A 115,343-nucleotide genomic window follows, 5' to 3' on the forward strand; every position below is an offset into this window, starting at 1 on the left:
CCAACACCGTGTCACCTTGCTTGCTCAGTATGCTTGCAGCGAGGAAGAAATGAGCAATTTGAGGTAGAAGCTTCGCAGGGTATGAATGGAGATAGTGAGTGGCACGCTCGCCGACCTTGATCCACGGCACCATCTCTCTGAACGAGACCGCCAAAGCGGAATCTTGATATGTTCCGATCAAGCGGAGCAGTTCGGCCGAGGTATCTACAGGATAAGGATTAAGCGGGCGACGATCAGCCAACCTCGGTCGATTGGCTTTACGTCCTTTTCGCGGCTGCCTCATCGCCGCACTGCCGACCCTGTTCATTCACTGTCCCGCCCGAAATCATTCATTGAGGGCAGTTGCCATACGGATACGCCCCCAGCTAGCGATGTATCGTCGGGCCACTAAAATGCAATACTCCGCTATGCATTGGGGGCGCCCACGCTCACACTAGCAGCTCCAAATTTAGAACTGTGCAATGGAATCGGACCGGATGGTGAACGCAAAGAGCAACGTCCCAAAGAGGCATCACTTTATTCCGCAGATGATGCTGCGCCATTTTACTGATGCGGAAGGCCGCTTGTGGTTTTGGCGGCGAGAATTTGAAAAGGGCGACATCCGTTTCACGTCGACGCAGAACCTGTTTGTGCAGAAGGATTTGTACACAGTGGTGCTGCCAAATGGCGAAAAAGATGTCGCCCTTGAGAAATTCTTCTCATTGCTCGAGGATGTTGGTGTCAAGTTTATCTCAGATTTGGCTGCAATCGTACGAGACGGCTCGGTACCTGATCTCGATGAACGGGCTTGGCAGTTCTGGTCGGACTTCTTTTACTACCATCTTAAGCGCACTCCCGGGTTCATCGAGGCATTTGCCGCTCAAATGAACTTAGAAGGCCGAGTTAAAAAGGCTGTAGCGAAAATCGAGGCCGATCTTCAGGCTTCGGGGACGCAACAGAGCGATCCCGACCTCGCATTGAGGATTCGGCGCAATGCCATCGTTACAGCTCAAAGGTCCCCGCCAAGCGCCGAGGTTCGAGAAGCGTTCAGCAAGATGGGTTTGGCGATTTATGTAAACAGGGATCCCAAAAAGAGCTTTATTGTCGGCGACGTTCCTGGCGCCACGGTCGCATTCCGCCTTCCTGACAGGAGTTGGTCACGGCCAACACTATTTCTGCCTCTGACCTGGGACATTTGTGTTGGCCAGCTTGATCGGCGGAAGGAAGTCGAGGTTGTCGGTGTCGAGCCGGACCAAGTGCGACGCATGAATGAGGCTTCCGCAACGCGTTCCACACTGTTCGCGGGTCGCTCGGAGCAACTTATCGAATCCTTATCGCGCAATGCTGGGTACACGGGCGTGCTGCCGATCATCGAGGAGTGAAGGAGTTGGCCGTGATCGACGGCTTCCCCGTTGGCGCTCAAGAAGCTGGCAGTTCGCAGTCGGCCACTTTACTGCTTCACCTGCCGGTCATGCATGTGCCTCAATAATCGCCATTAATCCTATCGGCGCGTCCCTTCGGTGCGATGGCTGTAACAGAGGGAGTATTCAAGACGCATTTTTCTGGCTGACAGGGAGACTCTTCGTATGAGAGAAGCCGGTGACGGGGAACACCAGCAACGCCAGTGGGCGAGTCTGGCGAGCATTGAAGGGGCGGAAGTTGGGCTCAGAGCGCAAATCTAAGGTCGGGCAACGTACTGCCCATTTCGTGGATCCGATCACGATCGGATTCGATAGGCTTCAAATTCTGATTCAGGAGTTCGCGAAGCGCGTCTACGATCGGTTGTTCTGGGTGACGCCCTTGGCGGTCGCCATCACGCTGTTTGCGACTCTCATCGTTTCGGACTTCAAGGACAGATATGGACTAGAAGCTGACGACTGGCGAAATGGTACGATCTTTCTCCTAGTTGTCTTCTCGATTTGGACCGTAGTCGCCGGGGTGAGGGCGTTTGGGCATCAAAGCATTTCCGATTTGATGGATGGCATCGCAAGGGAGTCTCATTCGCCCGTCCGTAACTATGCGCTGACATACTTCCGCTCCAAGGATGAAAGCGGCGCAAGCCTTCTGCTCGTGTACTTTGACCCGATCTGGCAATGCTATCTAATGCCGTTCGTCAGTCTCCAGCCCGGGCAGTCTGACCCTTCGGACGTTTCGGAATATGCGACCCAGCGGTTCAGCTTGCCAAAGGAAGCGTTCACCGCTCATGAACTTGTCGGTCATGAAGTGCGCCATACAAAAACTTCCGAGGCTTCGCGCAAGTTGACCAACTACCGCTTCACCTTCTACCTGATGAAGATTGGCAAAAAGCACTGCGATCTCTTCCTGAAGCGCGAATTTGAAGAGCAGGAGCGCAAGTACAAATGGCTTACCATCGAGCAGCTCCTCTCGGACACGGTAAGCATGAAGCGCAACGGCGAGGTTTTCTCCTACATGCGCGACGAAAGGTCGAGCTTCTTCGCTGACCGTGTTCCCCGGTCGGTGGAAGAAGCGATCGGAAATTAGTGCGGTGAATCACAAGCAGGATCAGAGTCTCATCGAAGACTGTATCGATCGACTTGAGCGGCAAGGCTATAAAACCGGCGTACTTGAGGATGTCGGCGCGTGCGCGATTGGTACGGCCGCGGTGCGGTTAGCAAGGAGGATCGTCGCGCGAACATCGGTTGACTTAAGCCACCCACTGGGATTTGGGCGCGTTCCGCTCACATCATGGGCATTGGAGCGGCCGCGTGTCGCGGTGCATGTCTGGGACCGGAGCTCAATCAGCCCGGTTTCAGAGGACATCCACGATCACTGCTACGACTTTGTTTCAGTTTGCTGCGCCGGCCGGCTCGAACAACGGGTCTTCGGGCTGGAGCCAAGGTTGGGCGGCTTCTTAGATGCGCGGCCCCTCCTTTATTCGGCGGGCTCCTGCGACGCCGCAGGCTCGGAGGGCGGAGGAACGAACCTTGGAATTGCCGAAGTCAAAAGGTTCTCGGTCGAAGCACCCCAGATCTATGCGATCGGCGCGGACATCCTTCACTCTGCCAGGCCTACGAGCGAGCTCACCATAACTGTTCAGTTTCAGTCGCCGATCGTGAAGCCGCAAGCGCGAGTATATAGACTTGGAGCGCCGACGGTAGAAACGAATTCTTCGGCTCCGATGCCATTCACTCCGGAACGTATGAACCTTGCGCTGACGGAGTGGCGTTGATGCCAGATGGCCTGAAAATGTCAGACGTGGGTGAAAAGGCGTTTCTCGCGAAGCTGCTTCCGACGCTCTCTGTCGACCCAGCGTTCGTAAACGGATTCGGCCATGACGCGAGCGTGATGGACATAGGTCTTCCGGAAACGGATCTGGTCATGAAGATCGACCGGGCGGCCAAGCCGATCTCGGCTTTGAACGGCTGGTCCGACTACCGCGTGTGGGGACGGATGGCCGTCACCGCGAACTGCAGTGACATCTTAACCGTCGGCGGGAGGCCTCGAGGCTTCATGCTGTCGCTTAGCATGCAGGATGACACGCCAGTCGATGTTGCGGAAGCCATCGTGGCGGGAGCTGCAGAGGAATGCCAGCGCCACGGCGTCGCCTTTCTGGGAGGCGATACCAAAGAGGCTATGGGTATGAACGTGGTGGGCGCCGCTCTTGGCACTATCGACAAAAATCGCCATTTCAACAGGCGTGGCGGCAAAGCCGGTGACCTGCTCGTCCTTGCTGGAACCGTTGGTGGTTTCCTAGGTGCTTACCGAACGTGTCAAGCCGGCGGCTTTCCTGAACCAGATGCCGTTGAGTACTTGTCGCGTCCTCGAGCCGCTTGGAAGGAAGCATTGGCGTTAGCTTCACTGGAAGGCGTCAGGAGTGCCTGCGATCTTAGCGACGGACTAAGCTCCAGCGCACTAAGCGTGGTAGGCTCAGGGGCCGGTGCCGTGCTCAACTTCGACGCGCTGCCATTCCATCCTCTCGCGCGAGCGAGCGCGGCCACGAGGGGCGTAGACCTGCTGTCTTACGCTTTCGGTGTCGGTGACTGGGGGATACTCTATGCGGTCGACCCATCGGCTGGGAGCGCCATTGCGGACTTAAAGGCGAAAGGACTTTCGCTCGCGATTGTTGGCCTAGTGGAGTCCGAGCCGGGCCTTCGACTGAGGCGAGGCCACCTGTTCGCCATATCCGCTTCGGAGAATGAGCACTTCAGGCAGCGCATGGAAGACGAAGGGGACTATTTTGACCTTCAGGAAAGCAGTTTGGTTCTGACGTCGTTAGTTCCCTAGCCGCCGCCGGTGCCAGACGCAGCGTCGGCTTCTCCGCCTTTGCGCTTCAAAAGCCGCCAGTCGACTACCGGCCAATCGATTTGATCCGTGCGTTTCCCATTTTGGCCATTTTGGCCGCAGGAGAACGATCATGGGTAGGTCAGAATTCGACTATTTACCTCCACGACCGGCGTGGAATGCCGGTCGAAAGGTTGGCGCAAAGCGGCCGTTAAAACCACGGCAGATTTGGGCAATTCGCTTTCACTTAGATCGAGAGCATCGGCTTCGAGACAGGGCGCTGTTCGATCTTGCGATCGACAGCAAACTGAGGGGCTGCGATCTAGTGAAGATAAAGATCGGCGACCTTGTAGCCGGCGGTGAGTTGAGAACGCGGGCGATGGTGATCCAGCAGAAGACCAATCGGCCCGTTCAGTTCGAAATCATGTCGGATGCTCGCGGGAGCCTCTTGGCATGGCTTGAGCGGCGCGGCGGATCGATCGAGGATTTTGCGTTCCCCAGCCGGGTCGACCACTCCGCTCATATGAGCACGCGTCAATATGCGCGTCTCGTCGATGAATGGGTGACGGCGGTTGGCCTTCGAAGCGAAGATTACGGAACGCATTCGCTGCGCAGAACGAAGGCGTCGATCATCTACAAGGCGACCGGAAATTTGCGTGCGGTGCAGATTCTGCTCGGTCACACTAAGATTGAAAATACCGTGCGATATCTCGGCGTCGACGTTGAAGACGCCTTGACTTTGGCGGAAGGCATCGAAGTCTAACGATCAAATCTCGATAACCTAGAGAGCGAACGCTCTGGATTGCCTTGGAACGTCCGCTCTCTTTGTTTGGTCCCTGAAAGCCGACTGTCTCCAATCGGCCATGTCCTCCCTGAAAGCCCGCATCTCCGTGGCGGACATTCCGAAACAGATGGTCCTGCTGAAATCCGGGGGGCGGCCCTTCAGGCAGTGCCCGCAGCGATGCGTTCCATGAATGACGATATCAGCCTCACGCACGCAAGGCTGGCATTGGGGTTCCTTTTGGCGGCCCGTCCGTTCGGCATTCCGACCATGACGCCCCGGTGGGTCGACTGCTCGACATCGCAGAGCGAGACGCAGTTCAACCCGATAACGGGATCAGGCTTGTGAGCGAGCAACCGGCCCAATTGCCGTTCGGACGATATATAGCCCGTCATATCGGTAACGGAGCTGCCCTCGATCTCCATGGTGCCGTCCTGATCAACCACGCGGGCGGCCATCATCGGCTTGTGATTCTCGTCCGGTCCCCTGTCGTGAACGATCAAGTGCAGGATTCCGACATATGGGAAACCCGCTTCCAACAGACCATTGGCCTGCGTGATCCCCAACCGATCCGTGCTCTTGTTCCATCGAGGAGCCTTGAGCGACAGGCGCTTGATCTCGATCGCGGCAGCCTTGCCGAGGTGGAACTTGCTGCCTTGGTGCGGAATGATGAGAAGGTCGATATCTCCCGGTTGCCCCAATCTCGACAGCCCGAGGTCGGTTCGAGGAATGTTTCCCAGGAAGACATACTCCCATCCGTCTGCTGCCTTGAGGCCGTGCACATCGGTCATGACGAAGCCGAAAAACTCATAAAGCCGGGCCGAACCGAACAATATCTCGCTGACCAGCTCGTGTTCGGTCATGTCGTACAGCTGCTTGCCCGGCGTCCGCCTGAACCCGCTTCCTCCTTTCGAAGCCTCGCTTTCCGGCATGATTGATGAAAGCTCCCAGTTCGCCGCCCTGATTGTATATGTTTTCTGGCCCTGCAAGTCACCGAAGTCTAGCCAGTAAGGTATCCCAGAGCGAGCATTCTAGCCCGTAACGAAATGCCTGCTCTCTCTGTTCGGCTCCCAAAAGCAGACGGTCTTCAACCGGCCATTCAGTCAGGATATCGTCGGACCGCCGCGCTGACGACCCAGGGACCAGCTGATCGCCCCCTCCCGCACGATTCCCGACACGGGCTTGCCCACATGCCGGGCGAGCACAGGCCGCCACGGTACCAGGGTGAAATCGCGTGATCGCTCGACCAGCGCGAGGCGGCCGCTCGCCGTGTCGACCGGTCTGACCAGCCGGCCCTCGACCCGATCGCCTGACTTCGATTCGGTAAAGGGTTTGCCGAGTTCGTCCGCCAGTTGTCCGGCAAGGCGCAGAAGTTCGCGGTGCTGCAATCTGGCGAGCATGCCCTTTCGGTAAACGATGCGTCCTTCCCTCTCCTCTGCCAGTTGCTCGGCGAGCAACCATTGTCGGCGCTGCGCCAGAGCAGCCCGAAGCTCGCGGCCGAAGCCGGCGTCGCGAATGGCGGACGGTTCTTCATCCATAAGCTCCCGATCGAGCCAGGTCGGCGCGTCCATGGTCGGCAACTGTTCGATCGGTGCCGTGGACAATATCTCGACCTCGACAGGCCGGTCTCGAAGCCGACCTGTCTCGAACCTTTGTACCTTGTCGAGATGATCGGGGGTGATAATCCAGCTTCCATCGGGTTCGCGCTCGACGTTTCGCATCACCCGCCGCATCGCCTCGAGCCGCCGGACATGCGTCTCGGCGAAGCGCTCGCTCGCGGTCGGGTCGTGCCGCAAATGCGCGTCGATCGTATAACGCCCGCCATTGGCGGCGACTTCGACGATGGTGCGATCGACTGGACGCACATCGCAGGCGCGCGGAGCAATCCTGACGATGGCGTTGTCAGCTATCGGTTCGACAGCGTCGCCCTTACCAATCTCGACATAATGGGTGCGCCCGTCGATCACGTCGACCAGCAGATAATGACGGTCACTATGTTCATCGGCGAGACCGCGGACGACGACACGACCGACGATCGGCGATGCGCCCTCGGCCCCGGGATCGTAGATGACACGGTCGGCGGCCGCGCGGTCGAGATTTTGCGCCGTCAATTCGCGCTGCATGGTGCGGATGATGTCGCCGCGCTCGCCGATCCGGCGCAGCCGACCCACAAGATCGGCTTCGAGCCGCCAGCTGTCACCACCGAGATGGGTGGCCAACCCTAGGCGCGTGAGCTTCTGGAGACGCCCGGCACGGAGCGACTGGTGGAACGGATCAGCATCGCGGGCCATGACCAGCCGCGTGTCATCCATGCCGCGAACAAGCTGGCGATCAATGGAGGTCAATCTCTCGGCCGTCACATCGCTGCGCAAGCGCTCCTCGATCTCAAGGTCGGTGCGCGGGCCGAGATCTAGATTTACAATGTCGACGGCGCGCTGGCGAAGGCCGCTCGAAATATATTCGCGCGCGATCACCAGATCCTTGCCGCGATCATTCTTGCCGCGCAGCAGTATATGGCTGTGCGGATGGCGGGTGTTGAAATGATCGACCGCGACCCACTCGAGCCGCGTCCCGAGATCCTGTTCCATCTGCGCCATCAGCCGCCGAACGAAAGGCTTGAGGTCAGGAAACTGGTCGGCATCCTCCGGGGAAACGATAAAGCGAAATTGATGACGGTCGCCCGACGACCTTTCGAGAAACGCCTTGCCGTCGGCGACGTCGCGGTCGGCGGAATAAAGTTCCCCGGGCAGACCTTCGCGAGTGACGCCGTCGCGCTGGACGTAGCGGAGATGCGCGCGGGCGCTGGCCATGCCCTGCCCGGCCAGCTTCGCGAGCCGCATCTTGACGATGACGCGGCGGGAGCGGAACGCGGCCAGCCGATCGCGCGAGGAGAGGACCCGCGCAACGCTCGCACCGCGACCGATCCGGCTGCCGTCGAACCCCCCACGCGCCGCCGGGCGCTTGCCGCGCCGCCGCGCCGCGCGCACGACTAGCGCGAGATAACGCGCGTCCTTGCCGCGGCCGCCGATACGACCGAGGCGCGGGGTGAAATCGTCGTCGTCCGTCATGCGTCGTTCCCGAACGGATTGACGCTTCCCGCAGCCAAGATGGCAAATCGGCGGCATATGACAAGGAGTCTCGCATTTGCGCCCGATGAACGGCGGAAATCCGTGCATGCCGTGCCGCTTGTCTCGCGCCTACGCGGCGTATCTCGCGAAAATCGCGGAAAAAGGATGTGCAGACAACAGCTTACAATATCGCGAGATATTGCTTCTATCTTGCTTTCCCCGCCCCCATCCCAAACCGCCGGTCCAGATCGCCTGCGCCTCCCCCGCCACCCAGTCGAGGAAAAAAAGAGAAGCGACGCCGGTCCGGCGCCGCTCCTCGAAAATCGCATCGGCGTTCAGGCGATCGCGAACGCGGTGCGTGCTTCCATCTCGTCTGCAAAATTGCGCCGTCCCATGATCCCGTGCGCATGGCCCTCGCCATCGACGATCATCATCGCCGTGAACCATGCGCCTTCGATCCTGCCCAGGATCGCGATCCGGTCGAGCTCGATCTCGTCATCTTCGATGCGTTCATAGGCGCCGATCCAGCGTTCCCCGATCCGCGCCTCCCAGAGGAAATCGACCTCCTCGGCTTCGAGAAAACGCTGCGCCAGCGCCGACGCCGCACCGCGACCAAACTCGACTTCGAGCCCCGCAACGAGGCTTTGCAACACGCGATCCGATGCCGCGCCGATATGGTGACAGATGTTCATGACAGGCTCCTTCCATCGCCCCGAACCGTTCGAGGACCAGCCCCCGACGACGGGCGGTGGAGCGGCTGTCAGGGCCGCCGGAGCGCCAGCGAAGGCGCCGCGAAGCGGCGGCGGAGGAACCGATTTTGTTGCAGAAACAAGAAGACAAACGCGCGCGAAGCGCGCTCAATCGACAACAAAATTGGAGGGGCCGCCGGCCTTGATAGGCGCTCCGCCGGCCGTCACACTCGGACTTGCCGAGACGAACCCCTCCCCACCCCGCGTCTCAGCGCATCGGCCGCTTGATGAAGAAGATGGCGTCCTTCTCGGGCTCGGCGGGATGCCCATCGCGCACCTCGCGGCGCGGATCGACATCAATCGGAGACAGGCGAGGCACCGCCGGCGGGGGCGCGGCTTGGAGCCCGCCAGTCACGGCGTGAAGATAGGCAATCGTCTCGGCGGGAAGGCGCGCGCGCCCGGCAAGATAGGCCGCATACCGGCCGGGCCCGGCGTTGTAGGCGGCGAACATGCCGGGATATCCAAAGCGATCATACATCAGCCGCAGACAGAAGCTACCCGCCAGAATATTGTCGCGCGGATCGTGCGGATCGCGCCCGAGACCCAGCCGCGCGCGCATCTCGGCCCAGGTTCCCGGCATCAGCTGCATCAGCCCCATCGCGCCTGCGCGGCTGGTGATCGCACGGCCGTGGAGCGTCGTGCGCCCGCCGCTTTCGGCGCGCATCACGCGCTCGATCCAGTCGGCGGGAACGCCGAAACGCGCCGATGCCTCGGCGATATGCGGCTGCCACTGCACGACCGGATCGGCGCGTGCGGGCGATGCGCAGAGCAAGACGAGCGCTGCGACGGCGAGCTTCAGCGGAGCCACAGCGGGACCGCCTTGCCGATGATGTCGCGCCGCAGGGTGACACCAAAATAGCGTCCGTCGAACGAGTTGGGCGCGTCGATAAGCAACAGAATCTGCGCGTCGCCCAGCAGCTTGCAACCGTGCCAGACGGGCATGGCGCGTCCTGCCGCGTCGAACCGGCGGCGCGCCGCGACGGCCTCGCCGTTAACGAAGACCATATGGTCGTTCGCGCAAATATGGTCGCCGGAAACAGCGGCGACGCGTTTGATGAGCGGGACATTGGCGGGGAGATAATGGCGGCGCGCCGCGAAGCCGCGCCATGGCTGGGCGAGCCGCGCGGCGACCATGTCGCCGCGTCCCGGGGTCGCGTCGGGATCGATCGTCCACAGCCCGACGGGCGCGCTCGCGCTAGCGTTCCACAGGAGACGCAGCTGCGGCGGCCGCATCATTGTCGCGATCGATCCGCAGAGAAGGACAGCGACTCCGAGCATGGCGATGGCCCTACGCATCGCCGCCAGCCTCGCCCTGTTGCTGCGACCATCGGTCGAGATCGTCGATATGATAGCGAAGGTGGCGGCTGTGCCGGCGGTAGCGCGGGCCGGTGCCGGCGGTCCGATATTCCTGCAAGGTCCGCTCGGACAGGCCAAGATAGAAAGCCGCCTGCGCGGGGCTCAGGAACGGCGATTTTTTCTGCGCGCGGAGCGCGCGGACTTCGGGATCGTCATCCTTCGATAAAGACATGATCGGCACCTCGGATGTGGCGCGGCGTGTCACCGCAAGGCGCGCTTCAAGTCACACCGATTGCCGCCCGGCGGGAGGCTCGAAAATCGCACCGGCGAAATTCGATCCCCCCGGCTTGCGCGTTTGTTCCTTTTATGTTCTCATATATGTCTGCCGCCGCAGGGCGGGATTCGGAACGATGATGGAGACAAGACGTGCAGCATGATGTGCGCTTGCGCGCAGCCGCGCGCGCAATTTACGAGGCTTGCTATCCGGGCGAGGAATGGGCGCCGGTCGATTTCGAGGAAGCCGAACGCTGCGGCACGGTGCATTATAGGCAGGCAGTCGGCGCAGCGATCGAGGCGCGCGCGGCGCTCAACGAACCGCTCCAGCCCGAGCTTTTCAGCGCGCACTAACGATCATGCTGAGGGAAAAAGCAACCCTACAGGAGCTAGTACCTCGCCGAATTCGGCAGCATGGCGGACCTTGCTCTCCAAGAGCGTGTCGATCGGTATATTCCGATCCAGGGCCTCGTATATGTCTTTGCCTTCCATGCAAATGAGCTTCTTGCCCGCGCGTCCGAATCCATAAAGGCCTACGTCGGTAAAGCCGCCAAAGCTGACGAACAGACCGCGAGTCCATGCGGCTTTTTGCTCAAGCTTTCCATGAAATGCATGTAGTTCTTCGGCGCCGATCTTGTTCTGTTGCCATTTCGCTTCGAGCAGATAGATTTCATTGCCGAGCTCAAAGCTGCCATCGATTTGCTCGCCTGTAAGCTTGAACGGTCCGCGCGCCTTGAGGTGGAATGCGTCGAAAAGCTCCTTCAGATAGGCCTCAAAGGCATAGCCCCGCCGATGCGCATCCATGTCCCACAACTGATTTAACCGATCGCGAAACATCTCATAATTTCGGCGGTCGAAGACCGGCTGCGGCGGCTGACCGGAGCTTGGTTCGCCGCGCTCGAGCCGACCGATCAACGCAAGAAGCTGGCCTTCGCCGAGCGGCCTGATTGTCGATCGTCTCGGTTCCGGGAGGGCTTGGCGGTATTCATATAGGCGGCGCAGAACGCGCGCGGCCGTGCCGTCGTCGACCGCTTTTAGAAAGCAACGTAAGCGGTTTGCTTTCGAGGTGCCCTCGGCTTCGTAGTCACCGCCATAGAGGTCGATGTCGAATTCCAGTTCGAAGAATTCAGCAAAGGTGCGATTGGAGAAGTCCAGGATATAGCCCTTTTCGCTCCCACGCAGCACCTCGTCGACCATTTTCAATTCAGCAGGTTTGATCGAACTCACGGCGCCGGATGCTCTGCGAGAGCATTTTCGGCGATCGATTTCACGGTCGCCTGCAGTCTTTCGATGCGTTCGACGAGCCAGGCAAGCTCCTCGGCGCTGATCCTGTAATGCGGCGAGTAGCGTGCGTTGACATAGGCCTGCTGGAGCAATTCGAAGCAGCGGCGCGCGAATTTCTCGTCGCGCGGCCATATCGGAATGAGGTCGCGCGCGATGTCCTCGGCCTTGTCGCGCAGGAAATTGATCTTGTGCGATTTTGGCGAATAGAGGGTCAGGGTATTGAGCACCGTGTGGTAAAAATGCTCGGTAGCCTGGTGGAGCAGGAAAGCCGCTCGATTGTTATAATTTTGAGCGATGAAGTATTTGGCGCCGTCAAGAAACTCGCTCGCGCTCGCAAACCATTGCTCAAAATGTCCCTGCGCTTCTTGGTGCGCGAGTTCGGGCGACAGCGGCCTCGGTGGATCGAAGGAGTGCGTTCCGAACTCGTAGAGGATGATCCCGTCACGCACGATATCGATGAAGAAGGGCCGCCCGCGCGCGAGCTGGAAATTGACGTCGCCGAGGCTGTGAACGATCAGCCCGACGGGCGCCGAGAGCCGCTTGGTGATGCCGTATTCGCGCAGGAAAGCATCCTCGGCCTTGTACCAGTAGTCGACCGGGTCGGTGAGCCGCGCATCGTTGACGACGACGAGGATGTCGTAATCCGAATAATAGCCGCCCTTGGGATCGGCGACCCAGTCGCCGCGCGCATGGCTGCCATAGAGGATGATCTTGAGGATGCGCCCCTCTTTCTTCCATTGCTGCGTCGCAAGCGCGGTCGCTTCCTCAAACGCGGCGAACAGAATTTCGACGATGCGTTCAAGATCGCGTTGCTTGGCGGCGGGAAGATGGTCGAGATCGGTTTTCATCGGTCGCAGAATCCTAGCCGAATATCGCGCGGCGACAAGAGAAAGGGTGTGCCCCGCGCCCGCCGGGGCGAGCGCGGGGCGTCCTCTGTCAATCGTCGGGGTTCCAGATGACGGCATAGATATTGTCGTCGTCCTGGCCCGCGGCGCGGCCGAGGTTCGCATAAAGCCGGCGCGGCCCGAATTCGGGAGCGGCGAGGCTCAGCGATACATAGTCCTTGCCCGACACCTCGCCGGTGCGCACCCAGCCTGCACCGATTTCGACGCCTTCGGAATAGATACGGAAGTCAGGCTGAACGTCGCTCGCCTTGTTGCGGTTGGGCATGATCTCGATGCTCGCGCGGATCGAGAGCGTCTTGAGCTGGCCGGCAAAGCCCTTTTCGATCGTGCCATTCACAAGTCCGATAGCTGCCATGGTTCGTCTCCTTCATCGCCGCCGGAGACCATCTCCGGAGCGTGAGCGCAAAGCGGACGGGCGCACATAGGGGCGGCGGGCACCCGAAGGGCCGCAGCATCAGCGAAGGACCGGTATCCCCCGCTTTTTTGGCCGCGCAAAGCGCGGCGGCGCGAGGAGCCCTGCGGTACGCGGGGGCGGGGAAAAAAGGGGGCGGGATACCGGTTGCGCGGCGGCAGGCGCCCGGCCAGAAACGCTCACACAGGGCTCCGGATGGCTCCGGAAAAGTGAAGGAAGGGCTGCCCCGCGACTGGGTCGGGGCATCCTTCCCGGTGCTGTTGAAAATATCAGCTGGGATGCCGCTGATACAAGCGAGCCGCGCGGCGGGGGAGCGCCATGGGAATGCCGAGCAGTTCCGCCGAGGGCTGGTCTATACGATGCGCTTCCGCCTACTGAAGCCGAGCATCCGCGTGGCCGGTCGTGTTCAGCCGATCGGGCCGGGTCTGGCAGTACAGGCAGAAATAAGAAAGGGCGATCGGCGAATTATCCGATATCTGTTGTCCCCGGCCAGACACTCGATGGAGCAGGAAGAGAGCGATGATCGCAGGGAGAAAACTCCGATCGAATATTGTTTTTCGAAGGTTTCCGAGGTCCAGAAAACAGAATCCGCTACGGACATTGTATAGAAACGCCACAAGCGCCAACTTGGCCATTTTTCTGATTGATCAAGCGCGTAAAAATACTCAGTGCCAGCAAGTTGCATGGGCGGGTCTCGTTGACCGGTCGCTCGATCAGGTGGGATTTTATTCAGTCAGGATTGGTTTTTGGGCAGCGGAAGAATCCGCAGAATTGGAAACCCCATGCTTGGTCGTGGGATTTGTCTGAACGGCGTCAATCTGATGTTTACTTCCGCTTCGGAGCTTTAATCTTATGGGAAGCATGTTCAGCGAACCTTTTCTAATATCGCGGCGCGGCGTTTTTTTGCTGACATGCATGGTAGCGCCTCTCGCGCTGAGCGGATGCCAGCCCGGCGATCCGGGAAGCAGCCGGGTCTATTTCGATCCGATTCGCTATCGATTGACCGCAGAGGTGGAGACCCCCGCAGGCGTGAGAACGGGATCAAGTGTAATTGAAACGATCTGGGATCGGGGTTTGTCGGGCGCAACTGTTAGGGGCGAGGCGGTTGCCGTCGATCTGCCCAATGGGCAAACGCTCTTTGTGCTTCTCCGTACGGCGGATAATCCGGACTGGGCAGCAGGAGTTCCGGGAATCGACCCTCCTGACGATCTTAGGCGGCCAGTGAATGCGGATGAGCGCGAAGAGGAAGCTGGGCGACAGGTTGCGTGGATGTGACCTGCCCCCCATTTTCTCCACCAGTTGAAGTTAGAGTCCGACCTGAAGAAGGGACGGACAGATGAAGCGGAAGCAGTTTTCGGAAGAACAGATTATCGGCATCCTGAAGGAGGCCGAAGCGGGCGCGGTGGTCACGGATCTGTGCCGTCGTCACGGCATGTCGAGTGCGACCTACTATGCGTGGAAGGCCAAGTTCGGCGGATTGGAGGTGTCGGACGCCAGACGGCTTCGGGCGCTCGAGGAAGAGAACGCGCGCCTGAATCGGCTGCTCGCCGACACGATGCTCGACAATGCGGGTCTGAAGGACCTGCTTTCAAAAAAATGGTGACGCCCGCCGCGAAGCGGGAAGCTGTCGCGCATCTTCAGACGACGCTGGGGATGAGCGAGCGGCGGGCGTGTGCTGTCGTCGGAGCGGATCGCACGAGCATGCGATACCGCTCGTGTCGAGCCGATGATGGCGACCTGCGGTTGCGGTTGCGTGAGCTGGCGCAGCAGCGTCGGCGGTTTGGCTATCGCCGCCTGCATATCCTGCTCCGCCGGGACGGCATCACCATCAACCGCAAAAAGACGCAGCGGCTCTATCGGGAGGAAGGGCTGACGGTGCGCCGCCGGAAGGGACGAAGACGCGCCGTCGGCGCGCGGGCCCCTGCGCCGGTGCTGGCGCTTCCCAACCAGCGCTGGAGCTTGGACTTTGTCCACGATCAGCTCGTCACCGGGCGACGCTTCCGGGTGCTCAACATCGTCGATGACGTGACGCGCGAGTGCTTGGCGGCGGTGATCGATACGTCGATCTCGGGCCGGCGGGTCGTGCGCGAGCTGGGCGATCTGATCGCCAGGCGCGGTGCGCCGAAGATGATCGTCAGCGATAACGGCACGGAGCTGACGTCGAACGCGGTGCTGGCCTGGTGCGGCGATGTCGGGATCGAGTGGCATTATATCGCACCCGGCAGACCAACGCAGAACGGGTTCGTCGAGAGCTTCAATGGTCGCATGCGCGACGAGCTGCTCAATGAGACGCTGTTCTTCACGATCGGTCAGGCGCGCACGATCCTCGCCCGATGGGTCGACGATTACAACACCGAGCGGCCGCACTCCTCGCTCGGCTACGCCACCCCGGCGGCGTTCGCTGCCGAACTCGAAAAGCAACGGGCGGGGTTAACCCCGCCCGTTGCTTCGCCTGCGCTTATGCGCGACAACACCCCTCGGCCTCTAGTTGCAGCTGGATGAAAGATGGGGGTCAGGTCAGATGCGAGCCAACCGAGATTTGCATCATCTTTGGGGAAGCGGCGTACCCAAAGAGCGAGCTCAATATCTTCCGTACATGGTCCGGTTTAAGAACGTACAGGACCCCAGCAGTGTTGAACGGGTATTGCCCAACGATATCTCACGAAGCTTTGGCCCAGGTTATGTGCTGAGAGGCCTGACGGTCCAAATTACGAACGAACCAGTTACCAATCAAATCGAAGAGCGACTAAGTTGGCTGAGCCAATTTCCGGAACCGCGACTTGAGAAGATCCCTACGGGCGGAGTAGCGAATCCTACGTTTGGCCAATCCCTCTCGCATGGTGATTTCCTCAGGAGGAGCCGCAAATGAATCGCTCGGTCTTTCTTTCGCTGCTGGCAATGGACTCTTATCAGCGCGGAAGCGCTGTGGGCATAAGAGGAGTGACCGGGACCGCGATTGGAAAGGCGACGATTCGGGATCTTGAGCTGCCGGCGAACTCGCTCGCAATCGGCTTTTGTGCTTCTGATTATTAATGGAATTCGGAGTAAGTATAAGAGACGCTAAGAATGTTGGACAAGCATTCGTGACCTGACAGCGGTCGGCGCGCTTGAGGGTACATTCGCTTAATTTCCTTGCCCTTTCCGCTTGTTTGATAGCGGCCTCATGCGGTTCAGTGTAATCCAAGCCGAATTAGGAGACTAGCATTCGAATAATTGAGGGAAAATGCCGAGTGCCACTGGGCTCTGTCCGATTCACAAAGGACAATAAGATGACCGCGACCATCCTCCCGTGCTCTGGAGACAAGGAAATTAATTGTTTTATGAAAGAGATTGATCTTCTTTTTTCAGATCCTGTTATGTTATCCCTATCTTGCTGTCGAGAGGCCGGATGATGGCCGATCATCGATGGGCAACTATTTTGTTATTGGCACTATTATCCGGTTGCGGCGAGGAACGCGCCGTACCGATTGACTATTGCAAGCCCGAGGGAAGAAAGATATCAAATTCCGAGAGGATTTCACAAGTTTTAGTGACTTTAGCAAATAATGAAGATGAAATTTCAGATAAGTGGAAATTCGATGGCGGAGTTCATTTTCTGGAATGGAGGAGTAAATTTAAGTCAGAAAATCCGAATGTCTCAGATTTAGATATTTCATATGAATATTATTTGAATTTCCCGTCATGCTGCGAGGTTTTGCCTCCAGCCTATCTTGATCATGAGAATGTTTCAGACTTGGAATGGGATGATCGCATAGCAGAAAGTTTGAAAAGAAAACCGGGATTCTGGGTAGTAGACGTTAAGGTATCAAGAAAAATTCCCGTTCCCGCGTCACGTAAGCCAACAGATAGCATTGTACTCGGTCTATCTGACTGCAATAACAATGTAAATTACAGAGGATATCCGTATGGCTAATTCTACAAGCTTTGCGTTTTATGACGAAGTTTTGAAGAAATTTTTATACGGAACTGATGAGATTCAATTAAATCTTATCGACGATAAAATTATTCGACCTGATGGATTAAAGCCGGAATCCGTGGTGGTCGATAAGTTGGATTACATGCTAGGGCCGGGACGCTTTGCGCTTCCGAGTATGTTTGAAGTCGTGCAAGCGTTTTTCAACGTCAGCGGAAATGATCTTGACGCTGCTGGAGGTCGGACTTTTTCGCTAAGCGAATTGCAGGCTCAGCTTGGCCTGAGTGCGAATTCTCATCAGCTGAGCTTCAATCAAGCCTACTTTGACGACGGAGCCGATGACTACGCATATCGAGTATTTTTCTGGTCATCTAGTGCATTCGAGATTTCCGAAGGTGTTCGCTTCGTCGTAAATGCAGACGGCACCCGCTCGATTGAAGGCTTGATCATAAACCCGTTGGGTGGTGGTTCCGGGACCGACAACTTTGATTGGCAGGGTGGGCCATTCGCCCGAGATCTCAATCCGATTGTCCGCCCCTTGATCGATCCGTTCGCGATAGGAGGTGACGGAACGGCAGCAATGGATCGGACGGTGGCAATTGAACTGAACGGAACGCTCCCCGAGCGCACCTACACCCATACGAATTTCGACTGGGACGTCCATAATGGACCACTCACCGTGGGCGGAAATAATCCGTCGTTGGGTACATTTGGCGATGACCTGGACAAGGCAGCGGCGATATTGAGGCTCGGCATTGCTGGCGTGCCATTCGTCCGGGATCTTTATAACCGTGGTGTCATCAAATACGATCAAGATGGCTACGACATACTCTACGGGACAAATCACGATGACGTGATCAATTATCACGACGACTGGCCGCATCGTGTGATCAAACCGGGTTTTTCGCGGTGGCGGGCGGCCATCCTTGGCGGTAATGGCAATGATGAAATTACTGGAAGTATCGGCGACGACCGGCTGGACGGCGGGTCGGGGAACGACACGCTGGATGGTGGGTTCGGAAACGATCTGATCATTTCTGAGCTTGGCGACGGAGACGATATACTGGATGGCTCGTGGGATACCGATACCGTTGTCTACAAGTATGCGACCGGCGACTCTCTCATACGCCTAACCCCCATTTCCGGCTTCGCTCAGGGGGCCGGTGCGCTGGCGAGTGGCGATTTCGATCTCGTGATTACCGGGGCCCGCGATGCTAACGGCCGCAATACGACGGAGACCGAGGTCGGAGAGGGTGTAGTCGAAGTCAATGACATGACATTTGGCAATGATACTCTCACTTCGATCGAAAAGGCAGCCGTGGAGTCCGGTTCCGGTGCTGATACGCTAGTGCTTGCTCGAAACGGTGAAGGCGTAAACGACGATGGAATTGCATATATCGACCTAGGCACTCAGGCATCCGGGGCGTTTGATGCGATTGATCTGCGCGAATGGTCAAAAAAGGTTCTGATCGACCTTGAGGCTGAGGAAGTATCGTGGGTCGATGAGGATGCGATATTGGGCTTCATCGATGACGAGAGGTCGATCACGGTTCGTAAAGCCGAAGCTGCTTTCGGAGGGAGCGGAGCTGATTGGCTTCGCTCGCGAAGCGAAGTTGGAACGAAATTCTACCTCTCAGGTGGCGCGGGCGACGACACGCTCACTGGGCTCGGTGGCAATGATGTGCTAGATGGCGGCGCAGGCAATGACACCATCGTTTCGCTCGGCGGCGTCAACATCATAGTCGATCACGAGGACCGGAACTTCATCATTTCGCGCGGCGACCATGATACCGTCCTGATCGGCGGGAGTCGTTCGCACATCGAACTGGGATCGAAAACACTGGTCGTTGGAGCCGATACCGACGAGACAGTGAGTCGCTTCGGTATCCAGCTGCACGGCGGCGTTCAGCAATGGTGGAATGAATCCGGTACAGCAGTATGGTCTCCTTATAATGCGCTTCTAAGTGCATTTCCGTTTATTGGAGCGCAGGCGATGTTCTCGGCCGCCGCCATGGCCGCTGACACGCCCTATATGAAGTTTGCAAAATATCGGGTGGATGCTGAAAGCGGTGATTTGTTGATCGACTTAGGCTGGGGCCTCGGCGGGACGGCACGCATTACCGATTACGAACTCGACATGGCTACCGGCATGGGCACAGCGGGTCTCACCGTCTTCCGTCAGGGCCGGGTCAAGCAAGGAAGCAATTCTGGCATCAAGGCATCGAACGGTGTCGAGCAATATGTCAATCTTGCGCTCTATGCCGGCTGGGGCCGCGGCCTTGAGGGCTTCGACCCGTTGGTGCTCGATCTCGATGGCAATGGCTATGATCTGATCTCGCGCGAGTATAGCCAAGTCTATTTCGAATTTGACAGCGACGGCTTTGCCGAGAATGCGGGCTGGATCGGTGGGAACGATGCCTTTCTCGTCCGCGACCTCAACGGCAATGGCCAGATCGACAATATCACCGAGATGTTCGGCAATCGGACGACTTCGGGCTTCGCTGCGCTGGCCATACTCGATAGCAATGGCGATGGTGTTTTCAGCATCGCCGATGCTGATTTTTCGAGCGTCCGGCTCTGGAAGGATGCGAACAGTAATGGCGTCACCGATGCGGGCGAACTGATCTCGCTCGCCCATGCTGGCATCGCCAGTATCTCGCTCACCGCGACGACGCTATCCGATACAGACGTGCGCGGTAACGTCGTCGTACGCGAAGCAAGCTTTACCCGAACCGACGGCACGGCGGGCAAGGTCGGCGACATAGCGCTCGACGTGTCCGACACCGACACGCGCTGGACAGGCACGCAGACGCCGAGCCAAACGGCAGCGGCGCTGCCGCAAATCGCGGGTATCGGCGAACTCGTAAACCTGCGTTTAGCGATGACGAACGACGCGACTTTGCTGTCGATGGTCAACAGCTTCGTGGCGAATAACTCCGCAACCGTCACTCAATTGCGCGGCGAAATCGCGGATATTCTCTATCGGTGGGCGGGCGTTGACAACATTGCGGCCACTGCGATCGGATCGGGCGGCTTCGATGCCCGCAAGCTCGCTTTTCTCGAGAAATTTGTCGCCATTCAGCTGATGCCACGCGATGAGAACGGCGCGATTCTCACGAGCAATCTGGCGGAAGTTGAAGCACTCTGGAACAACCAGTTCAACCAAATGGCGTTCAAGCTGATTGCGCAAGGGCCGCTCTCGGCCAAATTCGCGGGCCTGACCTATTATGAATCGCACGACCTACTACGTGCGGCGAATGCCGATACCATCGCGACTGTTCTCGCTGGTTTCCTCGACGACATGCCGGCCAGCGCCGCGGCGGCGACAGATTACTGGGCCGATTGGGGACCGCTTCTCGGCGCGTTTGCGGGCACGGTCATGCGCACTTCGGGGATTGAGGTCGGGCGTGACTATTTCTTCGCTGAGCTGGTCAAGGCAGCTGACAGCAGGACGCTCGCGCTCGACATTGAGACGTTGGCGGGAGGACTTGCCATCGACGGACTAAAGATCGGGAGCGTATCGGCACTCACGCGCACTGCCAATGATTCGGGAACGCTGACTTATTTTTCGGAAATCGGAAGCCAGCAGTTCGTCGGCGGCGCTGGGCAGGACGCTTATGTCTTTGGCCACGCCATCGGCAATGCTGTAATCAACGATGATGAAGCCCGGGTGAGCGGCGACCGTATTCGCTTCGCCTTTCTGAGCCCCGATGACGTCACGATGGCGCATGATGGCAATGATTTGCTGATCACCGTGACGGGCACAGGGGAGACGGTCCGAGTGCTAGGCCAGTTTGCGCCGGTCACAACTCTTGGTGCTGATTATCTATTGAGTTCCAACAAGGGCGTGGAAGAAATTCAGTTTGCCAACGGTATGATCTATGAGGTGTCCGACATCGCGATCGCCGTTGGAAAAGGGAGTGCAGACAATGACACGCTTATCGGCACGATGCACTCCGACGTATTGCAGGGGCTTGCGGGCAACGATCTGCTCATGGGGGGTGACGATGGCGACATCTATGTGGTTAACGGGGGGGAAGGTCAGGATATCATTCGAGACGTCCAGACAACGCCTAGGCTGCGGGCTGCGGACATGCTCATCTTCGGCGAGAATGTCTCTCCCGGCGATATCCAATTTGTTCGCGAGGGCGCGGAATATGACGATCTGCGCATCAAGATCGGCACAGGCGGCGACAGTGTCATCATCGAAGGCCAGTTCGGTTATTCGGTTCTGGGCTACACGGGCCCTCTTGCACTGAATTCACGCATCGAAGGCTTTTCGTTCCGCCATTACGGTGCCGCCTGGTCGAGCAAGGAAATTGAGACCCTATTAATCGAGCGTGCCACAACCGCCGGAGACGATGTCGTACGAGGTTTTGGAAATTATGATCATTTCCAGATCAGCGCGGGGAATGACCTGCTCATCGGCATGGATGGCGGCGACGTCTATGAATTTGGTGTGGGCGCGGGGAACGATACGATCGACGAACAGTCGCGCTTCATCGATGTAACCGTTGATCTCGGAGGGCTCGCCAACAGCGCTGAGAACGACATCGTCCGTTTCAAGGTGCTGACCCTCGCTGACGTGAGTTTCAGGCGCGTTTCGGCCACGCCAGATCTTACCATTACTATTACCGCGACAGGTGAAACGTTGACCGTCAAAGACCAGTTCGACGGGTTCCAAACGGGCTACTTTGCAGCGCAATGGCTCCACCGCATCGAGCGTTTCGAGTTCGCCGATGGTGTTGTCCTCAACTGGCAGCAAGTTGCAGCAATTACTACAACCGGCGGCGATGGTGACGATCAGCTTTGGGGGGATCTCTACTCCGATCGCATGATCGGCGGAAAGGGCAACGATACGCTATCGGGCGGCGGCAAGGGTGATGAATATGTGTTCAATATCGGCGATGGCCAAGACGTTATATATGACAATAACAGCTTCATCCTCGGCGACGGTATTTTGAACGTCGACGACAGCCCGGATTATGTAACGCTCGGCGAAGGCATCGCTGAAGAGATGATCGCTCTTAGCCGATCAGGCAACGACCTGACGCTGCATATCGGGGCCTCCGGTGACAGCATCACTCTGAAAAATCAGAACAGCCTCCTCAACACGGGCGTGTTCGGAGTTTGGGGCCCTAGCCGGATTGAGGAAATCCGCTTCGTCGATGGCACTGTCTGGACGTGGGAAGGCCTCAACGCTCGCTGGATCGCCAATAATACTACTAGCGGAAACGACATTGTGGTCGGCTTTGCGCTTGCCGATACATTTGAAGCGAGCGAAGGCAACGATATCTTGTCCGGCGGCGACAGCGGCGACATATACCGCTTTGGCCTCGGATCGGGACAGGACATCATCCGCGAGAGCGTTGACAACGTCATGTATGGCGATGACGACAGCGTGGAATTCACCGATGGCCTTGCGCCCGAGGATATCCAACTCGCGCGCGTCGGAAATAATCTGGTTATATCGCTGTCTGATGGAAGCCGTCTCACGATCGAGGGCCAGTTTGCCTTTACGGCCTGGCATACGTGGCAGGATATCGAGTTATTCAAATTCTCGAATGGCGTCACCTGGACGGCCGCCGAGGTTCGTATGCAGTTCCTCACATCGACCCCGGGCGACGATATCATAACGGGCTTTGACAATGCCGATGTTATTGACGGCGGCACCGGAAACGACGTTCTGCGCGGAGGCAACGGCTCGGATGTGTATCATTTTGATTCAGGCTACGGGCATGATGTAATCGAGGAATCGGTCACCAATGCCAATCTCGGCGATGCGGACAGGGTGATCTTCGGCCCCGGACTTGTTCCCGAAGACTTGACCATCGCACGAAACGGCGACGATTTGGTATTCACGGTGATCTCCACAGGCGAGACGCTGACAATCAAAAGCCAGTTCGCATTCTCGAATTGGCTTGCATGGCAGGACGTTGAGCGCTTCGAATTCGCCGATGGCACAATATGGACTGACCATGATGTTGCGGTACGCCTGACAGGGGGAACGCCGGGGGACGACACCATTCTGGGGACGTTCCGATCGGACACGCTCGATGGCGGTGCGGGCAATGACATACTCATCGGCGGCGACGGGGCCGATATTTACATATTCGGGCGGGGGTATGGGCAGGAAGAGATTCGCGAGTCGCTATCCAACGCTAACCTTGCGGAAGATGACGAGTTGCGCTTCGGCGCCGATATTACCGTAGAAGATCTTACTTTCACGCGGGATGACCACGATCTCGTGATTTCAATAATTGGTACAAGTGACACTGTCCGACTGACCGATCAATGGCGTGTGACCAACATTTATCGCTGGCACGATGTCGAACGGTTCACGTTCGCCGATGGCAGTTTTCTGACAAATGGGGATATTCAATCGCGGGTATTGGCCGGGACGAATGGCGACGATCACATTGTTGGCTTTGTGACTGCCGATCGGCTCAACGGTGGTCCTGGCAATGATATTCTCGAAGGTCTTGACGGGGCCGATACTTATGTTTTCGGCTATGGATCGGGGCATGACGAAATTCGTGAAACCGTCGACAATGCCAATTTCTCGGACGACGACAGCATCGAATTTGGTCCCGGTATCGCTTGGGAGGATTTGACTTTTAGCCGAAGCGGGAACGACCTCACCATTCAGCTGCCTGGCGGGCAGGACACCCTTTTCATCGGAGGACAGCTTGGAACGTTCAGCAGTACAACGGGATATACTTGGCGCGACGTCGAATCCTTTAAGTTCGAGGACGGCACATTAAAGACTAAAGAAGACCTGCGCCTCGCCATACTCGCCGCGGCTTCGACCGATGATGACGATATAATCGACGACTTCTATACCAATGATACGCTGGTTGGCGGTCGTGGAAATGACACACTGCGGGGTGGCCGAGGTTCGGACACGTTCGTGCACAATGTTGGTGACGGTCATGATATCGTGTCCGATTATTTCGAATATTATGGTACTATCGGCGATCGCATCCTGTTCGGCGCTGGGATAACACCTGACGACGTGAGTGTTGGCGTGTCACCGTCCAATCCCGCAGATATGCTGCTCTCTGTTTTCGGCGGTCAAAGTTCCGTAACGCTCAAGAATCAGGTCGGTGCCAGCCACGAATGGGAAATTGACAGCGTCGAGTTCGCTGACGGAACGAGTTGGTCGGCACTCGAGCTATCTCGTCGTTTCGTGGAAGATATGGGAACGCCTGGTGATGACGTTATCAACGGAACGGGTAACGCCGACACGCTGGATGGCCGCAGCGGCAATGATGTAGTGTCTGGCGGTGGTGGTAACGATGAACTCTTGGGCGGCGCAGACGATGATGTGCTGAATGGTGGGGCCGGTCACGACCGTCTGACTGGCGGCCTCGGCAACGACCTTCTCCGTGGCGAAGCCGGAAATGACATATACGTCTATACGCCCGGCGACGGAGACGACATCATCGACGATCTTAGTGGTCAGAATGTCGTCCTTCTTGGTGCTGGTATTGCGCCCGACAATATCTATTTCTCGACCTCGGTTTCCAGTTCCAACGATATCGTTATCCGCTTTGCAGGCCATTCGGGATCGATCGCGCTCAAGAATCAATTCGCGGCTTCGAGCGCAAACGGGGTGCAGCGCCTTTCGTTCGCCGATGGGACTGTGTGGGACCAAGCGAAGATACGCGCCGAATATCTAACCCGCCAAGGAACAACAGGTGATGACTATTTGGGGGGCGATGATACCGTCAACATTTTGAATGGCGGCGCGGGCAATGATAATATCCGGGCGCTGGCAGGCGACGATCAGCTAACCGGCGGTGTCGGAAATGATCGCCTCGAAGGAGGAGCCGGCAACGACAGCTACCATTACGCGATTAACGATGGAAACGACGTCATCGCAGATGGCGGAAACGATACGGCAGACAAGCTTGTCTTCGGCGCCGGGATTTCGGCAGCCGACGTCTTGATTGATCCAGACCAGAACAACGGGGCGAATTTCATAATTGGCTTCTTGGGGCGGTCCGAGAGCATTGTGGTCGAAAAACAACTGACCGGAAACCATGGAATTGAGCGCATCGAGTTTGCCGATGGCAGCTTCTGGGATGCGACCGAAATCGCGAACCAATTTGCGCTGGGCGTGGCGCGCGCAGGCAACGAAACGATCAACGGAACCAGTGGAGCAGATATGCTGAATGGTTTCGGAGGTAATGACATCCTTTACGGGAATGCGGGCAATGACATTTTGATAGGCGGTACCGGAAACGACTATCTGCGCGGTGATACTGGTAACGACACCTATGTCTTTAATCTCGGCGATGGACAGGACACCATCTATGAGAATGAGAGCCAGTTCACCGTGGGCGGCACCGAAACCTTGCGCTTCGGATTGGGCATAGCGCTCGAAGATCTTATTCTCAGCAAGACCACTGCTGATTGGAACGATCTGCGAATCGCGATTTCCGGAACGACAGACTCTATCCTGATCGACAATCAGGATGTGAGCTATCAGGAGCGCTACTTTAACCGCATCGAGAATTTCGTCTTCCAGGTCCAGGGGCCGGATGGATCGGTCACCGAAACGACAGTCGGATGGCAAGCCATGGAGGCGCTCCGGATCGTCCAGAACCAAACGTCCGGAAACGACGTGATCATAGGTAGCACAGCAGCCGACACGATTGATGGCAGTGCAGGCAATGACACGCTTTACGGCTGGAGCGGCAACGATATCCTCGCCGGCGGCGAAGGTAATGACACCCTGGATGGCGGCGCAGGAATCGATACGGCGCTGTTTTCCGGGCTGCGGATCAACTATTCGTTGGTTACCTCGGGTGGCATGCTCAGCGTGTCGGACAACGCGCCCGCAGTCGACGGGGATGACGGAACCGATAGTCTTAAGGCAGTTGAAAAGCTGAAGTTCTCGGACGGGGAAGAGGTCGGCATCACCTCACCAATCATTCTCGATCTTGATGGCGGCGGTGTAAGCACCTTGTCAGCGAGCATCAGCAACGCGCGGTACGATATGGACGGCGACGGTTTCGCCGATGATACGAGCTGGGTAGGCAGCGGCGAAGGGATATTGTTCCTCGACCGCGATGGCAATGGCACACTTAGCAACGCTGGCGAACTCAGCTTTGTAGGCGACGTGGAAGGCGCAGCCTCCGATCTCGTTGGCCTGCGCGCTTTTGACAGTAATGGCGATAGCATGCTTTCTTCCGCCGACGATCGTTTCGCCGATTTCCGCATTTGGCGCGATGGCAACGGCAACGGCGTGGTGGGAGAGGGTGAGATTTTGTCGCTTTCCGGAGCAGGTGTACAGTCGTTGGGCTTGGCGGGAACGGCCGTAAACACCTCTGTCGCGCTTGGTGATGTGGTGACAATCAATACCGGAAGTTTCACGCGGACCGATGGAACATCAGCGATGTTCATAGATGCTGCCCTCACCTATTTCGCCGGTTCAGCCAAGACTTCCGGCTACGCACAGAGACCTACCCCTTCGATGTTCCGTCGCTGGTTTGGCGGACTCGATCGAGATGGTTTGGCTGCCGTCGGCCCTCACGGATTTCATATGGACCGGCGATATATCGACGATCCGATTGCTCACTGGCCGAAACTTGATGATAAAAGCTGGTGGTCAGGTCCATCGGCGCTGCCAATTCATGCGCTCGACGACAGGCGGGTGGCAGAGCCCGCATCTACCTCACAACTTGATCGCCAGCTGGCCATAATGGTACAAGAGATGAGCGTATTCGGCGTTCGGTCAACAGGTGAGAGCGTTCAGCTTTGGCAGCGTGAGAATGTACGACCGATCGACTTCTTCGCATAGGACGAAGTTTAGGCGATCTCTGACGGCAGTCGGTATCCTTCGGCGATCCGGAGCAGTTTTGGAACAGCCCCTTGATGACTAGCGAGGAGCATCCGGATTCTGCGACGCACCGGCTGCTCGGTCTTGGTAGGCCGCTGCATGCAATCTCCAGTATCAGCGCATTTATCCCTTCCTGTCTGGCTGGTCCCGGCGATGATCTCACCTGCCTCTGGGCTGTTCACTGGCGGGAGCTAATCCCGGCGACAGATAGCCCGCACCGGAGTAAGGTGCGCGCCCGTGAGAAGACGCCGCCTCCCCCACCCTCGCTTTCGCACACGCAATGCCGCACATGAAAAGGAGCGGGCATGACCGCCCGCCCCTCTTGCGTTTCACGCCGCGAGCGGGGGCGCTTTGCTGTCGGCGTCCGGGTCCTCCTTGCCTTCCCCAACACAGGTTTCGCCGCATTCCGCCGCGCTGTCCCGCGCATCGAGATCCAGCTGCCAAGCTTCGCAATCGGCGCGCAGGCGCCGATGCGCGCTCACACTCGCAACGCCGCCCCGCTCGCTGTAGCAGCCGGGAGGAAAAGCCATCCAGCGCGGCACCCATGAGGTGACGGCACTGCGCCCATTGGTGCCCTCGAGATGGTCGGCGATGATCGTCTTGAGCGTCTTCACCTTTTCCTTTTCATTGGCCCGCGCGACCGCTTCGCCAGCCATGTCACCAAGGATGGCGAGCAGGATTTCACGGTCGCGAAGCTGTTCGAAGAAAGCCGGGTCGGCGCGCCAATATTGGCGCATATCGGTGCCAAGCTCGAGTCCGACCACCTCGACCGCTTCATGGCCCGCCATAAGCGTCTCGCCCATCACAATGGCCATGATATCAAAAAGGGCCGGCTCGGGCAGTTTGAGCAGCCGCGCGAAGACCGCCGCAAAAGGAGGCCGGTGGCCGGGGGCGGCAGTGACGGTCGGCGTCTCGGGATCGAAACCAAGAAGGCCAAGCACCGCGCGGCGCCTTTCATCGAAGACGGCCTCGGCAGGCGCGGTTTCGAGGCTCTCGGCGATAGCCTCCTTCGGCGCGCGCTGCGCCTCGATGTCGGCGCGGTAATGGCCGCATCCCGTGATGACATGCGCGAGCATAGCCCGAAGCGCGACCCCGCCGTTACGCGCGAGATCGGCGCGCACCGCCGCATGGCGATGCAGGTTGATATAGGCATTCATCGCTGCGCTCAGCTCGGGCCGCGCGGGCTTGGGCTCGGTTGCCGACGCGCTGCGTTCGCCGCGCGCCGCTTCGCGCGCGGTGAGATAACCTTCGTGGAAGCTGACCTCGCCATTGTCGCGTATCTCGATATAGACGCGCCCGCCCTTGCGCTTGGCGATATGGGCATGATCCCATGACCGAAACCAGTCGCCCTTGGCCATGACGATGACATCGGACCAGCCATCTTCGATATAGGCACATTTGCGCGCCTCGATTTCGGCCATCTGCAACGTCCAGAACTGGTCGGCATCGGCGAAAAAGCTTTCCGCCCCGAATAGGTCGGACACGATAGCAGCGCCGCTTTCGGCGACATCGAACAGCGCGCGCGACACGGCAATGGCTGCCCCGCCGAACAGCCACGCCTTCAACTGATGCCCGGTCGGACAATAGGCTTCTTCGTCGCCGAACAGCGCCAGCCATGCGCTTTGCTGGCGTTTCGAGGCCAAGGTGAGATGACGCACGGTTGCCGCATCTATCGCACCGCTGCGATAGAGATTACGGATACGCGGAACAAGATTGCCCAGCGCGAGGATACGCTTCACCGCTGCCGGTTCGAAGCCGAAAGTCTCGGCAACCTCGTCGATGCTGCGTCCCGCTTTGACAAGGCCGACAAAGGCTTCCCACTGCCCAACCTCATCGGGCGTGACACGCGCCAGATTCTCGAGCATCGAAGCCTCGAGCGCGTCGGCATCGTCGCCGTCGTCGAGGATTGCGCAGGGCAGCGGAGGCACCGCCCTGCCCTCGCGCTTGAGGATTTGCGCCGCGGTGAAGCGCCGCCGTCCCGCGACAATTTCGAAACGCGCGCCGTCCGGCGCCTCTTCTCCTGTCCGCGCGCATCGCCGCACAAGCAGCGGCACCAATATGCCGCGCTTGGCAATGCTCGGCAGAATGTCGGCGACATCGGGGGGCTTGCCCTTGGACCGCATATTGCTCTTGGCGACCTCCAGCGTGTCGAGGTCGAGAAAATCAAGCTTCATATCCTTCACTCCATTGAGGCGCCGGTTCGGCGTTGCGGAAAAGTCGAACCGGCAGAGACGGCGAAACGCGCCGCCGCGTCAGCTGCCTTCGCCGCGCGCCGGTCCATCGGGACGGGCGGGCGGATCGGGCAGAAGCCGGTCGAACTTGCGGCGCAGAAGCGCCTTTTCGGCGAGGCTGATCGATCCCGTGCGCCGCGCCGTCTCGGTCCAGCGCGAGAGCGGCGCAAGCGGATCGAAATGGCGATCGCGCTCGATGCCGAGGCCGAACGGAAGGCGCACGGCGGCGATTTCCGCGAGCGAGAAACAGCCAAGTTCGGGACAGCCGAAACCGAGATCGGCAAGGCCGAACAGCGTATCGCCATCGCTGTCGATTTCGGTCGCAAGCCAAGTGGCGACACCGACGGGCGAGAAGAATTTGACGACCGGCCAGGGATCGAAAGGCTTTTCCTGCGCGCGGTGGATACGGCTCGCATGACCATTGGCGATCAGCGCGAAGCGAAGATGGGCGGGGAGGAGCGTCACGGCCTGTCTCCTGCCGAGACTGCGGCGACTTGGGGCGCGAAGCTAAGCAGATAATCGGCGGCCTTGCTCGCGTGGCTCGCGGCCTTGAAGATGGCGCGGGCATCGCGGTGCATGATGTCGAGCCAGCCACCGATATAATCGGCATGACGCACGGTCGGCTCGATAGCGAGCGCCGCGCAAAGAAAGGCGCTCGCCAGTTCGGCGCAAAGTTCCTCGCGCGCATAGGCCTCGCTCGCAAAGCCGCCCGTCTGGTCGCGGCCCAATCGCGAGGGGTGGCCGGTCCAGTGGCCGAGTTCGTGCAGCGCGGTGCGATAATAGTCGATCTGGTGGCGGAAGGCCTGTTGCGGAGGCAGCGCGACATAGTCGGCGGCGGGGCTGTAATAGGCCTCGTTCCCGCCGATGCGGACATCGGCGCCGGTCGCGACGATCAGCGCCTCGGCGCGCGGGACCGTCACGCGCGGCGGCATGGCGATGTCGGGCTGCGTGCAGCGATCGGGCAGCCCTTCGCACTGCGCGACATTGAAGACGGTGAAGCGCTTGAGGAAGGGGACCGAACGGTCTTCACCGTCCGCGTCGGGGGAACCGTTCCGTTCGTCCATCCCCGCTTCGCCCTTGGGTGTGAAGCGCGCGGCGTAGAAGATCGTCGTGCCCTTCTCGCCCTTGCGGACCGTGCCGCCCGCGCCCATGGCCTGCCGGAAGGTCAGCCAGCCCTGCGCCGGAAAGCCGCGCCGCGCGGCCTCGGCCCAGAGCATGAGAATATTGATCCCCGAATAGGCGCGGCGCGTGTCGGCGTTGCGCGGCAGGCCCGGCGCGAAGGCTGCGGTGTCCCACGGCTGCACCCACGGGACGCGCCCCACTTCGAGCTCGGCGACGATGCGCGCGGTGACCTCGTCGTAGAGCGCCGCGCGCGGCGCGGCGGAATGCTCCGCATCACCGCCGCGCCGGGCTGGCTTGCCGGTCGCGCCGCGAGTGCGGCAACGACGCGCGCCGCGCCCGTCCGCGCGCGCGCCAAGCCGCGCGCGTTCCAGCGGGTTGGTCTCGGTCGAAGGATTGGAGCTGATAGCCATCGGTGCATCTCCTCACGAATCAAATCCGCCGCGGCCGGCCCCGGACAGCGGGGCGGGCGGCGAGATTCGCGGACAAGGGAACCGCCGTGCGAGGCCGGTCCGCACCCGCAGGGCCGCAACGCCAGTGGAGGAGCCGGGCCGAAGCCCGGCTTGCGGACCGGCCGGGCGGTTCCATGGCCGTGCGCCGCCCGCACCGATGTCCGAGGTGCCGGCCCACCAAAGCGCCGCCGCGCCGCGCGCGGCGTCCTCCGCAATGCCCTTCGCGAACCCTTGGCATGGTCGCGCCCGTCCGGCGGCCCCGCCCTTTGCTGTTGCCGCCCGCCTGCCCCTCCCTCGGCGTTGATCAGCCCCGAAGGGCAGAGGATGGCGCCCTTGGCAAGCCGCAGACGCGGCGGCGTGCGCGTGCTCCCGGCCGGCGCTCCATGATGAAATAATCGATCCCCCGCACGCGCTGGGCCGACCGGGAGCAGGTGCCGCCGTCGCGGCAAGAAAGCGCGCCAAGAGCGCCCGCGCGGCCTCAGGATAATGGCGCGACCTCTGGCGGCGGCCTGCCGCCGCCAGTGTGCGCTCCTTCGAGCCGCGCTCCATTTGGGGATATCCGCTCAGGCGTCGCGTGGCGGTCTGCCGGTGCAAAGATCCATGACGGGGAATTTCTGGCAGGCCAAGGGCAGGTGGTTGCGGGCACGACAAGCTGGTCTGCCCATGGGAAGGGGCCTATGAGCTTTTCCCCTCGGGCGCAGGACTAGCTGCAAAGCGAGTGGCTCCGCGCGATGCGCTCGCTACAGAATGTTCGCCTGTTCAACTTCCCTGCGCACCGCCTCGATCAAGGCTATTCCGGAACATAGACGAGATTACCGTCGGGCAGTCGGTAAGTCGTCCCGGCCTTCACACCGCCGCCCTCGCCGAGCTGGTCTGTGGAGGTGTAGCGTTCCAGCTTCTCGCCATTTTTGATCGTGATGGTCATATCCTCTTCGCCGGGGTTTTCGACCACCATGACCTTGTCCGACTGAAAGGGGTTGAGCGGGTTGCGCACGATCAGCACCATCAGCACAGCGGTAATCACGAGGAACAGGTCGACCAGATTGACCACCGACAAAATGGGGTCATCGGCCTCGTCATCTTCGAGAAAGCGCATCACTCGGCCCCCTGCGCGCTTTCAATCGCGCGCAATTCTTCCAGCAGCCAGCGGCGGCGGATCGTATAGACGAAAAAGGAAATCGAGGCCGCGATCAACGCGATGATGACGGAGGAAAAAGCCACGACAAGGTTTCGGCCAACCTCGCCCGCGTCATTGCTGCCCAGCGCCAGCAGAGCCGGCCCCATCGGGATCATCGTCGCCACCAGGCCCAGCATGGGCGCACTGCGCGACACGATCCGTAGCCATTCCAGCCGCCGCATCACGACGAGTTCGAGGTCCTCGCTCGTGCATCCGCTACGCTTGCTATGCGCCGTAAGCGGCTGGCTGGCACGCCCCGACGCCCTGGCGGCGGCCTCGAGAGCAAAGCGACCAAGACTGATCAGTGCATAAGCAAGCGAGGCCAGGATCAGCAGGATCACGGGCACGAGGAACAGGCGGGACGCATCATAGAGGGTAGCTTCAAGCGCGAGCATTGGTCGTTTCCCATGGTCTGGAGGAGCGGCGGCTGCGTGCCTCAAGCAGCACGCCGAAAAGGAACAGCAGCGCCAGCACCAACGTCGCGGAGAGCTGATTGCGCAGGCCAGCTTGCTGCGGCGGGTCCGGAATCACCACCCGTTCAAGGATGCGACCGGTCGGAGCCGGAGCAGGCAATGCCGCCCTCTGTGCGGCGAAAGCAGGGGGGCTCGGCGCGGCAGCCCGAGCCGCCATTACGCCGTTCAGGCCGACTCCGCGGGGCCCGGCAGTGTCGCTGATGGGGTCATCGAGAGCGGCGCCCCTGTCTTGCAGCTCACGCAGGCGCCCGGCCAGCGATTGGCGCGTCGCTTCGTCAGCTTGCCAATATCCGCGTGCGATGGCCTCCTGCATACGCGCGATCATCTGCATCTGGGCATCGGGATGAACCCGCTCAAAAAAGCGATTGAGGCCCATCCGCCGCGCATCACGCACATAGGTGTCGTGCATGGCCTGCCACTGGTCGGCGCGCACACTGCCCGGATCGACGACTTGCCAGCCCCAGAGGTTGTTCACGATACCAAGAATCGCATTGGCCCCGGCATAGCCTTCTTTCTGCATCTCCCCGATCCACTGCGGATTGAGATAGCGCACGCGCAATTCGTCGGAGAGGAAGGAGGCAGCCGTGGTCATGCGCACCTCGCCCCCGCGCATGTCGGTGACATAAAGGGCAGGCGACCGGACCGTGAGATGCCGGACGGCCAGCGACAACCCGCCCAGATGCTCAAAAGGATGATCGGTCGACAAAAGGCCATGCAGATTGGATGAGCGGCTCATGACGGCAGCGTCCACATCGCGTAACTGCTCGGCGAAGAGATTGGTGCCTTCGAGCTTCACCCCCCAGTCGCGCGCGCCATAGGCATATTGCATCCGCTGGAGGAAAGGGTCGGCAAGAGCGCCGTCGTCTTCCCAGCCTGCGGGTCTGCCATCATCGCCGGGCGTAAGGGCGTCGGGAAGGCCCGTTACATAGTCGCCCGGGGCGTTGGTGAAGATGCGCAGGCGAGAAAGATCGCGCGCACGCTCCGGCTCCACCCCGCGCGCAATCAAGGCTTGCTCAATTTCGCGCGCGCCAGCGGCGGGGCCGCTCTCCTCTTCAAGATTGGCGAGGCGGTCGATCCCGTCGGCGAGCAGACGCAGAAAGCGATCAAACTGGTCGCGATAGACGCTGCTTGGCTGCATCACGACATCAATGCGCGGACGGCCAAGCTCCTCCAGCGGCACAATGTCGAGTCGCTCTACCCTGCCCCCGCGATCCCACACCGGGCGCAGTCCGAGCGCGTGAAGCATCTGCCCTTCCCCGATCCCCAATGTGCGAATGGTTTCGCCTGCGAACACCGAAAAGGCGATCTTGCGCGGCATCGTCCCATGTTTCGCCACATGGGCCTCGATCATCTGGTCGAGCGCCCGGCCACCCTCTTCATAAGCGGCGCGCGCGGGCACCTTTTCGGCCTCGAAGGCATAGAGGTTGCGCCCGCTGCGCACCTGCGGATTGCGGATCGGGTCACCGCCTGCACCAGCATGGACAAAGCCGCCGGCCAACCCCACGAGAAGCGCCTCACTCTCGCCCGGATCGGCGAGATTGCGCTCATAGCTGGCGGCGAGTTCAATTTGTTCGCGCAGCGCCGGGTCGGCGATTGCGGCGATGTCCCCACCCTCGCGCAGATAATAGGCGAGGGTTCGATAGGCTTCGCTCTGTCTGATCTCGTCGACGCCCTCCGCAAATGCCTCCTGCGGATCGAGGCCCAGAACGTTCAGATAATCCGGTCCCAGCTGCTGCATCACCGTGGTCAGGCGGCGGTCGGGCGAGGCAGGCGCACCAAAGACATGGAGACCGAGCGGGATCGACATGCGCGCCAACTGGTGCAGATGATCGTGGAGCGCCTGATAATAGCCGGGAAAGTCGCGCGTGATCGCCGCCTCGTCCCAACCCATGTCGGCGTCGAGCCGCGCGCTGTCGGCCTGTCTGACAATGGCCTCGGCCACGCGATCGCGCACCGTCCCCGCCTCCAGCTGAGCATATTGATGGATGAGCGCGTGAATATCGCGCAGTTCGTCATAAAGGCCCGACGGGGCGAAAGCCGGTGTCTGATGGCTGATCGTCACCGCTCGTCCGCGTCGCCGCGCCTGAATCGCCTCGGCGACATTATCCTGAATATAGGGATAGAAAACGGGCACGTCCCCCACGAGGAGGAAGGGATAATCCCCGGCCCACAGCCCGCGATCCTTGCCGGGGGTCCATTCCTGAGTGCCATGCGTGCCCATGTGAATAATCGCATCGGCACGTTGCCCTTCGCGCGCCCAGAGATAGGTCGCCAGATAGCGGTGGTCAGGCGGTGTGACCTTGTCATGATAGGCTCCGCGCGGGTCCCGGCCACGCGGCGGCTGCGGCAGGATAGCAAGCTTGCCCAGGGCAAGCCGGGGAATGATAAAATCTTCTCCGATCAGCGCCGGGCTGTTCTCGGGCGGCCCCAGCGCGGCGAGCAGCTCCTCGCGGCGCGCGGCTGGGAGCGTGTCGATCCAAGCCTTGTAGGTCGCAAGCGGCAGGCGCGCGGCAAGGTCGCGGTCGAGCAGGTCTTGCAGCGTTTCGGGGCGATAAAGCCCGCCCAGCATGGCCTGCCCCGATGTGATCAGCGTGTCGCTTTCCTCCGGCGCCACATCATAGCCCGCAGCTGCCAGATCCTGCGTAAGCTTTTCGAGGCTGAGCGGCAGATTGAGATTGGATGCGGCGAGATTTTTCTCGCCATGCGGATAATTCCAGAAGAACAGCGCAAGCCGTTTAGAAGCTGCAGGCGTTTTCCGCAGCGCCACCAGCCGCGCAAGCTTGGCGCTTAGCAGTTCAACCTGTTCAGCAAGAGGAACCGGCGCGCCATCTTCGACCGCGCTGAGAACAATGGGGTCGCTAACGCCCCAGGCTTCGGGACCCGTCAGCATGACCGCCGTGGACGTGCCGCCCACCCCCGAAACGCTTTCACGCCATTGCGCCGGTCTATTCGATCGGTCGTTGAGGCCTTGGAGAACGGGAATATCGAGCGCCTCAAACTCCGCCTTGCGCGCATCGCCATTCTGCATATGCGTGAGGTTGACGAGCGCATGGGCAGCAAGCGGGCGGATCATGCGCGTTATGCCCTCGGGATCGCGATCATCATGCCAGAAGAATATCGGCATCAGCCCGTGCGCAGCGGCACTTTCTGCCAATGCTTCGACCACTTCGGTCTGCATGTCGCGGATCGCCCCGCTGGAAATGGCAAAGGCGACCACCGGTCGGGCGTGCCACCCCATTTCTGCTTGCCAGCGCGCAATCTCTTCGGGTGCGGTGAACAGCTGCGGGGCCAGCGGATGATAATAGCCGGTTTCGGGCATGGATTGTGGCGGCGGCAGATGGTCCAGACTCTCTCCCGCCAAGGCGCGGGGCAAGGCCGCGACAAATGCCTTCAGATTATCGGCCCCGCCCCCGGCATAATAAGCGATCAGGCGCCGCGCGACGGCGGGAGGCAAGTGGCCAAAGCGCGGCGGCCCGCCACCAATGCTGAGCCAGGGAGCCGATAGGGAATCGAGCGCCCCCACCGCCTGCTGCGCGGCCGCCATGTCCGACGGGCGCGGCCCGTCGAGGATGAGAAAATCCGCCCCTTCCGCCAGATCAGCCGGTCCCTCATCCCCCTCACCGACCTGGACCCATTCGAGCCGATATCCGGCATCGCGCGCCCAGGCCTGCATTGGCTGGAACTTTGCCGGCAGTACAAAGGGCGTGGTCACAACACGCACCAATGGCTGATCCGGGCCTTGCTGTGCCGCGAGCCATGAGGGGCACAGCAGCAGCCCGAAAAGCAGAAGCAGACGCAGCATCACTCAGAAAGACACGCCAAGCCCCGCAAAGACCATACGACCGGGTTCGGCAACGCTGTATAGTGTCGATTCCTCCACCAGACGCTTCTTGAAAATATTATCGACGCCCGCCTTGAGCGTGAGCCTGTCGCCGAGCTCGTGACTTATATCGAACGACCAGAGATCATAACCGTCGAGACGCTGGGGCAAAGCATTGGCATAGACGGTCTGCTTGCCGATATAACGTCCGCGAAGGTTGAACTGTGTTGCATCGGTCATCTGCCACGCCATTTGCAGCTTTGCGCTGTGGTTGGGGCGCTCGGCCAATTGCTGATCGGCGGTCAAGTCGCGCGGATCGAGATAGCTATAGCTTGCGGACAGGGTCAGCGCCTCGACCGGCGAAACCTCGCCGCCAAGTTCGATACCGCGTATGCGCGCCTTGTCGACATTTAGATAGGTACGCCGCTCCCGCCCGCGAATGCCGCAAAACTCGACGCATTCGGTCTGCACGAGATTGGAAAGATCATTTTGGAACAGCGTGGCGCCTAGCTGCCACCCCGTGCCATGATAGGCGACGCCCGCCTCGTAACTCCTGCTCGTTTCCGGCTTGAGATCGGGATTGCCGGTGATGATGAACCGTCCTCCCGCAGCGACGGTGATATAGCCCGGCGAGAGCTGCTTGAGCGTTGCCGCCTTGAATGCTTCCCCCACACCGCCGCGGATGACCAGACCGTCAACCGGTTCAACCACCAGATAAGCACGTGGGCTGGTTTCCCAGCCATAGGCCGGATGATGGTCGAAGCGGCTGCCAAGGGTGAGCATCGCGCCGGGCATTAATTCCCACTCGCTCTGCACAAAAACGGCATTGTGGTTGACGCTATCTTCGCCTTCGGCGTTGATCGTGGCATCGCGAAGTCGTTCGTTGCGGTGCTCCGCGCCGAGGGTCAGGCGATTGCTGGCGAAAGGCACGAAGGTGAGCCTGCCGTCGACGACGACGTCGGTTGCCTTGGTGGGAGCGGTCGGCTGCTGCCCCTGATCGCGCTCATTCACCCGTTCAAGCACCGAGCGATAGGCGCTCAGATGAACATCGCCCCAGCTCCAGTTTCCGGCATAGCTGGCCAAGGCCCGCGACCGGGTGACATGGTCCTGATATTCATAATAGACCGGGTTCGAACCGGAGGTGACGGTAGCGCGGGCGCGATCATCGTCGCTGGCCATGAAACCGAGCTCGATGCGCTGGCCCTCGGCTGGTTTCCACCAACCGATCACGCTGCCGCTTAAGGCTTTGCGGGCTTCAAGTTCACTTTGCAGTGGGTCTTCTTCGCTTTGCGTGCGATCCCGGCGACGATTTTCGCCCCATGCAACAAGGCCGAGTTGTTCGTTGAGCGGCCCGCCGACCAGCGCGGCGACCTGGCTGCTATTGCCGCCCGAACCGTCACGAAAGCTCTGCAAAGCCAGACCGCTGGCCTCCAGCTTCTCTTCCGGGCGGCGGGTGAGAACATTGATGACCCCGGCCAGCGCCTCCGAGCCATAAAGGGCCGAAAGCGGTCCGCGTACCACCTCCACCCGGTCGATCGCGATACTCGGCACCCAGCCGAGATTGAAATCGACATGCGCCATGTTGGCACTGGCATCGTTGATGCGCTTGCCATCCACGAGAGTGAGGACATGCTCGTCCGACATGCCGCGGATCGAAATGCCCCGGCGCGACATGCCCACCGAGTTGATTAACACACCCGGTTCATTCTCCAGCGCCTCGGCGAGGTCCTGCGCGGGACGCCGGCGCAGATCACCGCCCGACACGATCGAGACGCTGGCCGGAGCTGTCCGGACGTCCGAATTGCTCTGGGAGGCGGTGACCACAATCGTGGCTTTTGAGAGGTCCCTTTCGGCGTCGCGCCCCGGCGCTATGCCCTGCTCTTCTGCACGTGCGACGGACGAAAAGGTGAATGCCGCGCAGGCCAGATATTTGATCGGTTTCATGAGTCTCTTCGGTTGATCACATTTATTGAAAGGCCGTGGGAACAGCAGCCGCCAGACGGGCGCCGTTATCGACCTTGATTCTCAAAACGTTATAACATCACGTTTCAATGAAGCAATATTGCAATCTCATGGGATCGACCGGTCTCCCACCTCCGCCATCGCGTATTTGCAAAGCAGGGCAGCAGCATAGAATGGATCACCGGGTGCACAGAATCGCAACTGGCTTGCCCTTCCCTTACGGCAGGCTATGCTGTCCGCGCATCGGCAGCACAGGCGCCAGGTGCCGGGTCGTAAGAAGCCCGCTTGAGAGTGAGACAAGATTGCCATCCTGCCGGGTGGCCGCTGCGCATGTCCAAGCCTTCGGGCCAAAGGCTGCGGCGTAAGCCTCAAGCTTATTCTTAACACCCGGCTTTCCGCCCCGCGCTATTTTCCCCCGATGCGCGGGAGGCAGACAGGCCGATGGAATTTGATGATGCTCCTAATCACGGCGCGCGCACCCTCGCAGCGAGTGAACCGCTCCCGCCCGAGGATTGGAGAGGATGCCAGCGAGGATCGACATCGGATGCGAGCTATGCTGCGCATGGTCCCATCCTTGCCCGCTATTTCCGCCGCCGGGTAATGGCCCAGGATGTCGGCGATTTCGTTCAGGAATGTTTTCGCCGTTTCGCGCAGTACCGCGCCTCGACCTCGGAACCGGTCGACCGGCCAGCGGCCTATCTCACGCGCACCGCGCGCAATCTTGTAGCAGAATGCGCGCGCGCCGGAACGCGCCAGCTGCCCGTGAGCCAGATGCCCTTTGACGATAATCTCCATGCCGGGCCCGACCCGCACAGCATGCTGGAAGCCCGCGAAACCATCCGCCAGCTCGAGGCGGTGATTGCGCGGCTGAAACCCAAGACGCGCACCATATTCCTGATGCACCGACTCGAAGGGCTGAGCTATGCCGAGATTGCAGCGGCACAGGGGATGAGTGTGAAGGGCGTGGAAAAACAGATGGCCAAGGCGCTGGGAGCGATCCGGCGGTCGCGGCAGGACGGGCAATGATCGGCCCGCGCAGCGCCGAAGACTGGCTCGCGCTGATGGAGGGCCCTGATGCGCCGCGCCACCGCAAGGCCTTTGAAGCCTGGCATAGCGATCCCGCCCACGCCGCTGCCTATGCCGAGCTCAAGCGGGCGTTCGACCTGTCGCCGCGCCTCTCTGCCGAACGCATCGCGCATCTCGCGCAAGGCCATGATGCCGCCCGCCGAAAAAACCGGCGCCAATGGGCCGCAGCAGCGGTGGTGGCGCTGGCGCTTTCGGCCGGGCTCGCCTGGACCCTGCTGGCACCTGCGTCTCCGGATGGCCGCCAGTCCCCCGCGGCGATAGCCCGCGAGCAACGCCTTGAGGATGGCACAAGGGTCGCCCTCGGCGACCAGGCCGTCCTGACGGCGCAATTCACCGCCCAGGCGCGTATCGTGACGATGACGCAAGGGCGCGCGCGCTTTACCGTCGCGCATGATCGCGCCCGTCCCTTTCGCGTGATCGCCGGCTCCTCGATCACGACCGCGCTGGGTACGATTTTCGAAATCGATCTGCATCGCGCCGCCCCGCGCATTCGCTTGATCGAAGGCGCGGTCGAGGTAGCAAGCCGATCGGGCGCGCATCGTGCCCTGCGCCTTGCGCCAGGGGAAAGCGCCGAAGTCGGCGCCGGGGGCCCGCGACGCATCGCCACCAACCGCGCTGCGCCGCGCGTTGAACTCGACGCCCAGCGCCTCGAGCTCGGCGCGATCATCAAGCGCGCCAACCGGCATAATAGCCGCCAGATAGGTCTTGCCGAGCCCGCGCTCGCCCGTCTCAAGGTCAGCGGACGATTTTCCATAGACGATGGCGAAGCGCTCGCCCGCAAGCTTGCCGCCGCGCTCGACCTCGCGATCGAGGCGGGGCCCCAAGGCCCCATTCTCCGGCAACATTAAAAAAACGGGGGGTCAGACGCCCGCGCGTCATCAAGCCACTCTGACAGCCCACCAATGCGGCTGCAAGGGAGGTATTGATGAAAAGATTATGGATGGCGGCCTTGCTGACGACGACAGGGTGCCTCGCGATCGCCATGCCGGACGCGGCCGCGCAGACGGGCGAGACAGACTATGACATTGCCGAACAGGAACTGGCCGATGCGCTGCGCGCCTATGCGCGGGCCTCGGGCCGCGAGGTCATTGCCGCAGCGCAGCTTCTGGAAGGCCGCAACAGCGCCGGCGTGCAGGGGCGTATGTCTGCCGATGCGGCGCTGGACCGGCTGATCGCCGGCACCGGACTCATCGCCGAGCGCGTCGACGGCGCCTTTATACTTCGCGCCCAAAAGCTGCCGCGTCCCCGCCCCTCGGAAGCGAACGCACAAGCAAAGGAGGCCATCATCATCACGGGGACGCGGATTCGCGGAACCGGACCGGTCGGCTCGCCCGTCACGACGATCGACCGGGCCGCGATCGAGCAGAGCGGTCTCACGTCGGTGCAGCAAATCGTCCAGACGCTGCCCCAGAATTTCAATGCCGGCCCCAATGAGGCAACGCTTGGCGCAGGCACGCGCAATGGCGCAGGCGCAAATGGCGGCTATGGTTCGAGCATCAACCTGAAAGGGCTCGGCGCCTCCTCGACGCTCGTCCTCATTGATGGCACGCGCCCCGCGCTCGGCGGCCTCGGGGGCGTCTTTGCCGATCTGTCGATGGTTCCGCTGAGCGCGGTGGAGCGCATCGAAGTGCTTACCGACGGCGCATCGGCCATCTATGGCGCCGACGCGGTCGCCGGCGTTGTCAACCTGCGCTTGCGCAACGCTTTCCGCGGCGCCGAAACCATGCTGACCGCAGGAAGCGCCGATGGCGATATGACGAACCGGATGGCCAGCCAGATTCTCGGCCATCAATGGGCGCAGGGGCATCTGGTCTTCGCCTATCAATATGAGGATCGCGGGCGGCTCGCAGCAGCGAAGCGCGCCTATATGACCGAAGATCTTCGCCGTTTCGGCGGCACGGATTCGCGCTCGACCTATGGCGTGCCCGGCACGCTTTATGTCGATGGAAGGCCCTATGCGATCCCCGCCGGCCAGGATGGACGCCAGCTTTCCGCCTCCGACCTTCTTCCTGACCGGGTCAATTATCATGATGCGCGCGCCGCGACCGATATTCTCCCGCATCAGCGGACGCATAGCCTCTATACAGCAGGCGAGATCCGGTTCGGCGGGGGCTTTGCCTTTCGGGCCAGCCTGCTTGCAGCGCAGCGCCACTTTGAAAAGATCGCGCTTGCCGAATCCTCGCGTCCGCTCACGGTTCCCGTGACCAACCCCTTTTATGTCGACGCCGCAGGCACCGGGGGTCCGGTTTCGGTGCGCTATAATTTCGCAAAGGAACTCGGCCCCGAGATCGACCGCGGGCGCGTGAGAGGTGCGACCGCCACGGCAACGCTCGAACGCGAGATCGGACGCTGGCGCCTCGCCATCGGCGGCGCCTATGGCCGACAGACCGAGCGCCGGATCGACCTGAATGTTCCCAACCGCGCGCGCATTGCCGAGGCGCTTGCCGATCGCGACCCTGCGACCGCGCTCAACCTCTTCGGCGACGGAAGCGCGAATAATCCGGCGACGATCGCCTTCATCCGCGGCAGCCGCATTGCGACAACGCGGTTCGACAGCCATTCGGCCTCGCTGCGCGCCGACGGGCCGCTGCTAGCGCTGCCGGCGGGAGAGGTCCGGCTTGCAGCCGGCGCCGAATATCGCCGCGAACATTATCGCGCCCATTCGCTTTCGGACGTCAGCGCGCTCACGCCGATCGAGAATTTCAACCCCGAGCTTCCCGGGCCGCGGCATGTCCGCTCGGCCTATGCCGAACTCAACATCCCGCTCATTGGCCGCGACATGGCCGTGCCCGCTATCCAGCGGCTCGATCTCTCGCTTGCAGCGCGGATCGAAGATTATAGCGATGTCGGGCGAACGACCAATCCCAAGATTGGTCTTCGCTGGGAAGCGCTGGAGGGCGTCGCCCTGCGCGCCTCCTATGGCCGCTCCTTCCGCGCGCCGAGTTTCGAGGAGCTGATCGGCCCGGCGGTCTCGCTCTATCTTGCGACCCAGGTCGCCGATCCCGCGGCGCCAGGCGGGCGGGCCAATATACTCGCGCTCTTCGGCTATGCGCCCGACATCCGGCCTGAAAGGGCGACGAGCTGGACGGCGGGTCTCGATTTCGCGCCGCGCGCGCTGCCCGCGCTTCGCGGCGCGCTCACCTATTATCATGTCGATTACCGCGACCGCATCGGCACCGCGAACGAGGATTTTGCAAATTTCCTCGTCCACCGGGACATATTCGGGGGCCTGGTCGAGGAACCCCCTTCCCCCGAGCGGCTTGCCTTTTATTTCGGGGAACCGAGCTTTTCCAACCCGCTCGGACTGGCACCGGGCGATATCCGCGCGATTCTCGACGGACGCATCCGCAATCTCGCCCGGCTTCGCCAGTCCGGTGTCGATTTCGATGTCGGATTTACTCCCGAACTCGCGAACGGAAGGGTCGAACTCGGTCTTGCGGGAAGCCATATATTACGTATCGACCGCGAGCTCGCGGCAGGCGCTCCGGCGGTCAATATTGTCGGCATGCTCGCCAGTCCCTCGAAATGGCGTCTTCGCGGGCGGCTTGGATGGTCACGCGACGGCTTTGCAATCAGCAGCCATGTCAATCATGTCAGCGGCTATCGCAACCAGCTGGCGACGCCAGCGCAGCCAGTCGAAGGCTGGACGACGTTCGATGTCCAGATTGCGCAGCGCATCGGCAGTGCATCGGGCCGCCATCTGCGCCTCGCCCTGTCCGCAATCAATATTTTCGACGCCGACCCGCCCTATGTCTCCAATCGCTCCAATATATCGGCATTCGGCTATGATCCCGACAAGGCCAATGCCATCGGGCGCCTCCTGTCGCTTTCGGCGACTATCCGGTGGTGAGATCGGCGTCCCGGAGGGCGCTGGCGCTTTGCGCCGCGCCCCTTGTCGCCCTGCCGCTCTCTGCCGCGGCATCGACGGCAAGCAAAACCGATCCGGCGATCCGCGCGCTCACCGAAGTGGCGGATATTTCCGGACTTACCGCGTCGCCCGACGGGCGCTGGGTCGCTTTCCGGATCGAGCGGCCTTCGATTGCCGCGGACCGGATCGATACCAGCTGGTATATTGCCGCCGCCGACGGGGCCGCGCCGCCGCGCCTGCTGGGCAAGGGCGGTGCGGCAAGCTGGGACTCGGCCGGGGTCATCCGTCCCGCGCGCGCGCAATGGATGCCCGACAGTCGCAGCCTGGTCGTCCGCCTGCGCGACGGGCAGCGCACCGCCTTATGGTCGCTGCCGGTCGCGGGAGCGCCCGCGCTTCTCTTCGCAGCGGACAGCGACATCGAGCGGTTCGCCGTGACCGGTGACGGGCAGATTGTCGCCGAACTCGCGCCGCGCGCCGCGATGGTCGAGCAGGCCGAGAAGGAGGCGCGCGATCGCGGCCTTCTGATGGACGCCGCCATCAATCTCGCTGACAGTCTGCTCGGCGGAGCCAGCAGCGCGGGCGGGATCAGAAGCGAGCGCTGGACGGGCCATTGGTTCGAGAGCGCGCCGCTGCTCTGGGATCGTCCGCGCCGGATGATCCGGCTCGATCCGCAGACCGGCGCGCGGCGGCCGGCGACGGCTTCGGACGCACAGCTTTTGCTGCCAGCGCCCCCGCCTGTCCCACCCGAGAAAGCCGTGAGCGCGGCGCTGGCGGCACCCTGCCGCCCAGCCCCGGCGCCATGCGCCACGTCGCGGCTCGCTGCAGCAACGCCGCTCGATCCCGCACGCCGCCGCTGGCTGATCACGATAATCGATGCTGGCCTTGGCCAGCATCTCTATATTTGGGAGGCCGCGCGCACGCGCCTCCGCCTGCTGCGATCAAGCCCGGGGCTGCTGAACGGCGGGCGCCAGGAAGCCTCTTCTTGCGCGGTGACCGGAGCGGCGCTCTTCTGCGTCGAGGCTACAGCAAGCCAGCCGCCCCGGCTCGTGCGTCTGCCGCTCGGCGGCGGAGCCCTGCGGGTGGTCGCGGAACCGAACCGCCAAAGCGCTGGCGGCAGCCTGATCGCCGAGCGGCTCGCGTGGCGGGTCGGCAGCCGCTCGGCGACAGGCTGGCTGCTGCACTCCCATGCTCCCGGCAAGCAACCGCTGTTCATCAGCTATTATCGCTGCACGGGCTATTTGCGCGGCGGGCTTGGCGACGAATGGCCGCTGCGCCTGATGGCGGCGACGGGAATTGCCGTGCTGTGCATCAATGCCCTGCCGCTCACCGATGCCGATGCCGAGACCCGCTATGAGGCGGGTCTGGCTGCCATCCGCGCGGGGGTTGACCTCCTCGAGCGGCGCGGGCTGGTTGATCGCCGCCGCATCGGTATGGGCGGGTTGAGCTTTGGCAGCGAGGTCACCTTCTGGGTTGCAGCGCACAGCGATCTGCTTCGCGCGGCCTCGATCGCCTCGGCCCAGATCGAGCCCACCTATTATTGGTTCAACAGCCTCGCCGACCGCGGGCGGTTCAGGCAAAATTTCCGGCGATATTGGGGTTTAGGATCGCCGGACGAGGATCCGGCGCGCTGGGCGCGCCTTGCGCCCGCCGCAAAGGTCGCCTCGATCGACGCCCCGGTGCTGCTGCAAATCCCCGAGAAGGAAGCGCGGCTATCGCCTGAATTATTTGCGAAGCTCATCAGCGCGCGCAAGGGAGAGCTTCATATCTTCCCCTTCGCGCCGCATATCAAGGTTTCGCCGCGGCAAAAACATGCGGCCTATGCGCGCAACCTCGACTGGTTTCGTTACTGGCTGCAAGATCATGTCGACCCCGATCCGGCCAAGACCGCTCAATATAAGCGCTGGGCAGCGCTCGCTCCGCCTGGCCGGGACGCGGCTTCGATCGCGCGCACCCAGCGCTCGAGATCGGCGATCTCGAGCAGCCGGAAATAGGCGAAATCGGGATCGACGCCGTCGCGGGCAAAATATCCTTCCATGGCCTTGCGGTCGAGCAGCCCCTGGCTGGCAAGGCGTCCACCCAGCAGAAAGGCAGCGAGATCTTCCCGCGCGCGTTCAAAAACCGCTGCGCACAAGGCCTCCAGACGCCCCTTGGTACGGCGCGCGATGATCGCTTGCGGAAGATAGGGTGCGAAAGCGGCCCGCGCGACCGCGCGGTCCCGGCCACCCGCGATCCAGTGCCAGCTCGGAATCGCAAGGCAGGTCTCGACCAGCGGCTGCGAAAGCAGGGGGGCGACAAGCTTCCGGTCATGCCAGCGGTCGGGCTTGTCCAGAAAATCGAGGATTCGCATCACGCCCTCGACATGCTGGCGCTTCCCTGGCGGGAATGTATCGGCGTCCGCTCGCCAGGGATGCGCAAAGGGCGCCGTCGGAAGCGCTGACCGCGCGGCAAATATGTCGTCGCGCGGCCAGTCCGGCCGCGCCGCCCCGCGCATCAGGCGGCGCGCAAGATATTTTGCCGCGTCCCAATAAGTGGTTCCGGCAACGACCGCGATGTCGCCAAGCAGCTGCGCGAGCGGCGCGCGCCATCGGAGCAGCAGCAGCGCATCGATGGCGGGGGACACCGAATGGCTGAAGGCAAAGACATTGTCGCCGCCGATCCCGCTCCAGAGCTGTGCACCTTCCTGGCCCTGCGCGATCGCGCTGGCGATCGCAGCGTCAAACCCGTCCAGGATGGCAGCCGCGGCGGGGCGCGACGTGCGGCGGGCGGGCGGCGCCAGCAGATCGGGGTCCGCATCGCCGATCCGCCGCTCAAACAGCCGGATCCCGCTCGCCGCCGCCACCGCGCGCGCAAAGCAGCGCTCGTCGCCATCGGGGGTGGCGGTGGCCGCATTCACGCCGGTAAAGGCGCGCCCGCATGCCGTGAGCGCTGCCGCGATGATCGAACTGTCGAGTCCCCCCGACAGTTCGACAAGAATCTCGCCCGGCCGCGCCGCCCATCGCTCGACGCACATCAGGCCGCATTGCCTGACCATCGCTGCGGCCCGGCTTTTGTCCACATCTGCGCCGACACTTGCATAAGGCCAGGGAAGCCAGAAACAATGGGTCGACGCCGCGCGGTCATGGATGGTCAGCCGCATGCCCGGAAGCAATTCGCTCACCCCGGCAATGCCGGTCCGCTCGCAGCGATAATTGCGGTAGGCGAGGCTGTGGCGGACGAAATCCCAGTCAATCGCAAGGGTAGGAAGGAGGTCTTCGGCGAGATGGAGATGCGAGAAACAAAGAAAGCCGCCCTGCCATCGCGCCCAGTAAAGCGGCATGCCGGTCAGCGGCGCGCGGTCGATCTGGCAGCGGGCGCGACCGGCAAAGACAAAGCGCAAATAATCGCCCCAGCGTTGCGTGCCATCAACCGGGTGCGGAAAGGCGTCGCCGATGATGATCGCCGCGCCCTCCCGGGTTACCGCCAGATCGGATCCCAGGTAGAAAGAACCAGCGGGCAGCGGCTGCGCGCGCAAGCCGTGGCGCCGCGCCGCGCCTTCGAGCAGCCCCGGTTCGTCCACGCCGAATGCCGCGAGGAAGCCGCGTGCGCTCACAGCACCAGTATCGGCGTAAAGTTGCGCGCCTCCTCCTGCGCGCAGGTGAGGATATGATGCCGGGTCTGGAGCCAGCAATGCGCGGCAAAGGGCTGGGTGCGGACTCCGAATATCAGCTCGGCGCCGAGCCCTTTCGCCAGCAACAGGCGCAGCAGCGCAACCGAGTCGATCAGGCAGCGCCGCGGAACCGGCACCAGCGGCCGCGCGGACAGGAAGCGAAGCGCCGCGCGCACCGCCGCGCCGTCCGCCTCGGGGATCCCCGCTTTGCGGCGCGACAAGGCCGCAAGGGCGCCATAGAGGCGGGAGGCAGCAATGGCGCGCCGAGCCCTGGTCACATGATATCCCGTCTCGAGAATGGAGCGTAGCGCAGGACGGGCGCGCTCGAGGCCCTCGATATCGCCGGGCGCAAACCGCGCCGTCACCGGAGATAGCGCTGCAGTGCCTTCTACACGCCTGATCAATCCTGCCTTTACAAACAGATCGGCGTCGCGATCCTCGCCCGTTCCGGCCAGAAGGCGCTCAAAGCGCGCGCGCTCGCGCGCGCCCAGCGCAAAATAGCGGTCATTGGGAAGGTCAAGAAAGACCAGTTCGCCGCCCGCGCGGCAGCAGGAAAGCCCGGGAGAAAGCCGAAAACCCATGAGTATCGCGCCTTGCCGGGCGCCGACCCGCGACGGGCCGACACCCGGTGCCGGCGTCTCAGTCGCTGATGCCGGTGACGGGAAGCAGGCCGGCGCCTTCGATCGGGCGACCATTATCGCCCTGGGTATCGCTGCTCACCTGGCCGAGCTCCTGCGTCTCGATGGCTTCATAATCTTGCATTTTTCTTCCTTTCCAAAAGTCGCGCAATTGCGACGGAGAAAAGGATAGGCGCCTGACCAGCTATAGGAATTTTATAATCAGATTATGCGCGGAATATAATGAGCTCATGCTTCGAGCAGTGGATCAGGCGGCCGCATCTCGGCAAGAACACGCCCCGCAAAGCGCATGCGTCGGCGATGAAAGCGCAGAATCTTGCTGTGCAACGTCTGGCGGCGCCCCGCGTGCCAGTCGCGCGCCATGGCGGCGATCGCTGCCTGGCAACGCGGGTCCACGCGCGCTTCGGCCGCCCGAAAAACCTGGCTGCGCTCGAGAAGATTGGCGATAGCGAGGCGCAATTCGCGGTTGCTGCTTTGGCTGGCGATGGACCGGAAGAGGCGGGAAAGCGCGGCCGCATAATCGGCTTCTTCGCCGCGATCGGCAAGCGCGAGGGGCGCACCCGGCGATACGGGCGCAGCAAGCGCCTGTGTCAGGAGCGCAGCAGCCCAGCCGTAAAGATCACACAGGTCCGCCTCGCCAAGCAGCGGCGCCCGAAAACCTTCATGATGCCCGCTCTCGATCAGCCGCTCGCCCGAAAGCCGGTGCAGCGCATCGCGCACCGGGGTCGCGCTGGTATAAAGATCCTGCGCGAGGCGCGCGGGATCGATCCGCTCGCCGGGGGCGAAACTCCCCTGCATGACGCGTGCCTTGATGTCGCGGTACACACGCGTCATCGTTGCCCCCGCACTCATTGGCGCGCCTCGAACGAGCGAAGCGATGAGATGGCAGGCGAAGCAAATGGCTGGCCCGGCGCCGCGGAAGCCATATCGAGCGCGAGCCTTACCTTCGCATCCGAGCGCAGCGCCGCTGGATCGCCGAGCGGGTAACATCGCCATCCGAGCGCCTCGAGACGGCGCCGCCGATATTCTTTGGCCCAACCAATAAAATAGCGAATGCCATTGGCTGCGGCGAAGGCGGCAAGATAGGAGAAAAGAAGCGCAAAACCCAGACGCTGCTCCCGATGCGCAAGGTCGGGTGACAGGCAGAGATGGGCAAGTTCCGCGGCGCCCTCCCATTTTGTTCCGTCCGGCGTATCGCGAGGGGCGATCGCGCGCGGCAATGGCGCAGCGATTGACGGGCGGATGCGCCCCGAGGCCCAATGAGCGTCATTGCCATCGAGAAGGATCAGATAGACCGCGTCGGGATCGTCGCCATCATCGACGACAAACCGGTCGGCAATGACAGGAAGATCCCGGTTCAACCGGTCAACCAACTGCCGCTTGCGCGCGGCGAACATCGCGCGAAGCGCCACATGTTCGCGCATTCGCGAATGCCGGTCGACGAACCGCGCCGAATAGGTCAGGCGATCCGCGCGCTGCGCTCCCCACAGCGCGGGCAATGGCATGGCGCGGCCGGCTGCGCGCAAATCCCGGCCATCCATCGCAACCGGGACGCCGCCCCAAAGCGAATCTGAAGCCTGCATGGCAAATCGCGGCAAGCCGTGCGGCGTCCTCAAGCCAACCGCTGCGGCATGCGCCCTTCAGGGCGAGCCGGACACCCTCTCAACCAGGCTTCGGCTCGGCATTTGCTCGCACTGCCCGAACGAGCGCGCGACGATCTCGGCAAGGCTAGCGCTGCTTCAATATATTGCCATTATAATCGCGCGGTTGCTCTCAAAACGAGAGTTGTTTTGCGCGGGCAGGCGCCTGTTCAGCGTCGCTGCCCGTCATGCTTCGTCCCGCCCGAAGCCGCTCGGTCGTTCGCCATCGGGGCTTGTGCGCCCGGGACTTTGTCACGAAACTGTCACGATGGAAGGAAAGCCACCGCCAGAATCGAGCGACCGGGCACGCTGGAACCGCCTCACCGAGAAGCAGCGCGCCTGTCTCGACCTTCTGCTCGAGCATCAGACCTCCAAACAGATTGCGCGGCGACTGAATATATCCAAACCCACGGTCGACCAGCGGATCACGGCTGCGCGCGCTATTCTCGGCGCGGCAGACCGGGCCGAAACGGCGGTGCGATATGCCCGGCTCAAATATTCATACGACCGGATCATATATGATCCGGTGCAGCTTCCACCTCCCTTGGCGCCTATGCCATCGATCATCGCTGACGGCGATCCCTGCCTGGCTGACAAAGCGCTCGGAAGCGGTGAGACAGGCGGTGGATTCTGGGCAGACGGCCAGCCGTTCGGGAAGCTTGGAAGCCATGGTCATGGCCTGATGCCGCGACTGGCGATTATGGCCGCAATGCTTGTGACCATAATCATCGCCTTGCTTGGCGGCCTCGGCATCGCCGAGACGCTGTCGCGGCTCCTTTCCACCTGAGCTTTCCCGCTTCGACAGAGCGCCGGAAAATTGTCCGGCAAAGGAGGAAGCATGGACGCGACAATCCCTTTTTTGGTACGAAAGCTCAACCAGCAGGTTCCCGCAGCCGAGACACATATTGATGATGCCCTGATCGCCCTGTCATCGCTGATGGCCACTGTGGTAACAGCCCGCCGCGATCTCGGAGGCGGCCAGCCAGCGCGCGAGCAGGGGACAATTTATCGCCTCGTAAAGGCGCAGATGGCGCTGGTCGATGCCAGCGGCGGGATGCTGCGCGTCCATGGCGAACTCAGCAGCATGGCGCGTGAGACGGCCGGACTTGACCTTCACGAATGCCCGAGCCGCGCCGCCCTCGACGAACCCCAGCGTCGCGCGGCCGGTTGACGAAAGGTCATCAGCATGATCTCTGGAGGAGATGCTGCGGATAGCCTGCTTTCTGCTTTTGATGCTTCTGGCCGTAGGCTATGCTCTTCGAAAGGGCGGTGGGCCCGAGCGAGCACTGGCCCTGATCCTTCTGGCGATGCTCGCTGCCGACCAGCTGCTGCACCTGGCTTTTCCGGTGGGCTATGCGAGCCTCGATGCCGGCCATCTGGTAATCGACCTGTTCGCGGCGGCGGCCACGATGCTGCTGGCGCTGTACGCGCATCGCTTCTGGCCGATGCTCGCAGCGGTGCTGCAGTGCCTGCCCCTTCTTGGACATGTCAGCCGGGCGATCGACATGTCGATGCAGCCGGCGGCCTATCTGACGATGCAGGTGGCCGCATCCTGGCTTCTCCCGCCCCTGCTCGCGATCGCCACCTGGCGCCATCAAAAGCGGCGCCAGGCCGGCGCAAACGAGCCCGGCTGGATCGGTTCCTTGCGCGCGTAGCGCGGGCTCAGTCCGGGAGAATTGCGCGCCCTTCTCGCGCCCGAAAGTGGCACCCGGCGCTTATCCTGGCCTTGTTCGCCAGGGCGCGCGCTCAAATGGTCGAGCGTCTCTCGGGACACTACATCTGGCGAGCCGGTCGCTCGATCGCCCCTCACGATCCGGGGTTCCTGCGCGATCTGGCCCGGGCGTTAGGAGCCTTTCGCGAGGAACGCGTGCATATTTTCTTTCTCGACGCCAATGCCAAGCTGCTGGCGGTCGAGGAGATTGCGCGCGGCGGCCCTCGCCACGTATATCTTCAACCGCGTGCGATCTTTCAGCGCGCGCTGGCGCTCAATGCGGCAGCGATCATGGCCGTTCACAACCATCCAGACGGTCATTGTGAGCCAAGCGAGGCGGATGTGCGTGCAACCCGGGAAATAGCCCGGCTTGGCCGCTCGCTTGATGTTGCCCTGCTCGCGCACATCATCATTAGCCGGAGCAACGCCCGATATATCGATCTGGAGGATCTGGCAAAAAATAGCGGCGAAGCGCAATCGGACTTTCTCCTGTTGCGCAGTGCCGGCAGCGGCGGCTCCTGCGAGCAGCGCGACCCTGTCTGCCGCCATATCAAGCGAACGATCCGCCGCCGCCTTCTGCGCCGTCAGCTGCTTGATCATGATGAACTTTTCGGAGAGCCGGCATGGGACATGCTTCTCGATCTTCTTGCGCATGAATGCGAGGAGAAAGCCCTGTCCATCTCCGCCCTGTGCGTCGCGGCCGCCCTGCCCGAAAGTAGCGCGATGCGTCTCGTCCAGCGGATGGTCGATGCCGGGATATTGGTCCGGCGCCCCGATCCGGTGGACGGACGGCGCAGCTTCATCCACATCGCCCCCGCCATCGCGCATCGCCTCCGGGCTTATTTTGCCGACAGCGCGGAATAAAGGCGCTGCGCTCCAGGGGCGCGCATTTTTGCTGACCGGCGCGCGGCGTAGCGGCGCAGGACATGCGCTCCGGCCCGGCCCCGAAAGGAAATAGCCGTGTTCCCACAAGAGCCCGGGCTCCGACCTTGCCGCGCTCGCAAGCAGCGGCGATGTCTAACGGTTTCGCAGCCCCCGCTCCCTTAAACGTCGACCTCACCTGCCGCGCGCCGAGGCGCAGGCCGCGTCCCGATACGGCTGAGCTTGCATGCCGCCATCCGAAATCGCAGGATATATTGCGTGAGCCGCAATGGGCCCGGCGCCGACTGGCAATCCGCCGCCGCCTATTCGGACCTGCTCTGCTGCGATCGGCGCTATTTTGCATGGGAATGGCTCCGGCGGAACCCAGTCTATCGCAGCCAGTGGCTCAAGCGGGCCCAGCTGCCGCGCAGCAAGCTGCGCGCGACGGGACTGCTCGACTGGGTCGATCCTGCGCTCGCGGCGCCGCTTGCGCGTCCCATTTGGGACGGGGACACCGACCCCGCAGTGCTCACGGGATATCCGGCAACGCCCCTGGCCATGGGAAGCATTGCAAAAAATCAGTTCGACATCCGGACCGTCGCCTCGCTGGCCTCGGTTGCCATCGGCAGCGGTGAGCATTGGCTGATCAGCGACGGGCACTGGGCCATTCGCCTCGATCTCTACGATGGAACCTTGCTCGGCGGCCCCTTGCTGATCGAGCATCGGATGACAGGACTGAATGCCGCCCGGCCAAAGCTTGCGGCCCTGCGGCGGCTGATCGTGCTTACCCAGAAAGGAAATTTGCCATCGTCGATGCAGCCCCGCGAACGCCGCGCCGCCCAGTGGATCGTGGAACTGCGCGTCGCCGACGCCCTGCTCGCCGGAGCAACCCAGCAGGAGATGGCGCGGAGACTGTATCGCAGCGCCCTTCCCCCGTCGGGCTGGCGGCTCGAAAGCGCAGCTTACCGATCCCGCATCCAGAGGCTGGTCCGCAAGGCACGCTTCCTGCTCGCCGAGCCGCTCGCGGGCCCCTGGTTTGACGGGTGAAAGACCGGCAGATAATGCCGATGAAGCATCAGCCTGCTGCGGCTTCCTTGATCGCATCGGCCAGTTTCTCACCCGCATCCGCCGCAACGCTTTGGACGACGCGCTTGCCGGTCACCGGGTCGGTCTGGTGAAACCGGAATTCGACGCCCTTGAGCGGCTTGGAGATCAGGTCGGCGATCATCATTTCGCGATGCTTATTTTCTGCGTTTGCGAACGGGGCCACCAGATCGACAAGCCAGACTTGGTCACCCGATTTCCATTCTTCCAGCGTCAGACGATTTTCCGGCTCGATCATGCCCTTGTCGAGCTTGGCAGCGGCTTCCGGGGTACATTTGGCCCACATGGCGAGCCCTACCGGCTGTTGCCCGTCCCGAAAGAGATAAAATTGCTGATGGATGAGCGCCGGCATGACCAGCCATTCCAGATCCGCTATCTGGAAGCTGCGATGCAGCGGCGACTGCGACAACAACCAGGTCATTTCGCCGAGAAGATGACTGACGGTGGGGGCCGCCGCCGCGTCTTCCCGGCCTCCTGCCCTTTGCCCTGTTTCTTTCGCTTTTTTATTCATGCCATCCTGTCCCTAGGCGACGACCGTAGTCAGCCAGTCCTGCGCGGACATCCCATCCCTGTTCCATCCGCGCAAGTCCCCCGTCGCCCCATCGACGCCGAAGTGGCTCATCGCCTGCGCCAGATTGGACGCCGCATGGGCTGCATAATGTTCATCAATTGAGGGCATTTTGCGCGGCCCTGCCGGCACATTCGGCAAGCGGGCGGGAAGCTTTGTCGCCTCGAAGCCGAGCGCGACATTGCCGATCGTCGCCGTCGTCCCATTCTCACGCTTGAAGGTTGCGGTCGACAGGCCGAGGTTGCGCCCAAGCTTGACGCTGTCCGTCGTCGTCATATTGCGCAGGCCGATTTCGGATATGCCGAGATCGGCGAGCGTCCTGATTTCGCCTTCCTGTGAAATGGCATCGCCATTGCTGTCGAGCCAGACTTTGAGGTCGCCAAAGCGGGCGTCGCTCTTGTCGAGCTTGCCATCCTTGTTGCTGTCAAGCGCGGCCAAGCCTTCCCAGCTGTTCCTCGCTTCCTCCTTCTCCGCAAGGAAGGATAGTTCCGATGCGTGCGTGATCCTGCCATCCTTGTCGCGATCAATAACGAGCATGCCATCGCCGCCGGATACCCAGCCCGTGTCATCACGATAGCCATCGTCATTCATATCGAACCAGGCCTTCGCCTTGCTGGCCCGCTTCGCTTCAAGCCCGTCGCCGTCAAGGTCGAGGAGGATTGTCGATAGCAGCCCATAATCCCCGTTCTTCGTCGAGACCATCGCTGCCGCGGCAATCTGACCCGCTTCGGCTGAGAGTGCGCCCTTCGGATAGCGCGGAACGACGCGTGCGACACCGCCGCTGGCGTGGAGGCGATAGGCCTTCGATTTTCCAGACCAGGTGCTGGTTTGAAACTCTATCTCGGGCAGGGCCGAAAGCGGCTTGAAGGCAAGGCCCGTGTCCAGGAGCTTGCCCGTTGTCCCGTTGGCGCGGGTGAAGCTGCCGGTATTATAAACGATATTCCTGCCGGTGATAACCTCATCACCGGTCGGCGTGCCCGCGAGCGAGATCGACGTTACCCCTGCCTGCGCGAGGCTCAGCAGTTCACCCGCATCGGTGATGCCATTACCATTATTATCGAACCAGAGACGAAATTCAGCAAAGCGGGCATCCTCGCCATCAAGCTTGCCGTCCGCATTGCTGTCAAACGCGGCCAGCCCCTCCAAATCGGTCTTGGCGCCTTCCTTGTCGCTGACAAAGGAGATTTCCCGAATATCGTCGATCTTGCCATTCCCGTTACGATCGAGCGCGAGGAAAGCGTCGCCCTGCTCGACCCAGCCCGTCTTGTCAGCAATCCCGTCGCCGTTCATATCGAAACGCACTTTATTCTCGGCGATTTCGGTGAGACTCTTCCCGTCGCCATCAAAATCGAGCACGATCGGCGGGGCGTTGCCGGAAGCATCCGGCGCGGCTGCCTCCTCCTCTTCGACAAGGACATATTGCCCGCTGTCCGGATCGTAGCGGTACTGCGGCCCCTCGGGATTTGCCGTATTTGTTTCGTCGGGCACGGGAATCCAGCCGAACCCGACATCGCCGACCTGACCCTGCGTGCCATCGCTCCGCCGGAAAACCGCCGTCGCACTGACGATGTTAGCGGATCCCGAAAAAGGGGTGGCAAGAACATTGCGTTCAAGGGAGATCGAAGAGATTCCAGCGGCTTCGAGCGTAAGCAATTCATTGGCTTGCCCAACGCCATCCTGATTATAATCGCGCCACATCAGGAAGCGACCAAAATCGGCATCATTTGCGTCGAGAAGCATGTCGCCGTTGCTGTCGAATGCCGTGAGCCCTTCAAGATCGGTGGTGGCTCCCTCCCTGTCTTCGAGGAAGCTGATTTCATTAAGGTCGCCGACCAATCCGTCGCCATTGCGGTCGAGCGCCAAAATAGCATCGGTCGCGGCGGCCCAGCCCATGATCTGACGCTGGTCGTCGCCGAACATATTGACGACAATTGAGCTATCGAAAGGACTGATGAGATCAAACCCGTCCCCCTCAAGGTCAAAAACCACTGGCATATAAGGACTGCCGAAGGGCGCACCGTAGAAAGAGGTATCGATATGCTCGTCGTCGGCGTAAAGCGTATAGGGCGGTGCCGGCCAAGGATTTCCGGGATTCCAGCGTTGGTTTGCCGTGTAGCCTGGCGCAGGCGAGCCGCCATGCGGGAAAGGACGCGACGTCTGCCCCTCATAACGATTATATTCGCCGAGATAGAGCAATACATTGCCAGTGGCTTTCTCGACCAACCAGGATTCATTGTACCAATCTGATCCCCAGCCGCCCCAACCGCCACCTTCTCCACTTCCAACATAAGTGTTCTGGAAGCGAACCTCATATTTTGTCGTATCCAAACTATTGTTGTTGTAAACATATTTGCGGACATTGGTGATGTTGATGCGAATGGTCGCGGTTGGAACATTTGAGCCACCGTCATCGGCAGCGATGGTCAGAAGTGCATATTTTCCATTGGCGTCGGAGAGCCAGTTTTCGGATTCATAATCGACGCCATTCCACGTCACGCTGAGCGCACCCGTGCCCGGGTTAATCGCGAATGCATTGTTGATATTCCCCGATACGATCCGGAAGGTAGGCTGGGTACCGTCCGCATCGGTCGCGTTCGCCTGGCCAAAGGTCAGCCCCGGCTGATAATTTTCGGGAATCGTCAAGGAGCCAGGCGCTGTCAAAATGGGCGCATTGTCATTTGCATTCACGATGAATGCCGTCAGGTTGACCCCATGGGCGCTCCGTTGTCCATTTGCCCATGCATAAACGGTGGGCACCGTGGTGCTGGTTTGCGCTTCATAATCAAAAGCCGAATTCACATAGAGCTGGTTGCCGTTAACAATCGAAAAATGTCCCGAAACCGTCCCACCATTTGCAAAGGCATAAGAAACGGTATCGCCATCAGGGTCAACGGCGCCAGAAAATATCAGCCCAGTGTTTCCGATCGTATTTTCCAAAATTGACACGTTTCCAGGTTGCGAAGGCGAACTGGGAGCCTCGTTCTTGTTCTCGATATAAACGTGATAGATGAAGGGATTGGATTCGAGACCCGCCGCATCCCGCGCCTTGAGCGTCAATGTTGCAACACGGATTTCCATCAAGCCATCGCCGTCCGTATCGTAATAAAAGCCAGCATCCTGACCATAGCTGCCACGCGTCGAACGAAGCCAGTCAGCGGTGAAATTGGAGCCAGCAAACAGGAGTTGTCCCGCCCCGTTGGTTGTGAACCACCCATGTTCATTGCCACCCACGATGACAAGGCCCGGCATTGTGTGATCCGGATCCGACATTGCGAAATTGGCGATCACCTGACCCGCATGTGGCGTATCGTTCCCGACTGTTTCCGAATGAAGGGTCTGGCTGGTAAGCACGAGGTTGTTTGGTCGTTCATTCACATCGCCGATGGCAATCGCGACGGTTGTCTGGGCCTGATTATAGCCGGCCGCACCTGCATTATCGCGCGCAACGACCGAATAGCTGCCAATGGCGGGTACAGCTTCGTAATTGATTGGCTTGGCGGTTCGAATCTGCCCCGTTTGGGCATCAATGGTGAAAAGGCCGTCGCTGCTCGTGGCGCTCACCGCCCCCCAATTCAAGAAGAAATAACGCTGCTGCCCGTAAGCGTGACTGCTGAAATCCGCATCGCTCGCCATGACCGCGCCGACCAGCGTCCCGACTGCAACATTTTCATTCACGGCCAAATCATATCTGCCCGGGAAGCTGTTTACGTCATTCAGATTGTTGACGCTAACTGATACCGTCTGGTCGCGATATTCACCAAAACTGTCCGTGACACGGATGGTCACGCTATGCGAGGTGCTGGCTTCATAGTCGAAGTTCGCGCCGGTCGCCGTAATCAAGCCGGTCACGGAATTGATCGCGAACCGCCCACCCGCGCTGTCGAGAAGCTGATAGCTATATTCGAGCTTCTCGATCGTCGGCTGATACCATTGCGCGCTGTAACCCGCATTGCCCTGATTATAATAGCTGAAGAAGCGCGCGCCTGTATCGGATGCGCCCGCTCCAAAGCGATAGGTGAACGTATCGGCCACTTTCTGCCCAGTTATCGTGTCGAAAACACCGCCAAAGGTTTCATTGCCAATTAAAGCTGTTCCCGTTGGCAGGACATAGCCCTCGACACGGTACCAGCGATCCTGAACCAGAGCGTTAGAGTTTCCGTAATAGAAATAGGGGTTGCCGTTGTACTGGCCATCCCAGGCGTTTTCGATATTGCCATATGTCCCGAAAAAGAGGCTGTGCCCCATATTGTTCTCAGGCTTGAAGTAGATGGTAAATTTATAAGCATTGCTCGTGTCAGCCGCACCGACGTTGAGCCAAGGTAGCCCGCCGCCGTGCGGGTCTCCCGTGTTGCCGTCTTGACCCGTTTCGACGACTTGCACCGTCCCGCCAAGCGGGCCGGTGGTCGTAACGATGCGTTCTTCGCCCCAGCTACGGAAAGGCAGTTGAGAGAGGCTGAGCGGCAACAAATTGCGATCGATGGAGTCCGGATCCATGACGGCGGCCGTTCCGACGGTCTTGCCGGTTGGATTATTCGTGGGCGTGTATTCGTTGATCCAGGGTGTCGCGCTTGTACCGAGCCCGCGAACAGCAATGCCGGTCGGCGCCGCATTGATAACAAGCTTGAGATTGACCGGCGCGCTGACCGCGGTTTGACCATTTTCGCTGGCCCGTGCAGTGGCAGTTAAATTGAGATCCTGGCTCCACCCCGCAGGTGCATGCACCTTCAGATTGGAGAGCTGGGCCGGCGTCAACTTCCATGCCCCGCTGCCGCTGTCATAACTACCGGCGCTCAGCGACACGCCCGCCGGAATGCCGGTGATCCAGATCTCATGGGTCTCCGACCCATCCAGGTCAGGAAAGCTCGAGCCCAGACTAAGACCAATGCCCCCGGCGTAACCCGACGTTCCGCCTGCGCTCGTGAACTGGGTAATAGTCGGCGTATCGGCAACGCCGCTGACCACGATATCAAATTCCCGGGTCGAGGAAACGCCGCCCGCGTCGGTCGCGGTCACGCGGATACGTGCGGTACCACTCGCATTGGCAAGCGGATTGACGATCATTGAGCGCACGCCATTTGCATCGGCAGCGCCGAAGCTGATCCCACCGTTGGTGACGATATGTGTTCCCGAGATCACCTGCGCCGACAACTGGATTTGCGCATTGGGCGTGATGTCGTCGGTCGCCGTCACGAGGATCATCCTCGCGCTGTCCTCGCTGGTAGATTGCGTCGCGATGACCGACAGGCTGGGTGCTGCATTGGTTCCCCAATGGGTCGCCCAATTTGCGCGATAATGGTGGTCCGCCATTAACATATCGCGTTCACCAGTCGTTGTCGGCTTTTGTTTCGTGGCCATCAAATCGGCGAGTGCTTCGATATTGATCGTACGGCTGAACCGCGTTCCCGCGACAATGAAATCAATCTTGTGATTGGCCCGGCTCGCAGCGTCAGCGACCACATACCAGTCCACAACCTGCACGCTCGACGTGGTGCCTATCACCGAAATCTTGAGATCATTGCCGACACGTTCGAACCAGAGGTCCTGATCGTTGATCGCACCCATCGCGTCCTGGAAGCCGATCACGTCAACATCGTCGCCCGACGGGTCATAATTCTGGATAATATCGGCGCCTGATGTTCGATTGACGATATAGGTATCGTTATCGATCCCGCCGTTCAGAATGTCGTCCCCTTCACCGCCATCGAGCAGATCGTCGCCCGATTCCGCGTAAAGCTGATCATTGCCGGCCCCTCCGCGCAAGACGTCATTGCCCGTACCGCCATATATGATGTCGTCGCCCGTTCCACCGATCAGTGTATCGGCGCCTTCACCGCCGCTGAGCCTGTCATTGCCTTCGCCGCCGTCGAGCGTGTCATCGCCGAGCCCGCCGCTCAGGATGTCATTCCCCTGCATCCCATAGATGCGGTTAGCGACTTCATCGCCCGTCAGCGTGTCAGCAAATGCCGAGCCGATCACATCCTCTATACTGGTGAATAAGTCACCATATTGATATGCCGTCTGGGGTTCCGCAGAGAAGGGTTTGACGGAAAGGTCGATCGATACACCTGCGGTAAAATTGGCGTAGGTGATCGTATCCCGGCCTTCTCCTCCATCAAAACGGTCCCACACGTCGCCGCCATCTTCATCGATGACGAAGAGATCATCGCCTTCCTGGCCATAAGCGAGATCGGCCCCCGCGCCTCCGACAATGGTGTCATTGCCGAGGCCGCCGAAAAGGCCACCATCCGCAACTTCGGTGTACCAAATACCATAGTCGTCACCATCGCCGCCTTCGATATAATCGTCGCCCGCGCCGCCTATGATACGGTCGACTCCGCTACCGCCGCGCAGAACGTCATTGCCATCGCCGCCTTCGATAACATCATGGCCTTCACCGCCATCAATGGTATCATTGCCCCCATAGCCGTAAATGAGGTCGCGTCCCGCCTGGCCTGACAGAATATCGCCCCCCGTACCGCCCTCCAGCACATCGTCGCGATCGGCGATCTGCAGGTTCAGGGTCCGCCCTATGGTGAATGGCGATCCGCTTTGGTCGGTTGCGACAATTTCTACGGAGACACTTGGTGTTGTTTCGAAATCAAAAACCGTATCGGCTTTGAGCCAGAGCATATTTCCGACGACTTCGAAGCGCGTGTCGTTCAGCGACAAACTGTAGGTGGCATAAGGAAAGCCAGCGGTATCGGGATCGGTTACGGACAGTTTGCCAATGGCGATCGCAGGGCGCGCCTCACCCGAACCGATCCGGTCGCGCTCGACTATATGCGCCACGAGCGGCGACCAGTTGAGGCTGATCGGGGCCTCATTGACGTCACCGATAGCAATTGTGACAGTGCTCTCAGCCTGATGATATCCCGGTTCACCGGCATTGTCGCGCGCAACAAGCTGATATTGCTGCGAGGGTGAAGCGCCTTCGAAGTCCAGCGCAGCATTCACCCGAATCTGCCCCGTCACCGCATCAATGATGTAGCGGCCATCCGCCGATATCGCCGAGGCGTTCGCGCCATCCCAAAAATAGTAACGCTGCGCTGCAAAATTGCCCGATTGGTCAAGATCGGTGGCGGCAACCGCGCCGACGAGCGTGCCAATCGCAACATTCTCGTTCACCGCGAAATCGTGACTTGCTGGCAGGCTATTCGCTTCATTGACGTCGCCGACGGCAACGCTGAAGTCCTGTTCACGCCATGCGCCATGTCCATCGGTCACGCGTACGCGGATCATGTGCGACGTTGACACTTCAAAACTGATTGCCCCCGGATCGGCAAGGAGAAGCTGACCCGCGGCATTGATCGCAAAGCGCCCGCCCGCATCGCCCACAAGCGTATAGGTCAGCGTGTCGCCTTCCACATCGGTGCTCTCGAACGCGCCGATGACCGTGCCCGGCGCCACGACGGCGCCCGGCGCAGCTTCGGATACGAACAGCGATCCACCGCCTTTTATCGAAATGTTGCGGGGGGCGTCATTGACCGCCGCTATGGTGACTGTGACCGGTAATTCGACCGCATGGCCATTTGCATCAGTGACGATGACGACAAAGCTGTCATTTCCATTGACATCGGCATTCGGCGTGTAGGTAAGCACCCCCGTCGCTGGATCGAACCCCGAAATCACGCCCTTTGACGGCCCCGCTCCCGGCTTCAGCTGATAAGCGCTGATGTCGTTATCATGGTCGATGACACCATAGTTTCCGTCCAGGACAATCGCTATATCCTCGGTCACTGCAATTGTTCTCGCGGTCGTAGGTGCGATAGGCTTGGCCTTGCCGCCCTGATGCCAATAACGCGTCTGCACATCGGCGATGGCCTGCGGCACCGCCGCAGGCGGGGTCGCAGACGCGGCCGTCATGGCCGCGATGAGGCTCAACGTGTCGGGATGATCCAGGAAAATCGCATGGGTCGACGTCTGAATCGATTTGATTCGGCTCGGCGACGAGGCTGCAAAGAAACCCGACACGGTGAGGACAGTGTTCTCGCCGATCACGCTGATCTTGAGATCCGACCCGGCCCGCGTCAGCCAAATCTGCTGGTGCACGATACCCGTATCGAACCCGATGATATTGGTTCCTTCCGCGTCGATAATGAGGTCCGCCCCATCATTCGACTGGACGAAATAATAATCGTCTCCCGCACCGCCCAGCAAGGTGTCGGCCCCCGAGCCGCCCCCGAGCCGGTCGTTACCCTCGCCTCCGATCAGATTGTCATTGCCCGCACCGCCATAGATTTCGTCGTCGCCGGCCCCGCCGTCCAAAACCGCATCATTGCCGTCGCCGCCGAGCAGCTGATCATTACCCGCCTCGCCCCGCAGCTGATCATCGCCGCCTCCGCCGACGAGAATGTCGTCATCGGCGCCGCCCCAAAGCTGGTCGTTTCCGTCGCCTGCCGAGATATTATCCTCACCGGCGCCGCCGCGAAGAATGTCATTGCCTGCGCCGGCGATCAGCACATCATTTCCGCCTCTGCCGTCGATGACATTGTCGCCGTCCAGTCCATCGAGGATATTGGCAGCGTCATCGCCGGTGATTCTATCGCCGCCTGTTTGCGAACCCACGACATTCTCGATACCGAACAAGGTATCGCCTTCGGCATCACCGCCCGACTGCGCTGTCGTGATCCCGAGATTGATCGTAACCGCCGAGGAATTGACATAACGAACCGTATCGCCGGCCCCGTCTGCGGCGTTGCCGCCGCCATCAAGACGGTCGGCACCTGCGCCGCCTTCGAGCACGTCGTCGCCGTCTTCGCCGTAGAGCTGGTCGTTCCCGGCCAGTCCGCTCAGCACGTCGTCGCCCGCCCCGCCGTAAAGAAGATCGCTGGCCACCCCCGTCTGACCAATCATCAGATCGGCCTGCGCCGTACCGGTCAGCGCTGCCTCGCTTGTTGCCGACAGGATGCTCGCGAGCGAAACAGAAAGCCCGTCGTTGAACTGCAGCGCTTCCACGCGGCCATAGATGGTGAAGTGATCCTTGATCGTAATCTGAGTCGCCGTCGATTCCTGATAGCGAATGATCAGATCAGGGCCGCTTGCGTCCATCACACCATTTGATGCGCGGATGAAGGTCAGATCGGTAAGGCTGATGCCCGCGGCGAACTCGATGATATCCTGATCGCCGCCGCTGATGCTCGTATCAAATTTGTCGCGCGTGACCTGCTGGCCGTTGGTCCTCGCAAATCCGTCCAACCAGCCCGCTGGGTTCCATGCCCCTGGGGGAGGCGTCGCCGTCCCGGCTGGATAGCTATATTGCGCATAGTCATAGACGAGTTCATTGCCCGGCCCACGGATTTCCAGGCGCCAATAATATTCATTGTCCCATGAGGGTTCACCCATATTTGTCCAGGTCGCCGTGTAGCCGACCGCCAGAACGCCTGCCGCGGATACGACTTCCTCGACTATGAAAGCGCCTTCACGGATGAAGTCACCACCGCTGGCGGCCGTCCAGACATAGGTGTCGTCGCCGGCTCCGCCCATAAGCAGATCGTTACCGGCACCGCCGGTGATTTCATTCTCGCCCTCATCACCGCCAAGGTTATCCGACGCCGATCCGCCAATAATATTCTCGATCGATGAATATTCGTCACCCGCCGCATCACCCGAATTGTTCGACGCGAAACCGAGACGCACACGGACTGCTCCGAAAGCCGATGCGTAGGACGCTGCGTCAAACCCGCTTCCGCCGATCAATATATCCTTGCCCGCTCCGCCATCTAGGATGTCATTGCCGGTACCACCGTAAAGCACATCGTCGCCTGCTTCGCCGCGCAACGTATCTGACCCTGAATTACCTGCAATAATATCGGCGCCGGCGCCGCCAGCCACGACGTCGTCCCCGGCTCCCGCAGTTATCCAGTCGGCAAGCGCCGTCCCCGCAAGGGGCGTCGTTCCGGTCCCGTCGTTCTTGTCCGTTCCGGCGACCAGGTTCCGACCGCTGGTCGATATATCCATGAGTCCGGTCGCATAAAAGGCCAGCTTCTCAATCTGGCCCGGTGCAAGATACCAGTCCTTGATCGTTATACTGTCCTTGATGGTCCCATAGTCCGCAACATCCTGGTCGTCTCCCGCGATGGCCATGACAAGGTCGTTGCCAACCCGCCGCAGCACGACGTCCTGCAGGTTGATACCAAGCGCGAATTCGATCGTGTCAACGCCCGCATTCGCCGTGATGGCAGCACCCGCCGGAGGGGTGAACAGCTTCAGCGTTTCGGTGATAATGTCATAATCGTAGCGCCCGAGCCACTGAAGGTCAGGAGCGCTTGCGGTGCCGATATTCTGGCGGATCACAACTCCGCCCGGGCCCGTCACCTCACCCGTTGTCTCATTGTAGAAATAACCCGCCGCGCTATTCCAGCCGCCGCTCCGCGTCCAAACGACATCCCAATGGTCTGCGAATTCATCGAAAACCATGTCACGCCCGTCGCCACGGGAGTATTTGAAGATATCGTTGCCAGCGCCGCCAACTATGAGATCGCCGTCACCCCGACCGCCGGACAATATATCATTATCGGCTCCCCCATAAATATCGTCTGCTCCGGCGTCACCCGATATGGCATCATTGCCCGCACCGCCGATCAATTGATCGTTGCCAAAACCGCCGATGATGAGATCGCGTCCGTCGTCGCCGGCGACCATATCATTTCCGGATCCGCCGTTCCCGACGTCATCGCCCTGAAGGAGGAAGAGCTGATCGTTACCTCCGCCGCCATAGACAAAGTCGTTGCCCCCAGTCCCGACCAGAACATCGTTACCCGATCCTCCGGCGATGAAGCTGGTTATATCGGCAATGCGGATTTCAGTGCCATCCGCGAACTTCAGCCACTCGATCCGCTTGAAGGGATTGGAGAACCAATCCCGGACCGTCAGCTGGGTGCCCGAGAAGCTTTCGACGCCATTGGCGTCTGTCTGCATGACCTGAATGATGAGATCGCTACCAGGCGCACCGCTCGTTCCCGATCGCTGTATGCGAATATCGCCGATGCCGATGCCGATGCCAAAGACAACCGCATCATCGCCGCCCGATATCACACCCTGCTGGACGCCGGCAGGTGCGCCGATCCAATCGGGGCGCATGGCGCCGGCAGCAAAAGGATTTGCCTTCCAAGCCTCGATGGCCGCCATGCGCTGCGAAATCGCATCGCCAGCTCCCTGCGACACTGGCGCGCCGGTAGCCTCCTCTTCAGCAATATCGGCACCGTCGCCGTGGCGAAGCAGATATTGATCGGACCCCGTCCCGCCCTTCAGGATATCCCCGTCGCCTGCGCCACCCGATAGAATATCGTCGCCGGCTCCACCAGTTATCACATCGACGCCGTCGCCGCCCTCGAGCCAGTCCGATCCTTCACGGCCGCGGATGCTATCATTGCCAGCGCCACCGTTAAGATAGTTACCGTCGCCGCCAAGGGCCAAGGGGTCGACCGTGCCTGCATCGAGAACATCGTCGCCATCGCCGCCCAGCAGCCAGTCATCGAGGCGACCGCCGTAGAGCGTGTCATTGCCCGCACCACCGAAGAGATTGTCGCCAAGGTTTGATGCATAGATTGTGTCGTCGCCGGCGCCACCATCAACGGTTGCGGCAATGTCGATATTCAGGACCCGGCGGTCGGCAGTCGAGAAGGTCAGACTACCGCTCGCGCCGCTCTTCGAGCGCGCGATCGAGAAGGTCGCCTGCCCGCTTGCCTCATCGACCACAACGGCATCGATCCATGCCAGAGTCAGCGTCCCCGTCGTCGCATCTAGGATCGTGCCTGTGCCGCTGGCAGTTACCGCGCCATCGGCATCGGCAGCGTTGGCGATCAGGTTAGCGCCTGCGGTAACCGTAGCGGTCAGCGTGAAGCGCTCATTGCCTTCGATGTCCAGCGTCTGCGGCTCATCGCCCCCGGCGACATAGTCGGGATTGGGGGTATTGTCGGCAAGCACCGCCGCGCGCACGAAGAGCTCGGTTTGCCCCGCAGTGAAGGTGGCGCTGGTCGCATCGCTCCAGGTCACGCCATCGTCCGAGACCTGGAGCGTCGTTCCAAGATCGACTCCGGTTGTGGTTGTCAGATCGGCAAGGCTGAGCGCAACGGAGACCACACCGGCTGCAGCTTTCGACAGCGAGATGCGGAACGTCGCGTAGCCATCGCCTTCCCGCGCATAGCTGCGTCCAACGACCAGCGTCGGTTCGGCGGCCGCCGCATCAATGATTGTCGCCTCGGCACTGCCGCCAACGATTGAAAGGTCCGTAGAATTTGATAGCTTCCCAATGAAGCTTTCCGTCGCTTCGGCCACGCCATCGTTCGCGATCGTTACCGAAACACTCCTGCGCAGATCACCCGATGCAAAGCTGATCACCGCAGTCTTTGCGGTGAAGTCCATGCCCGAAGCGGCAATGTCATCGTTGAGTTGACCATTGACCCTGTAGCCGCGCTGATCGGTCAGCTTGCCGGCACGCAGGTCAATGTTGTTATTGGCGCCATCTCCCTCAATCGTCGTTTGTCCAGCGATATCAATGGTATCGCCCAGCACATAGCGGCCTATGCCCATGAGGCGGCTAACTTGACCGCTGGCCGGGTCATAATCAAACCCGAAGTCGACGCCCGCTGCAGTCGTTCCCGCCTCTTGTATGAGGAAAGTGAAACCGCCGAACCAGTCACTCGCAGCCCGCTTCGTCAGCCCCAACTCCTCCGCGCGAGCAAGCGTAATCAAGGTCTCAATAGCAAAGGCGCTATTGGGCTCCGCTGCGACCAGCGCATTTATGACACCGGAATTGGCGAGATAGCTTTCGTACTGCTGCGCTGATGCCATGTTGCCGAGCAGCACGTTGCTGTCGAAATTTAGCGGATCAAGGCCGCCCAATTCAAAGGTGCGGTAGAGCGCGCGTTTGACATAGGTATCGCCGCCCGCGATCTGGAAATCTGGGTCGGTAAAGCCGGTGTAAACACCGTAGCCGATGAGGCGCATCGCCGCGTCTTTACCCGAGAATTTCTGCGTGATCGCATCGCTGTCGCGCGTTGAAAAGGGCTTGTAGACGAAAGCCTTCTTGCGCATCCCGTAATTACCGGATTGCACCGCACTGGGATTTAGCAGAGTGCCGCCGGTTGCAGAAAGAACCGCGTTGAACGTATCGGAAACCGCAGACGCAACCGAACGCGCAGCGTCCTTCGACCCACCTTTTTTTGACCAGACATTGGCCGCCACGAACTTCTGCTGGCTCGCATCCCAGACGGAATCCGCCCCTGAGCGCGGGGTGCCGCCGAAGATCGAGCCGATCAGACCGCCGACGATGAAGCCGACGAAGGCCCCGACAAATGCGCCGACCGGTCCCCCCAGAAGGGTACCCGCCTTTGCCAATTTGGTTGCAGCAAGAGCGCCCAAGGTCGACCCGACTGCCGCGCCGATTTGTCCGCCAACTGTGTCAAAGGAAACAAATTCTGAGGCGAGTCTTGTCCCCAGGAAACTTCCAATTGCATTACCCACAAGAGACCAGTTGACGCCAGTGCCAACCTGAAAAACCTCACCATTTGCAGCACCAGGAATCTGCGTTCCAAGACGGGTAAGATTGGTCAACATTTGCCCAATAGTGGCAGAAGCAGCCGTACCGGCCAGATCGCCTTCAAAACCATCGAGTCCGAGTTCAGAGATTAGACCCGCCACAAGGTAAGAAGAGACCGCTCCTATGCTGCCTGCGACTAAATTCTCAACAAACTCTTTACCAATGCCATCGAACATTTCACCGATGGATACGTCCCGATTGGCGGTAGCAAAGACTTCACGGTTCAAAACATCGCCAATATTTTGTCCGAGGGTCTGCAATGCTGCCGAAGATATCGTTCTGATGACGAGGTGCTTTGAAATCCGTGACCCAAGCACCGATCCGAGGACAGCACCGGCGTCAACGAAATCGAGACCGACTGGAGAGTCCTTGATACGAATAGATGTAATACCATCTCGAGTTAGAACAACGGTTCCGTCATCAAATATTTCGGTTAATTCAACTTTCCGTGATCCGTCATCTGTCTTTCTTACCGTCCTCTTAAGCAACTTGTTTTCCGACAACGTACCGATTTCAACAGTGAGTCCGGTCAATTTGCGCAAGGCACCTAGGTCGATCGCAATGATACGGGTTAAGTCGCCACCAATCGTTTCAAGCGAAAACTCGATTGGGAGATTCACCGAGCCGTCTTGCCCGTTTGTCGCAATCAATCTCCGACGCGATTGCTCGTAGGCATAATCAGCCAATTCGATCAGGAGTGATCTAGTCGCCTCATCTGCCAGAAGGAATATTTCTACACCATCGATCAGTACTTCCTCAACCTGACCATCCTCACTAAATACAAGCATTAAAGACTTGACTTCGCTATCAACCTGAACATTTCTTAGGGAAAGAGTTGCCAAAGAATTTGATTCAACCTCAATTCCACTGAACGATCCCCGCATATTAGTAGAAGCATTAAATTTTGCTTTCAACTCTAGGCAAGAATCTCCAACATGCCCCGATATAATACTATTACATCCGAGCGCGCCCATTTTTTCAAGGAGTCCTATATTCTCTACCGAGACACCCCAGAGCGCATCATTTGTACTATTGCGATTGCCAATAGCAAATTTGTATCCCTCCAGGACAAAGTAGCCATCCGCAGACAGGCTCATGCTGTAGTCGGATTTATCGTTTGGGTCTCCTTCGCTTCGAAGTGACAACAAACCCTGTTTTTCCAGTTCTTTCACCTGATCTAAAGTAAAGTTTAGCCAATTGCTATCCGCTCCGAGAGCATAAATTCGTAGATCGCGAAGAACTTTTGCCTGATCGAAAATCGGCTCTAGGCGCGCAACATCAGCTTGCCTTAAATTCTCCACCAACTGCTCGACCGTTATTGCGCCCGGGTCGCCAAACGCCTTGTTGTCATTGAGCAGGTGTCCATTACGATACAGTTCGCCTAAGATGACTCTCGTTTCCGCGTAAACAGGGTCATCGACGATCTCGTTGAGACTAAACTCGGGGATCAAACCAGCAATGCCAGCGTCTGCTCCAATGCGAACATTGTATTGATGCGGCTGTTTACGATGGAGGAGTTCATGTATCGCCGTGGAGGCGAAACGAAAGGCCCGGTATTCATCGTCTGGAGAGTCTGCGGCGAAGATTTCTATATAGTCAAAATCAGTATCGGAAGACGGGGAAGTAAAGTCCAAAAGGCCGCTTATTGAAGATAGATCGATACCAACTGCCTCGTCAGTGATATCCAAGTCGTGATATGCACCACCTTGGACACCTCCAGAACGCTTATCTCGAATATGAATGACGATCGTTTCATTATTCTGCACGCTCGGCAAGGAGCCATCGAGCATAGCCGCCAATCCAAACGCATCGTATTCGCCGAGCAATGCCTCCATAACGTTTAGAAAACCGGCCAGACCCGATATGTTTGGGTCGTCCACAGCGACAATTATTGGCGCGAACCCGTCTCGCTGAAAGATGTATCCCACTCCAGGGTAATCCGTGTCTGGATCAGAAAATAGCCAGCCAGGCTGCTCAGCATTACCCAACAAGTGAGCGAGTGGGATATCAACCGAGGTGTCGGAACTTGAAACAGACACACTCGAACCCGTCGCACGAGTACGGCTACGCCAATTTAAGCTAATTTGTCTCCGTGTTACTGTAATATTACTCATCATCCACCTCAAAACCCTTCGGATGACCAAGAAATTCTAGTCTTTTAGCGCAAAACTGTCTGCTCATAACAGATTTGCCTGCCTCGCCTTCTAACCAGTCAGCATAGGTGTTGGCGAAGAGAATCCTCAGTTGAAGGTAACTAATGAGGTCGTCCTGGCCTTCAACCTTTGGGCGACCCTGCTTCATCATCTCGAGCGCTTGCATGCAGCGTCGGTTCTCCGGAAATGCAGTCTGGCAGATGCTTGACCGACACAGGTTGACGTAATTTTCAAAGACCAGCAGATCTTCGTTTTCCTCCGTTTTCCAGACGGCTGGTGGCGAGCATGCCGCGAGGAGAAGCAGCAACCCGGAGGAGGCCAAAAGAGTAGCCTCGACTCCAAGGCGCGTTGGAATACCCGAAAGTTGCGGCATCCCTTGGCAAAAGGTTAGCTTTCTAAATCTCATGATCCAGCACCTCCAACCGCTTCTGCGCAGCCTCAAGACCCACTTGAAAGGGCGCATCGCCAACTTGCATCACTCGACCAGAGGAGCCACTCACGCCCGGAATATAAACCCACATGCGTCCTCCACTGTCGCTGGCGGCGAGACGATAAAGCCGTTTTGCCTGTGCGAGGTCCCGCTCAACTCCGTTTCCCTGCTCGTATCGAATCCCAAGATCCAACTGAGCCTGCTTGTCCCCAACGGACGCACGCTGGGCGAGTGAGCGAAGCTCCGGATCTCCAACACCTTCCGTCAGCGAAATTCCCATGTAGACATTGCTCGAGCAAGAAGCGAGCAACAGCACTGCCGCCAACTGCGACAGAATGTGTTTCCTGAAAAGGAACCCGTTCGAATCACTCATCGGACAGATGCCCCCATCCACCTCAAGCACCTTTTAAGATACGGTTATCTTGCCCCCGTCAACTATTGATCGATACCATTTCGAAATCACCTTCACGATTTCGAGAAAAAGCGTTATGTCGACTGGCCTTATCTTTCCCGACCTGCCTGAGAAACACTTGTTTGCAGCGGACTGATTAAATAACTAACGATACGCCGCGTGCCCGTCTTGACGTCGACCGTCGCGGCCAATCCCGGCGTCAGCGCGTAACGCCGCCCGTCAGCGTCAACGAAGCTGCGGTCGAGCGTGACCGTCACGATGTAGACCAGCCCCAGATCCTTGTCCTGCACCGCGTCGCGGCTGATCCGTGCGACCCGGCCAGGGACTGCGCCATAGCGTGTAAAGGAGAAAGCCTCGAGCTTCACTGCCGCTTCCTGTCCGGTACGGATAAACCCGATATCCTTGTTGAGTACCTTCGCCTGCACCTCGAGCGCACCGCGCGCGGGGACAACGGTCATGAGCGGTTTCGCTGCCTCGACGACGCCGCCGACGGTATGCACCTCGAGATTCTGGATGGTGCCATCGACCGGCGCGACGAGGCGCTGGAAGCGGTTCATCTGGCGCGCTTTCGTCACCTCCTCGCGGCGTAGAATTGCGTCGGCCTCGGCCTTGGCGAGGTCGGCGAGCGCGGTACGTAGCGCCGTCTCGCGCGTCTCGCGTATCTGTTCGCTGGCCTTGCGCGCCTCGGCTTCGCCGCGCGCAATCTGGGTGAGCGCGACGTCGCGCTCGCCGGCTTCGGCGCGGCGCTGGCGCTGCATTTCGAGGAGGCGCTGTCCCGGCGCATAGCCCTTGGCATCGAGGCGGTTCATCCGCTCGATCTGCCGGTCAAGAATCGGCACCGTATCCGCAAGCCGCGCAGCATTGGCGCGCGCGGCATTGGCATCCGACAATGCCGTCGCACGCGCCGATGCGAGGCTGGCAGCCGATGCCTCGATCTCGGCCAGCTGTGCGGCGATCAACCGGCGCTGGGTGTCGACGATTTCGGGCGGCGTGCCCGCAGGTGCGACGAAGCGAAGCCCCTTGCCTGCGAGCGCATCGGCGATCGCGCGGCTGCGCGCGATATCGAGTTCGGCGGTAGCAAGGGCCTTTTCGGCGGCGGCAAGGTCGGCCCCAGCGAGCGTTGGGTCGAGATCGAGCAGCGCTTGTCCCTTGCGAACTGTATCGCCGTTGCGAACATAGATTGCACGCACCACGCCGGCCCCCGGCGACTGGACGAGCTTGATATTGCCAGCCGGAATCAAGGTTCCAGGCGCCGAAGCGACGACATCGACACGGCCAAACACCGTCCAGACGACCGCGATGGCGAGCCCGATCATCAATGCCCAGGCCACGACCCGCCCGGTTGGCGATACCGGGCGTTCGGCAACCTCGAGCGCAGCGGGAAGAAAATCGGCTTCCTCGGTCGGGATAAAGCCCTTCCGGCGCTCACGATCAGCGCGGATCGCCTCTTTCAGCACGTCCCAATGATGTCGCCACCCGCTCATGCCGGAATGCCCCCGCTCTGGCGCCGGTGGAGATCGGCATAGCGTCCTCCCGCGCGCAGGAGCTCTTCATGCGTTCCGCGCTCGACAATCTGTCCGCGCTCGAGCGCGATCAGATTGTCGCACTGGCGCACCGCCGAAAGTCGGTGCGCGATGATGATCACCGTCCGGCCCGCCGAAATGGCTTTCAGATTGCGCTGGATGATTTCCTCGCTCTCGGCATCGAGCGCGCTCGTCGCTTCGTCGAGGATCAGGATACGCGGCTGGGTCACGAGCGCCCGCGCAATGGCGAGCCGCTGGCGCTGCCCGCCAGACAGGTTCGTGCCGCGTTCCTCGACCGGCGTGTCATAGCCTTGCGGCAGCTTGACGATGAACTCATGTGCGCCTGCAAGTTCGGCCGCCGCCATCACATGTTCGAGCGACATCGCAGGGTTGGCGAGCGCGATATTTTCGCGGATCGAGCGATTGAAAAGCAGATTCTCCTGCAACACCACGCCGATCTGGCGTCGTAGCCAGGCAGGATCGATCTGCGCGATGTCGACACCGTCGATCAGCACGCGTCCGCTGGCTGGCACATACATGCGCTGGAGCAATTTCGTCAGTGTCGATTTTCCCGAGCCCGACGAGCCGACGATGCCGAGCGTCGTCCCAGCGGGCACGTCGAGATTAATGTCTTCGAGCGTCCATGGCCCCTCGAGACCATAGCGGAACTTGACGGCGTCGAAACGCACTTCGCCCTTGAGTGCAGGGAGCGCGACGCGGCTGCCCGTACCAGGTTCAACCGGCTGGTTGAGCACATCGCCGAGCCGCTCGATCGCAATACGCACCTGCTGGAAATCCTGCCACAGCTGCGCCATGCGGATGACCGGCCCCGACACACGCTGCGCAAACATGTTGAAAGCGACGAGCGCGCCCACCGTCATTTCCTTGTCGATCACCGCCTTGGCGCCAAAATAGAGGATCAGCACCATGTTGATCTTCGATATCAGCTGAATGAGCTGGCTGCCGGTATTCCCGAGGTTGATGACCTTCTGCGAAGCAAAGCTGTAACCCGCAAGCTGCCGTTCCCAGCGATCCTGCCACTGCGGCTCGACCGCCCCTGCCTTCACCGTCTGGATGCCGCCAATGCTCTCGACAAGCAGCGCATTATTCGCCGCCGATCGTTCGAACTTCTCCTCAATTCGCGCGCGCAAGGGGCCGGTAATGAAGATCGCGACCGCGATATAACAAGGAATGGCGAGCACCGCGATGATGAAGAGCTTCACCGAATAGAACCACATCACTACCAGAAAGACGATCGTGAAAAGCGGATCGACAAGGACGCTCAGCGACGCATTGGTAAGAAATTCGCGGATGGTCTCGAGCTGGCGCACACGCATCGCGACGTCACCGACGCGGCGCGCCTCGAAATAGGAAAGACCCAGCCCGAGCAAATGACGAAAGAGCTTTGCGCCAAGCTCAACGTCGATCTTCTGGCTTGTTTCCGAATAAAGCCGCGTCCGCAGCCAGCCGAACAAGGTCTCCCAGATCGACACGATGCCAAAGCCGATCACCAGAATCGTGAGCGTATCGAGCGTGTTGTGGACCAGCACCTTGTCGATGACATTCTGGAAGAAGAGCGGCGAGGCGAGCCCCAGAAGGTTGATGCAAAGCGTGACCAGCAGGACCTCGCCAATGAGCCGGCGATATTTGACGATCTGCGGGATGAACCAGGACACATCGAACGCGCGCGTCACGCCGCCAATGCCCTCACGCGTCGTTACCAGCAAAAGCTCGCCCGACCACATGGCTTCCATCGCAGAACGCTCGACCTTGATCACCTGCGGCTGGACACCGTCGCTGCTCTTGCAAGGCGGCTGGATCAGCGCCTCGTCATCCCCCACGCGCGCGATGATGAACCAGCCCGAGGGCCCGTTCGCCAAGGCAGGCAATGGCGTTTGCTTGAGCTTTTCCCAAGTGGAACGAACGGACTTTGCGCGCACTTCGTCCTGGCGCTTGGCGATGCGCTTGAGATCATCGGCAGCAATTGCGCGGTCGTGGCCGACCCCGTGCCGGAGCTGTTTGGGATCGACAGCAATACGATGAAGCGCCAATATCGTGGCATAAGCAATTAGCCCGCTGTCATCGCGCTCGGCCCCTGCGGCATCGACCGTTGCTTCCGAATTCACTGTCTATCCCCCGGCAATATAGCATCATCATGCCTGATGAGTTCGGCCGAGCTTCCTGGATCAGCGGCAGGCGGCAGCAGCGCCGGGCCGCCACCAGGAACCGGGGCATCGACGGTCTGGGCACGCGCCGCAGGCGCGCCCACGGCATCGATAGCGCGAAAAAGGCCGTCGCTGGGCAAGGCGCTGCGCTTGGCCGCACGCTTGGCATATGCAGCAGGATCATAGCGCGGCCCCCCGGCGAGCAGATGCCTGACTTCCAGCTGGCCCAAATGACGAAGCAAGATGGCCTGCGCGACATAGCGGTCGCGCTTGTTCGCCAGCAGCGCCACTTCGGTTTCGCGAAGCGAGTTCTGGGCGAACAGAACATCGAAGGTTGAACGCAATCCTTCGCGATACTCCTCAAATGTACCCTCGTAATAGATTCGAGCGGCTCTGAGCTGGAGCGCTTGTGCATCGAGGTTACGCTCTGCCACGACCCACTGGTTCCAGGCGTTCAGAACAGCTTCGACCAGCTGGCGTTGCGCCGCTTCGACGCGCAGTGCGTCAGCACTGTGGCGATTTTTCGCCTGCGCGACGAGCGACCGCACCCGCCCCCCTGCCACAATCGGGATCGTCAGCGTAGCCCGGCCCGTAAAGGTGACATCATGCTCGCGCCTGTCGAAAGGCACCGCGGGGCCGCTGCTTCCTGCAACTCCCTGAAGGGAGAGCTGCGGGTTGCCTTCGGCACGCGCCGCAGCAATCCGCGCGCGCGATGCGCGCTCGGTTGCCGCCGCCGCCGCCAAGTCGGGATTGGCGACGCGGGCTATTGCAAAGGCTTCTTCCGCGTCCCGGGGCAAGCCTGGAAGGTCAGGCTCCTCGGCGAGAATACCGGGCTTCCGGCCCACGATACGGGTAAAGGCCGCCGCACTGGCCTCCAGTTGCGCTTCGGCGGCGTTGAGCTGGACGCGCGCTGCCTGAAGCTGTGTTTCCGCTTGCGCAATATCGGTTCGAGTGAGTTCGCCGGCGTCGCGACGCGCAACGATTTCGTCGAGCGTTGCTTCGAGAATGCGAACATTTTTGCGTCGTATCGCCAGCGACTGGCTGTCGCGGCGGACATCGCTATAGGCCGCGATAAGCTCGACCAGGAGGTCACCCTCAGCGCCGCGAAGCATCTCGCGGCCCGCGGCACTCGACGCTGCGGCAGCCATGACCGCACTGCGTACACGCCCGCCCGTAGTGATCGGCTGGTCGATCATGAGCTGCGCTCCCACATTATCGCGCTGAATGTGCGGGCCGTTCAAGCGATCGGAGATCGGCCTTCCAGCCTGCGTGATCGAGCCGGGAAGGATATAATCATAACTGCCTGAAATCTGCATCTGGGCGGTCGGCCGTATTCCCGAAAGCGCAATGCCCATTTCATCGTCGGTCGCGCGAAGATCATAACGGCGCGCAGCCAGCTCTGGATTGGAGACAAACACCTCGGCGAGAGCTGCCGCCAAGCTATCATTGGGCGGCAAAGTCGGCGAGTCATCGAAAGAAAGTTCAGGTTCGGGATAAGCTTGATGGACCAAGCTCAACTGCCCCTCCTGACCTTTTGCAGGAAGGGCAGCCAAAAAAGGCGCGATTAGCGCGAGACCGTGCCACCGACGGCCAAACTTCGACTTCATTTTGCGAAGCGATCATCCGCAGGCGCAGCGAGAACATCAATCGCCCGCTGTCCAGCAAGGGCTGAAGTCAGCCTGTTTGATTTCATATTCGCCCGCCCCACCCACAGAATCGCCCGTAATTCACAGGAGACTTGAAGTATCTGGGAATTGAAGACAGTCAACAACAAATCTATTATATCATTTTCATGATCTCACAAGACCACCGAAGCATAGCTTGCTAATCTTGCGAGAATCATCCCCCCATATCCTTCCAATATTCACATACAGCAATATTTCGCTACCACGTCGACGTATACCCCGGGAGACAATGTGGTAGAGCGATTATCTGCTGGCACGTGGACATCCCATTGAGCCTATGGGACGACGGCCCGAAGCGAATGGGGGACCTCCGGCCTGGACCGGCCCTCCACCCCTGCTGAGCGACGCGCCACCCCCGGCTAACCTGCCAGAGCCAATCGGTGACGAGTCACCAAATGTTTATGACCTCACGAACTAGAAACGCTTCCAAGAGGTTTTGTCCCTTTTGTCATGCGATCCGGTCCCCTCAAGGGAAGGGCGCGTCGAGGGCCTTGGCCGGCTCGGTGAACCAGCACGGCCCCTCTGCCGTCATGTAGAAATGATCCTCCAGGCGGACGCCAAATTCGCCATAGATGCAGATCATCGGCTCGTTCGAAAAACACATGCCTGGAGCAAGCGGCGTGCGATTTCCTTCGACGAGATAGGGATGCTCGTGAATATCGAGCCCCAGTCCATGACCGGTGCGATGCGGGAGGCCCGGCACCGCATAGCCGGGGCCGAGTCCGTGGGCTTCGAGCACCTGGCGCGCGGCCTGATCGACCGCTTCGCATGGGACGCCGGGACGCGCGGCAGCAAAAGCGGCTGCCTGAGCCTCCTTTTCAATCGCCCATATCGTGCGCTGACGTTCGCTTGGGACGCCAAACACATAGCTGCGGGTAATATCGGAGTGATAGCCGTGCAGGCAGGTTCCGGTGTCGATCAGTACCATGTCGCCTTCCTGCAATGATTGCCCTGCGCCCCCTCCGTGCGGATAGGCGGTAGCCTCCCCAAAGCTGACGATACAGAATGTCGAAGGATGGCCAGCAATCTTCCGGTGGGCGGTATCGATGAACGCGACGACCTCACTCGCGGAAATTCCCGCGCGTAATATGCGGGCGGCGTGACGCTGAACAACAAGGGTCAAGGCCATCGCATGGCGAATAATGGCGATTTCGCTGGGCGATTTGCACATGCGGCAGACGGCGGTGATGGGCGTTGCCGGGTGTAGCGTGGCCCCATTCAGCTGGCGGGCCAAATGGTCGGCGACAAAATAGGGGGCCTGTTCATCGAGCGCGATTGCGCCTCTCGCCAAGGCGACCTCCGTGAGCGCATCCCGCACCAGCGCATAGGGATCCGCCCCTTCTTCCCACAAAAGCATGGGCGCCTCCTCAGCCAGCATCGCCGCGAGACGCGGCGCTTCAAAAGCGGGGACGACATAGAGAGTCGGACGATCCCGGAAGATGAGAGCTCCGAAAAAGCGTTCGCTGGGGTGCCAGTCGACCCCGGTAAAATAAGAGAGATTGCTGCTGGCCGTAAGCAAGAGGACATCAATATCCTGCTCCGCCATCTGCTGCCGCGCCCGGTGGAGACGTGCGCCATACTCCTCCAAAGCAATCGGCGCGACCTCATCGCCGCGATAGGCGATAAGCGCCAGTTCCGTCTCGGCGTCCGATCGGCCAATTTGCTGCGTCATAATCCTGTTCCTCCGCGTGAAATCGCTTCGCCCCGAATAGCGTGTTTTCATTCCAATAGCCGGCTCGCCTGCCCCCGACGGGGCATCGCTATCCATTGCACAATCCATTGATCGAAGCCAGGGGTTGAATATTGGATACAAAATGCATAATCCATTGTCATTCGCGGATCGACGGAGGCATCGACGCCAGAAGCTCCGACGGAAAATGGAGAGTGATTGTGACGAAAATCAATTGGGCCGGGGTGCTGCCGGCCGTTACCACCCAGTTCGACGAGCAATTGGCGATCGACCCCGCCGCCACCGGTGCGATGGTGGACATGCTGATCCGCGAAGGCGTGCACGGCATTGTCGCGCTGGGCACGGTGGGAGAAAATAACTCTCTCTCCGCCGACGAAAAACGCACCATGCTGGGCGCGATCGTCGAAGCGGCGGCGGGACGGGTGCCGGTCATCAGCGGCGTATCCGAACTCACCACCGACGCTGCCAGCCTCTTTGCGCAAGATGCCGAACAAATCGGCGCTGACGGACTGATGCTTTTGCCCGCCATGGTCTATGTGCCGAGCGGCGAGGAGCTGGATTTCCATATCCGCAAGGTGGCCGCCGCCAGCACCCTGCCGGTGATGCTCTATAATAATCCCGCCGCCTATCGCGTGTCGGTTCCGCTCAATCTGCTGCAACGCTGGTCGGACGTTCCCAATATCGTCGCGGTCAAGGAATCGATGGAGGATTCGCGCCGCTTTACCGATATTTTCAATGCCTGCGGCGACCGCTATAAAATTTTCGCCGGGCTCGACGATCTGGCATTCGAGGGATTGACCTTAGGAGCCGAAGGCTGGATTTCGGGCCTGACCAATGTTTTTCCTAAGGAATCGCTCGCGCTTTGGGAGGCGCTTGTTGCCGGTGACCTGAACGCAGCGCGTAGCATCTATCGCTGGTTTCTGCCGCTCCTGCACCTCGATGCCCAGCCCAATCTGGTCCAGTGCATCAAACTGGCCGAAGAGGTGATGGGACGAGGGTCCGAACGGGTACGCCCGCCGCGGCTGATCCTGTCGGGAAGCGAGCGCGACCGGGTCATCGCCATGGTGGAAGAAGCCGCGCGCACGCGCCCGTCGCTGGCGACGGCGCGGTCAGCCGCCTGACACGCCGCAACAGGGACAAGCCAGAAAGGACGCAGATGGCAAGGCATAGTTTTCCCTGCTTCGACGGCCACACATGCGGCAATCCGGTGCGCCTGATTGCCGGGGGGGCGCCGCTGTTGCGGGGGCGGTCCATGAGCGAAAAGCGGCAGGATTTCCTCGATCGCTTTGACTGGATACGCACCGCGCTGATGTTCGAACCGCGAGGGCATGACATGATGTCCGGCGCCTTTCTCTATCCGCCGAGCAGTGAAGACGCCGACGCTTCCATCCTGTTCGTCGAAACCAGCGGATGCCTGCCCATGTGCGGCCATGGAACCATCGGCACCATCACCCTGGCCATCGAAAACGGGTTGATCAGTCCCAAAACGCCCGGACGCATCTTGCTCGACGCCCCCGCCGGGCGGGTCATCGCCGAATATGAGATGGAGGGGGAATATGTCGCGCAGGTCCGCATATTCAACGTCCCCAGCTATCTGGCGCATCAGGATGTTCGGATCGATGTGCCGGGGCTGGGCGAGATTATTCTCGACATTGCCTATGGCGGCAATTTCTATGCGATCATTGAACCGCAGCCTCATTATCGCGGACTGGAGGCTATGTCCGTGGGCGATCTGCTGCGCTTCAGCCCCCTTGTCCGCAAGCTGGCCGATGAAGCAGCCCCCTGCGTTCACCCGCTCGATCCGACGGTGCGAGGGGTGAGCCATGTCCAATGGACCGACAAGCCACGCAATTCGCGTGCGCATGGCCGCAACGCCGTTTTCTATGGTGAAAAGGCAATCGACCGCTCCCCTTGCGGCACCGGGACGAGCGCCCGCATGGCACAACTGGCCGCCCGGGGCGATTTGCGCCCCGGCGAGGCGTTTATCCATGAAAGCATTATCGGCAGCCTGTTCGATGGCCGCCACGAAGGCGAAACCCGGATCGGCAATATGGAGGCCATTTTGCCCAGCGTGGCCGGATGGGCCCGGATGACGGGGATCAACACCCTGTTTGTCGATGACCGCGATCCCTTCGCCCACGGCTTTCAGCTCCTCTAGCGCCAGGCACCCCCGCCCCCTCCCAACGCGCATACCGCAGGACAGTCGGCGCCTTCTGATGGCGGCGGAGACAAACAAGACAGAAAGACAAGGCAGATGATGCACGGCAATCTTATCGGTGGCAACTGGCAGGAAACGGCGCAGGGTTTCGACAACATCAACCCATCGGACACGCGGGATATTATCGGACGCTATGCCGCTTCGAGCCCGGCGGACGCGCAGGCCGCCCTCGCCGCAGCACGTGCCGCGCAGAAGCAATGGGCCGCCTCCACCCCGCAAATGCGTTTCGACATTCTCGATCGAGCTGCGGAAGAGATTCTCGCACGCAAGGCCGAACTGGGGGATTTGCTGGCCCGCGAGGAAGGCAAAACGCTTCCAGAGGCCATTGGCGAAGCGACGCGGGCCGGAATGATTTTCAAGTTTTTCGCTGGCGAAGCGCTCCGCCCTGGCGGCGAAATGCTTCCTTCGGTTCGGGCCAATGTGAGCGTCGAAATCAGCCGCGAACCCGTTGGCGTCGTCGCGGCCATCACACCCTGGAATTTTCCCCTTGCGATCCCGGCATGGAAAGTGGCGCCAGCCCTGGCCTATGGCAATTGCGTTATTCTGAAACCCGCCGAAATCGCGCCGGGATGCGCCTGGGCGCTTGCCGATATTCTGCACCGCGCGGGACTACCCGCCGGCGTGTTCAACCTGCTGCTGGGACAGGGTGCAATATTGGGGCCCATTCTTGCCCAACAGAGCGATGCCATCAGTTTCACCGGATCGACCGGGGTGGGCCGTGACGTATGCCAGACCGCGGCAGCCGCAGGAACGCGCGTGCAACTGGAAATGGGCGGAAAGAATCCGCTGATCGTGCTGGACGACGCCGACCTCGACACCGCCGTAGAATGTGCGGTGCAGGGGGCTTTTTATTCAACCGGGCAACGCTGCACAGCCTCTTCGCGGCTGATCGTAACGCCGGGGATCGCCGATCGCTTTGCCGAAGCCCTGGCGAAAGCGACCAGAGCCTTGCGGGTTGGCGATGCCCGTCATCCCGATACGCAAATCGGCCCCCTCGCGAGCGAGGCCCAAATGGACAAGGTCCGCAGCTATATAGAAGGCGCCGCCGCCGAAGAAGCCGAGCTGATTGCAGGCAAGGAGCCGCTGCACCCCGATCAGCCGGGCCATTATCTGCGCCCCCATTTGTTCGACCATTGCACGGCGGAAATGGCGATATGCCGCGAGGAAATTTTCGGGCCGGTCGCCTCCATCGAGCGTGTCGCAGATTATGAAGCGGCGATCGAAGCGGCCAATGCCACCTCCTTTGGGCTGGCATCGGGGATCTGCACCACTTCGCTGAAATATGCCGCGGACTTCAAGCGCCGCGCGGAAGCCGGGATGACCATGGTGAACCTGCCCACGGCGGGCGTCGATTATCATGTCCCCTTCGGCGGCCGAAAGGCGTCAAGCTATGGCCCACGCGAGCAGGGCAGCTATGCGCGCGAATTCTTCACGACGGTCAAGACCTCTTATCAGTTCGCGGGATAGGAATCCGGACAAAGAAATGGCCTCCCCTTCGGGGGCGCCCGCGATTGGGCCAGAGCCCGCCCTTTTCCTTGCCATCGGAAGGCATCTTTGACTATATCGTATAACTGTATCCAATATACGAGTTTGACATGCAGATTTTCAATGCGCGCGAAACCGCCGATCTTCTCCCCTATGACGACATGATATTGGCGCTCGAAAATGCGTACCGGGGAGAGGTGGTGACCCCCGAGCGGGTGCATCACAAAATCACGAGTGAGGAAAATGCCGATAAGACGCTGATCCTGATGCCGGCCTGGCGCGCCGATGCACCGATCGGGGTCAAGCTGGTCAACGTGGTTCCCGACAATGGCGCCCGCGGCCTGCCCTCCATTTCCGGCATCTATATGTTGTTCGACGGGGACACGGGCGCACCGGTTGCTTTGCTCGATGGCCCGACCTTGACCGCCCGAAGGACCGCAGCCGTCGCCGCGTTGGCGGCGAAATATCTCGCCCGGGCCGAAGCGCGGACACACCTGATCATGGGCGCCGGCGCCATTGCGCCGCATCTGGCGCATACGCACCGCGCGGTTCGCTCCATTGATACAACATTGATCTGGGCGCGCCGCCCGGCCGAAGCGGAACGGCTGGCCGCCAGCCTGCGTGACAAGGTGCCGGGCGTGGAAGCGGTCACCGACCTGCCTGCCGCCGCCGCACGCGCGGATATTATAAGCTGCGCCACCCTGGCCAGCGATCCCATTTTAAAGGGGCAATGGCTTTCCAGGGGCGTTCATGTCGACCTGATGGGTTCCTACCTTCCCCATATGCGCGAAGCCGATGATGCGACGCTGCGCGGTGCGACCATCCATGTCGACCAGATGCCCGGTGCGCTTCAGGACAGCGGCGAGTTGCGACTGCCACTCGAAGCAGGCGTGATCAGCCGGTCCGACATTATCGGCGACCTGGAAAGCCTCTGCCTGGGTCTCACCCCCTCCCGCCAGTCGGACGCTGAAAAAACCCTTTTCAAATCGGTCGGTAGCGCCCGATCCGACTATGCTGTCGCAGCCGCGGCGTTTGAACATATCCGGGCCGCATGATGCCCCATTCCCGCCACCCTTCATCCTGGCCTTGCAGGGAGATCCTCATGAAATCATTGCCGATCAGTGCCGCCATCCTGCTGACCAGCGCCGCTACCATAGGCACAGCCGCCGCGCAAAGCCTTCCCCCGGCCCCCATAGAAACCCCGGCATCCAGCCCCGCAAGCCAAGACACGGCGGCGCTGCCCGCTTCGGTATATGCCCGCGCCGAAGCCGTCCTGCCGCAGCATGTCGATGAACTGATTTTCGAGATGAGTGTGACGCCCCACTGGATCGGCGACACCGCCCGCTTCTGGTTTGAAAAACGCGCGCGAGGCGGACGCGAATATCTGCTCGTCGATCCGGCGACCGGCACACAGACGCCTTTGTTCGATCATCAAAAATTGATCGAAGCCCTGAGCATGGCGACGGGAGAGCCCGTTCCGCGCGCGAGCTTCGCCTTGGAAAAATTGTCGATCGAAGACGAAAGCGAACGGCTGCGCTTTCAATATGGCGGCAAGGACTGGCTTTACAGCGCCGGACAGAATGTGCTGACCGCTGCGCCCGTAATCAACGATCTGGCGGTCGAATCCCCGGATGGCCGCTGGAGCGCATTGGTCCGCGACGGCAATTTGTTCCTCATCGACAAGGCCGATGGTTCGGAACATCGCCTGACGCGCGACGGGACGCCTGCCGCGCCCTATGCAACGCCGGTCATCAATCCGAAATTGATGATCGCGAAGGGCACTGCACAACCCGATATCAAGCCCGACATCAGTTGGTCACCCGATTCTCGCCGTATCGCTACCTATCGGATGAAGCTGGAAGGCGCCCGGCGCCTGTCGCTGGTCCAGTCTTCACCGCCGGGGGCGGGAGCACCGAGGCTGTTCGACTATGTCTATCCGCTCACCGGCGACCAGAACACGCCGCTGGCGGAGGGACTGGTCTTCGACGTGGAAAGCGGTGAACAACGATCCATCGCCCTGCCTGCTCGCCCCATCCTCTATTATGGCGGACCATATTATGAATGGAGCGCCGACAGCGGGGCGCTCTTCGAACAGCGTCCGTCGCGCGGTTACAAGGCGCTGCAGCTTTATCGCATCGACGCCGCAATGGGGGCCGCCAAACTGCTGACCGAGGACAGGTCGGACAGCTATGTCGATTATTATGGCCATTTCTGGTCCTATGACGACAAGGGCGAGACCATTTACTGGACGGGCGATGCCGGCGGCTTTGCGCATCTTCATTCGGTCGATGCCCAGTCGGGCAAGCGGCGCCAGCTCACCTCGGGTAACTGGCGGGCACGTTCGGTCGCGGGGATCGACCACGAAAGCGGGCGATTGCTGGTCATCGGGTCGGGCCGGGAGAAAGGCCGCGATCCCTATCTGCGTCATCTCTATTCCGTCCCGGTCACCGGCGGAGCACCGCTGCTTCTCACCCCCGAACCGCTTGACCATCATGTGTTCGTCTCCCCCGATGGGCGTTACTTCGTCGACAATATGTCGCTTATCAACGAGCCGACCCGATCGGTGCTACGCCAGGCAAGCGACGGAAAAATTGTGATGGAATTGGGCCGTGCCGACATCAGCGCCTATCGCGCGGCGGGCTATCATTTGCCGGAGCCTTTCGAAGCGGTGGCCGCCGATGGCAAGACACCCATTTTTGGCGCCTTGTTCAAGCCCGCCGACTTCAGCCCTGCAAACCGCTATCCGGTTATCGAGGATATTTACACCGGGCCACACCATGTGATGACCCCGAAAAGCTTTGAAGCGGCGATGACCGCCCGCAACGCAAATGCCATGGCGCAACTGGGAGTTATCAGCGTCATGGTCGACGGGCGGGGCACCTGGGGCCGCTCCCGCGCCTTTCAACAGCCTGCCTATCGCAATTTGCACGCCGTGGGGCTGGACGATCATATTGCGGGCATTCGCGCCGCAGCCGCCAATCGGCCCTGGATGGATATCAGCCGGGCCGGCATCTATGGCTTTTCCGCTGGCGGCTATGACGTGGTACGCGCCATGACCGAGCGTCCCGATTTTTACAAGGTGGGCGTGTCCGCATCGGGCAATCATGACAATCGGCTCGACAAGGCGGTGTGGAACGAACAGTGGATGGGAAGCGAATTGGGCGAGCATTATGACGCCAATTCCAATATCCACTGGGCACCCAAGCTGACCGGCAAGCTGTTGATCGCGCATGGCGAGCTGGATGAAAATGTTCCCCCCGCCGCTTCGCTGCGGCTGGTCGATGCGTTGATCAGGGCAAACAAGGATTTCGAATTTCTGATGATCCCGGGCGCCGATCATTATCTGGACGCTGTGCCTTATTATCAGCGGCGGCGTTGGGATTTCTTTGTACGGGAATTGCTCGGCAAAACCCCGCCGCCGAACTATCAAATGCGCTCCTTTGACTAGGGGGCCTGCCATCTGAGAGCCCCGGGCGGGGTCAGTCCCTGAACGCCTTTACCAGTGCGTCGCGGGCATTGGTGAGATGGGCCTTCAGCAATTTGGCGACAGCGGCGCCTTTGCCCGCCTTGTAGAGTTCGAAAAGTTCCCGATGCTCGCGCCGGGCATGGTCGAGCGATGCATCGCCCAGCGACAGCTGGATACGAATATAACGGTCGATATTGAGGTTGAGCATCTGGACAAGCGCCAGCGAGCGATCGCGCCGTGCGGGACGATACATGGCCTCGTGCAACTGCCAGTTGAGTTCACCCCAATGGGATACGTCGCGCAGGTCATATGCGGCCTCTGACGCGATCAAGGCAGCTTCGGCCGCCGCAATATCCTCCGCATCAGCGCGTGCGGCAGCGCGGCGGATCAAGTCAGGTTCGATCATGATGCGCAGGTCGAACAATTCCTCGACCTCTGCCGGTTCGAGCCGGGAGACCACGGCCCCCTTGTGACGATGAAAGACGACCAGCCCTTCGGCCTCCAACTGCCGCAAAGCCTCGCGCACCGGCATCCGGCTGACGGCATAGGCTTCGGCAATGGCTTCCTGACGAAGCAGGTCTCCCTCGGCCAGATCATTGTCGAGAATCCGCGCGCGCAAACGGTCGGCGATGGAATCGACAATGCTTCGGCGTTCTATGGGTTCGATGGCGGCCTTTTTCATATCTTACCTTGTTCCCGTGAAGACAGCGACTCTATGAGGGACGGGCTTTTGGATGCAAGTCGCAAAAAAGGGGCAGCCCCGGGGCCGCCCCTTGTTGATGCGAATATAGCGGAGGTTAATGGCCGCCAAAGCGCCATTTCGCCCCGAAGAAGAAATAGCGGCCGATCAAATTGTCAAAGCTGAGATTGCCGCGTTCGGTAAAGGGATGGTCGCGTGGGCCGGTATCGAACAAATTGTTGATGCCCGCAGTCAAACGCACATTCATCGGTGTATCATAGGCCAGCGACATATCGTGATACCAGATGGACGGGATATGATAATATTTCCCGACATCCTCCTGCGGATCGGCGAGCTGGTTGTTCGTCACGCTTTTCCCGACGAAACGGCTGGACCAGTTAAGCTGGAACGGCCCCTTGCGATAATTGGCGTTGATGAGCGCCCGGAATTTCGGATTGCCCGATTCCCCCGCGCCATCAAAGGCGGTTTCCTCGCCCGTCACCAGATCCTTGTCGATGAAGATATTGTGGCGCAAATAAGAGGCAATGCCCTGAATGCCGATCTGGCCCAGATCGCCGTCACCGCCAATGATATCAGCGAGCGGACGATTATAGGATAGTTCGAAATCGACGCCCTCCACCTTGAAGGCGGATACATTGATATAGCTGTCGAGCACTTCGCGCAGATTGCCGTCGGCCTTGCGCTTCACCAGCTCGCAAAATTGATTGTCCAGCGTGGGCAGGTCGACGCAATTGTCGACCGTCTGCTGCGCGCCGATCCGCTCAATCCCCCCATCAAGCTTGATATTATAATAGTCGGCGGACAAGGCGAACCCCGGCAGGAAGCGCGGCCGCAGCACCACGCCCGCCGTGAACGTATTTGCCTTTTCGACATCCAGGTCCGGATTACCGGTGCTGAAGACCAATGTTGTCACCCGACGCGTATCGGGATTGTAGGAGACAGGGTCGAGGCCCAGCGCCAGACAATTGGCGCGCCGATTATCGGTGCCACTGTCGAGAAGATTGGGATCGCAAGGGTCACTAAGCCCCGCCGCGCCGCGACTGCCGGGGTTGAACAATTCGCCGAGCGAGGGCGCCCGCACTGCCGTCGCCCGGGTCACCCGAAAGCGAATATCCCGAACCGGCGACCAGGAACCCGCCAGTTTCCAGGAATCGACCGTACCGGCGCGCTGATAATCGGACAGGCGATAGGCCGCTTCGAGTTCCAGCGAATGGAAGAAGGGCTTGTCGCTGAGCACCGGCACCAGAACTTCGGCGAAAGCCTCGCGCACATCATTGCTTTCGGCGACGGGCGAAAACTGGCTGGCAAAGAAACCAAGCGCATTTTCCCAGACATAGGAGGGACGAAAATCGATCGCATCCTTTCGATATTCGATCCCCGCCGACATTTTTACCGCCCCGGCCGGAAGCTGGAACAGATCGCCGGCCACCAGCCCCTGAACGAGGGTCTGGCTGGTATCCGTCGTAGAGCTATGGCTGGCGCGGATATAATCGACCGCCGCCTGCGAGATCGTGCCCTTCCCGAAAATATTGACCGGCACACAGCCGCGCGCGCGCGCTTCTTCGCTGCGACAGACGATATCGCCCGTAAGAGGATCACGAATGGCGTCCGACGCCTCAAACCAATGGGCATCGAGCCGGTCGTTGAGATTGCGGTTGGTCGTCTGCGACTTGCCAAATTCATAGACCGCCGACCAGGTCCAGCTATTCCCCAGACGTCCTTCCAGCCCTGCGGCAATGCTGTAATATTTGCGGTTGATATCGGTCCCGCGCATCCCGAATTCATCATGCTGCCGCGCATAGCCCATCGAATCCTCACCCGCCGCGATCAACCCCTGTCGTACCGCTTCGGGCATGAAAGGATTGTCGATCGACACATTGGTGCTGAAGGAATCGAACACCGCGCCAATCCGGTCCCGAGCATTGATGTCAGCAAAAATCGCTTCGCTGAACAATGTGATATTGTCGGCGATGTCATAGTCCGCCTTGGCATAGACGCTGGTGCGCTCCAGCGGAGCAATCAGCGTGTCGGCATTCTGCGTTCCGCCCTCCACACGTGAATAGGCCCCGCCCAGCACACCATCCGGCCCGGCATCAAGCGGACGGAAGCTTTGCAGTGCCGGATCGAAAATCACATCGGTCCAGCTGCCTCCCGGCCCGAAGGGAAGATAGGAGGTTGGCGTCGGCAAGCCGAAATAGGCGAACTTCAAATCCCGCACCGGAATGCGCGCGGGAATACCATCGTCTGGCCCCGTATTGGCCGGGTTGGGCACAAAGGCATAGCGTCCACCCAGCCCGCGGTCGCGGCGCGACAAACGGCCGCTTTCCATCCGGCTGACATGCAGCACGGCGTTGCCGCGCCCATAATTGGTGCCGGCCGTCAGCCCATAGCTCAGCGCGTCATAATCGCCGCTATTGTCCATGCCATATTGGGCATAAGCCTCGACCCCTTCGAAATCATCCTTGAGAATGAGATTGATCACCCCCGCGACGGCGTCGGCGCCATAAACCGCCGATGTGCCCCCGGTCTGCACCTCCACCCGGTCAATCAGCGCGGTCGGAATGGCGCTGAGGTCGAAAGCCAGAAAATTGGAATCATCGGGCGTGCCTGCACGGCGGCGGCCATTGACCAGAGTGAGCGTGCGACGCACCCCCAGATTGCGCATGTCGACCTGGTTAAGGCCGATATTGCCGAAGCTGAAGCTGGTATTGGCGTTGGAGAGCCCGGTTGAAATCTGGGGCAGTTCATTGAGCAGATCGGCGACATTCGTAATGCCCTTTGCCTCGATAATCTCCGCGCCCACTGCGACGGTCGGCGTCGGCGCATCGATGCCGCTGCGCTGGATACGCGACCCGGTGACGACAATGGCATCCAGCATTTCCTCGTCCGGCGACAAGCCGCCCGCGCGATCCTCCTGTGCGAAGGTCGGCCATGTCATCGCCGCCATGCTGACCCCCAGCACCAGCGAAAGCCACCGTGCGGCCACCGGCAAGCGGCCTCCTATTTCCCTGTTCATATTACCCTCCCATATTTTTAGAATGCAGGATGTTGTATCCAATATTCCAAAACTGTCTAGGGGGTGGTTAAGGATTCTTTGATAGCCAACGCGCATCGCCCTGGAGGGGCTATGAGCAACATACTGTTTTACAATAATTTTATTATTTAGCTCATGCTGCGCCTGCTGCATTGTTTTGTATGATTGGATACGATAGATATCTCGCCATGGCGTCAGCAGCAGTTATTGGAGGCGGAGTCGTGGGCTTGTGCATCGCGCTTGCGCTGCAAGGTCGCGGCGTGGCGGTCACCCTTTTGGACGCGGGGCTCCCCCAACCCGCAGCCTCTTGGGGCAATGCCGGACATGTTGCGATCGAACAGGTCGATCCCCTTGCCTCGCCCGCCAACATCAAGAAGCTGCCGCAGCGGCTGTTCAGCCTGGGCGGCGGCGTTTCTTTCCCGCCCCGCGCCGTCGGCGCCTGGCTCCCATTTGGCTTGCGACTGCTTCGCGCAAGCAGCCACAAACGCTTTTCCGCCGGTCGCCATCTGCTGGAGGGGTTGATGTGTGAAGCCCTCCCCGCGTGGCGGCGCCTGACCGCCGACATGGGGCGTCCCGACATTTTGCGGGAGGAAGGACATTTTGTGGCCTGGGAAAGCGCAAAGAGCGCCGCCGCCGGACGCCGGCACTGGCAGGCGCGATGCCCCTCCACGATCGGGCTGGCCGATACAAGCGAAGCCGAACTGCGCCAGCTTCGCGCGCTGTCGAACAATCATATTCACGACGCGATCCGCTTTGACGGGACAGCGCAAATTGCCGATCCATGGCAGTTGCGCGCGGCCCTCGAGAATCATTTTCAGGCAAAGGGCGGAAAGATGATTTGTCGTCATGTGGACGATACGCGTCAGATCGATACCGACTATATCGTCATCGCAGCGGGCGCTGCCTCCAAATCGCTCCTCGCCCGCTACGGACTTCACGCCCCCCTGATCGCCGAACGCGGTTATCATATTGCATGCGAGAGCCGCGACTGGCCGTGCGATATGCCGCCGCTCGTGTTCGAGGACCGCTCGATAATCGTGACACGCTTCGCATCGGAATTGCGCGTCGCCGGCTTCGTCGAATTCACGCGCAGCGACACGCCCCCCGACCCGGAGAAATGGATCCGCCTCGAGCGTCACATGGCTGAACTGGGCATCGTCGCATCACAATGGAAGCGCTGGTATGGTGCGCGCCCAACCCTGCCCGATTATCTTCCCGCGATCGGTCGCAGCGCAGAAACACCCAAGCTCTTCTATGCCATCGGACACCAGCATCTGGGCCTGACTCTTGCACCGCTGACCGGCGAAGTAATAGCCGCGACGATATGTGGCGATGAGACGGGTTCCTCTCTTCCTGATGCCTTGAGCCTCGCTCGTTTTGTATAGAATCCCTATATCATTCTACTGCGCCAAGGTAGTTGTATTGGCTGCACTGCAACGTCGATGGCTTGGAGACGCTCGCGCCAAGCATCCCACAATCCCGTAGCGTCACGGGAGCAGTTACAGGGTCAAACCTCAGTCTTTGATTCGGCTTGGGCCTAGCGGTTCTTGCTGGGCGCCAAAGGCCAGAGTGACCTCCGGCTTTTATGAAGAACCGATAGCCTCTAAAAGGCCATTCTGAAGCCTGCCGTACCGCTTAGCCTGTAGCTGTCCCCGAAATTCCTCACCGCACTATGCGCCGTCAACTCGGTGTAGAGCGTAAAGCGTCCGTCATCCCAGGCATGACTTCCGCCGAGGCCGAAGGAGCCCCAAAGGCGATCGGTGCGGCGTTCCAACAGGATGCCGGATACATCCACAGCCGTGCCTTCCAGCCATTCATAGCTGAGGTTGACGACACCATAGAGGTGGGTCTTTCCCGCCCCTTCTTCAACCGCTTCGGAGCTCTGATAATCGAGCGCGAGGCCCCAGCGGCTTTTCAGGCTGTCGCCCTTGCGCGCTGTCGCTACGGCCTCATGCGGATCGACAAAGCTGTCGAAACGGACGTTGGAATAGCTCATCTGCACCTGCGGCGTAACGGCTATCCCATGGCCCAGCGCCGCCCGCTTGCCCATCTCCAGGCTGAAAGCTTCGCCCGAGCCGCGATTATTATCGGCAAGCTTGCCGATGATCGCGGAATCGAGATCGCTGCGATACCAACTCGCCCGTCCCTGCGCATCGGCATAAAAGCCGGTAGCATCATACCATGTCAGCGTGGCGCCAAGACCGAGGCCCCGCGCGTTGATCGCACCGTCGCCAAAGGCAGACCGCGATCGCCCGTCCGCTTCGCCATAGCTGGCATTCACCCCGGCGATAAGCGTCCCTGCGCTGATATCCAGCAAGGCTTTGTCGAGTCCGGCCTGAAGCGACCAATTGTCCGCCTGCAGGCTGGTCTTGCTGGTCGAGAACAGGGCGTCGCTCCGGTCGCGGCCGCTGTCCATGCGGCCCCACATGCCAATGCCGCCCCGGGTGAAGCCCGACCATTGGCGATTGCCGACCCGCTGCTGCAGCGTGCCCAATTGATTGAGCATCTGGAGGGTTGCGGTATAGCCTTCGTAAACCGGTACACCGGGCTGATAGAGCGGCCCCTGAGGTTCATTTTTGCCATTGAGAAGCGCCGAGCGCAGATACCAGTCGCCATCAGCCGGGGTCGAAACGCCCCCCTGATATAGACGATATCCATAGGCTCCGGCGATGACCGCCGGGCTTCCCTCGATCAGATAATCTCCCTTCAGGGTAAAGCTATCTGCTGCGCTGTCACCCGACAGTTCGACAATCTTGATGCCCTCAATCGTCTGCGCGCCCAGCCCACCGCGATTGATGACGTCAATCTGCGTGGTGCCCGATGCGCTGCCCATGATATGCAAGCGATCACTTTGGGACTCATCGCCGCCCAGCGCGACTTCGATTTCCAGCGAACCGCCTGCGCCTGCATAGTTACCGCCGACGGTGAGCGTTCCGAAGGAATCGTCCCCCGGCGCCACAATCCCGGCGTTGGTGAGATCGCCCACGCTTCCCGTTCCCTCCAGTCGCCCGGCCGTATCGACGCGGAGCGTTCCTCCCAGCAGGCCCGAAGCCACCAGCGTTCCCGACGAGACCGTCATGCTTCCGTCAAAGCCGCTATTGTCGCTGGTCATAACCAGCGTTCCGCCGCCCGCCTTGGTCAGCGCGCCCGAACCCGACAGCAAACCGTCATAACGGAATAATGTGTCGTTCGCGGTCGTCAGCGTTCCCGTGCCCGAGACGATGAAGTCGCGTTCGCTCGCCATATCGGCGCGGATGGCCAATGTGCCGTCTTCGAAGGAAAGCGCCCCATCCGCGGCGCCCAAATGCGTGTCCGCGCCGATTTCCAGCGTTCCGCCCTGAATGACGGTGCCGCCCGAATAGCTGTTGGTGCCGGTGAGCACCAGCTTGCCCGCATCGGTCTTGATAAGCCGCGCATCGCCCGAAAGCGCCGCATCGATGGTCGCCGTGAGCTCTGCGCCAGCGCTGCTGCCGTCGCCCACGCGAATGATGCTATCCTCCAGGGTGAGGGTGATGGCGTCCCCCGCAATGCGATAGCCATCGACCGTAAATTGCATCCCGGCGGCCAAGACCTGCCCCAGGCTGCTATCCACCGTCACCGTTCCCGGCGCCCCGCCGAAGATGGCGAACGCCCCGTCGCTATAGGCGGCGTTCAACGCACCGCTCGCGTCGGTCCAATTGTCATTCCCAAGACCATTTTGCCAGATGCCGTCGCCGCCGTTGAGGACGCTGTCATTTTTCGGACCGGCTGCGCCGTCCCAGAAGCGCAGCGTGAGCCCCGCGCTGTTGACGAGATTGACCTGCCCCGCAATCGAGGTCTGAACGGCCATATTGCCGCCCGCAGGAAGCGACCCCAGCGTCAGTCCATTATCCGTGAGCGCGCCCGTATAGTTGAAGAGGCGATACACCCCCACATCAAAGGCGCCGCCCGCCGAAACGGTAACGTCCAGCCTTCCGTCCAGAGTCAGGTCACCGCCCACATGGACCAGATCGTTGAGCGCGCCGCCCGCAACATTCGCCGCGCCAAGATCATAGGCGAGGAGAGTGCCGGCCGAGAGCGACAGATCGCCATTGATCGTCAGCGTCCCTGCGCCGCCCGCACCGGGGGTCAGAACCGCGCCATCATCCAGCATGACATTGCCGCCGATGATGCCGGTGCCGCCAAGGCGCCCACCGCCATTCACCCGCATATCGCCTGTCGCGGCGCCATGATCGCCGTTGACGAGCAACAGGCCCTGCGCGACCTGCGTCCCGCCCGCATATTGACCATTGCCGCCGAGAATCAGCGTGCCATTGCCGCGCTTTACCAGCGCACCCGGCCCCGTTGCCGCGCCAGTAAGCGTCAATGTCGTGCCATCGTCGGTCAGGAACACGCCCGTCCCCGCCAGGTCGACGCTGCGGTCTGATGTCATGTCGGCGACGCTGTGGAGCGTACCGCCATTCAGGCTCAAACCACCAGCAGCCATGCCAAGATTCTCGTCGGCAGCGACACGCACTATCCCGCCGTGAATGGCCGTACCGCCAGTATAGCTGTTGACGCCGGTCAGGATGAGCGTGCCCGCATCCGTCTTGACCAACCGGCTGGTGCCGGTGATCGCGCTGCTGATCGTCGCGGTATAGCTGGCGCCAGCGACGCTGCCGTCGCCCACCTGCACAATCGCGTCTGGCGCTGTCAGCGTCAGCCCATCGCCTTCGACAACATAGCCGTCACTGGCAAATTGCAGTCCGCTCGCCAAAATGTCGCCGCCGCTATTGTCGACGAGGACATTACCCCCCGTCCCCTGGAAAATGGCAAAACTGCCCTGCGCATAATCGGCGTTGGGCGTACCCGTCATGTCGGTCCAGTTGTCCGAGCCGCCGCCAGCGCGCCAGATGCCGTCGCCGCCCTGAATAATCCCGTCATTCTTGGGTCCGGCGGCACCGTCCCAGAAGCTGAGGGTCAGCCCGGCGCTATTGACCAGATTAACCTGTCCGTTGATCGACGTCTGGACCGACATGCTGCTTCCCGTGGGCATGGTGCCCAGCGCCAGCCCTTTGTCGGTCAGCGCCCCCGCATAGTCGAAAATGCGATAGACGCCGGGCCCAAAGCTGCCGCCAGCAGGAATACTGACGTCAATTACCCCGTCGAGCATGAGATCGCCGCCGACCGTCACCAGATCGTTCAGCGCTCCGCCCGCGACATTCGCCGCGCCAAAGGCGTAATCGAGCCGCGACGCGCCAGACAGGGTGAGCGATCCGTTGATGGTCAGCGTGCCGACGTCGTCCACCCCTGCGGACAGGCGTGCCCCATCGGCAACCGCTACATCGCCGCCGATCACGCCAACGCCGCCGAGGGTCGTACCGGAACCGACAGTATAATGGCCAGTGGCTGCCGATTGGTCCCCATTGACGAACAGCCGTCCGCCCGTCACCGCCACATCGCCGCCAAAATCGCCGGTTCCCGACAATATCAGATCGCCGTCGCCGCTTTTGGTGAAACCGCCCGCGCCCGCCATATTGCCGGCAAGCGTCAATATCGTTCCAGTGTCGGTGTGGAATGCCCCGCTCCCGGCCAGTTCGACAGCCCGGTTCGAATGCAAATCGGCGGTGGTATGAAGCCTTCCGCCGTTCAGACTCAACCCACCCGCGGCGTCGCCCAGATTGCTATCGCTGGAGATGCGCAGCGTGCCTGCATCAATCCGCGTGCCGCCCGTATAGCTGTTGGCCCCGCTCAGGGTCAGCGTGCCAAGGTCCGCCTTGACCAGCTTGCTGTCGCCGGCGAGCGCATTGGCGATAACGGCGCCATATCCAACGCCCGCCGCCGTGCCATCGCCGACGCGGACCAGGACTTCGGCGCCGGTCAGCGTCAGATCGTCGCCGGTGAGACGATAGCCATCCACCGCGAACTGCATGCCCGTGGCGCGGGTGGCGTCAAGGCTGTTGTCCACGCTTACCGTCCCCGAAACTCCCGAAAAGACGGCAAAGGCATTGTCGAGGAAGGGCGCGTTGATCGCGCCGTCGGCGAGTGTCCAATTGTCATTGCCCGACGCATTTTGCCAGATGCCGTCGCCGCCTGTGATAGCGCCATCGTTGCGCCCGCCGGCTGCACCATCCCAGAAGCGCAGCGCCAGACCATCGGTGTTGATCAGATTCACCTGATTGGCCACCGATGTCTGCACATAAAAGTCGGTGCCCGGCGGGACCGTGCCAAGGACCAGCCCGTTATTGGTCAGCGTTCCGCCATAGTTGATCGCGCGATAGAGACCCGGCGCAAAACTGCCGCCACCGCTATCGGTGACATGAATGGTCCCGTCCAGCACCAGATCGCCATCGACTGTGACCAGATCGTTGAGCGGCCCGCCAACCACCGCCGACTGACCGAAGTCATATTGCAGCGCGCTGCCGCCCGAAAGGCTGAGGCTGCCCTTGATGGCCAAGGTTCCCGGCCCGTCCGCGCCGGGAGCAAGAGCCGCGCCATCGGCAAGGATGACATCCCCGCCGATAACTCCAGTTCCGCCCAGTGTGGCAGCGCTGCTCACGCTGGTCAGGCCAGCAGCGCCGCTCTGGTCGCCGTTGATGAGCAAGGTGCCCGCCTCGACGCGCGTAGCCCCCGCATAGCTGTTATTTGCCGCAAGCTGCGTCGTTCCGGCCCCCATCTGGACCAGCGAGCCAGTGCCACTGACCAATCCGGCAAAAGCGATCGCATCGGCCCGGTGGAAACTGAGCGTGCCGTCATTGACGACATCCCCGACGATGGAACCCGCGGTCCCCCCATCACCGAGCCGTAGCTCCCCCATGCTGATCGTCGTGCCGTCCGTATAGCTGCTGTCGGCGGTCAGCGTCATCGTGCCCGTGCCGTCCTTGAACAAGGCTCCGCTGCCGCTGATCGTTCCGGCAAAAGTCCAGGCATTGCCACGGTCGACATGAAGCGTGCCATGATTGACAATATCGCCGACAATCGACCCGCTGGCGCCGCCATTCCCCAGCCGGAGGGTCCCCTCGTCGATCGTCGTTCCGCCGCCATAGCTGGCGTCCGTCAGAATCTGGAGCGTCCCGGCGCCCTTCTTCGTCAAGGCGCCAGCGCCGCCCATCGCGCCGCTGAGCGCCAGAAGCGTGCCGCCATCGGCTTGGAATGTGCCCGAACCCGCCAAATCGACGACGCGCGTCGATGCAAAGCTGGCAATGCTATGCAGCGTGCCCCCGTCAAAGCTTAACGCGCCGGTCGCCGCGCCGAGATTGGCATCGGCTGAAACCACCAGCGTGCCGCCGTTGACCGCGGTGCCGCCCGTATAGCTGTTCACAGCCGAAAGGATCAGCCGCCCCCCGTCGGTCTTCACCAGCCGCGCAGCCCCCGTCACCTCGGCAGCGATGGTCGCGGAAAGGCCGATATCAGCCGCTCCGCCGTCCCCCACGCGGATGAAGGCCTCGCCCCCCGTCAGCGTCAGCGCATCGCCAGTGATGACATAATTGTCGCTGGCGAACTGCATTCCCGATGACAGGATATTACCGCCGCCATTGTCGATTGTGACGGTGCCGCCTGTCCCCTGGAAAATGACAAAACTGTCCTGCGCATAATCGGCATTCACTCCGCCGCCGCCATCGGTCCAGTTATTCATGCCGTCGTTCAGGCGCCAGAAACCGTCGCCGCCCTGAATGACACTGTCATTCTTCGGCTGCCCTGCTCCATCCCAGAAATTGAGCGTCAAACCGGCCGCATTGGCGAGATTCACCTGGCCCGGAACCACCGTCTGCACAAAGGCATCGCTGCCCGCCGGCATGGTGCCCAGCACGAGCCCCTTGTCGGTAAGCGCGCCTGCATAGTTGAACATGCGATAAATGCCGGGACCGAAGCTGCCGCCTGCGGGGACCGAGACATTGACCACACCGTCGAGGGTCAGATCACCCCCGACGTTTATAAGGTCGTTGAGCGGCCCGCCCGGTACATTCGCCTGACCAAATTCAAAGCCAAGCTGTGACGTGTTGCCAAGCGCAAGATTGCCATTGATGGTGAGCGTGCCCACACCATCGCTGCCCGCAGCAAGACTTGCGCCATCGGCGATCACCACGCTGCCGCCGATGATCCCCGTGCCGCCGAGCGCCGCGCCCGAAGCCACATTGGTCAGCCCCGTCGCGGCCGACTGATCGCCGTTGATCAGCAAGCGCCCGGCGTTCACGCTGGTTGCGCCGTCATAGCTGTTGGCGCCCGTCAATATGGTGGTGCCCGGCCCCGCCTGCGTCACCGATCCGGTGCCGCTGATCGTGCCCAGCCCGTCCAGCGTGCCATCCCGGTTGAACAGCAGCGACCCGTTGTTGAGGATATCGCCCGCAACGCTGCCCGCCGCGCCGCCATTGCCGACCTGCAATATCCCGGCGGCAATGGTCGTGCCGCCGGCATAATCATTGTCGCCAGCCAATATCAACGCGCCGTCGCCGCTCTTGGTCAGATGCCCTGCCCCCGTGACCACGCCGTTCAGGGTCAATGCCGTGCCCGCGTCGGTTGCGATACCTCCCGCGCCCACCAGATTCACTGCCCTTGCCGAGGCAAAGCTGCCGGTGGTGTTGAGCGTTCCGCCGTCAAAGCTCAGCCCGCCGCTGGCGGCCCCCAGATTGCCGTCACTGGCGACGCGCAGCACGCCGCCGCTGACCGTCGTGCCACCCGCATAGCTATTGGCGCCCGTCAGGATGGTCGTGCCGCTGCCCGCCTGAACGACCGCGCCGCTCCCCGATATGAGGCCGGTGAAATTATAGTCATTATTCCGGTTGAAGCGAAGTTGGCCATTGTTGACAACATCGCCGACGATGCTGCCCGATGCACCGCCATTGCCAAGCTGCAGCGTGCCGCCGCTGATCGTCGTGCCGCCCGAATAGCTGTTGCTGCCCGTCAGGATGGTCGTGCCGCTGCCCGCCTGCAACAAGGCGCCGGTCCCGACAATCTGCCCGGTATAGGTGAGACTGTTGCTGCGGTTGAAGCCCAGCGTGCCGAAATTGTTGACGGTCGCGCTGACGATGGAACCCGACGTTCCGCCACCGCCGATGAACAAGGTTCCGCCATTGATATTTGTCGAGCCGCTATAACTGTTGTTTCCGGTGAGGACCCAGGTACCGCTGTCATTTTTGGCGAGTGACGTAACCCCCGTCCCGGCGTTGCCGATCGACCCGGCCAGCCTGTTCTGGCCCATGTTGGTGCCGCCAAGCGCGATCGTGCGCGCCTGATTATTCCCTGCAAGCGTGACAGGGCCGGTGTCGGTGAAGACAATAGCGCCGGTGCCCGACGATTCGATAAAGGTCACCCCGGCGGACAGGGTGAAAAGACGGTCGGTGGTATCGCCCGCGCCGGTATAGCGCAGGGTGGACCCATTACCGATCACCAGATTTGAAGCCGCGGCGGATGATGCGCCGATGCTGCTGACCAGACCGCCATTCGCCAGCTTGTCGACCGCCAGAACGCCCCCGCTGATCGTAGTGATGCCGGTATAGCTGCTGTCGGAATTGATCAGAACCCAGGTGCCCTGATCGGTCTTTGTCAGACGGGTCACGCCCGCGCCATTATTGGTGATACGGCCCGCCAGAATATTATTGTCGCTGTTCGTGCCGCCCAGCGTCAGCGTCTGCGCTGTGTCGGGTGCGGCAAATGCAATGTCGCCACTGTCGGTGAAAGCGATCGCCCCCGTTCCCGAAGCCTCTATCTTGCTCGAAGCCGATGCCCCGAGAGTGAAGCGCCGGTCGGTGCTGCCTCCCGCCCCTATATATTGCAGCGTGCCGCCGTTGAGCACGAGATTGGCGGCGTCAGCCGAAGACGCCCCGATGGAACTGAGCGTCCCGCCATTGTCGAGGCAGGCAACGGCAAGCGTCCCCCCGCTGATGATCGTGGGCCCATCATAGCTGCTCGCGCATCCCGACAATTGCTGTATGCGGTTCCCATCCTTGACCAGTCCGCCATTGCCGCTGATCACCCCGGCATAATTTGCGCCGGCAAAGGTGGAACCAACGGCAATCGTCAGCGTCGCGCCATCAAGGCGGACGTTCCCGCCGAACGCACCGCCGCCCGTGAGATAGCCGACACTATTGTCAAAGCCTCCAAGGTCGAGCGTTGTGCCCGCGACATCGTCAAAGGTGATCCAGCCGGTGCCGAAACTGTTGGTCGAACCCGCCCGCAAGGTCCCGTCCATAATTCGCAGCGAGCCCGTCAGATCGACATTGTTTCCCGACAGCAGCAGCGTCCCCGCCCCCTGTTTGCGGAGTTGACGATTGTTCACGACCGCCCCTGAAAATTCAAGCGTAGCCGCCGGATCAACCACGCTGAGCGTGCTCGCCGCGGTGAAGATCATGCCGCGATCGGTTGAAGCCGAAGCGCCCTGATAAAAAAGCCCGCCGCCCGCCATGACGAGATTGGCCGAATCGGCGCTTGAAGCCCCGATGCCGCTGGCCTGACCACCATTGGCAATGCAGTCGATGGACAGGGCCCCGGCAATTGTCGTCACCCCGGTATAATCATTGCCGCATCCGGTGAAGACCTGTGTATAGCCGCCCATGCGCGTAAAGCCGCCGCTGCCGGTGATCCGGCCTGTAAAGGTGCCGGGTCCACCTGCCGTCGTCAGCGTTTGCCCGCCCAGATCGACGGTGCCGCCCCCGATGATCGACGCAAGGCTGATATCATAACCGCCAAGGTCGAGCGTCGCGCCGCTGTTGATCGTCATATAGCGCCGGAGCGGGCCGAAAGCATTTGCCGACCCCGCCTGTAGCACCCCGGCGTTGATGATCGTATCGCCGGTGAAATCATTGGCCCCCGACAGGATCAACCGGCCCTCGCCATTTTTGACAAGACTGCCCGCACCTGTCGCGACGCCGCTGAGCGTCAGGGTCGTCCCGGCCGCGGCCACGTCGATCTGCCCCTGGCCATTGGCGAGCGTGAAGCCGCGGTCGCTGCTGGTCGTTGCTCCAAGGTAGCGCAATTGGCCGCCATCCCTGAGGATAAGATTGGAAGAGGCACTGCTCGCCGCACCGATCCCGCTGGCGCTTCCTCCGTCGCCCAGAACATTCACCGCCAGCGTGCCGCCGGTAATTGCTGTCGCCCCGATATAGTCATTGGCAGCGTGAGCGAGCGTCAATGTTCCCGCTCCCGCCTTTGTAAAGCCGGCATCGTCGGGGCTGGTGACCAGGCCTGAAAACATCAGATCGGCGGCAGCACTGGAAACATGGATCGTGCGCATCGCGCCGCCGTTGACGAGGGTGAAACCCCGGTCGCTGGAGACGCTGCCGCCCGTATATTCGAGGATGCCGCTTTCCAGAACCAGATTGTCCGATGCGGCCGAGGATGCGCCAAGCGACGACGCAACGCCGCCATTTTCCACTCGTCCGATACGCAGCGTACCGCCCGACAAGGTTGTCGATCCGGTATAGCTGTTCGCATTGCCCAGATGCAGGCGGCCCGCGCCACCCTTTACAAAGGCGGTTGTGCCGCCGCTGTCAACGATGGAGGAGGACAGGGTGAAAGTGCCGCCGCCATTATGCTGAATCCCCACGGTTCCGCCCGCCGGTCCGCTCGTCACCTGTCCGCCTGTCAGCGTCTGATTGGCCGAACCGGTGCTGGGCGCGACGATGATGGTTCCATCAATGCCGAGGGTGGCTGCCGGATCGATGGTCACCGCCGAATTGGCCGCAGCGCTATACAAGAGGCCATCCAGCGTCAGGTCGCTGTTGACGGTCCCGAAAAAGGGCGAGTTGGCCGCGCCGCCGGCGTCGCTCACAATATCGCCGGTCACCCAATTCTGGGCATCATCTTTATAGGCATAGTCCGCTGCGTCGAGAGCGACAATCTCCCCTCCCGCAACCTTGGCGTAATCCGCACCGTTGATCGTTGCCCATCCCCCCAGGCGGCCATCGGCATTGCTGGTGGTAAAGGCGCCGCTTCCCGGAAGCACGAAATTGACCAGCCCGCCGGTGCGGCTGATCGCGCCCAGATGCACGCTGATGCTGCCGCCGGAACCTTCGATCGCGCGCACAATATTATTGCCCGCATTGACCGATACACCGCTGAAGGCCTGGCTGTTCGCTTCGCCGCCCGCGCCAAGAAGTTCGACGATGCCGCCCGAAAGGGCAAGCTGCGATGCAGAAGCGATAATGTCCGAAACAGCGCCGCCGCTTCCCGAAAAATCGAGTGCCAGTTTGCCGCCCGCAACCGTGGTTGTCCCCGTATAGCTGTTCGCGCTCGTCAGCGTCAGTGTTCCGGCGCCTTCCTTGGTCAGCCCTCCGTTTCCAGTGAGATGTCCGCCAAAAATCTGGGCCGTGGCGGCCTTTACCGTCAGCGTCGTGCCCGAAACATCCACGACACCGGCGTTGCCGGACAGCGAAGACGCAGTGAGAGCAAAGCCGCCAAGGTCAAGCCTTCCTCCGTTCATGACAAAACCCGTCGCCGCGCCAAAAGCACCCGCCGCGCCTGCACGCAGCGTGCCATTGTTGACCGTCACCAGCCCCTTTTGACTGTTCGCGCCCGACAGCACCCAGGTGCCGACCCCATCCATCACCAGATCGCCATCGCCGGAAATCGGTCCGGCAAAAATATTGCTTCCGCCGAAACTGCCACCCAGCGTCAATCGGTCCGGGTTCGGGTTGCTGCTGTCGAACACCAGCGCTCCGGAAAGATGCAGCGCGCCGCTGCCATCGTTGCGGATCGCATTTGCGCCATTGACCAGCCAGTCACGGTTGCTCGTATCGCCGCTGCCAGAATAGCTTAAGCTTCCGGCGTTGAGGTTGATGATCGATCCGGTGCCGAGCGAACTGGCGCTGCCTGTATCGGCCAATTTGCCCAGCCGCACCTCGCCCGTGAGCTGCGCGGCGCCCGTAAAGCTGTTGGCCATGCCCAGCCGGACAAACCGTCCCGCCGAGGCCTCAAAGACATAATCGCCGCCGCTCAGAACGCCGAGCAGATGAACATCGGCGGTTTCCGCCGTAAAGAAGGCCCGGCTCGAAACATCAATGTCGCCAGTGATTTCCAGCGTGCCGCTGCCACGGTTCCGGATATAGGCAGCATTGCCATTGATATCCCAATTGCGGTTGGAACTGTCGCCGCTGCCCAGATAGACGACATTGTCGCTATATTGGCTCGACTGGTTGAAGACAATCGTGCCGTCCGCCACCGTCACCGGTGCGCCCAGCGAGCTGGCCTCCCCAAGATTGCCGATCGACGTGAAGCTCGTCGTGCACACGCCGTTGCAGCCGACAAAGGTCGTGCGCCCGGTATAATCGCTCATATCATTGCTCAGCGTGACGTCGCGCGGAGCGACCGATACCGAGCCATTGCCCCTTATCCGCAGCGCGCCGCCCCCGGTCCCTTCGAGGTTCAGCGTGCCGCCATCGCCGATCGTGACAGTGCGCGCGCTGCCCGCGCCCCCGATCGACAAGCGGACCGAGGCCCCGGCGGCGGTGAGAATATTATTGCCGACGGCTCCCAATGCCGCATCCTGTGCCGCATAAAGGCTGCCGGCATTGAGCCGTATGTCGCCGGCAAAGCTGTTCGCACCATTGAGGATCAGCGAGCCATTGCCCGCCTTGGTCAGCCCGTTGCTGCCCGCGATCGCGCTGTTGATCGTCGTGTCTCCGGCATTGGCGGTGATCGTCGCACCCGGACCGCCCAGCGTCAGCGTGCTGCCGTTGAGCACATAGCCTGCCGAACTGAAGGTGATATTGTCCACCGTGACAGGCCCGCCCAGCGTGACCGTCCCTGCCGCTCCCCCAAATATAGCATTGTCCAGCCCGCCATTGTCCCATGGCTCGACAAAAGGTCCGCTGACGCCGTCGCCATTCGGGCTCCAGTTGAGGTTGGACAGATTCCATGTGCCCGATCCGCCCGATCCGACCCCGGTCCCATTCGCATCCCAATAGCGATCCTCTGCCCGCGCCCCGGTCGGCAGCATGAGGGAAAGCGCAACCGCCAGCGACCCTCCCGCCAGCAGCGTGGGGCGAATGGATGACGAGCGGCGGCGGGGGCATTGGGGGGTCATGGCATATCCTCGAACGCAAGGGGGCCCGCCGGAACGGCGAGGCTGGGGGTCAGGCAATGGGAAGAGTGGGATTATTTGGGGACGAAAAGCGTGGGAGACCCCGCAGTGGCCGGCAAGGACAGCGCCAGCTGCAGGTTGGTCGTGAAGATGGCGTGATTGGTCATCCTGCCCCCTCTTGGCATCGGGGCTCAGCGGCCCGATGGACCTTGCCCAAACGCCTGCGCGATCAGCCTCGCGCAACCAAAACCAGCCAAATGACTTGCGATCAAAGACTGGATAACATTTTGCGTGAATTCAAACCTATCGAAAGAGGCAATAGAATCAAGCCTCTATCTGGTAGCCCGCCAAATATTATCAAAAGCTTACCGGAGAGGATTCTTTATTTTCCAGCGAGCATCCGCCCAAAAGAAAGGCGCAATCGACCATGGGCCGGTGCCGCAACGGGCCTGACATTTCCTTCCGGACCAACTGCGAAAGCGGGGATCGCAGCCAGGGGATCGTGCGAAGCGAGAACAGTCTGTCCCTTGTGACTAGCCCAGACCGATAGATACAGATTTGCGCGACTTGCAGGAATGACGGCTCCTCCCCGAAAATGGACAGGAGGAGAAAACTCTATCGTGCACAGACCTTGTGTCCGGAACCCGCGCAGCCACATCGAGGATGGCGACATGGTCATTGGTATAGATCGGCTTCGCCTGGGAAAATGATTCCATTTGGCCAAGGGGAACGACCAGATAGGATATGGCTTCGCGGCGGGCGAGACGCTCTATGGCGTCAGCGGTGGTCGCCTGTTCCAACGCCCGTTTGCGCGCTTCCCATGTCGGGAGAAAGCTCGGCTGCCACAGGACGGCGGCGCCCTGCGACTGCTCCCACCATATGGGGCGGCGCGAAAAAAGCGCGAAGCCCTGCTCCATTCCGACAGGAAGAAAAACCGCATCGCGCGGCGTGTTGGCACGGGCCCATTGCTGCGCGGCGAGGAAATCGCGCTGCGCGGGGGTGGGGCTGGGCGCAAATTGATGCCGCGCGCCATTGGCAAGCCCGGCGAGGCATAAGAGGGGCACAAAGGCGACCAACGCGGCGCGGGCAAGGGCAGGCGCAAAGTGCAGGCCGCGCATCGAGGGAAGCAGGAGGAGCAGCCCCCCTCCCCCAGCCATCAGGCCCAGGTTGAGCGGATCATCGCGCAGGCCCCACAGGACCAGGACGAAAGCGGCCATGGCGGCGAAAAGCCCCATGACATGTCCCCGGCGCAGCAGAAGTGACAAAATCGCGGCAGCGGCGAGTGGCGCAGCCATCTGCGTCGTCCCCACCAGGGGCACTGTTGCGATCGCCCCCAGCGAGATCGCGATGACTCGCTGGCGAAGCGGGGCGTCTTCGGGCTTGAGGAGAGCGACGAGGGCCAGCAGGCCGCTTGCCATGGCGAAGGACAGGGCCGCTTTTGCGGAGATGGCAGCGCCCGGCGCAGGCAAAAGCGTGGCAAGCGCGCAGACTGCCGCAAGGATATGAGCGCCCATCCGCGCGCGGCCATGCTCTGCCGCTATAGCAAGGGCGAAGCCGAAGCTGCTGAGCAAGGGCTGCTTGAGCATGAAACCGGCCAGCGCCAGAGCCGCCGCGAAGAGAGAGACCGATGCTTTTTGGCCGACGGAATCCTCTTTCAGAGCCGCAAGGCAGAGCGACGCCGCGCATATCGCGGCCAGCACGACAGGGATGCTGGTAAAGCGAAGCGGGTGCAGCAAAAGCAGCAGGGAAACATCGGCAGCATAGGGCATGACCGCCGCCATGCCGAGCACCCCGGTGCAAGCCGCCATGACGATCGCGAGCCGTCGCTGCTCTGCCTGAGCCTGAGCATAGAATATCGCCAAAGTCGCCGTGATCAGCAGTGCGAATGTCTGGACAAAAGCCTGCGGATAATCGAGCGCGTAAATATGTCCCGCCAGAAATGTCCGGAAGAAGGAAACCGGAATGGCGCCGCCGCCCTCGCTCGCTGTCAGGCCCCAAAGGGTCACTGGCGCGGCAATGGTCAGGAAAATGGCAGAGAAGAGAAATTGCTGCCGCGTGGGGGCCCGGCGCTGCAAGGCGATGAGGGCCAGCCCCGCCGCCAGCGCGCTCCACACGGCCATGAACAAGTTGATATTGGCCGCGACACCCAGCAGCAAAGCCGTCATATAGGGGCGACGCCCGATCAACAGCGCAAAGCTGAAAAGCGCAAGCGCGATCGCATATTGGGTATGGGTCGCATAGGTGACGAAAATTTCCGAATAGCCAAGCGGTGTGGCGCCCCACAGCCCATAGGCAAAGCAGAGAAAAGCGGTAAGCCAGGCCGCGCCCCAATGGGTAGGGCGGCTCGACTGCCCGCCAGCCCGAATGAGCATGAAGATGGCGCCTGCCAAAAGCGCATTTCCGGCAAGCTGGATCGCAACAAAGACCGTCTGGATATTCTGTTCATCGGTAAAGCTGCGAATGGCGATCCAGAAGAGGCTGATGAAATTGGCGAAGCTTTGCGTATATTCATCATGCGGCCCCTCCGCCGATCCTGCAAAGTCGAGAACCACCGGAATTTGCCAGCGGTTATTCTGCTCCGGAAAGTTGAGGCCTGACAGGAAAGTCGCGCATAGGCCGGCAGCGAGGCTGAGACAGAAAGGCAGCAGCCAGCCATCGCGCCATCGCCCCCCTCCCCCTTCACTGGCGGATACAGCGGATGCGCCGCGCATGTCGTTTTGCTTCCCGGCCATTGGTTTCAATGCGCCTCAAGCTGAGCGATGGGCGGGGCGTAGAGTGCCAGCAGGAAAATGCCCGCGACGATGGCAGCCACGCCAAGGCTGCGCCGATCCTTGATCGCAAAGGCGACCGGATCGCCTTCCACCTGCCCCCGCCGCGCCATCATCCAGATGCGGTTCAGCCAATAAATCAGCGGCAGGCAGAGAAGCCAGAGCAGCGCGGGATTATGATAGTCGGCAGCCGTTTCGGGATCATTGGCGAAAAGGGCGAGCACCAATATCGCGACCATCCCCGCCGAAATGCCCGACATCATGACGACGTTCAGATCATTCCCCACATAGCCGCGCCCGCTGAGCAATTGATCGGGATCCGCAGCATCCCGCATTTCAATATAGCGTTTGAGATAGGCGAGGCTGAGAAAGAGAAAGACCGAGAAAAGCAGCAGCCAGAAGCTGAGCGGCACGCCAATGGCAATGGCGCCGATCCACAGGCGGATGGTATAAAGCGACGCAAGCACGATAGCATCGCCGACCAATACCGATTTGAGCCGCACCGAATAGGCGGTGGTGATCACCATATACACAAGCAACCAGAGGCTGAGCATCGGCCCGGCAAGAAGCCAGCCACCCAGGAGGCCCACGCCTGCGAGAGCGAAAGCGAGGACGAGCGCCGCCGGGATGGACAATTCGCTCGACGCCAGCGGACGCGCCCATTTGGTGCGGTGCGCCCGATCCGAATCCATGTCGAGCAGATCATTGATCACATAGATGGAAGAGGCGATCAGCGACATGAGGAGCGCGGCCTCCACCGCTTTCAACAAAACAGCAGGCTGGAGAAACAGCCCCGACGTGAAGGCAGGCACGAGAACCAGCAGATTCTTTGCCCATTGGTGCGGGCGCATCGCCCGCCACATGGTTCGCGCGAGCGGGGCAGGATGGGCACCCAGCCGCTCGACCTTCGATCCCGCCGGAAGATGCCCGACCGACCAGGCACGGCGCGCCGCGTTCCAGAGGCAAATATCGGCGCGGCTGTCCCCGATATAATCAAAGGCCGCATCCGGCCCGATCCGCTCGCGGATCCGATCGAGTTTAGCGGCGCCTTTGGCATTCATCCGTCCGCGGGTGGCGATCACCGGATCGCTGAGGTTCAAATGCGCTGCGATGGCGCGAATATGCCGCCAATGGCTCGCGCTGGCCAGGATAACGGGCCGCCCCTCGGCCTGCGCCGCAAGGATCATCTCCCGAATTTCCTCCCGATAGGGCAGGCGCGCGGGGTCGATACGGTCGCGCCGCGCCGCCATCGTCTTGGTGACGGCGCGTCCAGCCCACATCCAAAGCAGAACCGACAGCAGAGCCGCAAAACCCGACCGCGCGATCCGCACCAGCGCCTCCAGCGACAGGTCGGCGCGGACCAGCGTGCCGTCGACATCGACAATCAGCGGGACAGGCTTTTCATTCACCGACTTTTCCGCTTGCGGCGGTCTGTTGCCATCATGTGTAAGGGGCATGGTCTAGGCCGAGCGAGCAACAAGGACGCAGCCAATGGCGATCAGGACCGTCCCCGAAAGGCGAGCCAGGCTGACCTCCTCCTGCAACAGAAACAGGCCCGCCAGCATGGTGAGGATAAAGCCGATGCCGACAAAGGGATAGGCAAGCGAAAGCGGCGCACGGGCAAGCACAAAAAGCCAGAGAAGCGCACCCAGGCCATAAAGCAACAGGCCCAGCAGGATCAGCGGAGATTGGACAAAGCCTCCAACCTCCCCCGTCAATCCGCCGCGCCCCGCACCGGCCGCAGACACCCCCATTTTCAACGCCAGTTGCGCAAGCGCAGAGAGAGAAACGCTCGCCAAAATCAAAAGTAAAAGCCGTAAGGTCATGATATTCTCATTGCCCCTGCGCGTAGCTGGCCCCAACCCATTACCGACATGAGGCGGGCCGTCAAATGACTTCCCAATAGTTTTTCCACCATCAGGGAAATGAGCCTAGGAAATTGCAGGGTTATGAACCGACTGCAAATATTTGAACCAGCTTGTTCCGGCGCCATTGGGCCCAAGCGCCTCCTGCTCCACCTTTTTTTCGTTGCGCCAGCTTTCAGCGGTTGTTTCCGCCGCCGCGAGATCGCTACCTTGCTGCCCCAAATGGATGCGCAGCACCGATGGGCCTGCGATAAGCTGATCCATGGCTTGCCCATCGCGCGAATGGCTGCTGCCGCCATAGTCAAATATGTCCCAGCGCGCTGCATTGCCATTTTGCACAGCAATTGCCGCATAGCTTTGTGGCAGCGACGCAACATCGCCATTGGCGGCTGTAATTGCGCTTTCGTCCCACAGGTGAAGCATATAGGGGGCTTCTCCCCCGGGATTGGCACGTGGTGCCTCGTTGATCCGCCCGACGACCCGCTTGCGATGCTGGGCGATCAACCAGTCAATTACGCCCCCCGCTTTGGCCGAAGCCGATCGCACGGCGCTGTTGAAGCCGATCCGTTCGGCAATACCCAAAGCCGTCAGCCAATAGCCGATATAAAAGTCATGCTGCGCAAGCACCGTACCGTCACGCCAACCGCAAACCCCGAAATATTGCGTACCCGCATAAACCACCCGGTCTTCGTCAATCTGGCCGTTGACCATGACATTGGAGGGTGGATTGTCGAAGCCAGGCACCGCGCTTTTATGCGTGTCGCTGAACGCTTCGAAATCCTGCACGACGAAGGCCAGAATCTCCTCGCGGGAATAAAGGCGACCCGATGTACGCGAAGCCGATTTCCAGATCAGGGCTGAGTGCAGAAACTGCCAGGCAGCACCGCGCTCGGCAAAGTTGGAAGCGCCGCCGAAACGCCCTGAGAGAATCCAATTTTCATAGAGGCGTCCCTGGTCGCTGAGCTTATGTCCCAAGAAGGCAAATTCTGGTGTTTGCCAGAGCAGCGACCCCCAATGCGGAAACTGGTGGGCGTGCGGCAGATCAATCTCATTGGTGCCGAAATAGGGCTTGCGACTGCTTACACCGGCATAGGGCACTTTCGCCAACCAGGGACTGTAGCTGTCAGCCATGGCATAGGGGCGACCGCCTTGCAGATACCAGGACCGATTGGCGGGGCGTGAGGCTTCGCCATAGCCATAATAATGATTGCGCAACCCGATATCCCGGCTGGCGTTACTCCCCTTGAACAGAGGGGTACAGCGCCCCTTCTCAAAAGCATGATAGGGATCGCTGACATAGGCCGTCAGATAGTCGAGCGCGATAACCGACCAGGGCTTTCCATCATGCGGCCGGTTCGCGCTGATGTCATGGATATACTGCCCGACCGGCTCTGCGATAGCCGCTCGATCATCCCGGACGCCGCCCGGTCCTGTAATGGGAGACCGCCCGCATTGGTTGAAGGGCGTATAGCGCAGCCAGGTTGACGCCACAGCGGCAAGCGAGGTGAAATTGTAAAGCGACCCCTTCCAGGGATCGGACGTGACGCCCACAAGCGGTGTCAATGCAGCGTAACTGGTCGGCTCATAGGGCATGACCCGCGTGTTCCCGAACCCATTGGAACTGCCCCCGCCCCACAGGCGCCCGTCGAACCCGTTATTCGAATAATGGGTATGCGACGCATAACCGATGGTCACGTCATAGCGGGGAAGATTGGCATTGATGAATGCCTGATCATAAGCGGTAGGCGTCCGGGACCGCCAGATGACCCCCGCGCGCACTGTGCCATGCGGATACCATCTGTCGCTGTCACTGGTGATCGCGACCCCATAGCCGTCATAGCTGCCTTCAAAAATATGAGGAATGTCGGTCCCGTTGAGAGGCCCGCCATCAGGGCGCTCCACATGAGCCAGGACCACCCCATTTTTATCCTCGATACGCCATTTATGCGGGATCATATAGCTGTCCTTGCCCGTCGGATCGCCGAAGGGATTATCGGGCATGGCAGAAGGGGCCCAATCATATCCGAACTGGAACTGGACATAATCCGGGGTGCGAATAGCTTCACAATAATAGGCAATGCCTGCGATTTCCGGTACAGGTCCTTGCGGCAGACATTCCATCCACCGCGGCTGATTGGCGCGCAATAGCGGATCCTCGAACTGGCAGTTCTGCCGCGAGGGCCGGGTCATCACCAGCATATCGGCATGATCGACCGGCGATGCCCCCGACCAGTCTTCCAATATGGCGCGATAGGCGGTGCCAGCAGGAACGTCGATTGGCCCTATGATGACATTGACTGTCGAAGGAGTTCCGCCGCCGACCGGAGAATAGGATAATGTCTTGGCCGGTTGCGGCACGGGAACAGCAAGCGCATCGACATAGAGCCGCTCCAGATCAGACGCACGGATCGGCCCTGACGATATCGGCGTAAAAGTGTCGCCTTGCGCTAACTGCTCAAGTTCGAGAGAAACTTCCCTGACTTCAAGGTCGACCGAATTGGAAACATTGTCGAGCGACGCATTGCATTCGAAAATGGCTTCCGGGGTAACGCGTGGCTTGAATGGAAGCGTTTGAGAAGGGCCAAAGGGCGAGCCGCCGCGCAAGAAAGTCACCGTTCCGCCCGGTCCTTGAGGATCATCCTCATATCGGACGGCAACATCTTCCTCTATGCTGTTGGAGAGTCCCGCGACGCTGTAGAGCGTCGCTGTCTGCCCATCACGCTCCACAAGCAACTTTACCCGTCCTGGTTGCCAATAGCCATGAAGAGAAAATTGCGCATGCGCATAATGATATAAGGAAACTAAAGGAGCGCCATGCTGAGGAAGAATGCCCTTGAACCTCGCAACAATCACCCGGGGCGCCTGGCTCGTAGCCGGATCTGCTGTCGTCGGGAGAGATATCCCCAGTTCATGAGCAGACAAATAGGTACCTGCCTGCAATTGAAGCCGACCATTGCCATAGGACGCTCCCGTCCCGATCATATCCAGATTATTGACCGTCACCCCGCCGTTGGTTTGGACAGGGTCATAAGAGGATGCCACTTGAGAAAAGATATACGCCGTTCCGACCATTTTCGGTACGGCATCGATATCTCTGCGTACGAGAGAAAGATCAGAAGCGATCGTCAGATCATAATCACCGCTCGCCCCCTCCATATCGAGGTTGAGAGGAAAGCGCGTTCCAGGCTCGCCATATACCGTCAGATCGCCGGGATCGGGAGGAGTGGGATCATCGCTGACGCCAAGGCGAAGCTGAATCTGGCTAAGCTGCTGAGCTCCCGAATTGGCTGTATTGCCAAGCGACGCATTGCATTCCAGCCGACAATCCGGGGTGATCCGCAGCTTGAAACCTAGCGAATGGGGACTGCCATGCACAATGCCGTCGACGAGAAAAGTGATGGTGCCGCCCGGACCGCCTTCGTCATCATCCCAGCGAACCTCTATCCGGCATTCCTGCGTGGTAGAAATCCCCCCTATGCTGTCAATCATGGCGCTATTGCCATTTCGCTCGATATTCAGCCGCAGCTTCCCCGGCTCCCAATGCGAGTAGAGCGCAAAACGCGCCTGCTCCCATTTATAGAGAGAAACCAGGACCACTTCCTCGCTGGGCAAAATGCCCGTCCAGACGAGAGCACAGGAAGCTGGCGTCTGGGTCAAGGCCGGATCGGGATCAGTGGGAAGGGTTATTCCCGCAGCGCCGGCATCCAGAGAGGTTCCTGCAGGAAGGTGCAAACGCCCGCTGCTATAAGAGGCTCCGTTCCCAACGATGGCGAGCACTTCCGTCGTGACGCCGCCATTTGTCTGATCTGGCGCAAATGGCCCGGTACCATTGCTCAGGTTGAAACTGGACAGCTTGGGACCGGTCATATTCCACCTCCGCTTAAAAATAACGCGAAAGCAAATCTTCTTAGATACAGAATTTGTCAATTACATTTGCATTTAAAAACAATCTAAAATTCTAAAGAATGACAAATTAGAAATCTATCCAACACAGAAACACATGACTATTCACATTATCAGCGACATCCTCAGCATTATTTAGACACTGCGAGTGCCAAAATAATTCACCATTGAACACGTCGGTTTAGGTTCGTGCACAAAGGGAAGCCAGATCAACGCATCGACCCGGCCGGGGATCATGCGGAACGGCGAGCTGAAGCCCTGCACGTCACGCGCCTGCCCCGGCATCAGCGCCAAACCGAACTGACGGCTTTTCGCATCCGGGCATTGAGCTTGGTGGTGAAGCCGCCGCGTGATCGCCGCGGCATTCATTCTGTCGTCGTCCGTCCGTCTGGGATATCCTCCGAAACCATACGATAACTGACGAGGGATAATCGAATATGCTTCGCCTCACGCAGCAACACAGTTCGGATCTTGTCGACGAACAGGAGCCATTCTCACATTTACCGATATTAGCGCTTGAGGCGCCCCCGCGAGGCAATGTTCGCGGCTTTGGGGTCGCCTGCATCACAATCGCCACCAGAAATCAATGAGTCCTGACCCTAGGGTCAGGACTCATTGATCAGAGCCAGAAGATGATGGTTGCAGCGAGAGCGACGGCGGAGAAGAAGACCTTCGGGCACCGATCGTAGCGGGTTGCGACACGCCGCCAGTCCTTGAGACGCCCGAACATGATCTCGATGCGGTTGCGGCGTTTGTAGCGGCGCTTGTCATATTTGACGGTCTTGTTCCGGATTTTTCGGCCCGGGATACAGGGGGTGATACCCTTCTCCTGTAGGGCGTCGCGGAACCAGTCGGCGTCGTAGCCCCGGTCGGCGAGGATCCATTGCGCCTTGGGAAGAGTATCGAGCAGCGCGGCCGCGCCCGTATAATCGCTGACCTGGCCGGCAGTCATGAAGAAGCTGATCGGACGGCCGTTCGCATCGGTCACGGCATGAAGCTTGGTGTTCATACCGCCTTTCGTGCGGCCGATCAGGCGTCCCGCCCCCCCTTTTTACCCCAAGGCTCGACGCCGTGCGGTGCGCTTTGAGATAGGTCGCGTCGATCATGATCGTCTTGCGATCGGGAGCCTGCGGTATCGCCAGGCCTTCCATCATGCGGATGAAGATGCCTTTGTCGCTCCAACGCTTCCAGCGATTATAGAGTGTCTTTGCCGGGCCATATTCCCTCGGCGCATCCCGCCACCTCAGTCCATTGCGATTGACGAAGATGATCCCGCTCAAAACCCGCCGATCATCAACCCGCTCGCGACCATGGCTCTTCGGAAAATACGGCTGAAGACGTTCCATCTGCTCGTCCGTCAGCGAGAATAAATCACTCAAATTCAGGCTCCTTCGCGGCCGCCTGAATCATAGTCGCTAACCCAAATCAATGGGTCCTGACCCTAAGCATTTCAGAGCGCACTCAACTCTGAACTACCCCGAAGGAGGAAGGTCAGGATCTTCCCTACGATTTTCACTCATTACTGTGTGATTATTATCTATCATGTACTTGATTTTGAATAAGTCATTATCAGATGTCACACCCAGCTTGCGAAAAGCTGTTGATTTTTGTGTGCTAATGGTCTTTTTGCTGCGGCCAAACTTTTCGGCAATTGCGCTTACACTCATGCCATCAAGGAAGCATCTAATGACTTCCCGCTCGCGTGCGGAAAGGTTCGAGCCATTTAGAAGTGCCTGCTCGGTATCCTGAAGCCCGAGACTCTGAGCCGGGTCTTGCGAGGATGGTGAGGTCAGCGAGGCCGTTTCGGCAAGTTGGTAAAGCATCTCTTCATTGAGATATATTTTTCCCGAAACGACTTTTCGGACGGCGCGCACTACTTCGTCCAGATCTTGGCTTTTCCCAACAAAGCCGCGCGCTCCCACGCGCAGAGCCAAGCTGACGGTAGCAGGCGTGTAGTGTGAGGAGAGTATCAGAATGTGACTTTCTGGATATTTTATCCTTAGCGCCCTGATAAGAGAGATACCGTCTATTTCCAAAGGGCCCAGCGAATAATCTATCAGCAGGACATCCGCGGGCGCATCGCGCAAACCTGTAATAAGGTCGCGACTATTGGCGTAGTTTCCCACCATCAGAAAGTCCGGTTCGGCAGTCAATCTGGATGCTATGCCGTATCGGACGACTGCATGATCGTCGAGCATTGCAATACGAATTTGACCTGCCGGTCTACCGAACACGAATGATGCCTCCCGGAGGGGGCTTTGCCCCCGAAACACGGACGATACAGAAGCGACACCACATCGGCAAGCCCGACGGATCCTCTTCAATAGAGATCGACTATGCCGGAACACAATTGCCTGTCCGCAAATACCGCTGGAAATGAGCAGCCGGACGCAATTGTCTATCATTGCGTTGGAATGGACTGCACACGGCCATCACTCGGAAGAGTGAGAGAGAGTTGCCCGCCCTTCGATTTGCGTTGCATCCCGTACGCGGGAAAGATCTCCGTCAATAGACGCATCGATCTCGATCGTCGCGGAAAGAAGCTTTCCCACAACTCGCCTTCCTGACTGAATGGCAAACACCGTCTGCCCCGGAGACAGCATAACCGCTGCGCCCGAAAGATCGGCGGTATTACCTCCACCCTTCCGCGTCAACGAAACGGGCACGCCGTCGACCATAGCATTTGACAGCCTCAAACTGAAAAGGCCTGACGGTCCAAAGCGGAGCTTGTCGGCTTCCGCCAGATCGCCATCAAGACGCAAGCCCATCGGCGCAGGCTGCGCGCAGCTTATACTCAGCGAGAGGCGCTTCTGCCCGAGCGCAATTGACGTGCCGGGACGACCTGTCGCAATCTCCCCCCGGTTCAGTGCGCCATAGTCTATCTCCGTATCGCTCAGCCGAACCTCGCAGGCGGAAGCATGCGCTGCGCCACCCAAAAAAAGTGCCAAGGTTAATAGACTTTTACTAATGGGCATATATTTAAACATCACACATACCCTCTGCCGTGTCGTATAGTGCATTTTCGTCACCTTCGGACTTGAGTATCACCGTCAGATTACAGCTCCTGCCGTCAGGCCGCGTCACCTTGAGCGTGGAAGGAGACTTGTTTCCAACCAAGAAGATGGCTCCGTCGTCGAGCACGGTTGTCAGAAAGCCATTGTCCGGCCCAAACACTGAGGACCCTTTCTCCAGCGGCACACCCTTGGCGTCGACTGCATGGACCAGAACCCGGTTGGTTTCGATCACATCGAACCCGACCATGTTTACCGATCCGCGGCCAGCGTCGATCATTTTGACGCCGTTTTTGATGTCAATCTGGCGCGGGAGCGTCTTGGTTGCGATTTCGATCCGACTGGTTTTATAGGATTTGAGCTGCGGAATCACAGCCTCCCCTTCGCCGTCGGTCCACACAGGGCCATAGGGGGTAGCCACCTTCACGCCTGATATGTCGCCCACTTTGACGATACCGAAAGTATCGTCGACGGGATAGGGCGACAAGGTCGCGCCGTCTTTGTGCGCGACCACGCTACCCCGAAGACGTGCGCCATAGCTGCGGCTCGAACCATTCTGCGAATAGCTGATGTCGGCATCCGCGATGCGCGTAGTTGCCGATAGGTTACCCGAAAGATAGAGATCACCGGTTCCGCTGTTATGCTCTGCAGCAACGCGATAGGCCAGATGGTCGTTAACCCGCTCACTCATGGAGGCTCCCACGCGGGAGGTACCGCCGCGTTGGCTGGCATAAGCGCGCACGCGGCGCGGCCCGAACGGAATACTGAGGTTCAGGAGGAAGGCGTTGCCGCCGCGATACTCCTCGCTTGATCCACCGATAGTGGTTTCAACATTGGCCGAGAGAGTAGCCCGGTCGATCATCGTACTCCAAGAGCCTGTTAGCCGGTCGACCCACTGCCCAGAGAAGGTGCGGTTCGAACTATAGGCCAAGTTGAAGCTGCCAAGCGACGAATGCGCCCAAGTCACCGACGCGGTTAACTGGTTCTTGAATCGCTGATTCCAATGGTCACCGTCATCCGGGATTATGGTGTCGCTGAGATCTCGATAGCCAATGGTCTGTCGCGTTCCGGACAGGCTAAGCGAAAGATTTTCGGCAAGGCGCGTATTCGCAGCGATGCTGAATCGTGTTCCTCTATCGGAATCCGTAGTAGAGAAGATGTTTCGCATGCTCACCACCGTGTCACGGCCAAGGCTGGTATCGAGCCCCCAGCCCGCCGCCTTATAGTTGTTGGCGACGGCCGCGGCGGCAGTAAGCATTGTACCTTCATCCAGACGCCATGTACCCGCGCCCGTTGCAACCCATGGTAGCGCAGACTCGTCCCCGCTTATTTCCCGGACCTTACCGAGAGCAAAACTATATCCCGCGGGTGCGAGCGCGGCTGTGCGAAAAGATGCCGCCGGAACGACGAAGCTACGTTCACTTCCGTCGGTCTCGCGGATCGTCACGCTAAGATCAGAGCTGGTATTGAGCAGCGGGATGTCGGTCAGCTTAAATGGCCCTTCCGGAACCATTGTAGTATAGATCAGCACCCCCGCCTGGCGGATATGGACAGTGGCTTGGGTCTGGGCGACACCTTCGACCAGCACGCCAGCACCGGCCTGTTCAAGAAGTGAGGTTTCCGGTGTCAACTGGACACCATAGATCGGCGCGCCCGCAAGAAGGGGATTGGCGATGTTGATCTGGCCAATCTGCGCGGTCAGTTTCCGTTCCGGAAATGTTCGCTGGGCATAGGCATAGAGATGTTCGAACCGATCGCGACCATTATCATTCGTATAGATTTGGCGGCTGCGGACCACCCAATCCGCTATATTGAAACCAATCTGGCTCGATGCCGAGATATAGTTGCGCGTTAATCCGCTCGTGGTGGAGCGTTGCGCAACTACGTCATAATTCATCACGCCAGCGCTCCCCCCCCGGCTATACGCTTCGATTTGATGGGCGTCGTCGCCTAAAGCATTCTGGGGCACGACAAGCACAACTTCGTCGCGGTTGGGCCGCAGCGTGAGGCTAGTCTGTGGATAGGCTGTCAGGAAGGCGAAGCAGCGCTCGGCCTCCGGCGCTTCGGGATTGAGTATGAAGTCAGATCCCGGTCGGCGAAGGCCGGCCTCGCTTAAGAAATTGCCATCAAAGCAAAGCTGTCCATCCTTATCGAAGCGCGCCTCCACATTACCGCGTTTCACGCCGTTTAGGATGAGCGTCACCATACGGCTGCC

69 protein-coding genes and 1 pseudogene (2 of these 70 cut by a window edge) are annotated in these 115,343 nt (G+C 60.5%); 28 read left to right on the top strand and 42 right to left on the bottom strand.

Features of this window, described 5'->3' with window-relative positions; genetic code table 11:
• Nucleotides 1–241, bottom strand: the start of a protein-coding gene (locus tag JV18_RS0106225) for a DNA methyltransferase (protein ID WP_160174165.1). The gene continues 1,115 nt to the left of window position 1, outside the view; 241 of the gene's 1,356 nt are visible here — the first part of the coding sequence; it begins with the start codon at nucleotides 239–241; its stop codon lies off the left edge, out of view.
• Between the two features lie 235 nt (nucleotides 242–476).
• On the opposite strand from JV18_RS0106225, the gene JV18_RS0106230 reads away from it, so the two are divergent.
• The 4 genes from JV18_RS0106230 to JV18_RS0106250 all read left to right on the top strand — a co-directional run bounded on the left by JV18_RS0106230 (nucleotide 477) and on the right by JV18_RS0106250 (nucleotide 4,984).
• Nucleotides 477–1,361, top strand: coding sequence for a DUF4238 domain-containing protein (locus tag JV18_RS0106230; RefSeq protein WP_033073843.1), 885 nt, complete (start codon nucleotides 477–479; stop codon nucleotides 1,359–1,361).
• A gap of 325 nt (nucleotides 1,362–1,686) precedes the next feature.
• Entirely contained in the window at nucleotides 1,687–2,481 is a 795-nt protein-coding gene (locus JV18_RS0106235) for a hypothetical protein (protein WP_033073844.1), read from the top strand.
• Between the two features lie 687 nt (nucleotides 2,482–3,168).
• On the top strand, nucleotides 3,169–4,224 hold the full coding sequence (locus JV18_RS0106245) for a thiamine-phosphate kinase (protein ID WP_144243871.1): 1,056 nt from the start codon (nucleotides 3,169–3,171) through the stop codon (nucleotides 4,222–4,224).
• A gap of 130 nt (nucleotides 4,225–4,354) precedes the next feature.
• On the top strand, nucleotides 4,355–4,984 hold the full coding sequence (locus JV18_RS0106250) for a tyrosine-type recombinase/integrase (protein ID WP_033073847.1): 630 nt from the start codon (nucleotides 4,355–4,357) through the stop codon (nucleotides 4,982–4,984).
• Between the two features lie 179 nt (nucleotides 4,985–5,163).
• Here JV18_RS0106250 and JV18_RS0106255 read toward each other — a convergent pair whose 3' ends face one another.
• From JV18_RS0106255 to JV18_RS0106280, 6 genes are all read right to left on the bottom strand, one after another.
• Complete coding sequence (locus tag JV18_RS0106255; protein WP_144243872.1) at nucleotides 5,164–5,865, bottom strand: hypothetical protein; 702 nt, start codon at nucleotides 5,863–5,865, stop codon at nucleotides 5,164–5,166.
• A gap of 240 nt (nucleotides 5,866–6,105) precedes the next feature.
• Complete coding sequence (gene rlxS / locus JV18_RS0106260) at nucleotides 6,106–8,070, bottom strand: relaxase/mobilization nuclease RlxS (protein ID WP_033073849.1); 1,965 nt, start codon at nucleotides 8,068–8,070, stop codon at nucleotides 6,106–6,108.
• A 335-nt stretch (nucleotides 8,071–8,405) separates the two neighbouring features.
• Nucleotides 8,406–8,762 (bottom strand): hypothetical protein, encoded by a 357-nt coding sequence (locus tag JV18_RS0106265; RefSeq protein WP_033073850.1) that lies wholly within the window; start codon nucleotides 8,760–8,762, stop codon nucleotides 8,406–8,408.
• A 265-nt stretch (nucleotides 8,763–9,027) separates the two neighbouring features.
• The gene (locus JV18_RS0106270) at nucleotides 9,028–9,627 is read right to left on the bottom strand and encodes a lytic transglycosylase domain-containing protein (protein ID WP_033073851.1); all 600 of its coding nucleotides are present in this window, start codon (nucleotides 9,625–9,627) and stop codon (nucleotides 9,028–9,030) included.
• Nucleotides 9,615–10,115, bottom strand: a complete 501-nt coding sequence (locus JV18_RS0106275) for a S26 family signal peptidase (RefSeq protein WP_081944706.1) — start codon at nucleotides 10,113–10,115, stop codon at nucleotides 9,615–9,617. Before JV18_RS0106275 ends, JV18_RS0106270 begins: the two co-directional genes overlap by 13 nt.
• Nucleotides 10,108–10,347 carry a helix-turn-helix domain-containing protein gene (locus JV18_RS0106280; protein WP_033075018.1) on the bottom strand — a complete coding sequence of 80 codons (240 nt, stop codon included), beginning with the start codon at nucleotides 10,345–10,347 and terminating at the stop codon, nucleotides 10,108–10,110. Before JV18_RS0106280 ends, JV18_RS0106275 begins: the two co-directional genes overlap by 8 nt.
• A gap of 194 nt (nucleotides 10,348–10,541) precedes the next feature.
• On the opposite strand from JV18_RS0106280, the gene JV18_RS0106285 reads away from it, so the two are divergent.
• A complete protein-coding gene (locus JV18_RS0106285; RefSeq protein WP_033073852.1) occupies nucleotides 10,542–10,742 on the top strand; it encodes a hypothetical protein in 201 nt (66 codons plus the stop codon).
• Between the two features lie 3 nt (nucleotides 10,743–10,745).
• Here the strand turns inward: JV18_RS0106285 and JV18_RS0106290 are convergent, their stop codons facing one another.
• The 3 genes from JV18_RS0106290 to JV18_RS0106300 form a co-directional block, all read right to left on the bottom strand.
• Nucleotides 10,746–11,615, bottom strand: coding sequence for a restriction endonuclease (locus tag JV18_RS0106290; protein WP_081944707.1), 870 nt, complete (start codon nucleotides 11,613–11,615; stop codon nucleotides 10,746–10,748).
• Entirely contained in the window at nucleotides 11,612–12,520 is a 909-nt protein-coding gene (locus JV18_RS0106295) for a HEPN domain-containing protein (protein ID WP_033073853.1), read from the bottom strand. Before JV18_RS0106295 ends, JV18_RS0106290 begins: the two co-directional genes overlap by 4 nt.
• An 88-nt stretch (nucleotides 12,521–12,608) precedes the next feature.
• On the bottom strand, nucleotides 12,609–12,932 hold the full coding sequence (locus tag JV18_RS0106300) for a DUF736 domain-containing protein (RefSeq protein WP_033073854.1): 324 nt from the start codon (nucleotides 12,930–12,932) through the stop codon (nucleotides 12,609–12,611).
• A gap of 266 nt (nucleotides 12,933–13,198) precedes the next feature.
• Here JV18_RS0106300 and JV18_RS14620 point away from each other — a divergent pair, with 266 nt between their 5' ends.
• The 6 genes from JV18_RS14620 to JV18_RS15585 all read left to right on the top strand — a co-directional run bounded on the left by JV18_RS14620 (nucleotide 13,199) and on the right by JV18_RS15585 (nucleotide 26,710).
• On the top strand, nucleotides 13,199–13,597 hold the full coding sequence (locus tag JV18_RS14620) for a hypothetical protein (RefSeq protein WP_144243873.1): 399 nt from the start codon (nucleotides 13,199–13,201) through the stop codon (nucleotides 13,595–13,597).
• A 307-nt stretch (nucleotides 13,598–13,904) separates the two neighbouring features.
• On the top strand, nucleotides 13,905–14,264 hold the full coding sequence (locus tag JV18_RS15195) for a hypothetical protein (protein WP_144243874.1): 360 nt from the start codon (nucleotides 13,905–13,907) through the stop codon (nucleotides 14,262–14,264).
• A gap of 61 nt (nucleotides 14,265–14,325) precedes the next feature.
• Nucleotides 14,326–15,491, top strand: a protein-coding gene (locus tag JV18_RS0106315) for an IS3 family transposase (RefSeq protein WP_443027765.1) whose coding sequence is annotated in 2 segments (ribosomal slippage) — nucleotides 14,326–14,578 and nucleotides 14,578–15,491 — 1,167 coding nt in all. Because the reading frame shifts where the segments join, the coding sequence is not laid out codon by codon here.
• Nucleotides 15,492–15,854: 363 nt separating this feature from the next.
• Nucleotides 15,855–16,022 (top strand): hypothetical protein, encoded by a 168-nt coding sequence (locus JV18_RS15365; protein WP_160174166.1) that lies wholly within the window; start codon nucleotides 15,855–15,857, stop codon nucleotides 16,020–16,022.
• Nucleotides 16,023–16,377: 355 nt separating this feature from the next.
• A complete protein-coding gene (locus JV18_RS15200; RefSeq protein WP_144243876.1) occupies nucleotides 16,378–16,902 on the top strand; it encodes a hypothetical protein in 525 nt (174 codons plus the stop codon).
• Nucleotides 16,895–26,710 carry a calcium-binding protein gene (locus JV18_RS15585; RefSeq protein WP_033073857.1) on the top strand — a complete coding sequence of 3,272 codons (9,816 nt, stop codon included), beginning with the start codon at nucleotides 16,895–16,897 and terminating at the stop codon, nucleotides 26,708–26,710. The genes JV18_RS15200 and JV18_RS15585 overlap by 8 nt, the downstream gene beginning before the upstream one ends.
• A 368-nt stretch (nucleotides 26,711–27,078) precedes the next feature.
• Here the strand turns inward: JV18_RS15585 and JV18_RS0106325 are convergent, their stop codons facing one another.
• The 7 genes from JV18_RS0106325 to JV18_RS0106355 all read right to left on the bottom strand — a co-directional run bounded on the left by JV18_RS0106325 (nucleotide 27,079) and on the right by JV18_RS0106355 (nucleotide 37,965).
• The gene (locus JV18_RS0106325; RefSeq protein WP_033075021.1) at nucleotides 27,079–28,923 is read right to left on the bottom strand and encodes a ParB/RepB/Spo0J family partition protein; all 1,845 of its coding nucleotides are present in this window, start codon (nucleotides 28,921–28,923) and stop codon (nucleotides 27,079–27,081) included.
• A 78-nt stretch (nucleotides 28,924–29,001) separates the two neighbouring features.
• Complete coding sequence (locus JV18_RS0106330) at nucleotides 29,002–29,445, bottom strand: DUF2958 domain-containing protein (RefSeq protein WP_052071771.1); 444 nt, start codon at nucleotides 29,443–29,445, stop codon at nucleotides 29,002–29,004.
• Nucleotides 29,442–30,512, bottom strand: a complete 1,071-nt coding sequence (locus JV18_RS0106335) for an ArdC family protein (RefSeq protein ID WP_081944708.1) — start codon at nucleotides 30,510–30,512, stop codon at nucleotides 29,442–29,444. Before JV18_RS0106335 ends, JV18_RS0106330 begins: the two co-directional genes overlap by 4 nt.
• Before the next feature lie 829 nt (nucleotides 30,513–31,341).
• Entirely contained in the window at nucleotides 31,342–31,647 is a 306-nt protein-coding gene (locus JV18_RS0106340; protein WP_033073858.1) for a DUF2149 domain-containing protein, read from the bottom strand.
• Nucleotides 31,647–32,123 (bottom strand): MotA/TolQ/ExbB proton channel family protein, encoded by a 477-nt coding sequence (locus JV18_RS0106345; protein WP_033073859.1) that lies wholly within the window; start codon nucleotides 32,121–32,123, stop codon nucleotides 31,647–31,649. Before JV18_RS0106345 ends, JV18_RS0106340 begins: the two co-directional genes overlap by 1 nt.
• Complete coding sequence (cobN, locus tag JV18_RS0106350; RefSeq protein WP_033073860.1) at nucleotides 32,110–36,003, bottom strand: cobaltochelatase subunit CobN; 3,894 nt, start codon at nucleotides 36,001–36,003, stop codon at nucleotides 32,110–32,112. The genes JV18_RS0106345 and cobN overlap by 14 nt, the downstream gene beginning before the upstream one ends.
• 3 nt (nucleotides 36,004–36,006) lie before the next feature.
• Nucleotides 36,007–37,965 (bottom strand): TonB-dependent receptor domain-containing protein, encoded by a 1,959-nt coding sequence (locus JV18_RS0106355; protein WP_052071772.1) that lies wholly within the window; start codon nucleotides 37,963–37,965, stop codon nucleotides 36,007–36,009.
• Nucleotides 37,966–38,424: 459 nt separating this feature from the next.
• Between JV18_RS0106355 and JV18_RS0106360 the strand changes: the two genes are divergently transcribed.
• From JV18_RS0106360 to JV18_RS14625, 4 genes are all read left to right on the top strand, one after another.
• Nucleotides 38,425–39,009 carry an RNA polymerase sigma factor gene (locus JV18_RS0106360; protein ID WP_081944709.1) on the top strand — a complete coding sequence of 195 codons (585 nt, stop codon included), beginning with the start codon at nucleotides 38,425–38,427 and terminating at the stop codon, nucleotides 39,007–39,009.
• The gene (locus tag JV18_RS0106365) at nucleotides 39,006–39,917 is read left to right on the top strand and encodes a FecR family protein (RefSeq protein ID WP_033073861.1); all 912 of its coding nucleotides are present in this window, start codon (nucleotides 39,006–39,008) and stop codon (nucleotides 39,915–39,917) included. The genes JV18_RS0106360 and JV18_RS0106365 overlap by 4 nt, the downstream gene beginning before the upstream one ends.
• Before the next feature lie 77 nt (nucleotides 39,918–39,994).
• On the top strand, nucleotides 39,995–42,919 hold the full coding sequence (locus tag JV18_RS0106370; RefSeq protein ID WP_033073862.1) for a TonB-dependent receptor: 2,925 nt from the start codon (nucleotides 39,995–39,997) through the stop codon (nucleotides 42,917–42,919).
• Entirely contained in the window at nucleotides 42,916–44,928 is a 2,013-nt protein-coding gene (locus JV18_RS14625) for an Atxe2 family lasso peptide isopeptidase (protein ID WP_160174167.1), read from the top strand. Before JV18_RS0106370 ends, JV18_RS14625 begins: the two co-directional genes overlap by 4 nt.
• Here JV18_RS14625 and JV18_RS0106380 read toward each other — a convergent pair.
• From JV18_RS0106380 to JV18_RS15400, 5 genes are all read right to left on the bottom strand, one after another.
• Nucleotides 44,826–46,526, bottom strand: a complete 1,701-nt coding sequence (locus JV18_RS0106380; protein WP_033073863.1) for an asparagine synthase-related protein — start codon at nucleotides 46,524–46,526, stop codon at nucleotides 44,826–44,828. The two genes, JV18_RS14625 and JV18_RS0106380, sit on opposite strands and share 103 nt — an antisense overlap.
• A complete protein-coding gene (locus tag JV18_RS14630) occupies nucleotides 46,523–47,164 on the bottom strand; it encodes a lasso peptide biosynthesis B2 protein (RefSeq protein WP_052071776.1) in 642 nt (213 codons plus the stop codon). The genes JV18_RS0106380 and JV18_RS14630 overlap by 4 nt, the downstream gene beginning before the upstream one ends.
• Before the next feature lie 58 nt (nucleotides 47,165–47,222).
• Complete coding sequence (locus JV18_RS15725; RefSeq protein WP_268746264.1) at nucleotides 47,223–47,345, bottom strand: hypothetical protein; 123 nt, start codon at nucleotides 47,343–47,345, stop codon at nucleotides 47,223–47,225.
• 104 nt (nucleotides 47,346–47,449) lie between these two features.
• Nucleotides 47,450–48,073: a GntR family transcriptional regulator gene (locus JV18_RS14820; RefSeq protein WP_160174168.1), complete on the bottom strand. Its 624-nt coding sequence runs from the start codon at nucleotides 48,071–48,073 to the stop codon at nucleotides 47,450–47,452.
• Complete coding sequence (locus JV18_RS15400; protein ID WP_160174169.1) at nucleotides 48,070–48,441, bottom strand: hypothetical protein; 372 nt, start codon at nucleotides 48,439–48,441, stop codon at nucleotides 48,070–48,072. The genes JV18_RS14820 and JV18_RS15400 overlap by 4 nt, the downstream gene beginning before the upstream one ends.
• Nucleotides 48,442–48,480: 39 nt before the next feature.
• Here JV18_RS15400 and JV18_RS14825 point away from each other — a divergent pair, with 39 nt between their 5' ends.
• The 7 genes and pseudogenes from JV18_RS14825 (at nucleotide 48,481) to JV18_RS0106425 (ending at nucleotide 52,480) form a co-directional block, all read left to right on the top strand.
• Nucleotides 48,481–48,795 (top strand): hypothetical protein, encoded by a 315-nt coding sequence (locus JV18_RS14825; protein ID WP_081944712.1) that lies wholly within the window; start codon nucleotides 48,481–48,483, stop codon nucleotides 48,793–48,795.
• A 334-nt stretch (nucleotides 48,796–49,129) separates the two neighbouring features.
• On the top strand, nucleotides 49,130–49,648 hold the full coding sequence (locus JV18_RS0106400; RefSeq protein ID WP_033073864.1) for a helix-turn-helix domain-containing protein: 519 nt from the start codon (nucleotides 49,130–49,132) through the stop codon (nucleotides 49,646–49,648).
• A 51-nt stretch (nucleotides 49,649–49,699) separates the two neighbouring features.
• Nucleotides 49,700–50,032 (top strand): hypothetical protein, encoded by a 333-nt coding sequence (locus tag JV18_RS0106405; protein ID WP_033073865.1) that lies wholly within the window; start codon nucleotides 49,700–49,702, stop codon nucleotides 50,030–50,032.
• A 31-nt stretch (nucleotides 50,033–50,063) separates the two neighbouring features.
• Complete coding sequence (locus JV18_RS15405) at nucleotides 50,064–50,516, top strand: hypothetical protein (protein ID WP_052071779.1); 453 nt, start codon at nucleotides 50,064–50,066, stop codon at nucleotides 50,514–50,516.
• 95 nt (nucleotides 50,517–50,611) lie between these two features.
• Nucleotides 50,612–50,938, top strand: a pseudogene (locus tag JV18_RS15780) (JAB domain-containing protein); the annotation flags it as partial.
• A gap of 264 nt (nucleotides 50,939–51,202) precedes the next feature.
• Nucleotides 51,203–51,436, top strand: coding sequence for a MarR family transcriptional regulator (locus JV18_RS15605; RefSeq protein ID WP_235302917.1), 234 nt, complete (start codon nucleotides 51,203–51,205; stop codon nucleotides 51,434–51,436).
• A gap of 276 nt (nucleotides 51,437–51,712) precedes the next feature.
• A complete protein-coding gene (locus JV18_RS0106425; protein ID WP_033073867.1) occupies nucleotides 51,713–52,480 on the top strand; it encodes a transcriptional regulator domain-containing protein in 768 nt (255 codons plus the stop codon).
• A 28-nt stretch (nucleotides 52,481–52,508) separates the two neighbouring features.
• Here JV18_RS0106425 and JV18_RS14645 read toward each other — a convergent pair whose 3' ends face one another.
• The 8 genes from JV18_RS14645 to JV18_RS0106465 all read right to left on the bottom strand — a co-directional run bounded on the left by JV18_RS14645 (nucleotide 52,509) and on the right by JV18_RS0106465 (nucleotide 76,685).
• Nucleotides 52,509–52,958: a toxin-activating lysine-acyltransferase gene (locus JV18_RS14645; protein ID WP_160174171.1), complete on the bottom strand. Its 450-nt coding sequence runs from the start codon at nucleotides 52,956–52,958 to the stop codon at nucleotides 52,509–52,511.
• A gap of 102 nt (nucleotides 52,959–53,060) precedes the next feature.
• A complete protein-coding gene (locus JV18_RS0106435) occupies nucleotides 53,061–68,480 on the bottom strand; it encodes a cadherin domain-containing protein (protein WP_160174172.1) in 15,420 nt (5,139 codons plus the stop codon).
• A 271-nt stretch (nucleotides 68,481–68,751) separates the two neighbouring features.
• A complete protein-coding gene (locus JV18_RS0106440; RefSeq protein WP_033073869.1) occupies nucleotides 68,752–69,171 on the bottom strand; it encodes a hypothetical protein in 420 nt (139 codons plus the stop codon).
• A 22-nt stretch (nucleotides 69,172–69,193) separates the two neighbouring features.
• Nucleotides 69,194–69,601, bottom strand: coding sequence for an SEL1-like repeat protein (locus JV18_RS0106445; protein ID WP_144243880.1), 408 nt, complete (start codon nucleotides 69,599–69,601; stop codon nucleotides 69,194–69,196).
• 128 nt (nucleotides 69,602–69,729) lie between these two features.
• On the bottom strand, nucleotides 69,730–71,124 hold the full coding sequence (locus tag JV18_RS0106450; RefSeq protein ID WP_033073871.1) for an HlyD family type I secretion periplasmic adaptor subunit: 1,395 nt from the start codon (nucleotides 71,122–71,124) through the stop codon (nucleotides 69,730–69,732).
• Complete coding sequence (locus JV18_RS0106455; protein ID WP_033073872.1) at nucleotides 71,121–73,289, bottom strand: type I secretion system permease/ATPase; 2,169 nt, start codon at nucleotides 73,287–73,289, stop codon at nucleotides 71,121–71,123. The genes JV18_RS0106450 and JV18_RS0106455 overlap by 4 nt, the downstream gene beginning before the upstream one ends.
• Nucleotides 73,286–74,767 (bottom strand): TolC family protein, encoded by a 1,482-nt coding sequence (locus JV18_RS0106460; RefSeq protein ID WP_160174173.1) that lies wholly within the window; start codon nucleotides 74,765–74,767, stop codon nucleotides 73,286–73,288. The genes JV18_RS0106455 and JV18_RS0106460 overlap by 4 nt, the downstream gene beginning before the upstream one ends.
• 712 nt (nucleotides 74,768–75,479) lie before the next feature.
• Nucleotides 75,480–76,685, bottom strand: coding sequence for a M24 family metallopeptidase (locus JV18_RS0106465; RefSeq protein ID WP_033073874.1), 1,206 nt, complete (start codon nucleotides 76,683–76,685; stop codon nucleotides 75,480–75,482).
• Between the two features lie 212 nt (nucleotides 76,686–76,897).
• On the opposite strand from JV18_RS0106465, the gene JV18_RS0106470 reads away from it, so the two are divergent.
• From JV18_RS0106470 to JV18_RS0106490, 5 genes are all read left to right on the top strand, one after another.
• Complete coding sequence (locus tag JV18_RS0106470) at nucleotides 76,898–77,824, top strand: dihydrodipicolinate synthase family protein (RefSeq protein WP_200879072.1); 927 nt, start codon at nucleotides 76,898–76,900, stop codon at nucleotides 77,822–77,824.
• Between the two features lie 35 nt (nucleotides 77,825–77,859).
• Nucleotides 77,860–78,861, top strand: a complete 1,002-nt coding sequence (locus JV18_RS0106475; RefSeq protein WP_033073875.1) for a 4-hydroxyproline epimerase — start codon at nucleotides 77,860–77,862, stop codon at nucleotides 78,859–78,861.
• Between the two features lie 96 nt (nucleotides 78,862–78,957).
• Complete coding sequence (locus JV18_RS0106480; RefSeq protein ID WP_235302919.1) at nucleotides 78,958–80,388, top strand: aldehyde dehydrogenase family protein; 1,431 nt, start codon at nucleotides 78,958–78,960, stop codon at nucleotides 80,386–80,388.
• A 128-nt stretch (nucleotides 80,389–80,516) separates the two neighbouring features.
• The gene (locus JV18_RS0106485; RefSeq protein WP_052071781.1) at nucleotides 80,517–81,461 is read left to right on the top strand and encodes an ornithine cyclodeaminase family protein; all 945 of its coding nucleotides are present in this window, start codon (nucleotides 80,517–80,519) and stop codon (nucleotides 81,459–81,461) included.
• Between the two features lie 47 nt (nucleotides 81,462–81,508).
• Nucleotides 81,509–83,854, top strand: coding sequence for a S9 family peptidase (locus JV18_RS0106490; protein WP_052071782.1), 2,346 nt, complete (start codon nucleotides 81,509–81,511; stop codon nucleotides 83,852–83,854).
• 31 nt (nucleotides 83,855–83,885) lie between these two features.
• Here JV18_RS0106490 and JV18_RS0106495 read toward each other — a convergent pair whose 3' ends face one another.
• Both JV18_RS0106495 and JV18_RS0106500 read right to left on the bottom strand, forming a co-directional pair.
• Nucleotides 83,886–84,554, bottom strand: a complete 669-nt coding sequence (locus JV18_RS0106495; protein ID WP_033073877.1) for a GntR family transcriptional regulator — start codon at nucleotides 84,552–84,554, stop codon at nucleotides 83,886–83,888.
• A 115-nt stretch (nucleotides 84,555–84,669) separates the two neighbouring features.
• Nucleotides 84,670–87,588 (bottom strand): TonB-dependent receptor domain-containing protein, encoded by a 2,919-nt coding sequence (locus tag JV18_RS0106500; RefSeq protein ID WP_160174174.1) that lies wholly within the window; start codon nucleotides 87,586–87,588, stop codon nucleotides 84,670–84,672.
• A gap of 206 nt (nucleotides 87,589–87,794) precedes the next feature.
• On the opposite strand from JV18_RS0106500, the gene JV18_RS0106505 reads away from it, so the two are divergent.
• A complete protein-coding gene (locus JV18_RS0106505) occupies nucleotides 87,795–88,991 on the top strand; it encodes an NAD(P)/FAD-dependent oxidoreductase (protein ID WP_033073879.1) in 1,197 nt (398 codons plus the stop codon).
• 218 nt (nucleotides 88,992–89,209) lie between these two features.
• Here the strand turns inward: JV18_RS0106505 and JV18_RS15205 are convergent, their stop codons facing one another.
• From JV18_RS15205 to JV18_RS0106555, 10 genes are all read right to left on the bottom strand, one after another.
• Nucleotides 89,210–101,584, bottom strand: coding sequence for an autotransporter-associated beta strand repeat-containing protein (locus JV18_RS15205; protein ID WP_052071784.1), 12,375 nt, complete (start codon nucleotides 101,582–101,584; stop codon nucleotides 89,210–89,212).
• A 530-nt stretch (nucleotides 101,585–102,114) separates the two neighbouring features.
• Entirely contained in the window at nucleotides 102,115–104,292 is a 2,178-nt protein-coding gene (locus JV18_RS0106515; RefSeq protein WP_144243881.1) for a hypothetical protein, read from the bottom strand.
• A 26-nt stretch (nucleotides 104,293–104,318) separates the two neighbouring features.
• Nucleotides 104,319–105,758, bottom strand: a complete 1,440-nt coding sequence (locus JV18_RS0106520; RefSeq protein WP_033073881.1) for a UbiA family prenyltransferase — start codon at nucleotides 105,756–105,758, stop codon at nucleotides 104,319–104,321.
• Between the two features lie 51 nt (nucleotides 105,759–105,809).
• Nucleotides 105,810–106,175, bottom strand: a complete 366-nt coding sequence (locus JV18_RS0106525) for a hypothetical protein (RefSeq protein ID WP_033073882.1) — start codon at nucleotides 106,173–106,175, stop codon at nucleotides 105,810–105,812.
• Between the two features lie 105 nt (nucleotides 106,176–106,280).
• Nucleotides 106,281–110,081, bottom strand: coding sequence for a hypothetical protein (locus JV18_RS0106530; protein ID WP_052071785.1), 3,801 nt, complete (start codon nucleotides 110,079–110,081; stop codon nucleotides 106,281–106,283).
• Between the two features lie 171 nt (nucleotides 110,082–110,252).
• Nucleotides 110,253–110,486, bottom strand: a complete 234-nt coding sequence (locus JV18_RS0106535; protein WP_033073883.1) for a hypothetical protein — start codon at nucleotides 110,484–110,486, stop codon at nucleotides 110,253–110,255.
• A 250-nt stretch (nucleotides 110,487–110,736) separates the two neighbouring features.
• Nucleotides 110,737–111,496 (bottom strand): IS5 family transposase gene (locus JV18_RS14915; RefSeq protein ID WP_144243882.1). Its coding sequence is split into 2 segments (ribosomal slippage): nucleotides 110,737–111,169 and nucleotides 111,168–111,496, totalling 762 coding nucleotides; the frame shifts between segments, so codons are not numbered across the junction.
• A 93-nt stretch (nucleotides 111,497–111,589) separates the two neighbouring features.
• Entirely contained in the window at nucleotides 111,590–112,522 is a 933-nt protein-coding gene (locus tag JV18_RS0106545) for a response regulator transcription factor (protein ID WP_327195755.1), read from the bottom strand.
• A gap of 27 nt (nucleotides 112,523–112,549) precedes the next feature.
• The gene (locus tag JV18_RS14650; RefSeq protein WP_052071787.1) at nucleotides 112,550–113,104 is read right to left on the bottom strand and encodes a hypothetical protein; all 555 of its coding nucleotides are present in this window, start codon (nucleotides 113,102–113,104) and stop codon (nucleotides 112,550–112,552) included.
• A protein-coding gene (locus JV18_RS0106555) for a fimbria/pilus outer membrane usher protein (RefSeq protein WP_052071788.1) crosses the window boundary here: on the bottom strand, nucleotides 113,097–115,343 show its 3' portion. The gene runs 156 nt beyond the window's last position; only the last 2,247 of its 2,403 coding nucleotides appear in the window; its start codon lies off the right edge, out of view; its stop codon occupies nucleotides 113,097–113,099. The genes JV18_RS14650 and JV18_RS0106555 overlap by 8 nt, the downstream gene beginning before the upstream one ends.

Source organism: Sphingopyxis sp. MWB1 (assembly GCF_000763945.1).
Lineage (GTDB): Bacteria > Pseudomonadota > Alphaproteobacteria > Sphingomonadales > Sphingomonadaceae > Sphingopyxis.

Bases quoted from the DNA above. Each gene is read 5' to 3' on its own strand.
- JV18_RS0106230 (WP_033073843.1), top strand. From the start codon at position 477: ATGGTGAACGCAAAGAGCAACGTCCCAAAGAGGCATCACTTTATTCCG.
- JV18_RS0106245 (WP_144243871.1), top strand. From the start codon at position 3,169: ATGCCAGATGGCCTGAAAATGTCAGACGTGGGTGAAAAGGCGTTTCTC.
- JV18_RS0106250 (WP_033073847.1), top strand. From the start codon at position 4,355: ATGGGTAGGTCAGAATTCGACTATTTACCTCCACGACCGGCGTGGAAT.
- JV18_RS0106255 (WP_144243872.1), bottom strand. From the start codon at position 5,865: ATGACCGAACACGAGCTGGTCAGCGAGATATTGTTCGGTTCGGCCCGG.
- rlxS (WP_033073849.1), bottom strand. From the start codon at position 8,070: ATGACGGACGACGACGATTTCACCCCGCGCCTCGGTCGTATCGGCGGC.
- JV18_RS0106265 (WP_033073850.1), bottom strand. From the start codon at position 8,762: ATGAACATCTGTCACCATATCGGCGCGGCATCGGATCGCGTGTTGCAA.
- JV18_RS0106275 (WP_081944706.1), bottom strand. From the start codon at position 10,115: ATGCGTAGGGCCATCGCCATGCTCGGAGTCGCTGTCCTTCTCTGCGGA.
- JV18_RS0106280 (WP_033075018.1), bottom strand. From the start codon at position 10,347: ATGTCTTTATCGAAGGATGACGATCCCGAAGTCCGCGCGCTCCGCGCG.
- JV18_RS0106295 (WP_033073853.1), bottom strand. From the start codon at position 12,520: ATGAAAACCGATCTCGACCATCTTCCCGCCGCCAAGCAACGCGATCTT.
- JV18_RS0106300 (WP_033073854.1), bottom strand. From the start codon at position 12,932: ATGGCAGCTATCGGACTTGTGAATGGCACGATCGAAAAGGGCTTTGCC.
- JV18_RS15195 (WP_144243874.1), top strand. From the start codon at position 13,905: ATGGTAGCGCCTCTCGCGCTGAGCGGATGCCAGCCCGGCGATCCGGGA.
- JV18_RS15365 (WP_160174166.1), top strand. From the start codon at position 15,855: ATGAATCGCTCGGTCTTTCTTTCGCTGCTGGCAATGGACTCTTATCAG.
- JV18_RS15200 (WP_144243876.1), top strand. From the start codon at position 16,378: ATGATGGCCGATCATCGATGGGCAACTATTTTGTTATTGGCACTATTA.
- JV18_RS15585 (WP_033073857.1), top strand. From the start codon at position 16,895: ATGGCTAATTCTACAAGCTTTGCGTTTTATGACGAAGTTTTGAAGAAA.
- JV18_RS0106325 (WP_033075021.1), bottom strand. From the start codon at position 28,923: ATGAAGCTTGATTTTCTCGACCTCGACACGCTGGAGGTCGCCAAGAGC.
- JV18_RS0106335 (WP_081944708.1), bottom strand. From the start codon at position 30,512: ATGGCTATCAGCTCCAATCCTTCGACCGAGACCAACCCGCTGGAACGC.
- JV18_RS0106340 (WP_033073858.1), bottom strand. From the start codon at position 31,647: ATGCGCTTTCTCGAAGATGACGAGGCCGATGACCCCATTTTGTCGGTG.
- JV18_RS0106345 (WP_033073859.1), bottom strand. From the start codon at position 32,123: ATGCTCGCGCTTGAAGCTACCCTCTATGATGCGTCCCGCCTGTTCCTC.
- cobN (WP_033073860.1), bottom strand. From the start codon at position 36,003: ATGCTGCGTCTGCTTCTGCTTTTCGGGCTGCTGCTGTGCCCCTCATGG.
- JV18_RS0106355 (WP_052071772.1), bottom strand. From the start codon at position 37,965: ATGAAACCGATCAAATATCTGGCCTGCGCGGCATTCACCTTTTCGTCC.
- JV18_RS0106360 (WP_081944709.1), top strand. From the start codon at position 38,425: ATGGAATTTGATGATGCTCCTAATCACGGCGCGCGCACCCTCGCAGCG.
- JV18_RS0106365 (WP_033073861.1), top strand. From the start codon at position 39,006: ATGATCGGCCCGCGCAGCGCCGAAGACTGGCTCGCGCTGATGGAGGGC.
- JV18_RS0106370 (WP_033073862.1), top strand. From the start codon at position 39,995: ATGAAAAGATTATGGATGGCGGCCTTGCTGACGACGACAGGGTGCCTC.
- JV18_RS14630 (WP_052071776.1), bottom strand. From the start codon at position 47,164: ATGGGTTTTCGGCTTTCTCCCGGGCTTTCCTGCTGCCGCGCGGGCGGC.
- JV18_RS15725 (WP_268746264.1), bottom strand. From the start codon at position 47,345: ATGCAAGATTATGAAGCCATCGAGACGCAGGAGCTCGGCCAGGTGAGC.
- JV18_RS14820 (WP_160174168.1), bottom strand. From the start codon at position 48,073: ATGAGTGCGGGGGCAACGATGACGCGTGTGTACCGCGACATCAAGGCA.
- JV18_RS14825 (WP_081944712.1), top strand. From the start codon at position 48,481: ATGAGCGTCATTGCCATCGAGAAGGATCAGATAGACCGCGTCGGGATC.
- JV18_RS0106400 (WP_033073864.1), top strand. From the start codon at position 49,130: ATGGAAGGAAAGCCACCGCCAGAATCGAGCGACCGGGCACGCTGGAAC.
- JV18_RS0106405 (WP_033073865.1), top strand. From the start codon at position 49,700: ATGGACGCGACAATCCCTTTTTTGGTACGAAAGCTCAACCAGCAGGTT.
- JV18_RS15405 (WP_052071779.1), top strand. From the start codon at position 50,064: ATGCTGCGGATAGCCTGCTTTCTGCTTTTGATGCTTCTGGCCGTAGGC.
- JV18_RS15605 (WP_235302917.1), top strand. From the start codon at position 51,203: ATGCTTCTCGATCTTCTTGCGCATGAATGCGAGGAGAAAGCCCTGTCC.
- JV18_RS14645 (WP_160174171.1), bottom strand. From the start codon at position 52,958: ATGACCTGGTTGTTGTCGCAGTCGCCGCTGCATCGCAGCTTCCAGATA.
- JV18_RS0106435 (WP_160174172.1), bottom strand. From the start codon at position 68,480: ATGGAGGCATTGCTCGGCGAATACGATGCGTTTGGATTGGCGGCTATG.
- JV18_RS0106440 (WP_033073869.1), bottom strand. From the start codon at position 69,171: ATGCCGCAACTTTCGGGTATTCCAACGCGCCTTGGAGTCGAGGCTACT.
- JV18_RS0106445 (WP_144243880.1), bottom strand. From the start codon at position 69,601: ATGAGTGATTCGAACGGGTTCCTTTTCAGGAAACACATTCTGTCGCAG.
- JV18_RS0106450 (WP_033073871.1), bottom strand. From the start codon at position 71,124: ATGAGCGGGTGGCGACATCATTGGGACGTGCTGAAAGAGGCGATCCGC.
- JV18_RS0106465 (WP_033073874.1), bottom strand. From the start codon at position 76,685: ATGACGCAGCAAATTGGCCGATCGGACGCCGAGACGGAACTGGCGCTT.
- JV18_RS0106475 (WP_033073875.1), top strand. From the start codon at position 77,860: ATGGCAAGGCATAGTTTTCCCTGCTTCGACGGCCACACATGCGGCAAT.
- JV18_RS0106480 (WP_235302919.1), top strand. From the start codon at position 78,958: ATGATGCACGGCAATCTTATCGGTGGCAACTGGCAGGAAACGGCGCAG.
- JV18_RS0106485 (WP_052071781.1), top strand. From the start codon at position 80,517: ATGCAGATTTTCAATGCGCGCGAAACCGCCGATCTTCTCCCCTATGAC.
- JV18_RS0106490 (WP_052071782.1), top strand. From the start codon at position 81,509: ATGAAATCATTGCCGATCAGTGCCGCCATCCTGCTGACCAGCGCCGCT.
- JV18_RS0106495 (WP_033073877.1), bottom strand. From the start codon at position 84,554: ATGAAAAAGGCCGCCATCGAACCCATAGAACGCCGAAGCATTGTCGAT.
- JV18_RS0106500 (WP_160174174.1), bottom strand. From the start codon at position 87,588: ATGAACAGGGAAATAGGAGGCCGCTTGCCGGTGGCCGCACGGTGGCTT.
- JV18_RS0106505 (WP_033073879.1), top strand. From the start codon at position 87,795: ATGGCGTCAGCAGCAGTTATTGGAGGCGGAGTCGTGGGCTTGTGCATC.
- JV18_RS15205 (WP_052071784.1), bottom strand. From the start codon at position 101,584: ATGACCCCCCAATGCCCCCGCCGCCGCTCGTCATCCATTCGCCCCACG.
- JV18_RS0106515 (WP_144243881.1), bottom strand. From the start codon at position 104,292: ATGCGCGGCGCATCCGCTGTATCCGCCAGTGAAGGGGGAGGGGGGCGA.
- JV18_RS0106525 (WP_033073882.1), bottom strand. From the start codon at position 106,175: ATGACCTTACGGCTTTTACTTTTGATTTTGGCGAGCGTTTCTCTCTCT.
- JV18_RS0106530 (WP_052071785.1), bottom strand. From the start codon at position 110,081: ATGACCGGTCCCAAGCTGTCCAGTTTCAACCTGAGCAATGGTACCGGG.
- JV18_RS0106535 (WP_033073883.1), bottom strand. From the start codon at position 110,486: ATGAATGCCGCGGCGATCACGCGGCGGCTTCACCACCAAGCTCAATGC.
- JV18_RS0106545 (WP_327195755.1), bottom strand. From the start codon at position 112,522: ATGATAGACAATTGCGTCCGGCTGCTCATTTCCAGCGGTATTTGCGGA.
- JV18_RS14650 (WP_052071787.1), bottom strand. From the start codon at position 113,104: ATGTTTAAATATATGCCCATTAGTAAAAGTCTATTAACCTTGGCACTT.